The following is a 112147-nucleotide window of genomic DNA, read 5'->3' on the forward strand; positions in this document are numbered from 1 at the left end:
ATCCTCCACCACGATCAAGGTCCCTATCGTCTAGAGGCCTAGGACACGACCCTTTCACGGTCGGTACCGGGGTTCGAATCCCCGTGGGGACGCCAGTTTCAAAGCCCGTCAGGTTAGCGCCTGTCGGGCTTTTGGCTTTTATGTGCGGTGCTGTCCGCACGAACATAAAAAAAGCGCCGGCATGCTTGTCCGGCGCTTTCGGGGACCCCGTCCGACCATTCAGGTACGGACGTAGGTCATTCCATTAGTGATTGCGGCGCTTTTCGGCCTCTTCCTTAACCGAGCGGCGAACCGTGTCAAACGCTTCGTTGAGCGCTGCCATCACATCCATGTTCGTGCGGTTCACGATGAGTTCCTGACCCGATGCCATCAGGTCGATGCGAATCGTGAAGGCGCCCATGGTCTGGTGACCTTCCTGGCTGACGGTCACTTTGCAGGCACCGAGCTGGTTGTCGAAGCGACGGAGCGCTTCAACCTTTTCGGTCACCGCAGTTTCGACAGCGGGCGAACGATTGATGCCGTGGAAGACGATCTGCAGAGATTGGGGCATATAACACCTCTCTTTTTGTTGTGGCTTTTTGATGGGACAACGCTCTTGTCCGTACTCCAAGTCTATATCCAATCCTTGCGCTTTGCACAAATTCCACTGGTTATCACTTAGAATGTGGCGATACGCTGTCGGGCAAGACGCCGCAGTCGTCGCCGGACAGTTAATCACAGCCTGAACCGCTACTCCCGCAAGGAAAGGGAGGCGGCAGGCCCCTTTGAAGAGATATGAGCAAAATGGATCGCAAACCTTGGCAGAACAACGGCCCGCATAGGGCTCCCTTTGGTTCCGACCGCCGCGAGGGCGGCCGCAGCGACCGTCGCGAAGGCGGCGAGCGCGGTTTCGGCCGTCGTGAATTCGGTGATCGCCGCGAATTCGGCGGTGAACGCCGCGGTTTTGGTGAACGCCGTGAGTTCGGTGACCGTCGTGAATTCGGCGGCGATCGCGGTGAACGTCGTCCGTTCGTGGCCGGCGAGCGTCGTGAGTTCAACGGTGAGCGCCGTGGCTTCGGCGATCGTCGCAAGTCCTTCGGCGGCGGCCAGCGTCGTCGCGAAGACTTCGGCGTTCGTTCCGGTCCGCGTGCCCGCGCGCTTGAAACCCGCCGCTTCTCCGAGCGCTCCGACTTCGCCAAGAACGCCGTCGTGAAACTTGACGCCGACATCGCCGACTACTTCAAGAGCGCCGAGGACGTCAACAAGGCCCTCCGCCTGGTGATCGAGCTCGGCAGGCTTGCCAAGAAGCCCGAGGTCAAGACGGAAGCTGAAAAGGTCGAGCAGGCCGAGGCTCCCGCCGTCGCCGCCGAAGAAGCCATGTTCACGGAAGACGTCTTCGAGGACGAGGACGTGGAGGCTGTCGCCGAAGCTGAGGAAACGGCTGAAGCCAAGTCCGAGGACAAGGCCGAATAAGGCTCTCTGACGGGTGACGCAGGTCACTTGAAAGCTTCGCTCCCGCAGGGAAAGCGGAGCTTTTTTCGTCTCTGGCGGATGGTGGTGGTCCACTCCCCTGCCATCGGGAATCTCCCCTAGGCAGGCACGGCCTTTTTAGTTAAACTTTCAAGGCTCAAAATCCGAAAACCACCCCCGTGCGTGCGCCGGGGCTGCGAGACCGGCCGCTTACATGAAATACATTCTTGCTCTTGATCAGGGGACCACGAGTTCCCGCGCCATTCTGCTGAATCACCGCGCCCAGATCGTTTCCCTGGAGCAGCTTGAGTTCCCGCAGCATTATCCGCAGCCCGGCTGGGTCGAGCACGACGCCATGGACATCTGGCGCACGCAGCTCGCCTGCGCCCAGAACTGCCTGAGAAAGGCGGGCGTCTCGGCCTCCGAGGTCAGCGCCATCGGCGTGACGAACCAGCGCGAGACGGCGGTCGTCTGGGACAGGACGACGGGGCTGCCGATTGCCCCTGCCATCGTCTGGCAGGACCGACGTACGGCTCCCTACTGCACGGAGCTGCAGAGAAGGGGCTTTGAAGTGCTCGTGCGTGAAAAGACGGGCCTTCGCATCGATCCGTACTTCTCCGCCACCAAGATCCGCTGGATTCTCGACAGGGTGCCCGGAGCGCGTGCGCGCGCAGAACGCGGCGAACTCGCCTTCGGCACGATCGACACGTGGCTCATCTGGAAGCTCACGGGCGGCCGCGTCTTCGTGACCGACATCACGAACGCCTCCCGCACGATGCTCTGCAATCTCGAAACCTGCAGGTGGGATGACGAACTTCTCGACATCTTCGGCATTCCCGCCTCGATGCTTCCCGAAATCGTGCCCAGCTCATGCGTGGTCGGCGAGGCGCTGCCCGAAATGCTCGGCGCCGCGATTCCCGTGGCGGGCATTGCGGGTGACCAGCAGGCCGCGACCTTCGGTCAGACGTGCTTTGAGGCCGGCTGCGCAAAGAACACCTACGGCACGGGCGGCTTCCTTCTGATGAACGTGGGAAGCGAGCCCCGCATGAGCCAGCACCGCCTGATCGGCACGGCCGCCTGGCAGCTCTGCTGCGAACGCACGCAGTATGCGCTTGAGGGCTCCGTCTTCATTGCCGGCGCCGTCGTGCAGTGGCTCAGGGACGGCCTGCAGTTCTTCAATTCCGCCGAGGAGATCGAGTCGCTCGCCAAGAGCGTGCCCGACAACGGCGGCGTCTATCTCGTTCCCGCCTTCGTGGGGCTCGGCGCCCCGCACTGGGACAGCGAGGCCCGCGGCATGATGATCGGGCTGACGAGAGGTACGACGAAGGCGCACGTCGCGCGCGCCGCGCTTGAGGGCATCGCCTTCCAGTGTGCGGAGGTGCTTGAGGCGATGCAACTTGATGCAGGGACCGAGCTCAAGGAGCTGCGCGTTGACGGTGGCGCCTCCCGCAACAACCTTCTCATGCAGTTTCAGGCGGACATCTCCGGCGTGCCGGTCATTCGTCCCGCCATTACCGAAACGACTGCGCTCGGGGCGGCGTTCCTTGCCGGCCTTTCGACGGGCGTCTGGGAGTCGTGTGAAGAAATTTCCGCCTTGTGGCGCGTCGACAGGGTGTTCGAGCCCTCGATGACCGCCGACAGGCGAGAGTATTTGATGAACCAATGGGCCCGAGCCGTCGGCCGCGCCCGCAACTGGAATAAGTGACCATGGCTGAAGTGAAAACCACCTGCCGCGAGGAACTGCTCGCCAAACTTCGTGAAGATCCCGTCTGGGACGTCGTCGTCATCGGCGGCGGCGCCACGGGCGCCGGTATTGCGGTCGACGCCGCCTCCCGCGGCCTCAAGACCGTCGTGCTGGAGGCCCAGGACTTTTCGTCCGGCACGTCGTCCCGTTCGACGAAGCTGATTCACGGCGGCGTGCGCTACATGAAGAATCCGCGTGACTGGGGGCTCGTGCGCGAAGCTCTGAAGGAACGCCGCATCCTCATCAAGAATGCTCCGCACCTCGTGCACTCCAAGCCCTTCATCCTGCCCTGCTACAAGAAGGGCGAGCGCGAGTTCTACACGATCGGCCTCGGCATCTACTCCGCCATGACCTACGGCGGCTACAACATCGGCCACACGTCGAGCCTCTCCCGTGAGGACACCCTCATGCGCCTGCCCGGCGTCAAGCCCGAAGGCCTGATGGGGGGCGTGCAGTTCTTCGACGGCCAGTTCGACGACGCGCGTCTTGACGTTGCGCTCATTCGCACGGCCTACGAACACGGCGCCGTACCGCTCAACTACATGCCCGTCGTTGGCGTCACCCGTGAAGGCGGCATGATCCGCTCCGTGACCGCGAAGGACAAGGAAACCGGCGAAGAGTTCGTCATCCGCACGAAGATGGTCTTCAACGCCGCCGGCGCCTGGGTCGATCCGATCCGCCGCATGGTTGATCCGGATGCCTCCACGCTCGTGCGCGTCTCCCGCGGCTCGCACATCCTGCTCGACAAGTCCTTCATGCCCGGCGACACCGGCATGCTCATCCCGAAGACCCGCGACGGCCGCGTGCTCTTCGCCATTCCCTGGCACGGCATGCTCCTCGTCGGCACGACCGACGTGGAACAGAAGGAAGCCGACTTCGATCCGAAGGTGAGCGACGCCGAAATCGACTTCATGATCGAGACGGCCTCCGGCTATCTTGAAAAGCCGATCACCCGCGCCGACGTCAAGGCCTCCTTCGCCGGCCTGCGTCCGCTCTTCAATCCGCAGGCCACGGGTTCCGCCGGCTCGACCGCCAAGGTTTCTCGCGAACACGCCGTCATTCCCGAATTCGGCAACATGATCACCGTGACGGGCGGCAAGTGGACGGCCTACCGCAAGATGGCCGAGCACGCCATGCTCGTCGCCACGCTACGTCACCTCATCCCGCCGCGTCTCTGCGTCACGAAGGATCTGCCGATCTTCTGCGATCCCAACTGGGACCATGCTGCTCTTGAGATCGAGGCCGAAGCCGGTGACGCCGCCGACGAAAAGGTCGTTCAGTTCGCCCTCTACGCCCGCGACCACGAGTTCGCCCGCACGCCCGAGGACGTGCTCTTTCGCCGTCTACGCCTCGGCCAGATGAACGAGGCCCGCACGAACGCCCTGCTGCCCAAGATCGCCGCTGCCTTCGGCCTGCCCGTCGAGGAATGCTGCTGCGCCGACGAAGCCTGCACCTGTGAAGAAGGCAAGTGCGAATGCGAGAAGGCCGAATGCGAATGCAAGGCCGAGGTCTGCGAAGCCGAAGTCTGCGAATGCAAGGCTGAGGAAAAGGCCGAGGCTGCGTCCGTTGAAGCCGAAAAGGTGATCGACGTCGAAGTCGTCGAGGAAAAGCCGGCCGAAGAGGCTGAGCAGAAGAAGTAAGACCGATGCCTGAAGGGCCCCCGGGCCCTTCGGCCGCCGGCCTTCGGTGCGGGCGACTCCATGGCGGAGGCGCCCGTGCCGTTTCTTTTGGCGTGCCGCGCCGTCTCTTGAGGACGGCGGCGGACGGAAATAAAAAAATCGGTCCTTCTTGTGGACAAGTAGGGGCGATTAGGGTAAAATCGCGGTCCTGACTTTGCTTCACGGATTGCTTACCCCATCTTTTTCCACTGGCGCCGTGATTCACACGCGAAGTTCAGAACGCCATATTTCTAGGGCGAACCCAATTTCAGGTTCGCTTTTGTTTTTATTCAGCATCTGCATGTCAGTGCGGGTCCTCAGAAATGATGACGGACCGCGGCGCCATCCGTTGAGCGCTGCAGCAGCTGCCTTACTTATTAGGTGAAACGCAATGAAGACCTTCTCGGCCAAGCCGCTTGAGGTTAAGCGCGACTGGTTCGTGGTCGATGCCAGTGACAAGGTGCTCGGCCGTCTTGCCAGCGAAATCGCTCTGCGCCTTCGTGGCAAGCACAAGCCCGAATTCACGCCCCATGTCGACACGGGTGACTTTATCGTCGTGATCAACGCGGACAAGCTCAAGCTTTCCGCTGAAAAGGACACGAAGAAGACGTACTACCGCCACACGGGCTATCCCGGCGGCATCTACGAAACGACGTTCCGCGAAATGCAGGACAAGCACCCGGGCCGCGCTCTGGAAATCGCCGTCAAGGGCATGCTTCCGAAGGGCCCGCTCGGCTACGCCATGATCAAGAAGCTCAAGATCTACGCCGGCGCCGAACACCCGCACTCCGCCCAGCAACCCAAGGTTCTTGACCTCTAATTTCCGAAAGGCTTGAAAGATGATCGGTAACTACAACTACGGCACCGGCCGCCGCAAGAGCTCGGTCGCTCGTGTTTTCATCAAGCGCGGCACTGGCAAGATCGTGATCAACGGCCGTCCGCTGGAACAGTACTTCCACCGTGAAACGGGCCGCATGATCGTCATGCAGCCGCTTCAGCTCACGGAAAACACCGAAACGTTCGACATCATGGTCAACGTTTGCGGTGGTGGCGAATCCGGCCAGGCCGGCGCCATCCGTCACGGCATCACGCGCGCCCTCGTCGACTACGACGCCGGCCTCAAGAGCGTTCTCTCCAACGCCGGTCTCGTGACCCGCGACGCTCGTGAAGTCGAACGTAAGAAGGTCGGTCTGCGCAAGGCCCGCCGCGCCAAGCAGTTCTCCAAGCGCTAATCGCTTCGAGTACGGATTTGCAGAAGGCTCGTCCTTCTGCGGATCCCGGCAAAAAGAAGGTCGCCTGCATCAAGCAGCGCGGCCTTTTTTGTCGTCTGCGCGTGCCGAATCTGACGGCGAGACCCGTCACGAGCGCGCTTTTTCGTGTAGCATAGATGATCGCTTGAACAACGCCGTGAACGGCCTCCGCCCATCGTGGAAGAGAAGCCCCGGCGTCCCGTCACATTTTTGGAGGGCCGTCCTTTGGACGGCACATACCCCGATGACTGAAAAGATTGAAACGCCTCAGGAAGAAATGCCCGAGCTCATGCCCGATCCCATCAACTTCACCGACGCCGCCGTCGCGAAGGTCAAGGAGCTGATGGACGAAGAGGGCAATCCCAGCCTCAAGCTGCGCGTGTTCGTTCAGGGCGGCGGCTGCGCCGGCTTCCAGTACGGCTTTACGTTCGACGAGGTCCAGAACCCCGACGACGCCGTGATGGAAAAGGGCGGTGTGACGCTTCTCATCGATTCCATGAGCTACCAGTACCTCGTCGGCGCCAAGATCGACTTCAAGGACGACCTGAGCGGCGCTCAGTTCGTCATCGACAATCCCAATGCGGTGACGACCTGCGGCTGCGGCTCCTCCTTCGGAGTCTGATGCTGGAGGACCGAAGGCCCGACGACACAAAAACAAACGGACGACGTTCCATGCGAACGCCGTCCGTTTTTTCATAGACCTGCTTCCGTCCTGATCAGCGCGGATAGAGGGCGCCGAGAATTCGCGGTCCCGCCGCCCGCGTGACCGCAGGCAGGTTTCCGGGGAGGCTTGCGAGAAAGCGCTCCGCCAGCCAGGCGAAGGCAGCCGCCTCCACCTCCATGGGCGGCACGCCCAGAGCTTCGGTCGTGGCCGTGAGGCCGGGGAAATGCGAGGCGATGGCCTGCATGAGGGTCTTGTTGTAGACACCGCCGCCGCAGACGTAAAGCTCGGCGGCGTCAGGGGCGAACCGTGCGACGGTGTTCGTGATCGTGCGGGCGGTCAGTTCGACGAGCGTTCGTGCGACGTCTTCGGGCGGCAGGCTCTCATGGCCGCAAAGGCGGGCGTCGAGCCAGGCGGGCGAGAAGAGCTCCCTGCCCGTCGACTTCGGAATGGGAAGTGCAAAGTAGGGCTCGCTCAGAAGGTCGTCGAGAAGCGTCGTGCTGACGCGGCCTGAGGCCGCCCACCGGCCGTCCCGGTCGTAAAGGGCTCCCGTGATGCGCTGCGTCCATGTGTCGATGAGCATGTTGCCCGGACCCGTGTCGCCGCCGAGGATGGTGGGGGACTCGCTGCGAGCGGGCAGAACGGAGATGTTGGCGATGCCGCCGATGTTGAGGACGACGCGCGGGACGTCTCCCGTGAAGCATTCGGCGTGGAATGCGGGCACGAGCGGCGCTCCCTCGCCTCCTGCGGCCACGTCGCGGGAGCGCAGGTCCGCAACGACGTCGATGCCCGTGAGCTCTGCGACGAGCGCGGGATGATTGAGCTGCAGCGTGAAGCCCTTTTGAGGACGATGGCGGATCGTCTGGCCGTGCACGCCGAGTGCGGCGACGTCGGCGGGGGAGAGTCCCGTTCGGGCCAGAAGAAGGCCGGTGGCTTCTGCATAGTGGCGAGCAAGCGCGACGGAGGCTTCGCCCATGCGCTCGATTTCGTCGGGGCCGGGCAGCGTGAGCGCCGCGAGCGCAGCGCGCAGGTTGGGCGGAAAGGCGAGCGAGGAGTGCCCGAGACTCCTCATGACACGGCCGTCGAAGGCCATGGCGACGGCGTCCGTGCCGTCAAGGCTGGTGCCGGACATGAGTCCGATCGTAATGCGTTCGGTCATGGTGGTTCCCTGCGGAAATGGCGGACAAGGAAAAGCCGACGCCATGGCGCCGGCTTTCTGATGCCTGCATGGAGAAGGAATCAGTCTTCCTTCATCGAGGTGACGCGGTGCGCCACCCTGGAAGCGCCTTCGGCCTGCTCCTCGTCGCCGAGAAGATGCTTGGCGACGGCGGTTGCGTCGTCCCTGTGGGTGCGCAGGACGGTCGGAACGGGAAGCGACTCGCTTTCGGCAAGCAGGTCGAAGCGGGCCTGAATCGGACGGGCGATCGTCTTGAGCTGGGCCACCTGGAAGGCGGTCAGGTTTTCGGTGTCGGGCAGGTCGGCTGTGCGCGGATTGATCTGCACGCCGTCGAACATCAGTTCGTAGTGCAGATGCGGACCGGTGGCAAGGCCCGTGCGGCCCACGTAGCCGATCACGTCGCCGCGCTCGACCTTCTGGCCTGCGCGCAGGTTCTTGGTGATGCGGGACATGTGCGCGTAGAGCGTGGTGCGGCCGAGGCCGTGGTCGATCTTGACGTAGCGGCCGTAGCCCTTGCGCTCGTAGCCCACGAAGGTGACCACGCCGTCGGCGGCAGCGAAGATGCGGGAGCCCGAGGGGGCGCGGAAGTCGGTGCCGTTGTGCGGGCGCACGACGCCCGTGACGGGATGACGGCGAAGCGGCGCGAACTCGCTGCTCACGTCCTTGACGTCGAGCGGTACACGCATGAAGGTTTGCTGCGAGGCGCGGCCAGCGAGCGTGTAGAAGCCGCCGGCACGGCTGTCGTTCTCAAACCAGTAGGCCTCGTGGACGTCCTCGCCCGAGACCACCTGAACGGCAAGCAGCTGGCCGTTGCGGATGAAGTCGCCGCCTGCGAACTTGCGCTCGAAGACGAGGCGGAGCGAGTCGCCCTGCTTGAGGGTGCGGACGGGATTGTCGGCGCCCTCCCAGACGACCTTGAGCTGTTCGGCGATGTCGGCGGGAATGCGCAGGGACTCGACGGTGGCAGCGAAGCCCGAGGAGGCGACGCCGGAGATGCTTTCCTCGAGCGTGTCGAAGGCGACGGGGTATTCGGCGGCGGCGAAGAGCTCGCCCGTGCGGGTGACCTCGATGCGGCGGCTGTCCTGAGGGTGCGGGCCCTCGAGATAGAGGTGCAGGAAGGCAAGTCGGCCGTCGGGCAGAACGCCTGCGTTGACGTACTGGCCGTCCTGCGGCATGACGAGCGGACGCAGCATGCGCTGCGAGCGGATGTAGGAGACGGCCTGAGGGTCGACGACTTCAAGGCGTGCGAGCAGGGAGGAGAGGGTCTCGCCGTTGCGTACGGTCAGGCTGCGGGGCGTAACGGAGCCGTTGCGGCGCAGGGCGTCGAGCGCCTGCGTGAGAACGGAGTCGTCAACGGAGCCCGTCACGAAGTCCGCGCGGTGCTTTTCCTGCGCGAGACTGGGCGAGACGCCGAGCATGGCGCCCGTTGTTCCGATCACGACCATCGAGGCTATCCCCGCCGTTGCGGCCCCGGTACTCAGTCTGCACGCGTGGAGAAGCGGGGACGAGGCCCAGACCTTGAGCCAGGATCGAAACGCCCTCCCGGCGGTGCGGAGCTGCCGGGCAATGAGGGAGGGAGCGGTCATGATGAGTCGGAGTTGCGAAAGGCGCGGAAAAAGGGAACAATACTTAGATTGCCATTTTAAATCAGAACCGCTGTGCGTCCCGCCTAAAAAACCTTAAAAATGGTTACAGGCGGGCATTTCATGCGTCTCCGGGGCCTTTTGCATGACTTTGTGTGCAGATGAGCCTGCGAACGGGCGCTGCAACGCGGCGGCCTCAGTTTGTTTAAGTCATTGAAGGGATACTGATGACCGTTGAATTAGAGAAGGCTCAGGAGGCCAAGAAGCTCCCTGTTACCGACGACATCCGCGAGGCGATGGCCCTCATCCGCCGCGGCACCGACACGTTCCTCATTGAGGAGGAGTTCGAACAGAAGCTCGCCCGCTCCAAGATGACCGGTGAACCGCTGCGCTGCAAGCTCGGCCTCGACCCGACGGCTCCCGACATCCACATCGGCCACACGGTCGTGCTCAACAAGCTGCGCCAGCTTCAGGACCTCGGCCACACGGTGATCTTCCTCGTGGGCGACTTCACGGCCGCCATCGGCGATCCGTCCGGCCGCAACGCCACGCGTCCGCCGCTCTCGCACGAGCAGATCGTCCAGAACGCCCAGACCTACCTCAATCAGGCCGGCCTCGTGCTCGACCTTGACCGCACCGAAGTCCGCTACAACTCCGAATGGTGCAACAAGCTCGGCTCCGTGGGCCTCATTCAGCTTGCCTCCCGCTACACGCTCGCACGCCTTCTTGAGCGCGACGACTTCGCCAAGCGCTACGCCGAGCAGGCTCCGATCGCCATGCACGAGCTCATCTACCCGCTGATGCAGGGCTACGACTCCGTGGCCCTCAAGGCCGACCTCGAGCTCGGCGGCTCCGACCAGCGCTTCAACCTGCTCGTCGGCCGCGAACTCCAGCGCCAGTACGGTCAGGAGCCCCAGTGCATCCTGACGATGCCGCTTCTCGTGGGTCTTGACGGTCAGGTCAAGATGAGCAAGAGCAAGCACAACTACATCGGCATCACCGACGCTCCGAACGACATGTTCGGCAAGGTGATGTCCATCTCCGACTCGCTGATGTGGGACTGGTACGACCTGCTGAGCCTGCGCGGCAACGCCGAGATCGCCCAGCTCAAGAAGGAGTGCTCCGAGGGCCGTAATCCGCGCGACGCCAAGGTGCTGCTCGCCAAGGAGATCGTGGGCCGCTTCCATTCGGACTGCGCCGCCAATGCCGCCGAAGATGAATTCAACGCCCGCTTCCGCGCCGGCGCCATGCCGAGCGACATTCCCGAAGTGACGGTCGAGGCTCCCGCCGGCGAGATCGGCGTCGGCCAGATGCTCAAGGCCGCCGGTCTCGTCTCCTCCACGTCCGACGCCAATCGCAACATCGATCAGGGCGGCGTGAGGATCGAAGGCGAGAAGGTCTCCGACAAGGGGCTCAAGCTCAAGGCCGGCACCGTCGTGACGGTGCAGGTCGGCAAGCGCAAGTGGGCCCGCATCACGATCGCCTGAGAAGCGGATCATGATCGTTCTGATCCAGCGAGTGGCCGAAGCCTCGGTGAGAGTTGAAGGACGCGTGACCGGGGCCGTCGGCCGCGGGCTTCTTGCGCTGGTGTGCGGGGAGCCCGGCGACACGCCCGCCGTCATCGGGAAGCTCGCACGCAAGACCGCGAGACTTCGCATCTTCGAGGACGAGGCGGGCAGGATGAACAGGAGCGTCGTCGACGTCGGCGGCGATGTGCTCTGCGTCTCGCAGTTCACGCTTGCCGCGGACACGATGTCGGGCAACCGCCCGAGCTTCTCCAGAGCTGCGCCGCCCGAAGAGGGCCTTGCCGCCTTCAATGCGTTTGTGACGGCGCTCAGGGGCGAGGGGCTGTCCTGCCCCACAGGCGAATTCGGCGCGCACATGCGCGTCTCGCTCGTCAATGACGGACCGGCGACCTTCAGCCTCCACCTTAGGGCTGATGGTGCTGGCGCCGACTAGTCCCAATGCTCTAGACTGTGGTCTTGGGCCGAAAGTGATGATATAAATAGAGGACGCCGCCCGCTCCGGGCGGCTCCGCACGTGGAGAAGCACCCGGTGAAAATCACTTCCGACAACTTCAAACAGGGCGATTTCATTCCTGAAGCCCTTGCCTGGGGCCGAATCGGAGAGGACGGCTCGACCGTCCGCTCGACGAACCTCAATCCCCAGCTCTCCTGGACGGACGCGCCCGAGGGCACGGCGTCCTTCGTGCTTGCCTGCCTTGACGACGACGTGCCGACGGATCTCGCCGAGCGCGACGCCTCGGGCGAGATTCCTGTTTCCCAGCCCCGCCGCCGCTTCGTGCATTGGGTGCAGCCCAACTGCCCCGCTGACGTGACGAGCATCGCCGAAGGGGCGCTTGCGGAGGAGAGGAAGACGACGCCGGGCTTCGGCGCCGTTTGCATCAACGACTACAGCCGCGGCGGCACGCCTGCTCCGGGCGAAACGGGCACGGGCTACGATGGCCCCTGTCCGCCGTTCTTCGACGCACGCTGGCACTACTACCGGTTCATGGTCTTCGCGCTCGACGCCCCGAGGCTCGAGCTTCCTGAAAATGCGACATGGCAGGACGTCGACGCCGCCATGAAGGGCCATGTCCTCGCGTCGGCTGAGCTTGTTGGCCGCTATACGCTCAATCCCCGTCTGGCCGCCCTTTGAGACGACCGGCATTCACAGAATCCACGTCATTAACCTCCGGCGGCATCCGCCGCCGTCTTACTAAAGGAACTGAAGTCGTGTTCAAGCGCTCCAATACCATTGAGGCCGTCGATCCCGCCGTCTGGGACGTCATCAGCCACGAGACCGCCCGTCAGGAAGACCACATTGAGCTCATCGCGAGCGAAAACTACGCTTCCCCGGCGGTCATGCAGGCTCAGGGTTCCTGCCTCACGAACAAGTACGCGGAAGGCTATCCCGGCAAGCGCTACTACGGCGGCTGCGAGCACGTCGACGTCGTCGAACAGCTCGCCATCGACCGCGCCAAGAAGCTCTTCTGCGAGCCCGCAGGCGTCGAGATGGCCGTCAACGTGCAGCCCCACTCCGGCGCTCAGGCCAACTCCGCCGTGTACTTCGGCCTTCTCGAGGTCGGCGACACGATCATGGGCCTCTCGCTTGCCGAAGGCGGCCATCTGACGCACGGCATGCACCTCAACTATTCCGGCCGCTACTTCAAGGTCGTTCCCTACGGTCTTGACGCCAACGAGGCGATCGACTACGACCGCGTTGAACAGCTCGCCAGGGAATGCAAGCCGAAGATCATCGTCGCCGGCGCCTCCGCCTACTCGCTTCGCATCGACTTCAAGCGCTTTGCCGAAATCGCCCACTCCGTCGGCGCCTACCTGATGGTCGACATGGCCCACTATGCGGGCCTCATCGCCGCCGGCGTCTACCCGACCCCGTTCGGCCACGCCGACATCGTGACGACGACCACGCACAAGACGCTCCGCGGTCCGCGCGGCGGCCTCATCTTCTGCCGTCCCGACCTTGAGAAGAAGATCAACTCCGCCGTCTTCCCGGGCATGCAGGGCGGTCCGCTCATGCACGTCATCGCCGCCAAGGCCGTGGCCCTCGGCGAAGCCCTTGACCCGTCCTTCAAGGTCTACGGCGAGCAGGTGATGAAGAACGCCGCTGCCATGGCCGAAGAGCTCGTCAAGCGCGGCCTGCGCATCGTTTCCGGCCACACGGAAAGCCACGTGATGCTTGTCGACCTTCGTCCGCTCAAGATCACGGGCAAGGCCGCCGAAACGCTGCTCAACGCCGCTCACATCACGGTCAACAAGAACGCCATCCCGAACGATCCGGAAAAGCCCTTCGTGACGTCCGGCATCCGTCTCGGCTCTCCCGCCATGACGACCCGCGGCTTCGGCGAAGCCGAGGCCCGCAAGGTGGCGAACCTGATCGTCGATCTACTCGAGGCGCCTGAAGACCAGGCCGTCTTCGAACGCGTCAAGGCCGAAGTGGCGAACCTCACCGCCGCCTTCCCGGTCTACGGCGACTAAGGCGCTCAGGAGGCCGCAGGGGAGGCTTCGGATCTCCCCGAAAACGCATGAAAACACAAGGGCTACCCTTTCGAGTGATTGGGTGGCCCTTATTTTGTGTTTGGGGACTTGAGTTTGCCTGCGGGCGGGCGCTAAACTTTCGGACACTTGTTCCTGATTTGGAAGTGTCTGCCGGCCGATGCGGTTTGGGACGGGCTTCCACCGTACGCAAGGAGTCTCCTCATGCGATGTCCCTTCTGCCAGAATCCGGATACCCAGGTGATCGATTCGCGCGCCCCTGAGGAGGGGTACGCGATCCGTCGCCGCCGCAAGTGTCCGGCCTGCGGCAAGCGCTTCACGACCTTCGAGAGGGCGCACCTGCCCATTCCCGCGGTCGTCAAGCGCAACGGCCAGCGCACCGACTACAACAGGGCGAAGCTTCAGGCCTCGATGACGCTGGCGCTGCGCAAGCGTCCCGTGACGCCCGAGCAGCTTGAGGAGGCGGTCGACTCCGTCGAGCAGGCGATGATCATGCTCGGAGACCGCGAGATCGAGTCGAGCGTCGTGGGCGAGCTCGTGCTCGGCGCCCTGCAGAAGCTCGACACCATCGCTTACATCAGGTTTGCGTCGGTGTACTTCAACATCGGCGATCCGCTTGCCTTTGCATCGATGATTCAGAATGCGGCCGTGCCCGACGGAAGCACCGACGGCGCGTTCGACGTGCTGAGGAAGTTCAGGCTCGAGCACGAGGCCGAGGTCGCCGCCCGCGAGGCGAAGAAAAAGGCCGCCGCCGAGCGTCGCGCCCGCAGGGATGCGGAGAGGAAGGCAGCGGAGGCGGAGGAGGCCAAATGACGGAATGCGCTGTGGATGAAGGTCGCGTGAAGGACGACGACTTCTGGATGGGGCTTGCGCTTGAGGAGGCCGCGAAGGCCCGCAGGCTTTCTCCGCCCAATCCTGCGGTCGGCGCCGTCATCGTGAGGGACGGCCGGGTGATCGGCCGGGGCTTCACGCAGCAGACGGGCGGTCCGCACGCCGAGGTGATGGCTCTGAGGGATGCCGCCGCGCGTGGAGAAAGCGTTGAGGGCGCGACGATCTACGTGACGCTCGAGCCATGCTCGCACTGGGGGCGCACGCCGCCCTGTGCGCTTGCGATCGTCGAGCACAGGATCGGCCGCGTCGTGACGTCGGTCGCCGACCCGAACCCCCAGGTGGCGGGGCGGGGTCTGAAGATGATCCGCGATGCGGGCATCGAGGTGACCGAAGGCGTCCGAAGCAAAGAGGGATGGCTCTCCAACAGGGGCTTTCTCACCCGTATGACGACGGGCAGGCCCTGGGTGAGGATGAAGTGCGCCGCGACGCTCGACGGCCGCACGGCCTTTCCCGACGGCCGATCCCAGTGGATCACGGGCCCTGCGGCGCGCGAGGACTCTCAGTACTGGCGTGCGGTGTCGGGGGCGGTCGTGACGGGCATCGGCACGGTGCTCGCCGACAATCCGAAGATGACGGTGAGGCTCCCTGATCAGGTGAGGTTCCCGTTCCGCGTGGTCGTGGATCCGAGGCTTGAGACGCCCGTCGGGGCGGAGATTCTCAAGGGCGGCGGCACGGTCCTCGTCTGTGCGCAGGCCGGCGAAGAGGCCGAGGCGGCGCTCGTCGCCGCAGGCGCCGAGGTGCTGAGGCTTCCCGATGCGGCGCATCCGGGACGCGTGGACCTCGGTGCGCTTCTCGACGAGCTTGGACGAAGGCAGGTCAACGAGGTCCATCTCGAGGCGGGTGCGGGGCTCAACGGGAGCTTTCTCTCCGAGGGACTTGTCGACGAGATCGTGCTGTATACTGCTCCCTGCCTTTTCGGCTCGGGGATGCCCGTTGCAAGCGTTCCGCTTCCCGAGGAACCCGGTCTGGCGCACCGCTGGACGATTGAAGACTTTACTCAGATCGGTGCCGATCTGCGTGTGATTTTGAGGAGATGACTCTAAATGTTTACCGGCATTATTCAGGCCATCGGCAAGGTTCGTGAACCGGAACCTCTCGGCAACGGCGTCCGCCTGACGATCTGCGCTCCCGATCTCGGTCTTGACGAGGTTCGCATCGGCGACTCGATCGCCGTCAACGGCGCGTGCATGACCGTCGTCGAGAAGACGGACACGGAATTCAAGGTCGACGTCTCCGCCGAGAGCCTCTCGAAGACTACGGGCCTCGACACGTTCGGTGAGGTCAACCTCGAGAAGGCCATGCGTCTCGGCGACCGCGTCGACGGCCATCTCGTGAGCGGTCACGTCGACGGCGTGGGTCAGGTTGAAAGCATGGAGCAGGTCGCCGAATCGTGGCGCCTCGTCATCCGCGCCCCCCGCGTCCTCTCTCCGTATCTCGCCTACAAGGGCTCGATCACGGTCAACGGCGTCTCGCTTACGATCAACAAGGTCGAGGATACGGCGATGGACACGCTCGTGACGATCAACCTCATCCCGCACACGGTCGAGGTGACGACGCTCAAGCACCTCAAGGCCCAGAGCTACGTCAATCTTGAGATCGACACGATCGCCCGCTACATCGAGCGCATGATGTCGCTTCGTAACGACGAGGACTCCCTCTTCTGATCAGGAAGAAGGCGTTCCGCATCATGAAAAGGCGGCGTTCTTCTGGTGAAGGGCGCCGTTTTTCGACAGCGGGGCCGAAAAAACGGCGCCCGCACCCGCCCGCCCTGCGTCACGCAGGTCTTTCGCGTTAAAATAAACGTCTATCAGTCGTCGCCGGCAGGCCGGCGGCGGCCCGAGGGCCTGGCCTTCGGGATCTTTTCAAAACGAATTTAGCTCCCGCCTGCAGAGGCCCCTAGGAGACAGACATGGCTGTTGATATTGTTCCCACCAAACTCGACGGTACCGACCTTCGCATCGGCATCGTGGTCGCCCGCTTCAACGAATATGCCGGCCGCGGTGAATTCGAGTCCTGCATGGACGAACTGCGCAAGCTCGGCGTGATGGAAGAGGACGTGACGAAGGTGTCCGTGCCGGGTGCCCTCGAAATCCCGTTCGCGCTGCAGAAGCTCGCCCAGACGGGCGAATACGACGCCCTGATCGCCCTCGGCGCCGTTATCCGCGGTGAAACCTACCACTTTGAGCTCGTGAGCAACGAGTCCGGCAGCGGCATCACCCGCGTCTGTCTCGACTACGACATTCCCATCGCCAACGGCGTGCTGACGACGGAAAACGACGAGCAGTGCGAGGAACGCATCGACATGAAGGGCCGCGACTGCGCACGCTGCGCCGTTGAAATGGCCAACTTCGCCAAGGAGTTCTGCGTCGACGAGTTCGACGAGGATTTCGATGAAGTGACCTCCGAAGACTGATGCCGTCATCAAAGGAATCTTGAAGAATGACTGAACACAAGGAAGGCCACCGCAAGTCGGCGGCGCACTCCGCCCGCCATCTGGCCCGCGTCTTCGTGATGCTCGGCCTCTACCAGTGGCTCGCCGATCCGTCCCAGGACTACGCCGGCATCGAAGCCCACCTCTCGAGCCTTCTGCACGACGAGGAAGAGCAGCTCGAAGGCAGCGACATCCGTCCGACGGACTTCGAGAAGGCCGATCGCGAGCTCTTCACGAAGCTGCTCGCCGGCGTGCTTGACCGTCATGCCGAAGTGGCGGACGCCATCGCCCGTCACGCCGACCGCGAACTCTCCCGCATTTCGCTCGTCGAACGTGCGGTGCTCATGATCGGCACGTACGAACTCATGGCCTGCCCGGAAACGCCCTGGCGCGTAATCCTCAACGAATCCATCGAGCTCGTCAAGCAGTTCGGCAGCGGCTACCGCTTCACGAACGCCGTTCTCGAGCTTGTCGCGCGCGAAGTTCGTCCCGAAGAGACGGCTGCGCCGCGCGCCTGACGAATCAGTCTCTGACTGATTCCCACAAACGGGCCGTTCCCTTCGGAGGGAGCGGCTCTTTTTCTTGGAAGCGTGTTTTTTTTCGGAGGTAGAAAAATGCGACGCGGAGAATTTCAGATCATCGACCGCTTCTTCACGCATGACGCGTTCGGAGAGTGGCGAAGTCAGGGCGTGGGCGACGACTGCGCCATCATCGACATGCCGGGCAACCGCATTGCGGTGACGACGGACATGATGGCCGTGGGCACGCACTTTCTGCCCGGCGCCAGGCCCGAGGACATCGGCTACAAGGCCCTCGCCGTCAATCTGTCGGACCTTGCGGCCGCAGGCGCGTCGCCGCGAGCGTTCTTTCTCTCGATCGGACTGCCAGAGCGTGACGACGAATGGCTTGCGGGCTTTTCCCGCGGCCTGATGGCCCTTGCGGAGAGCTCGGGCTGCGCGCTTCTCGGGGGCGACACGACCCGAACGGCTGAGGTCGGCGGCACGCATGCGCCCGTGACGATCTCGATCACGGCGATGGGCTCGCTTCCCGAAGGGAAGGGACTCACGCGCGCGGGCGCGAAGCCCGGCGACGACATCTGGGTCTCGGGCACGGTGGGCGACGCATATGCGGCGCTCAAGCACCGCTGGGGCCACTGGCAGCTGATGCCCGATGCGGCCGAGGCGCTTTTCCCCAGAATGGATCGCCCGACGCCGAGGAACATGCTCGGCTCGGCGCTTCTTGATCTTGCGACGGCCTGCGCGGACGTCTCGGACGGCCTGCTGGCGGATCTGGGGCACATTCTCGAACGCAGCGGCGTCTCGGGCAGCATTCTCTGGGAGGCCGTGCCCGTCTCGAGCGCGCTCAGGGCGCTCTCCCCCGCCGCACAGCAGGAGGCGGCGCTGACCGGCGGCGACGACTACGAGCTCGTCTTCACGGCCCCTCCCTCCGCCGCGCTTCGCATCGAGCAGGCGGGACTTTTGACAAAGACCAGACTTACCCGAATTGGTAAGATTTGCGAAAAAGTCTCGGGCGATAATCTCACTGTCCGCTCGCAAAACGGCGGCATCGTGACGACGCCCACGCAGGGGTTCGACCACTTTGCCGCCTGAGGCGAAGCGCCAGGACCCTGATCTCCGACCCCCAGCGCCGCAGGCCAAGCCTGCGGCGGCAACCAGGAAGTGAACATGCTGCAGAAGTACGACGACTCCAATCCTGCTAATCAGATCGAATTGACCAGCCGTTTCGTCTGGTCCCATCCGGCACACATGATCGCCACGTTCTTTGGTGCGGGTCTTCCGTCCAAGGCGCCCGGCACCTACGGCTCGCTCGCGGGCGCGCTCTCCTTCATCGTGCTCTCTCCGGCCATGACGACCGCCGCGTGGGTGATTCTCTCGATCGCCCTCTTCATCGCGGGCGCCTGGGCAGCGGGGAAGGTTGCGGCCGATCTCGGCGTCGAGGACCACAAGGGCGTCGTCGTCGACGAGGTGGTCGGCATCTGGCTTCTCTTCGCGTTCCTGCCTGCGGGCACCCTCTGGTGGGTCGCGGGCTTTGCGGCCTTCCGCTTCTTCGACATCATGAAGCTGCCGCCGGTCGACATCATCGATGAAAAGATGAAGAACGGCGCGGGCGTCATGCTCGACGACGTGGTCGCAGCCTTCTACGCCTGGGTCGTCGTCAGCATTCTCGGCTGGCTCTTCGGCTGAGGATCATGCCTGATCTCAACGAGCGCATAGCGCTGGCGGCCGAGCGTCTCGGCGTCGTCGCCGCAGAGAGGCGGCACGTCGTCGTGACGGCCGAAAGCTGCACGGGCGGCGGCATCGCCGCCGCCATCACCGAGGTGCCCGGCAGCTCCGCATGGTTCCGCGAGGGCTTCGTGACCTATGCGGCCGAAGCCAAGACATCGCTTCTCGACGTCGATCCGAAGATGATCGAGGAGGAAGGCGTCGTGAGCGAGGACGTGGCTCAGGCCATGGCCAGAGGTGCGCTCGCACGCTGTCCCGACTCGACGCTTGCCGTCGCCGTGACGGGCGTGGCGGGACCGACGGGCGGCACGCACCTCACGCCCGTGGGCACGGTGTGCATCGGCTGGGCCGAACGCTTCAACGAGCACATCGTCACGTACGTGCGCACGATCCATGCGCACGGCAGCCGCTCGATGGTGCGCAGGGCGACCGTGCTCACGGCCCTCGAGGGCTTGATTGAACTCATGCGTTTCGGCAATCCCGCTGTGATGCCGTGCGAATATTGACTACAATTTGAGAACTGCAGTTCTACAACGGGCGCCTCCTGAATCGATTCGCAGGGCGCCTTTTTTTGTCTTTGCTTAAATCATGTCCAGTTGGTTTGACATATTGATTCTGGTGATCCTCATCGGCATGAACGGGGCCTTTGCGCTCAGCGAGGTCGCGCTCATCACGAGCCGCAGGGCGAGGCTTCAGCACATGGACGAGGAGAGTGTTCCCGGCGCGAGACGCGCCATGGACATGAATGCGGACCCCAACCGCGCGCTCTCGACCATTCAGGTGGGCATCACGTCCATCGGACTTCTCTCGGGCATCTTCGGCGAGTCCGCGCTCGCCAAGCCCGTGGCCGAATGGCTCGTCTCGCTCGGCATGGGCGAGGAGACAGCCTCGGCCGTCGGCATCACGCTCGTCGTGGTGCTGCTCACGTACTTCTCGATCGTGATGGGCGAGCTCGTCCCCAAGCGCATCGGCCAGATGGCGCCCGAACGCCTGGCGTGCCGCGTCTCTCCCGTCCTGCACATGCTTTCGCTTGCCGCCGCGCCGTTCGTGAAGCTGCTGTCGCTCTCCACGGCCTCGATCCTCAGGCTGATGCGCGTCGACACGCGCAGCCAGAACGCCGTGACGGAGGAGGAGATTCACGCGATGATCGACGAAGGCGAGGAGTCGGGCGTGATCGAGACGGTCGAGCGCGACATGGTGCGCAACGTCTTCAGGCTCGACGACCGTCAGGTGGCCTCGCTGATGACGCCGAGGGCCGACATCGACTGGATCGACCTCGAGGACTCGCCCGAGGTCAACATCGAGAAGATCCGCTCCTCGAAGCGTTCGCGGCTTCCCGTCTGCGTCGGCAGTCTTGACGACGTGAAGGGCTTCTGCTCGACGCGCTCGCTTCTGCAGCAGATGATGGAAAAGGGCCGCGCCGACTTCAAGGACAATCTCGTGGCGCCCGTCTACGTGCCCGAGTCGCTGACCGGCATGGAGCTTCTGGAGAACTTCAGGAAGACCGACACGCCTGTTGCGCTTGTCGTCGACGAGTACGGCGAAGTCCAGGGCATCGTGACGCCCAGGGACGTGCTCGAGGCCATTGCGGGCGAATTCAAGCCCGAACAGCCGGGCGACGCCTGGGTGACGAGGCGCGAGGACGGTTCGCTCCTGCTCGACGGCATGATTCCGATCCCCGAACTCAAGGACGTGCTCGACATCAAGAGCGTGCCCGAGGAGGACTTTGGACGCTACAACACGCTCGCCGGCATGATGATGCTCCTGCTCGGACGTCTTCCGAAGGAAGGTGACGTCGCCGAGTGGGACGGCTGGCGGCTTGAGATCATCGACATGGACCGCCGCCGCATCGACAAGGTGCTCGCAGTGAAGGTCAAGACCGCGCCGAAGCAGGAAGGCCGGGGCGAATAAAAGAAGAGAGAAAGGAGAAGGAGGATGGCAGTGAAGAAGGCATGGGTTGCGTGCGGTGCGGCTGTGGTGCTCGCCGCCGTTGCGTCGGGAGGCGTGTGGCTGCAGGGCCGCGTCTTCGACAGGCAGTTCGACGAGTTCGCCCGCGAGCTGGCCGACACGAGCGTGGATATGGGCTTTCTGCTGAGCGCAGAACAGACGGGCAGGGGCTTCGCGTACCGTGATCTGGCGATCAAGCTGCGCGGGAAGGATTTTCGCCTGTGCTGGACGGGGCGCGCGGAGTTCGGTCTCGGCATGACGGCAAGGCTGGCGCTTGACAAGGAATATGGCTCAATGGCGAATCTTCCCGATTACGGCATCGAGGGGCTTGACGACGAACTCGTCTTGAAGACGGGGCTGTTCTCCTCGAAGCCCGAACTCGCCTGGCGCGTGAAGCCCTTCAGGGTGGCCGCAGGCAGTCTGCTCTGCAGCGCGGGCGGCCTTGAGCTCACGTCGGGTGACGTCGAGCACGAGGGGCGACTCGTCTGGCGCGGGCTCTCCTGCTCGGAAGGCGGGGAAAGTCTTCGCACGGGAGACGTGACATTCGACGTGTCGGTTTCGAAGGACGGCCGCAGGGCCGAGATGAAGGCGATGTTTGAGGGAGGCTCCGCGGACGTCGAGGGCATGAACCTGAAGACGGGCGCCTTCGAAATGGCGAGCACGATCGAGGAGACGAGGGTCGAAACCCAAGAGGACGATGCGCTCTACTCTCAGAGCTGGACGCTGAAGTCGGGTGAGCTGGATTATGACGGCGTGCGCGTCCTTGATGCCCTGACCTTCAGGGCGAACATGACCAACGTGCCCGAACGCCTCGTGGATGCGATGGCTCTGGGCGGCGCCGTGAGCCCCGTGATCCTCGAGATGGCGGCGGAGCAGGCGATCATGCAGGGCGGCATGACGTTCGACCTTGACGAATGCACGGTGACGCGCGGTGAGGGGACGCTGTCGGCCGCAGGGCGCGTGGCAAGGGACGGAGAGAGGATCGGAGCCTTCTCCGTGCGGTTGGATCCCGAGTTCGGAGCGGACGTCAAGGGATGGCCCGAAGCCGTAGCTGAACTGAAGGCGAACGGCAGCCTCAGGACGGTCGAAGGACGCCTTGAGGCCCATGTGGAGCTTTCGACCGATGGCGTTGCCGTCAACGGCGTGAAGCTCGACTCGCTTTGACAGGGACTTAGACAAAGGAAAGGCCTGCAGGAGTGATCTTGCAGGCCTTTGACTTTGTTCTGGGCGGGCGGCGATCAGACGGCAGCCTGAATGGAGTCGCGCGTGGCGATGGCGGTCTTGCGGGCGGCTTCCTTCCAGTTGTCTTCGCGGCTCGCGTAGATGATGGCGCGGCCGGAGTTGATCACCATGCCGGTGCCTTCGGCGGTCTTGCCGGCCTCAACGCAGGCGCGGATGTCGCCGCCCTGAGCGCCGATCCCCGGCACGAGCAGGGGAAGGTTCGGCGCGATGCGGCGCACGTTGGCGAGTTCGGCGGGATAGGTGGCGCCGACGACGAGGCCGAGTTCGCCGTTGAGGTTCCACTCGGTGGCGGCAAGGCGCGCAAGGCGTTCGTAGATCTTCTCGCCGTTCACTTCAAGCATCTGGATGTCGTCGCCGCCGGGGTTGGAGGTGCGGCAGAGGATGAAGGCGCCCTTGTTCTCGTAGGCAAGGTAGGGCTTGATCGTGTCGAAGCCCATGAACGGGGAGAGCGTCACGCAGTCGGCCTCGTAGCGCTCGAAGGCTTCGCGGGCGTAGTGCTCGGCCGTGGAGCCGATGTCGCCGCGCTTGGCGTCGAGGATCACGGGAACCTTCGGATGATTGGCGTGAATGTAGTCGATCACGGCCTTGAGTTCGGCCTCGGCGCCGCAGGAGGCGAAGTAGGCGATCTGCGGCTTGAATGCGCAGACGAGGTCGGCCGTGGCGTCGATGATGCCGCAGCAGAAGTCGTAGAGGGCCGTGCTGCGGCCCGCGAGTTCGTGCGGGAAGCGGGTGGGGTTGGGGTCAAGCCCGACGCAGAGCATGGAACCGGCGTTCTGCCAGCGTTCGCTGAGCATTTCGATGAACTTCATGGGGTGCCTTCCGAAGGTGGTTGTCAATCGGGCGCTATCTTAACAAATTCTTTCGCACTGCGGCCGTTCCTGAGGAATTGCGCTATGCTCGACGAAGCGGCTTCCGGAGAGGAGCCACGTCAAAAACGCCGTGTCATCAGGAGGACTGTGAAGATGATCACACGCAGACAGTTCATCGGGGCCGTAGGCCTCATGACGGTCGCCGCAACTGCGCCGGCCTTCGCCTACGAGAGCCGCTGGCCGAAGAAGCCGTCGGTGCCCACCGACCTCAATGCCGAGGAGTTCTTCACGGAGCTCGCCGAGAAGGGCTCGGGCTTTGTCGTCGGCAATGAGAAGGCCGATACGGTCGTGATGATGACGTTCGACACGCAGTGCCGCTGGTGTGTCTGGGAGTACGAGCAGTTCAAGCCCTTCCTTGACCGCGTGAAGTTCGTCTGGCATCCGGTTGCAGTGCTCAATCCCTGGAGCGAGCTGCAGGGGGCTGCCATTCTGGCCGCAAAGGATCCGAAGGCCATGTTCCTCGAGCACGAGGCGCACATGAAGGATGCCGTCTTCAAGGGGCTCGACGTGCGCAAGATGGGAATTCCATTTGAAAAACGCGAGGCAGTGTGGACCAATACTAAGGTATTCCGCCGTGCCGCGGCCCGAGAGGTGCCGTTCGGCGTCATGAAGAAGCCAGACGGCAGCTATGTCGCCGTTTGCGAGCAGACGGGTGAGTCGTTTGCCAAGCTTCTCGGCAAGTAAGGCGGAGCACAATAAGGAAGAGAGGCAAGGAAAAGGCCGGCGATCGAAAGATCGTCGGCCCTTGTCTTTGTAGGCCGCCCGTTCCTGAGAACGGGCGGCGGTCGGCTGGTCAGGCGTGATGGATTACATCATGCCGGGCATGCCGCCCATGCCTTCCATGCCGGCGGGCATCGGCTTGTCGTCCTGCGGAATGTCGGCGACCATGCAGTCCGTCGTGAGGATGAGGGACGCAACGGAAGCGGCGTTCTGAAGGGCGGTGCGGGTGACCTTCGTCGGGTCGAGAACGCCCATTTCAACGAGGTCGCCGTATTCGCCGGTCTGGGCGTTGTAGCCGAAGTTGCCTTCGCCCTGAGCGACGGTGTTCACCACGACGCTCGGTTCGTCGCCGGCATTGGCGACGATCTGGCGGAGCGGTTCTTCCATGGCGCGCAGAACGATGCGGATGCCGGCGTTCTGTTCGTCGTTGTCGCCCTTGATGTCGCGGATGGCCTGCTTGGCGCGGATGAGCGCCACGCCGCCGCCGGCCACGATGCCTTCCTCAACGGCGGCACGGGTGGCGTGCAGGGCGTCTTCGACGCGGGCCTTCTTTTCCTTCATTTCGACTTCGGTGGCGGCACCGACCTTGATGAGGGCCACGCCGCCGGCGAGCTTGGCAACGCGTTCCTGAAGCTTTTCACGGTCGTAGTCGCTCGTGGCGGCTTCGATCTGCGTGCGGATGTTCCTGACGCGGTTTTCGATGGCTTCGGCCTGGCCGGCGCCGTCGATGATCGTCGTGTTTTCCTTCGTGACTTCAACCTTCTTGGCCGTGCCGAGCTGTTCGAGCGTGGCCTTGTCGAGCGTGAGGCCGACGTTGGTCGAGATGACCGTGCCGCCGGTCAGGACGGCGATGTCCTCGAGCATGGCGGCGCGACGGTCGCCGAAGCCCGGGGCCTTGACGGCCACGACCTTGAGGATGCCGCGGATGGAGTTCACGACGAGGGTGGCGAGGGCTTCACCGTCGATGTCTTCAGCGATGATGACGAGCGGACGGGCGGCCTTGGCGACCTGTTCGAGCACGGGGAGAAGTTCGCGGATGTTGCTGATCTTCTTGTCGTGCAGGAGGATGAACGGGTTGTCGAGAACGGCGGCCTGCTTTTCCGGCTGGTTGATGAAGTACGGGGAGAGGTAGCCGCGGTCGAACTGCATGCCTTCGACGACTTCGAGTTCGTTCTTGAGGGACTTGCCGTCTTCAACCGTGATCACGCCTTCCTTGCCCACCTTGTCCATGGCTTCGGAGATGATGTCGCCGATTTCAGCGTCGGAGTTGGCGGAGATGGCGCCGACCTGGGCGATTTCCTTGTTGGTCGTCGTCGGCTTGCTGATCTTGCGGAGCTCTTCGATGGCGGCGGCGACGGCCTTGTCGATGCCGCGCTTGAGATCCATCGGGTTCATGCCGGCGGCAACGAACTTCATGCCTTCGTCAACGATGGCCTGGGCGAGAACCGTGGCGGTCGTCGTGCCGTCGCCGGCGTTGTCGCTCGTCTTGGAGGCGACTTCACGCACCATGCAGGCGCCCATGTTTTCGAACTTGTCCTTGAGTTCGATTTCCTTGGCGACGGACACACCGTCTTTCGTCACCGTCGGAGCGCCGAAGGCGCGGTCGAGCACAACGTTGCGGCCCTTCGGACCGAGCGTGACCTTGACGGCGTTGGCGAGAACATTGATGCCGCGGACCATCTTGGAGCGGGCGTCATCACCGAAAAGAACCTGCTTAGCAGCCATTTCTGTAATCCTTTACTTTCTTAGAAAAAACAAATGATGCAAGGCGCTGTCGAGCCTTTGATTAGGCGAGGACGCCCATGATGTCTTCTTCGCGCATGACGAGCAGCTCTTCGCCGTCGACCTTGACGGTCTGGCCGGAGTACTTGCCAAAGAGAACGCGATCGCCGACCTTGACGTCGAGAGCGATGATGCGGCCGGCTTCGTCGCGCTTGCCCGGGCCGACGGCGATCACTTCGCCCTGGTCAGGCTTTTCACCGGCGGAGTCGGGGATGACGATGCCGAAGGAGGTGGTCGTTTCAGCAGCAAGACGCTTGATGATGACGCGGTCATGCAACGGACGGATCTGCATTTGTTGTTCTCCAAATAAAACGGTTTCCGGCGGGCGGTCGCATCGCCCCTTCTCAGGGCGGGGTTCGGCTGCCGGATGCAAAAAAACATTGCCTCGGCGGACCGCACGGGCGGCTTTGCCTTAGCATTTAAACCCTATATGGGGATGCCTCCTTGAAAAACAAGGGGGCTGTTGAAGAATTTTTACAGGTTGCCGAGTCGCTCCCGGGCGCCTTGGTGGAAATGCCTGCGGCGAGGGTGGAATGCGGTTTTCAACGAGAGGCTCCGCGGCCGTTTTTGCGGCTTTCGGAATGATGGCGGCGGGCCTTTGGTCCGTTTCGTGCAGCGGTTGGGCCGCCGAGCAGAGAAGGCTCCCGCCCATGCTCAGGAAGGCCGCCGCGGACTGCGGCGTCGACCCGAGGGCGGTGACGGTGTCGGTCGTCGCGCTCGACGGACTGAGGATGCCCGAGGGCGGCAGGATGCCCGTCGTCCGGCCCCTGCTTGCCGTCAACGCCGACAGGTCGGTGGCTCCCGCCTCGACCGCGAAGCTGGTGACGACGCTCGCGGGACTCGAACTTCTGGGCGCGGACTGGAAGTGGAGGACGGGGTTCTATGCAAAGGCGAGGCCTGATGCGGAGGGCCGCGTCAACGGCATCTGGCTCAGGGGCGGCGGCGATCCGACGCTCGTCGCCGAAAAGTTCGGGCTCCTCGTCGAGCGGATGGCGCAGATGGGCGTCAGGCGCATCGAGGGCGATCTGACGGTCGACCGCTCTTACTTCGACCTGCCCGAAGGAGATCCCTCCGCCTTCGACGGTCGGGGCTCCCGCCCCTACAACCAGCTGCCCGACGCGGCGGTGGCGGGCTATCGCAGCCTTTCCTTCGAGTTCGTTCCCGACGAGTCGTCGGGGACTGCGCGCATCATCAGCATGCCGCCGCTCTCGGGGCTTGAGGTTCCGTCGACGATCCGCCTCTCGCGCGGCGCCTGCGGCGACTGGAAGTCGACGATCGGCTACAGGCTCGAACACCTTTCCGACGGCAGGCTCGCAGCCAGGTTCGAGGGCTCGCTTCCCCTTTCCTGCGGACCGAAGACCTTCAGCGTGGTGTCCCTTTCTCAGAACGAATACCTCGAACGTCTCTTCAGGTGGTACTGGGAGCGCGACGGGCGCACCTGGACGGGACACGTCGCCGAGGGGCGCGTGCCCGAAGGCGCCCTGAAGCTCGCCGAGCGGGAGTCCGATGCGCTTCCCGTCGTGACGACGCTTGTCAACAAGTGGTCGAACAACCTGATCGCCCGTCACATCTTCCTTACGCTCGGCACGCTCAGAAACGCGCCCGACGAGGCGGACTCAGGATCCCGAACTGCAGGCGGAGCCTTTGCGCCCATGGAGCGCCCCCGCCCCGGCGTCGACACGGACGACGCACGAGCGGTGCTGGCGGGCTGGCTGGCTGAAAAGGGCGTGCCCGATGGCGCCGTCATGATCGACAACGGCTCGGGTCTCTCGCGCACCTCGCGCGTGACGGCGCGTGCAATGACGCAGATTCTTGCGGCGGGCTGGCTTTCGCCCCGCATGACCGAGTACGCGGCGTCGCTGCCCGTCTCGGGCGTCGACGGCACGATGAGAAAGCGCCTTGAGGCGACGGGCCGCACGCATCTGAAGACGGGCTACCTGCAGGACGTGCGCTCGATCGGCGGCTACGTCTATGCGAAGAACGGCAGGCGGTACGCGCTTTATGCCAGCGTGCACGGCGAGCGCAACATGGCAGGCGGTATCAGGTTCCTCGACAAGGTGGTCGAGTGGACCTACCTGCAGAAGTGAGGCCCTGCATCGCAGGCACTTCCTGAGGATTCGGGATCCTGAAACGAAGCTCGCCGCCCGGTATGGTGCCGGACGGCGAGCTTTTGCTTTTTCTGGATTTCCAGGGAAGGCCTCGTCTTATTGCTGCCCGCCCTTCACGGCGTCGAGCACGATGCCCGGCGTCAGGAGCTCGGGGAGCGCCTGCACGGTTCCGTCCGGCCTGTAGAGGAGGTAGAGCGGCACGCCGGAGCGGCCGAAGCGGGAGAGGATGTCCGTGATGGCGGGATCGCGGTTCGTCCAGTCGCCCATGAGGAGCGTGACGTTTCCGTCCCTGAAGGCGGTCTGCACTTCGTCGCGGTCAAGAGCCGCGACCTTGTTGGCCTGACAGGTGACGCACCAGGCGGCGGTGAAGTCGACGAAGACGGGGCGGCCTTCGGCAAGGGAGGCCCTGACGGCCTCTTCGGACCAGGGCTGCCAGACGCCCCTGCCCTGTGCGGTGGCGGCGCGGTCGAATTCGCCCGTGGCGATGACGGCGATTGCGCCGGCCGCAAGAAAGGACGTGACGCCCATCAGGACGCGGTTGCGACCGCGGCCCCACTGCTCTCGGCCGAGCAGCCAGAGCGCGATGGCGGCGGAGCCGCAGCCCGCAAGCATCAGAAGCATGCCGTTGAGGCTGACCTGCTTGGAGAGCACCCAGCCGAGCCAGACGACGGCAAGCGCCATCGGAATCGCCATGACCTTGCGGAAGACGTCCATCCAGGCCCCCGGCCTCGGGAGCATTCTCGACCAGCCGGGGAAGATGCAGAGCAGAAGCCACGGAAGCGCCATGCCCAGACCGAGCGAGAGGAAGACGGCGATCGCCTCGACGGCGGGTTGCGTCACGGCGTAGCCCAGAGCGGCGCCCATGAAGGGGGCCGTGCAGGGGCTGGCGACGATGACGGCGAGGATGCCCGTGAAGAACGAGCTCGCGGCACCGGTTCTCGGCGCGCTGCGCGCAACGCGGGTGTCGGCGAGATGGCTTGCGGCAGTGAATTCAAAGACGCCAAGCAGGTTGATCGTGATGGCGACGAAGAGCACGAGCAGGAGCGAGACGACCCACGGACTCTGGAGCTGGAAGCCCCAACCGAGCGCCATGCCCACGCCCCTGAGGGCGAGAAGCGCACCCGCCAGCACGCCCATCGTGACGAGGACGCCGCCCGTGAAGGCGATGCCGTGCGGCAGCAGTCTTTCGCCTCTGCGGTAGCCCTCGATGAGCTGCAGGATCTTGAGCGAGAGGATCGGGAAGACGCAGGGCATCAGGTTGAGGATGAGGCCGCCGAGGAACGCGAAGACGATGGCGGTGAGGGTCGTCACCGAGGCGCCCGAGCCTGCGACGGGAAGTGCGCCGGAGAAGACGGCGGGCTTGGGCACCGCGCCCTTTTCCAGCGGGAAGGAGGTTTCGATCGCCCAGCCGCCCGCAGCGGGGCCGCCGTCGCCCACGAAGACGCCTGAGAGCGTGGCGCGAGGCTCCTGCAGGAACTCGGGGGCGAGCGTCATGAGGATGGAGGCGCTGCCGTTCTCCTCGGTCTGGTGCTGCGGCTCGTCGGAGAGCTTCAGCACGCGCTCGTCAAGCGGGTAGAAGGAAAGGCTCTTCTCAACGTGCACTTCGGAGGCGGGTACCGTCACCTTGAGGCGGTCCTCCTCGTAGACGGCGCGCACGCCGCGGATGTCGGCCACTTCGGGCACGTTGACGATGGCGTTCGAAACGAGCTCGGCATCGGCCGAGGGCTTCGGCGCGACCTCGTAGGGCAGCGTGATTTCGGCCGTGCCCTCGCCGGGGATGCAGACGTCCTTGCAGGCGAGGTAGGAGACGTGGATGCTGATGCGCGCGGAGCGTCCCTCGGGGAAGCGGGGGATCTCGGCCTCGAACGGAAAGACGGCGGTGCCGCCGTAAGAGAAGCTCACGATTCCCTTGTCGTTGTGACGTTCGGGAAGCGGGAAGCGCGGATCCGTGAGGCGAACGTCCTTCGGCGTCGTGAAGCTGAACTGCGTCGTGAGGCCGGCGTCGCCTGGCATGCGCCAGTACGTGTGCCAGCCCGGCGCGTGCTCAAGCACCACGGCGAGAAGGTTTTCGGCCTGAGGCGTGAGGCCCTCGTTCTGGGCGACGAGCCGCACGGTGACGCTCGGCTCGGGTGCGGGCTGCGCCGCGCGGTCGAGCGTCGAGAGGAGATTCTGGGCCCCGGAGGCCCAGGTGGAGGCCGCGGCGGCGCAGAGCGCAGCTGCGGCAAGCCAGGTCTTGACGGAACCCATGATCGTCCTTTATGCAGGCGCCGCTCAGGCGGCGATTTCAGCAAACGTCTCGCGAGCGGCGGCGATGGTCGCGTCGATCACTTCGTCGGTGTGCATGATCGAGACGAAGCCTGCCTCGAAGACGGACGGGGCGAAGTAGACGCCGCGCTCGAGCATGCCGTGGAAGAAGCGGTTGAACGTCTCCGTGTCGGACTTCATCACGTCGGCGAAGCCGTGCGGGACGGACGGCAGGAAGTAGAGGCCGAACATGCCGCCGACGCTGTCGGCGCAGAACGTGATGCCGTTTTCCTGAGCGGCGGCCGTTAGGCCCTTGACGAGGCGGTCGGCGGCGCGGGAAAGCTTGTCCTGGAAGCCCGGAGCCTGAATGCCCTTGAGGGTCGCAAGACCGCAGGCGACGGCGACGGGGTTGCCGGAAAGCGTGCCGGCCTGGTAGACGGGACCGAGGGGAGCGATCTGCTGCATGATTTCGCGGCGACCGCCGAAGGCGGCAACGGGCATGCCACCGCCGATCACCTTGCCGAGCATCGTGAGGTCGGGCTCGATGCCGTAGAAGGCCTGGGCGCCGCCCTGAGCGACGCGGAAGCCCGTCATGACTTCGTCGACGATGAGGACGGCGCCGTGCTTCGTGCAGAGCTCGCGCATCGTGCGAAGGAATTCGGGGTTGCCGCGGACCATGTTCATGTTGCCGGCGACGGCTTCGACGATCACGCAGGCGATGTCGTCGCCCCACTGGGCGAAGGCGTCCTCAAGCTGCTGCGGGTTGTTGTACTCGAGCACGAGCGTGTGCTCCGTCACGGAGGCGGGAACACCGGCCGAGGACGGATTGCCGAAGGTGAGCATGCCGGAGCCCGCCTTGACGAGGAGAGAGTCGGAGTGGCCGTGGTAGCAGCCCTCGAACTTGATGATCTTGTTGCGACCCGTGTAGCCGCGGGCGAGGCGGATGGCGGACATGCCGGCCTCGGTGCCGGAGCTCACGAGGCGGACCTGGTCCATGGACGGCACGAGCTTGCGGACCTCTTCGGCGATGAGCGTCTCGCCCTGCGTGACGGCGCCGAAGGAGAGGCCCTTCGAGACGGCTTCGTCAACGGCGGCGATGACTTCGTCGTTGTTGTGGCCGAGGATCATCGGGCCCCAGGAGAGGATGTAGTCGATGAACTGCTTGCCCGTGGCGTCCCACATGTAGGGGCCCTTGGCGCGGTCGATGAAGCGCGGGGAGCCGCCCACGGAGCGGAAGGCTCGCACGGGGGAGTTCACGCCGCCCGGAATCGAGATCTGCGCACGCTGGAAGAGTTCGTCATTGAGGTCCATTTGTTCAACTCCTGAAAGCATGGAACGTGTCCGCGGCGGCCTCTCAAGGGTCGCGGCCGCCGGGACGGCAAATGAAAAAAAGGGCGTCCTTCGAAGCGGGCCGCCCGAAAAAACGATGAATTTTACCGAAACAGTCTGAACGCACCGTTAACGGGTGTTGCGTCCGGGACGGATTCGTGCGGCGTCAGAACGCCACGCCCAGGGAGAGCGTGAAGTCGGTCGCCATGGGCTTGAGCACGTAGTCGTCGCCGCGGGCCTCGACGGTGCCCTTGTAGCGGGCGAACGAGGTGAACATTTCGGCGTTGACGAAGACGTTCTTCGTGACCGCGTAGGTGGCGCCGAGCGACGTGACGGGGTGGAAGGAGTCGTCCTTGCCGGCGGGGCCCTTCATCTTGGAGTAGCCCAGACCGCCGCCCGCGTAGAGGCGGAGGCTGTCGAGGGCGTCGATGTTGTACTGAAGCTGGACGGCCCAGGTCTGGAAGCGGTAGGACTTGCTCGTGTCCGTGCCCGCCGTCTTGATGTCATGCTCGGAGCGGCGGTACGAAACGTCGGTCGCCCAGTGGCGGCCCGAGTAGTGGCGCATGCCGACGTGCCAGGAGCTGTCGTTCTTGACGTTGCTCGGAGAGAACTCCTCGCCGTTGTCCATGTACTCCCAGCCCCAGCCGCCGTAGAGGTAGTTGCGGTCTGCGCTCCAGGCGCTGGTGGCGGGCAGCGGAAGGTCGCGGCGCTTGGCGTCGTCGATCGTGATCGTGGAGTAGAAGAAGAACACGTTCGTGACGGGGATGTACGTGCCGTAGAAGGAGATGTCGTCCGTGCCGATCTTCGCGACGGGCAGCGGCATCGGGAACGGAACCCACATGTAGTCGCCGCGGGCGGAGACGGCGGCGAGGTAGCCTGCGCCGACGTGCAGGCCCGTGCCCGCGACAGGCCAGCGGGCGACCCACTGGTAGCCCGCGACCGGTTCGGGACGGTAGTTAGAGTCGACGAAGGTCACGAGGAAGAAGGAGCGCTCGTTGCCGCGGTTGTCGATGACCTGACGGCCGAGACCCATGCCGAAGGGATAGCCGTTCTCTTCATGACGCTTGTCCCAGTCCCAGGTCGGGTGGTTCGTGTAGGTCGGAACGACCCAGAGGCTGTTGCCTTCCTTCATGATGGCCTTGGCACCGCGGACGGTGTCCTGCCAGAAGGAGCCGAAGTCGCCGGGGCGTTCGGCGGAGGAGGACACGTAGCCGGCCGGCGTCGTGTCGATCACGGCTTCAAGGAAGCCGGCATGAGCCTGGCCGGCGGCGCAGGCCGCAGCCGCCGTCGCGGCGGCAAGCGTCTTCATTTTGATGTTCATGGCTTTGCGGCCGCCCGCATCAGGCGGGGCGGCCTTCTTGTAAGTTGTCTGAATCGGGAGCGGAGATGCCGCGTCCAGGCGACGGGGTCCGCAGAACCCGTCATTGTCGCACAAGGCATCGAGGCGGGCGTCAAAAAAGCGGGAAAACTCGTCGAGCGAGTTGAAAAAATGCGCCAAAGCGGGTAGAGTGCGTCCCCTGACTGCGAAACTTTTCCAGACGATCGTCGGCGGAGCAATCCGCGGGAGGAAAGTCCGGACTCCGCAGGGCACCGTAGCAGCTAACGGCTGTCCGCCGCGAGGCGAGGATCAGAGCAACAGAGACGAGCCGGCGTTGGGGTCGGTTGAAACGGGCAATCTCTACGGGGAGCAACATCAAATAGGCAGCCTATGGTTCGGCCCGGACCGGTTGCGGGTAGATGGCTTGAGGCGTCGCGCGAGCGCCGTCCTAGACGAATGATCGTCACTGCGCCCTCGGGCGCGGAACATAATCCGGCTTATCGGGAGAGTTTCCGGTCATCAGACAACAGAAGAGGGGTTCGGCACAAGCCGAACCCCTCTTCGTTTATTTGCAATCGTCAGATCGATCAGGCGAGAGCCGATTCGGCCTCGCAGCGGCGCACTTTGATGCGGCCGTCGACGGCGATCGGCTCGCCAGTCTTTTCCGAGATCATGAGCGGATTGATGTCAAGTTCGTCGATGAAGGGAAGGTCGGTCACGAGTTGGGAGAGACGCAGGAGCGTCTCCTCAACCTTGGCGATGTCGGCGGGCGTCGTGCCGCGGGCGCCCTGAAGAAGCTTGTAGGCCTTGACCGAGCGGACCATGTCGCGAGCGTCGGTGTCCGTGACGGGTGCGATGCGGAAGGCGACGTCCTTCATGACCTCGACGAAGACGCCGCCGAGGCCGAACATCAGCATCGGGCCGTACTGCGGGTCGGTGGCGATGCCGCAGACCATTTCGCGGGAGCCGTTGACCATTTCCTGAATGATGACGCCTTCAAGCCCGTCGAGCAGGCCGCGCTCGTCGAGCTTGGCGACGAGGTCGCGGTATTCGGCGCGAAGCGCCTCGGCTGAGCCGATGTTGACGCGCACGCCGCCCACGTCCGTCTTGTGGGACGTGGTCTTGGAGGTCATCTTCATGACGACGGGGTAGCCGATGCGGTCGGCGACGGCGACCGCTGCGTCCTCGTCTGCGGCAAAGCCGGCCCTGCACACGCGCACGCCGTAGGCGTCGAGAACGTCGATGCTCTCGCGCGTCGTAAGCTGGTCGCGGCCGTCGGCAAGCGCCGTGCGGATGATGTTGCGGGCGCGTTCGCCGTCAACCTTGAAGTCGGGAAGCACGCCCTCGGGGCGCTCGATCCAGAGGCGCTGCTCGTTGAGGCGCGCTAGGCCCTCGACCGCCTCCTCGACGTACATGAAGAAGGGCACGTTGACGTCGGCGGCGGAGAATGCCGTGAAGAACTCGCTCTTCGTCATGAAGACGCCGACGACGGGCTTTTCGGGATGTGCGGCCTTGATCTCCATGATCGCGCGGGCGACGTCGGTGTCCTTGAGGCCGAGGAACGGCAGGTAGATCGTGATGACCATGTCGACGTTCGGATCGGCGAGCACCGTTTCGAGCGTCTGGCGATAGTGCTCGATCGGAGCGGAGGCGATCATGTCGACGGGATTCCTGACGGAGGCGGCGGCAGGCAGGAAGCTGCGGAGCTTCGCCTTCGTTTCGTCCGTGAGCTCGGCCATCTTCATGCCCTTTTCGCAGATGGCGTCGGTGCCCATGATGCCGGGGCCGCCGGAGTTCGTGACGATGGCGACCCTGTCGCCCTTCGGAATCGGGCAGTTGGCGAAGACCTTGGCGGTTGCGAAGAGATTCTTGAGGGAGAACTCGCGGATGACGCCCGACTGGCGCAGGAGCGCGTCGGCGGCGAGGTCGGCGCCTGCAAGACTGCCCGTGTGGGAGGATGCGGCGGAGGCGCCTGCGGCCGAGCGGCCCGCCTTGAGTGCGAGCACGGGCTTCTTCTTGGAGAGGCGCGAGGCGATGCGGCGGAAGTTTACGGGATTCTGGATGGACTCCATGTAGAGAAGGATCTGCCTGACGTCTTTGTCTCCCTCCCAGTATTCAAGCGCGGTCTCGGCGTTCACGTCGGCCTGGTTGCCGATCGAAATGAACTGCGCGAAGCCGAGGTTGAGGTCGCGGAGAATGTTGAGGATGCCCCCACCGAGCGCACCGGATTGGGAGACGAAGCCGATGTTGCCGCGCTCGGGCAGCGCTTCGGCAAAGCAGGCGTCCATGCGCACGGCGGGATGCGTGTTGACGACGCCGAGACAGTTCGGCCCCACGCAGCGCATGCCGTAGCGGCGGACGCGTTCGAGAAGCTCGGCCTCGAGCCGGGCGCCTTCAGTCCCCGTTTCCTTGAAGCCTGCGGAGATCACGCACAGGCCCTTGATGCCCTTTTCGTGGCACTGGTCGATCGTCTGAAGCACGAAGCGTGCGTTCACGATGATGACGGCAAGGTCCACTTCGCCGGGAATGTCGAGCACCGTCGCATAGGCGGGTAGGCCTTCGATGACGCCGCCCTTCGGGTTGACAGGATAGACGGGGCCAGCGTAGCCGTATTCACGCAGGCGCTTCATGATGTCCGAGCCGATGGTGTGCTGCTTGGTGGAGGCGCCGACGACCGCGATCGAGCGGGGCTTCATGATCTTGTCGAGGATGTTCATAAGTCGTGTCAGATCGAAGGGTGGGTTCGAGGGGGCCTCTCTCGGTGAAAACGCGTGAGGATGAGGCTGTACGGCGCTTTCGGAGAGGCAATCCGTCAAGCCTATCACATGACGGACGGCTTGCTGTGCGGGCTAAGGCGAATTATCTAGTCCGGAGTCCTACGCGGGAGCGGATGCGGGGCCTCGAAAAAAGATGTTGCCTGCCTTGACCGTCGGACGCCTTGACGCTAAAGTGAGACTGCAGAAGTGGGAAAAAGTGGGGGAGATCCGCTGCGGGCCGCAGGCTCGTGCGGCGAACGAAACGGCTGGTTGCGGGAGGACCGAGGGTGTTTCAAGGCACTTCGCTCTTGTCATTGGATCAGAAGGGACGCCTGTCGATGCCTGCAAGGCATCGGGAGGCTCTTGCCGTTTCGTGTGCGGGAAAAGTCACGGTGACGAGGCATCCCGACGGCTGTCTGGTGTTGTATCCGGCGCCCGTCTGGGAGGAAAAGCGCAGGGCGCTGGCGAAGCTGCCGTATTCGGCGCGCGCCTTCGTGCGCTATGTTCTCGGCAGCGCCGTCGATCTGGAGCCGGACCGTGCAGGCAGGATTCTGATTCCCTCCGAACTCAGGCAGATGTGCGGCCTCGACAGGGAGGTTGCGCTGATCGGCATGGGCGAGCACTTCGAGTTGTGGGACAGAAGCACGCTTGAGGCGCGTGAACGCGAGGCGCTCGCGGCCGAGCTTGATGCGGCGGACTTCTCGTTCTGATTGTGAAGAATTTTCGGGGCGGAGCGGTTGGTTCCGCCTCCATCGTTTGTGAGTTGCGGGCGTGAGCGAGGCATTCATTCATCTGTCGGTTTTGGGCGAGGAGGCGCCGGAGGCGCTTGTGGGAGACCCTGACGGACTGTACGTCGACGGAACATTCGGGCGCGGAGGTCATTCGCGTCGCATTCTTGAAAAGCTGTCCCCGAAGGGACGGCTCATTGCGTTCGATCGCGATCCCCAGGCGGTCGAGGTTGCCAGAAGCTGGACGGATCCGAGGTTCACGATCATTCACGAGCCCTTCTCGACGATGACGGAGTCTCTTGCCGCGATCGGCGTTCATCAGGCCGACGGCATCTTTCTCGACATCGGCGTCTCGTCCCCCCAGATCGACGACGCTGCGCGCGGCTTCTCCTTCCGCTTTGACGGTCCGCTCGACATGCGTATGGACACCACGCGCGGCATGACGGCGGCCGAGTGGCTGGCGCAGGCCGAGGAGCGCGACCTCCGCCACGTGATCAGCCTTTACGGCGAGGAGCGCTTTGCGGGACCGATTGCGCGTGCGATCGTCGCACGCAGGAAGACGAAGCCCCTGGAGACAACCCGCGAGCTTGCGGATCTGGTTGCAGGCGTCGTGCCTCGCAACCGCAAGGACATGGGCCAGCATCCCGCCACGCGCACCTTTCAGGCCGTGCGCATCGAGGTGAACCATGAGCTCGACGAGCTCAAGCAGGCGCTTGACGCCGCCGGAGGGCTTCTGAAGCCCGAGGGGCGTCTTGCCGTCATCACCTTCCACTCGCTCGAGGACCGCATCGTCAAGCACTTCTTCGACAGGGCGGCCCACCCCGAGCGCGGGCTCGATCCGAGGCTTCCTCTCACGAACGACATGCTGCCCAAGCCGCTCTTCGACAACATTGAGCGCATCAAGCCGTCCGAGGCCGAGTGCGAGGCGAATCCGCGCGCGCGTTCGGCGATTCTCCGCGTCGGCGTGCGAACCGTGTCGCCCTGGCGTCCGGAGGACGGGGCATGCGCCAGGTAAGCAAGATGGACCTGGTCGTCGTGGCCGTGCTGGGTCTCGTCCTCTTTGCGCTTGCCATCACGCTCGTCAACGTCCAGTACAGGGCGCGCACGCTCTTCGTGGAGCATGAGCGCGCCGTCGACGTGGGCCGCAGGCTCGCCGACGACGAGGCCCACCTTCTTCTCAAGGTCCGCAAGGCGTCGCTTCCCGGAAGCATCGCTGACGGCGCGGGTGCGCTCGGACTCGAGGTGGCCAGAGGCGAGAATACGGTGAACCTGGTGGTGGACGAACATCACAGGGTCACGTTTGCGCCCGACACGGCCGCAGCTCAGGCTGCGGCGGCCGATGGCAAGGCGGGGGCCTCCGAGGGCTCCAGAGGAGGCCGTCCATGAAGCTGTCGCTTCTCGAATGGATCGAGCGTTCCGTGCTCGCCGTCTGGGAGAAGATCGCGGACTTCCTCGCAAAGGACCGTGAGGCCAGAAAGGCTGCGCCCGAGCATGCCGCCGACCCCCTCATCATCATTCCCATTCCGAAGAACCGCACCTACCTTGCGTTTTTCGGAATCCTGATGCTTTTCTTCATTCTTGCGGGCAGAACCTTTTATCTGCAGGTCTTCAACAATGACTTCCTGCAGAACGAGGGCGAAAAGCGCTTTGCGCGCACGATCACGATCCAGGGGCCCCGAGGCGAGATCCTCGACCGCAACGGCATCGTGCTCGCGTCGAGCCAGCCCTGCCGTAGCGTCTGGGCGGACCCTGCGCTCGTGCCCCGCAGCACGAAGGAGGAGAAGCAGCAGCTGCGCGAGCTTGCGAAGCTGCTCGGCATCAAGTACTCGGAGCTGCTCAAGAAGCTTGACCACAGCTCGTCGCCCAACTTCGTCTATCTGGCCCGCAACCGCGATCTCGGCCTGGCCGAGGCCGTCGGTGCACTCAGGATCCCCGGCATCGGTATGTCGCCCGAAATGCGCCGCCGCTATCCCGACGGTCCCGCCATGGCTCACATCGTGGGATACACGGGTGCGGACGATCACGGACAGGAAGGCGTCGAACTTGCCCGCGACCATGTGCTGGCAGGGCGCGCGGGCTCGAGGCGCGTGATCCGCGACCGTCACGGCCGCATCGTCGACGACGTCTGGGCCAAGGAAAGCGAGGCGGGCACCGACGTGACCCTTGCGATCGACTCCAGAGTCCAGTTCATCGCCTACGAGGCGCTCAGGGCCGCCATCGAGCGACATCAGGCTAAGGCGGGCGCCGTCGTGGTGGCGGACGTCAACACGGGCGAGATCATCGCGCTGGCCAACGAGCCCACGTACGATCCGAACGATCGTTCCACGGTGCTTTTCGAGCGCGTGCGCAACCGCGTGCTCACCGACCAGTTCGAGCCCGGCTCTACGATGAAGCCGTTTGCCATTGCGAAGGCGCTCGACATGGGGCTTGTGGATCCGCTCACGACCATCCAGACGTCGCCCGGCAAGCTCACGATCGGCGACCGCACGATCGGCGATACGCACGACTACGGCCTTCTGACGGTGGCCGAGGTCGTGGCCAAGTCCTCCAACATCGGCACGGCGAAGATCGCCCTCGAAATCTCGCCACAGACGCTCTATGAGACGTATTCGGAGCTCGGCTTCGGCAATGCGCCCAAGATCGGCTTTCCCGGCGCGACCTCGGGCAGACTGCGTCCAGGCAAGACCTGGCGCCCCGTCGAGCAGGCGACGATTTCCTACGGACACGGCGTGACCGTCTCCCTCATGCAGCTTGTCAAGGCGTACACGGCGCTTGCGAGAAACGGCGACGTCATCGACCTCACGCTCTTCAAGCGAATGCCTGGCGAGACTGCCGCAGGCACGCAGGTCTTCAAGCCTGAAACCGCACGCCGCATGAGGGCCATGATGATGGTGACCGTCAAGCGCGGCGGCACGGCCTCCAACGTCAATGTGGCGGGCTACTCGGTCGCGGGCAAGACGGGCACGGCCAACAAGGTGAAGAACGGACAGTACACGAGGGACGTGGTGGCGAGCTTCGTGGGCATCGTGCCCGCGACCCAGCCCCGCTTCATCGTCGCCGTGATGGTCGACGAGCCCAAGAAAGGCCGCTTCGGCGGTCTGGTGGCCGCCCCCGTCTTCAACGAGGTGGCCACGGGTGCGCTGCGCACCCTGATGGTTTCGCCCGATGACAAGACGGCGCCTGCGGGCGGCGGGCTTCTCGCGAAGGTTAGACACTGACAACGCAATGGATTGAACACAAGATGAACAAGTCGATGAACGAAGTGACGGCCTGGCTCAAGGCCCTTGTGCATGACGGCGCCCATCTGCGGCTCGACAGCCGCAGCGTGAAGCCGGGCGACGTCTTCGTCGCCGTTCCCGGCCTCAAGGCCGATGGCCGCGCATTCATCCGCGTGGCGGCCGCGCGAGGCGCGGCAGGCGTGCTGATGGAGACGCGCAACGATGCGCCCGACGCCGAGCGCTTCCCGATCGCCAGCCTTTCCGTCGACGACCTCTCGAAGCACCTAGGAGAGGTGGCGGCCGCCTTCTACGGCGACCCGTCCTCGAGGATGACGGGCGTCGCCGTGACGGGCACGAACGGCAAGACGACGACCACGCACTGGATCGCCGCGCTTCTGACGAACTTCGGCACGCCCTGCGCCGTCATGGGCACGGTGGGCTGCAGGTTCGCGGGCGAGTCCTTCGACATGCCCGCGCTCACGACGCCCGACGCCGTGAGCCTTCAGGGCGTCTACGCCGACCTTGAAAAGGCTGGCGCGAAGGCCTTTGCCGTCGAGGCAAGTTCGATCGGGCTTGAGCAGGGCCGCATGACGGGATCCCATTTCGACACGGCCGTCTTCACAAATCTGACGCGCGATCATCTTGACTACCACGTTACCATGGACGCCTATGCCGAAGCCAAGGCCATTCTTTTCGCCTGGCCCGGCCTCAGGACCGCGGTCGTCAATGTCGACGACCCTTATGCGGGACTCATGGCCGAGACGGCGAGGGAGAACGGCGCGGCCGTCTGGGCGACGACCCTGACGGGCGTCGTGCCTTTTGCGGCCGACCATGTCGTCGAGGCCTCGGACATCGAGGCCACCGAGGCGGGCACGCGTTTCCTGATGAAGGTGGACGGAGCTGCGACGTCTGTGCACCTTGCGCAGGTGGGCGGCTTCAACGTCTCGAACTTCATTCAGGCGGCCACCGTGCTGCTTGCAAAGGGCTGCGAAGCAGACAGGCTCGCGGCCTGGGCCGAGTCGCTTGCGTCGCCTCCGGGTCGCATGCAGCTCATGCGCGCCGAGGGCGCGCCTCTTGCGGTGGTCGACTACAGCCATACGCCCGATGCGCTTGAAAAGGCGCTTGAGAGCCTGAGGCCTGTGGCACAGGCCCGCGGCGGTCGCCTCTGGGCGGTCTTTGGCTGCGGCGGCGACCGTGACGCAGGCAAGCGTCCCGTCATGGGCGGCATCGCCGTCAGGCTCGCCGACGAGGTCGTCGTCACGAGCGACAATCCGCGCACGGAGGATCCCGACGCGATCATCGCCGACATTTCGGCGGGCGCACCCGGCGCCCGAGTCGTGACGGACAGGGCCGAGGCGATTCATCACGCCGTTGCCGAGGCCGACGGAGCCGACGTTGTGCTCATCGCCGGCAAGGGCCATGAGGATTATCAGGAAATCAACGGCGTTAAGCACCACTTCAGCGATTCCGAAGTCGTGCGCGAGGCCTTCAACGAACGACGCGTGCAGATGCTGCGCGCGGTTGAGGGAGTCTGATCATGGAATGCCTGCAGCAACTTCTTGAAGCGCTCGAGCCGGTTGTCGTTGCGGCGGCCGGAGACTTTTCGCAGTCCTACGAGGGCTTTTCGACGGACACCCGCACGGTGAAGGCGGGAAATGTCTTCGTTGCGCTTTCGGGCGAGCGTTTTGACGGGCACGACTTTGTTGTCGGAGCGGCCGAGGCGGGCGCCGTGTGCGCCATCGTCGAACGCAAGGTGGACGCCGCCATCACCCAGATCGTCGTCACGGACTCGGGGCTGGCCTTCGGGCTTGCGGCCAAGGCCTGGCGCGGACGCTTTGCGCTTCCGCTCGCTGTCGTCGCCGGCAGCAACGGCAAGACCACGACGACCCAGATGCTTGCATCGATCCTCCTCGTGCGATGGGGCGCCGAGCGCATGTGCGCGACCGAAGGCAACTTCAACAACGAGGTCGGCGTGCCCAAGATGCTTCTGAAGCTTGCCTTCGAGCACCGCGGTGCGGTGATCGAGTGCGGCATGAACCACAGGGGCGAAATGGCGAGGCTCGCCGACTGGACGCGTCCGACCGTGGCGCTGCTTACCAACGCGCAGCGCGAGCATCAGGAGTTCCTCAGGGGCGTCGAGGAGACGGCCCGTGAAAACGGACTCGTGATCGCCGCCCTCCCCGAGAGCGGCACGGCGGTCTATCCCGCCGACGACGCATGCGCGGACATCTGGGCCGACCTCGCGCTCGCGCGCGGCGTCGACGAGCTGACCTATTCGACTGATCCCGACGTCGAGGCCGACGTCATGGGCCGAGTCGAGAACGGAGAGCTCGTGATCTCGACGGACGAAGGCGACGTGGTGCGCACGAAGCTTCGCATTACGGGAAGCCACAACGTGCACAACGCCACGGGCGCTGCGGCTGCGGCTTTTGCCATGGGCATCGGCCCCGAGGCCGTTGCGGCGGGGCTCGGCGCCTTCGAGCCTGTTCCCGGACGCGGCACGCGTTTCGTCGGAAAGCACCTTGTTGTGATCGACGAGGCATACAATGCCAATCCCGACAGCGTGCGCGCCGCCATGAACGTCCTTGCGGGCGAGGCGGGCCCGAGGACCTTCATCCTGGGCGACATGGGCGAGATCGGCGACAGCGCCGAAGAAGCCCACCGCGAGGCCGGCGAGTACGCCAGATCGCTCGGCATCGACGCCCTCTACGCCTGCGGTCCGCTTTCCCGTCATGCAGCGGAGGCCTTCGGCGAAGGCGGCCGCTGGTTCGAGACCAGAGACGCCCTCATCGAGGCACTCAAGGGTCTCAGGGGGACGGCGACCGTCAAGGCGAGCCACTTCATGGGCTTTGCGGCCGTCGTGCGCGCCCTGCAGGACAACGAAGAATAAACCCAGCAATCCAAGAACAAAGAGAGCCTGAGCCTTCAGGCTTTGCAACATGCTTCTAGAACTTTTCCGCTCTCTGGCCGACGGTTTCCCGGCCCTCAACGTCTTCAACTACCTGACGCTGCGCGCGGTGCTTGCCGCGCTCACCTCCATGGGGATCGGGTTTGCGCTCGGTCCCTGGATGATCGCCCGCCTTAAGAACCTGCATTTCGGACAGGCCGTGCGCACCGACGGGCCCAAGACCCATCTCGTCAAGGACGGCACGCCGACGATGGGCGGCGCGCTCATTCTCTTCGCCATCACGGTTTCGACTCTGCTCTGGGCCGATCTCTCCAACCGCTTCATCTGGGTCGTGCTCTTCGTGACGCTCGGCTACGGCTCCATCGGCTGGATCGACGACTACCGCAAGGTCGTGCACCACAATCCCAAGGGCATGAGCGCGAGGGAGAAGTTCTCGTGGCAGTCCGTGATCGGCCTTGCCGCAGCCTTCTACCTTGTATTTGCGCTTTCCGTTCCTGCGGGCGGAACGCTCACCGAGACGATTGCGGGCTGGGTCGAGGCTGGCTTCCCGCTCGACATCTCGAGCAACCTTCACCTTCTCATCCCGTGCTTCAAGGACATCGCCCTTCCGCTCGGCCTGGTGGGCTTCATGGTCTTCACGTATGTGGTGATCGTCGGCAGCTCCAACGCCGTGAACCTCACCGACGGCCTCGACGGTCTTGCCATCCTTCCGAGCGTCATGGTGGGCGGTGCGCTGGGCATCTTCGCCTACGTCGTGGGACGTCCCGACTATGCGGGCTATCTGATCTTTCCCTACATTCCGGGGGCGGGCGAACTCGTCGTGATCGCAGGGGGCCTGCTCGGCGCAGGTCTCGCGTTCCTCTGGTACAACGCCCATCCCGCCCAGGTCTTCATGGGCGACGTGGGCGCGCTGGCGCTCGGCGGCTGCCTCGGCACCATGGCCGTCATCACCCGTCAGGAACTCGTGCTCGCCGTCATGGGCGGCATCTTCGTCGTGGAGACGCTCTCCGTCATGATTCAGACGGTCTACTTCCGCCTCTCCCACGGCAAGCGCATCTTCCTGATGGCTCCCGTCCATCATCACTTCGAGCTCAAGGGCTGGAAGGAGACCCAGGTCGTCACGCGCTTCTGGATCATCACGATGATCCTCGTGCTCATCGGCCTTTCGACGCTCAAGATCCGCTGACGGGCAGGGCGTTCCGCGGGGTTTGAAAAGGACAGTTTGATCATGAAGCAGGAAGTTGACAAGAAGACCGCCCTCATCGTTGGGCTCGGCGCCTCTGGGCTCGCCTGTGCGCATCATCTCGGTCGCCGCGGATGGAAAATCCGCGCGGCCGACACGCGCGAGGCGCCCGCCGGTGCGCAAAGGCTCGGGGCCGAGATGCCCGATGCGGAAATCCGCACGGGCGGCCTGCCCGAATCGCTCCTCGACGGCGTTTCGCTCGTCGTGATGTCCCCCGGGCTTTCCACCCGCTTCGGTGCGGCTGCACCGCTTGTCGCGAGCGCCAGGGCCCGCGACATTGAGGTCGTGGGCGAGATCGAACTCTTCGCCAGAGCGCTCGCAGACCTTGAGGCCCGCACGGGTTACCGCCCCGTCGTAATCGGCGTGACCGGCACGAACGGCAAGACGACCACGACGACGCTGGTCACGAAGATGGCCGCCGAGGGCGGCCGTCGTGCGACGGCTGCGGGCAACATCGGCCCCAACGCCGTGACCGAGCTCGACAAGGCGCTCGATGCAGGCGTTCTGCCCGAGGTCTGGGTGCTTGAGCTCTCGAGCTTTCAGCTCGACACGACGTCGAGCCTCAAGTGCGTATCCGCAGCTGTTCTGAACGTCACCGAGGACCACCTTGATTGGCACGGCGACATGAAGGCCTACGCCGAGGCGAAGGGGCGCATCTTCAAGCAGGACACCGTTCGCGTCGTCAATCGCGAGGACGCCGAGACGCTCCGTCTTGCACAGGGAGGTCCCGTGCGCACGTTCGGCGGCGGTGAGCCCGTCAAGGCGGGCGAATACGGCCTCGCCAGAGGGGCTGACGGCCTGCTGTGGCTTTCCAGGCTTGATGAGGGCGCGTCTGAGCCCACGCTCTTCTGCCCTGAAAAGTCGCTTCTCATTGCCGGCCGCCACAACGCGATGAACGCACTTGCCGCGCTCGCCCTCATCGAGGCTGCAGGCCTGCCCGTCGGACCTGCGCTCGCCGCGCTTGCCGCGTACGGGGGCGAGCCGCATCGAGTCGAGCGCGTGCTCGATTGTGACGGCGTTACCTTCATCGACGACTCGAAGGGCACCAACGTGGGCGCTGTGGCCGCTGCCGTTAAGGGCTTCGCAGCTCAGGGCCGCCGCATCCTCATCATTCTCGGCGGAGACGGCAAGGGGCAGGATTTCTCGCCTCTGGTCGAAGCCCTGAAAGGCACGGCTGGCGCCGTCGCCCTCATCGGGCGCGACGCGCCCCTGATCGAGGAGGCGCTTTCCGCTACGGGCATTCCCATGGCGCGTCAGACGACGCTTGAGGAAGCCGTGTACTGGCTCTGGGCAAGGCATGCGCAGGGAGACGTGCTTCTTCTCTCGCCCGCCTGCGCCTCCTGGGACATGTTCAGGGACTATGCCGAGCGAAGCGCCCGATTCATTGCCTGTGCCCGCGCGATTGCGGCCGAGGAGCAGGCGTGCTGAGCTTCGGACGGAAAAAGAAGAAGGAGGACTGGCAGACGCAGGGGCGCGCCGTCGCGACGCTCAAGGAGCGTGCGAACGCGAGCCTTGAGGTGATCATCTGCGTGGCCGCACTGCTCGGCATCGGCACCGTCATGGTGTACTCCGCCACGTCCGTCTTCGCCGACAACTCCCGTTACGGCGTCGACGCGCTCTACTTCGTCATGAAGCATCTGCAGAGCATCGTCGTCGGTGTCTGCGCGGGCTGGATCGTCACGAAGATTCCGATGAGCTTCTGGCAGCGCTACGCGCTCTGGGTGTTCTTCGGGGCGCTCATCCTGCTGGTGTGCGTGCTGCTGCCGGGCGTCGGCAAAACCGTCAACGGCGCGAAGCGCTGGATCAGTCTGGGCGTGATGAACCTACAGGTCTCGGAAATCATGAAGGTCGCGGCTCTGATCATGGCTGCATGGTTCGCCGTGATGAGGCAGGAATACATGCATTCCTTCCAGAAGGGCTTCATCCCGATGGCGTTCGCCATGGTGGCCATTGCGGCCCTCATCATTCAGCAGCCCGACCTCGGGGCCATGGTGGTCATCGTCGCCGAAATCATGGGCGTGCTGTTTTTAGGCGGCCTCTCCTTTAAAATCTTCACTTTTGTGATCTCGGTCGTCGTGGGCTTCGTCTTCTGGATGATCATCGACACGCCGTGGCGCTTGGGCAGAATCTTTGCATACTGGGATCCTTGGGCTCCCGAGCACGTGCTCGACAAGGCTTACCAGCTGTCGCACTCCCTGATCGCATTCGGACGCGGAGAACTCTTCGGCGTGGGCCTCGGCGGCTCGGTCGAGAAGCTCTACTACCTTCCCGAGGCGCACACCGACTTCATCATGGCGGTGATCGCCGAGGAGACGGGCTTCGTGGGCGTCTGCCTCGTTCTCTTCATTTACTATTGGCTTATTAGGCATGCGTTCGAGATCGGACGCGTGTCGATCAAATTGGAAAGATTCTTTCAGGGTCTTCTTGCGCAGGGCATCGGCGTATGGTTCGGCGTGCAGGTCTTCATTAACGTGGGCGTGGCCTCGGGGCTACTGCCGACCAAGGGTCTGACGCTTCCCTTCGTGAGCTTCGGGGGCAGCGCCTTGCTCTCGGGCCTCATCGCCATCGGCCTGCTGCTGCGCGTTGACAAGGAAAACAGAATGCTGATGCGCGGAGGTCAGGTGTGAGCACGGATTCGAAACATTTGGTGATTCTTGCGGCCGGTACGGGCGGTCACGTGATGCCCGGCCTTGCCGTGGCGAAGGTCATGGCAAGCAGGGGATGGAAGATCTCCTGGGTCGGCACGGTCGCAGGCATGGAGCGCGGGCTCGTGGAGCGCCACGGCATTCCGTTCCACGCACTCGACTTTCAGGGCGTGCGCGGCCGCGGTCCGCTCGGCGCGATCAAGGGCGGCTTCAAGCTGATCGGCGCATTCTTCGCGTCGATGAAGCTTCTCAATGAGCTAAAGCCCGACGCCGTCTTCTCGACGGGCGGCTACGTCGCCGTGCCGTTCGGCTTTGCCGCTCACCGCAGGAAGCTTCCGCTCGTGATGATGAACTGCGATGCGGACCTGCTGATGTCCACCAATACGCTGCTTCCCTTCTGCGACGCGCTCGCCTGCGGCTTTGCCGGCGGCGCGAGGACGTTTGCGAAGGAAAAGGGCCGCACGACGGGCAACCCCGTTCGTGAGGAGATTGTCGCCGTCTCACCCCCGCAGGACCGCATGGCGAACCGCACGGGGCCGCTGCGCGTCTTCATCTTCGGCGGCAGCCTCGGCGCCCAGGTCTTCAACGACAACATGCCCGCCGTCTTTGCGGCCATTCCGCAGGAGCAGCGTCCGATCATCGTTCATCAGACGGGCAAGGACCGCGATGCGCCCGTGCGCGAGGCCTATGAAAAGCTCGGCGTCAAGGCCGAGGTTGTTCCCTTCATCAACGACATGGCGGCCCGATACGAGGACTGCGACGTGGTGATCTGCCGCGCGGGCGCGACGAGCGTCTCCGAGCTTTGCGCGGCGGGCGTGGCGAGCATTCTCGTTCCGTTCGTCGCCAAGACGACGGCGCATCAGACGGGCAACGCGAAGTACATGGTCGAGCGTCATGCCGCGATCATGGTGCCGCAGCCCGAGTTTACGGTCGAGCGCATGGCCGAACTCATCTCGGGGCTCACCCGCGACCATCTGCTTGAGCTTGCGAAGAACGCCCGTGCGACGGCGCGTCCGCAGGCCGCCGAGGCCGTGGCGAACCTCATCGTCGAAACCGTCGCCCGCAGGACGGGAGCGCAGGACGCCAAGTAAAGGATTGACGGGCGGGATCCCTTTCCCGCCCTCTGAGGAGATTCAAGCGTGAAGTTTTTGGTCAACCATCTGCATTTCGTCGGCATCGGCGGTGCGGGCATGAGCGGCATCGCAGAGGTGATGCTCAATCTCGGCTACGTCGTGAGCGGCTCGGACCTCTCGAAGAGCGCCGTCACCGAGCGCCTGCAGTCGCTCGGTGCGCGCGTCTTCTGTGGCCACGACAAAAAGCACATCCGCGGCGCGGACGCCGTGGTGATTTCGTCGGCGGTGCATGAGGACAACCCGGAGGTCGTCGCCGCCCGCGAGCTCGGCATTCCCGTCGTGCCGCGCGCCGTGATGCTCGCCGAACTGATGCGTCTTCGCCGCGGAATCGCAATTGCGGGCGCCCACGGAAAGACTACGACCACGTCGCTCACTGCGTCGCTGCTCGCCGCAGGCGATCTTGATCCGACCTTCGTGATCGGCGGCCGTCTCAACAGCGCGGGTGCGAACGCCAGGCTCGGCACGGGCGAATTCCTCGTCGCCGAGGCGGATGAGTCGGACGCGTCATTCCTCAACCTCACACCCGTGATTTCCGCCGTCACCAACATCGACGAAGATCACATGGACACGTACGGCCACAGCTTCGAGAACCTGAAGTCCGCCTTCGTCGACTTCCTCGAGAGGCTCCCGTTTTACGGCGTAGCCGTGCTCTGCGCCGATGACGAGCATGTGCTCGAGATTCGTCCGCGCGTGACCAAGCCCGTGATTCTCTACGGTCTGTCGGCCGACGCTCAGGTGCGCGCGATCGACGTGCGCGCCGTCGGCACGCAGATGGCCTTCACGATCCTGAGGCCCGATCATCCGCCGCTTCCCGTCGTACTCAACCTGCCAGGCATCCACAACGTGAGGAATGCTCTGGCCGCCGTGGCGATCGCCACCGTGGTGGGCGTCTCCGACGAGGCCATTGTTCGTGGCCTCTCGGAATTCCGCGGCGTGGGCCGCCGCTTCACGCAATACGGCGACATTCCCGTGCGTGCCGCCGACGGAAGTGTGACGGGCCACTACAAGCTCATCGACGACTACGGTCATCATCCCCATGAAATGGCGGCGACGCTTGCCGCCGTGCGCGGCGTCTGGCCCGAAAAGCGCGTCATCGTCGCTTTCCAGCCGCATCGCTACACGCGCACCCGCGACTGCTTCGAGCAGTTCGTCGACGTGCTCGAGGACATCGACGGGCTCGTGCTCGCCGAGGTCTACCCTGCGGGCGAAGCTCTGATCGAAGGTGCGGACAGCGAGCATCTTGCCGCAGCCATTGCCGCCAAGGGCTTCCACCGACCCGTCGTCGTGCCCGTCGAGGGCGTGGCCGATGCGATCGCGGGCATGGTGCGCGACGGCGACGTCGTCATCACCATGGGCGCAGGCTCCATCGGTAGGGTCGCGCCTGCGATCGCCGACGGCGCGAAGTGACGCGGGAACTTTGAATTGAATCGAATGAATTGAACGGAAAGGATTAGTGAAGATGGAAAACTTAGGTCGTGTCGTGCTGCTGATGGGCGGCGTTTCCTCCGAGCGCGAGGTCTCTCTGATGTCCGGCGAAGGCGTCCACAAGGCGCTCGTGTCGAAGGGCGTTGACGTCCTCAAGTTCGACCCGAAGACGGACAGCCTTGAGACGCTTGAAAAGGGTGGCTTCGACCGCGCGTTCATCGCGCTGCACGGCCGTCTCGGCGAGGACGGCACCATTCAGGGCGTGCTCAACTATCTCGGCATCCCGTATACGGGGCCGGGCGTTACGGCGAGCGCCATGGCCATCGACAAGGATCTGACGAAGCGCGTGTGGCGCAGTGCGGGTATTCCCGTACCCGAGGGCGTCATGATTGATCCGAAGGCGGACGACGCCGTGCTTGAAGAGGCCATTGCGTGTCTCGGCGCGACGGGTCTCGTGGTCAAGCCCGCTCACGACGGTTCCTCGATCGGCGTCACCAAGCTCGCCGAGCCGACCGTCGCCGCCCTCAGGAAGGCGCTTGAGGACGCTGCGGGCGTCCGCGGCGACGAGGTGCTTGTCGAGGAGTACATCCACGGCAGGGAGTTCACGGTCGCCGTGCTTGACGGTCGTGCGCTTCCCGTGATTGAGATCCGCGCTCCTGAAGGCGACTACGACTTCAACAACAAGTACTTCGGCGACGCAGTGCACTACGACTGCCCCGCGAAGCTCGAAGACGAAGCGGCCGCGACGCTCGGCTCGCTCTGCGAACGTGCGTTTGCCGCCGTAGGCGCACGCGGCTGGTCCCGCATCGACGCGCTGCAGCGCGCCGACGGCTCCTTCGCGCTGCTCGAGATCAATACGTCGCCCGGCATGACGCCTCATTCGCTCGTGCCGATGGCGGCCCGTGCGGTCGGCATGGATTATGCCGACCTGTGCCTCAAGGTTCTGTCGCTCGCCCGCTGCGACTGAGCGCGGGAGCGGATGACAGACGGAGTTTCGCAGGATGAAGGCTGAGAGTCCCGAAAACCCCGCGGAGGCCGTCACGCCTGAAGAGGCGATCGAGCGGCGTGCTCTGGCGCGTGCGCAGGAGGAGGCCCGCGAGGCCCGCCGCGCAAGCCTGCGCTTCTGGACGAAGACGGTCTGCGGTCTGGCTGCGGCGGCCGTCGTTGTGCTTGGCGCAGGCCGTGCGGCCGATGCGGTGATGCATCTGCCCGTCTTCGACTTCTCGACTCTGGAGGTCGAGGGGGATGTTGCGCGCGTGCCCGTCGAGCGCGTGAAGCAGGCGGTGGAGCCCGTCATTCGGGGCAACTTCTTCACCGAGGATCTCGACGAGGTCCGCAGGGCGGCCGAGACGGTGCCTTGGGTGAAGCGTGCCGTGGTGAGGAGAGTCTGGCCCGACGGCCTTCGCATTGCCGTCGAAACCTACAGCGCCTTCGCGGTCTATGAGGACGGTCGTCTTGTCGATCCAGATGGCGTGCTCTTTTCCGCCAATCCCGACGAGCGCGACAACCCGTCCGATCCGCTGCCCAACTTCTACGGTCCTGCAGGACAGACCGCTCAGATCGCCCGATACTACAGGGAGTTCTCCCGCGCGTTGAGCTCCATCGGCGCGACGGTGACGGACGTCGCCTGCAGCGATCGCGGCGGCTGGAGCCTCGTGATGGCTTCGGGCGACATTCCCGCAACGCGCGTGGAACTCGGCAGGGAGGACGCAGGCACGAACATCGTGGCGAAGGTTGCCGATCTGGCGGCGGCCTACCCGAGGGTCGTCGAGCTGATGGACGGACCGCCCGCCTCCATCGACCTGCGCTATGACAGGGCGTTTGCGGCCACGCTTCCCGACCGCGAAGCCATTCGAAAACTGCGGGAAGCCGAACAGAGAACGGATACGGATGTCCCGGACGAAGAGCCTGGGAGCGCACAGCACGATGAACAACCCGAATGATTATCTTGTCGGTCTCGACATCGGCTCCCACAAGGTGCTGTGCGTCGTTGCGCTCCCGTCGCCCAAGGGCGAGGGGCTCTACCGCATCTGTGGCTACAGCTTCAGGGATTCGCACGGCGTTCGAAACGGCATCGTGACGGATCTCAATGCCGCCGTCGACGACATCAAGGCGGCGGTGCGCGAGGCGCGCTCCGCAGGCAATCTTCCCGAGCTTTCGAATGCTTGGGTCGCCATCGGCGGCTCCTCGCTCACGAGCGAGAACTGCCTGGGCACGGCCGTCGTGCGAGGCAATGAGGTGAAGCCCGCGGACGTCGAGGCGGCGGAAAACAATGCGCGCGAGCACAGCTTGCGTCAGGGCAAGCAGCTCATCAAGATGATCCCGCAGGGCTATTCGTGCGGCGATACGTTTTCGCAGACGCCGGTCGGTCTGGTGGGCGACAAGGTGACGGCCTACTATCATGCCGTTTACGGCTCCGTGAAGAACGCCGAGAACATGAAGCGCAGCCTGCTGCGTTCCGGCATCGAACTTGCGGGATATGAGCCTCATCCGATCGCCGCCGCGCTTGCGGTGAGTACGGAAAGCGACCGCTACAACGGCACGCTCGTCCTCGACATGGGGGCAGAGACGACGTCGATGACGCTGGTGTACGAGCACAGGACGCTTCTGACGGCCGTCCGTCCCTTCGGGTCGGAATTCTTCACGCGCGACCTGAGCACGATCTTCGGCGTGTCGCTCGACCAGGCCGAAGAGCTCAAGATCCGCTTCGGAAGCTGCAGCATGGACGGCGTGCTGCCGGGCGAAAGCGTCCGCCCCTCGCTGGAGGACGTGCGCGGCACGCCGCTCTGCTCGCGAAGCCTGATCGTGCAGACCCTGTACGAGCGCGCGAAGGAGTTCTTCCGCATCTATCGCGACGTCATCGAGAAGGCGGGCCATCTCGACAAGGTCCATGCCGTGATCATCACGGGCGGAGGCGCGAACCTTCGCGCCATCGACGAAGTTGCGCGAGACGTGTTTGGAGTTCCCGTGCGCATTGGTGCGCCGCTCTGCTTTGATGAGAAGAATGCTCTTTCCATGAGGCCGAACGCCAGCGTTGCCGCAGGCCTGTTGATGGCGGCCGACAAGACGAGGGCCGCAGGCGACAGCCGAAGCTACAGAACGCCGTCTCTTCTGAACCTTTCGGGAAGGATAAGAACCGTGTTTTTCGGGGACTACTGAGCCCGCCTGCCGAAGCTGTTCGAGGCGGCTCCGGCAAGCAGAAAAGCCAAAAGTCCGCCATAATTAAAAAATTCGACATTTTGGGGTAGAAAATGCCTTTTGAGATCCTGCAGGAACTTGATCCTCTGAACACCGTCATCAAGGTGATCGGCGTGGGCGGCGGCGGTGGCAATGCCGTCGAGCACATGATCACGCATGGTGCGAAGGGCATCGAATTTATCGCCGCGAACACGGACCATCAGGCCCTGTCTCGTTCGCGTGCGCACGTGAACATCCAGCTCGGCTCCACGGGCCTCGGCGCTGGCGCCAGGCCTGAAGTCGGCGCGGCCGCAGCTCAGGAAAAGCGCGAGCAGGTGGCCGAGGCCATCCGCGGCGCGCATCTGCTCTTCATCACCGCCGGCATGGGCGGCGGCACGGGCACGGGCGCTGCTCCCGTCATCGCCGAGATCGCCAAGGAAATGGGCATCCTCACGGTTGCCGTCGTCACGAAGCCCTTCAGCTTCGAAGGCGGCCGTCGCATGCGTTGCGCGGAAAAGGGCATCGAGAACCTCAAGGACAAGGTCGACTCGATGATCGTGATTCTCAACGAGAAGCTCGAGAGCGAATGCCCCCCGAACGCCACGATGAAGGAATGCTTTGAAATGAGCAACGAAGTGCTCTACAAGGCATGCGTGGGCATTGCGGAAATCATCCACACGCCTGGCACCATCAACGTCGACTTCGAGGACCTGAAGACGGTCATGAGCGAACGCGGCACGGCCATCATTGGCCTGGCGTCCGCCTCCGGTCCGGACCGCGCCCGCGTGGCTGCGGAAAAGGCTATCGCCTGTCCGCTTCTCGAAGGTGCGAACCTCCAGGGCGCCCGCGGCCTGCTCGCCTACTTCACGGGCAACGAGTCGGTCACGCTTGCCGAAATCAAGGAGGCCATGGCGGTGCTCAACACCTTCGTCCACAAGAGCGCCATCGTGATCTTCGGCTCCGCCATCTCCGAGGAGATGGGCGACGAGATCCGCGTGACCCTCGTGGCGACCGGCCTCGACCGTCCGCTCGATGCGAACGAACCCGGCTCGGGCGTTCAGGCTCCCGCAGTCTTCAACGCCTCGTCCGAAGCCCCCGCTGGCCTTCAGACCCCGGTCTTCGGCCAGACGCTGGAGGCCCCTGCGCCCGAACCCGCCGCTCAGCAGGGGGATGCCGCGGTTGACGTGTCCAAGTTCGTCATTCCGACCTATCTGAAGTAAGCCGCTCCGTCGGGCACGGCCCGTTCGGGGACCCAGAAGGAAGCCGGCGCGTCAAGCGCCGGTTTTCGTACGGAGATCACTCATGTTCAAGCAGCGCACGCTCAGGCAGTCCGTCGAGACCGTCGGGATCGGGCTTCACAGCGGCCGCAAGGTGCACCTCGTGCTTCGCCCCGCGGAACCCGACACGGGCATTCTCTACAGGCGCGTGGACATTCGTCCCGCCGTCGAGATTCCCGCTCATCCCCTCAACGTGAACGACACGCGCATGGCCACGACGGTCAACGTCGGCAAGGCCGCCGTGGCGACCATCGAGCATCTGATGAGCGCCTTCAACGGCCTCGGCATCGACAACGTGATCGTCGAGGTTGACTCCGCCGAGATTCCGATCATGGACGGCTCGGGTGCAAGCTTCGTCTTCCTGCTTCATCAGGCGGGCATCGTTGAGCAGGACGCGCCCAAGCGCTTCGTGCGGGTGCTCAAGCCCGTCGAGGTTCGCGAAGGCGACAAGCTCGCAAGGCTTGAGCCGCACGAGGGCTTTCGTCTCACGTTCACCATCGCCTTCGGTCATCCGGCGATCGACCGCACGGAGCAGAAGGCGGACGTCGACTTCTCGCGCGTCACGTACGAGCAGGCGGTCTCCCGTGCCCGCACATTCGGTTTCGTGCAGGATGTGGAGATGCTTCGCCGCATGGGGCTCGCCCAGGGCGGCTCGCTCGAGAACGCCATCGTGATGGACGAGTTTCGCATTCTCAATCCGGGCGGCCTGCGCGAGAACGACGAGTTCGTCAAGCACAAGATCCTGGACGCAATGGGCGACCTCTACGTGCTTGGTCATCCGCTTCTTGCGCATTACGTTGCGCACAAGTCGGGTCACGGCCTCAACAACCAGCTCCTGCGCGCTCTTCTTGCAGACGAGACGGCCTGGGAGTGGGCGACGTTCGACAGGGCCGAGGACTGCCCCGTCGACTTCTGGATGCAGAAGACCGATCAGGTAAGGCCGTAAAGTCCCTCTGCAATCGCACGCGCGTCCTGCGGACGCTCCGACAGCGCCTTGGCGGCTTCCAGAAGCTGCGCAAGGCGCTTCGTGTTTTCAGGCGTCGGATTCTCTAGCATGGAAAGGCGTTCGGCCTCCCTGCGGATGTCGGCGTGAAGGGCCTCGGGGTAGTGGGCCTCATCGGGTGCGAGGGTCGGAATGTGGCTCATCAGGGCCTTGCGCATGCGCGGGGACGGCGTTTCGCGCGCGAGAGACGCAATGGCGGCCGCCGCGGCGGCGGAAACGCGCGGTGCGGCGGGCGGCGCCTGAGGGGCTTCCTCGTCTTCGGGTGCGACGAGAGCGGCCTCGGCGGCCTGCGCGTCCGAGGGCAGAAGCTCAAGCGCGCGGTTGATGGCGTCGAGTCTGGCGTCGATTCGCTCGAGCCTGTGCACGGCGACAAGCCTGCGGTCCTTCTGTTCGGCCAGAAGCTCAAGCTTTCGCTCGCGCTCGGCCTCAAGTCTCGGATAGTCTCTGGCCTCCTCCTCGGTGGGGATGATCGCGGCGTTGATGCCGTGCGTCAGGTCCGCTACGAGCGTCGTGAGGCGCATGCGCTCGGTGCTCAGGTCGATCGATTCCCTGCCGAGACGCTCCTCGAGAAGACGCCGGCGGTTTTCCTCGCCGGGCTTGATCACGTTGCGAAGTCTTTCCATCGTGGCCTTGAGGGCGGGATCCTCGATGTCGTCAAGAATGCCCGAGATGGCGGCGGCACCCACTGCGGACGGCGCGCGCTCGATCCGCGGAATAGGAACGCCCGCCTGGGGTGCGGGGCGCTTCGGAATGATGCGGGCGTCGACGGCGGTGACGGGAAGACCCGCCGCTGCTGCGGCGGCGGCCAGTCTGGGGGTGAGCTGTCTGATTCTGTTTTGTTGGACGGCGCTTTCAGCCAGAAGCACGAGCGTGTGCCCCTCGACGCGGCAGTAGGCGGGATCTGTGAAGTCGATGCTCATCCTGAAGGGGCGAAGCACGTGGGCTGCGACTGCGCCTGCGCGCTTTGAAAGCGCGTAGGAGGCCATCAGCGGTTGCAGCTCGTCGCGGGCGAGGCAGCTGTCGATCGTCTGTCGTCCGATTCTTCGGCGGATGAAGTCTTGTGTCACATTGCGACCTTGTTGTAAGAGAAGGAAAACGCCTACAGAATAGCCCGTAGGTACAAATCAGGTGGCGGAATTCTGTGCGATAATCCAACAGCTATGCAGGTCGGGGCCTGCGGAGGGGCGCTACGCACGCCTTTCCAACAGGGAGGAGGCTCCGGCGCAACCGAAAACAGGGTAGCACGGAACAGCGCCGGCGTGAGCGGCGCGGCCATGCCGCATATGGTTCCGTCCGTGCCCTCAGATCCATTCTGGTTACACACAATGTTTGACGAACTTCTGACAAAAATCTTCGGTAGTCGCAACGACCGCCTGATCAAGCAATATCGCCGCAAGTGCGATGCCATCAACAAGCTCGAGCCCGCCATGCAGGCGCTCTCGGACGAAGAGTTGAAGGCCAAGACGCAGGAATTCCGCGACCGCATCGCCAAGGGCGCGACGACCGACGAGCTCCTCCCCGAAGCTTTTGCCGTGGTTCGTGAAGCCTCCGTGCGCGTGCTCGGCATGCGCCACTTCGACGTGCAGCTCATCGGCGCAATGGTTCTCAACGACGGCAAGATCGCTGAAATGCGCACGGGCGAAGGCAAGACACTCACCGCCACGCTCGCCGTGTACCTCAACGCCCTTCCCGGCAAGGGCTGCCACGTCGTGACCGTCAACGATTACCTTGCCTCCCGCGACGCGGACTGGATGGGCCGCCTCTACAACTGGCTCGGTCTTTCGGTCGGCAAGATTCTCTCGAATCAGAACAACGAGGAAAAGCGCGCCGCCTATGCCTCCGACATCACGTACGGCACGAACAACGAATTCGGCTTCGACTACCTGCGTGACAACATGGAGTACGACGTCGCCGCTCGCCGCCAGCGTCCGCTCTACTATGCGATCGTCGACGAAGTGGACTCGATTCTCATTGACGAGGCCCGCACGCCGCTCATCATCTCCGGCCCCGCCGACGACAACACGGAACTCTATCGTGCCGTCAACGACATTCCGCCGCTCCTTACCCGCCAGGCTGAGGAAAAGGGCGAGGGCGACTATTGGGTCGATGAGAAGGCCCATCAGGTCTACCTCTCCGAGGCCGGTCACGAGCATCTCGAGCAGATTCTCTCCGAGCGCGGTCTCGTGCAGCAGGGCGAGTCGCTCTATGCGCCGAAGAACATCATCCTGATGCACCACCTCAACGCCGCCCTGCGTGCGCACACGCTCTTCCACCGCGACCAGCACTACGTCGTGCAGAACGGCGAGATCGTCATCGTCGACGAGTTCACGGGCCGCCTGATGCCAGGCCGCCGCTGGAGCGAAGGTCTTCACCAGGCCGTCGAGGCCAAGGAAGGCGTGAAGATCCAGCAGGAAAACCAGACGATGGCGTCGATCACGTTCCAGAACTTCTTCCGCATGTACGGGAAGCTCTCCGGCATGACCGGCACGGCCGACACCGAAGCCTACGAATTCCAAGACATCTACGGCCTTGAAACGGTCGTCGTGCCGACGCATCGCAAGATGGTCCGCATCGACGAGCAGGACAAGGTCTACCGCACGGTCAACGAAAAGTACCGCGCGATCATCGACGACGTGAAGGCCTGCTACGAACGCCGTCAGCCGGTACTTCTCGGCACGACCTCGATCGAAAACTCCGAGCTTCTCTCCTCCATGCTCACGAAGGAAGGCATTCCGCACAACGTGCTCAATGCCAAGCAGCATGACAGGGAAGCCCAGATCGTTCTCGAAGCAGGCCGTCCCGGCGTCGTGACGATCGCCACGAACATGGCCGGCCGAGGCACCGACATCGTGCTCGGCGGCGGCATCAACAAGGCTGTCGACGCCATTCGTGCCGACGAGACGCTTACTGAAGAGCAGCGCGAGGCGAAGATCGCCGAAGTGAAGGCCGAATGGCAGAAGCTTCACGACATCGTCGTGGAGGCTGGCGGCCTGCGCATCATCGGTTCCGAACGTCACGAGTCCCGCCGCATCGACAACCAGCTCCGCGGCCGTGCAGGCCGTCAGGGCGACCCGGGTAGCTCCTGCTTCTATCTCTCGATGGAAGACCAGCTCCTGCGCATCTTCGGCGGCGACCGCATGCGTGCCATCGCCGATAAGCTCCGCCTTGAAGAAGGCGAGGCCATCGAGTCCAAGATGCTCACCCGCATGATCGAGTCCGCCCAGCGCAAGGTCGAAGGCCGCAACTACGACATCCGCAAGCAGCTGCTTGAGTTCGACGACGTCCAGAACGACCAGCGTCACGAAATCTACGGCCTGCGCAATCAGATCCTTGAGAGCGAGGACATCTCCGAGCTCGTCAAGAACCTGCGCGAAGGCCTCTTTACGGACCTCTTCCGCGCCTATGTGCCGGCCGAGACCGTTGAGGAGCAGTGGGATCTCGACGGTCTTCAGACGAAGCTTGCCGGCGAGTTCGGCATTGTGATCGACTTCAAGCAGCTTCTTGACTCGAACGACCAGTTCACGGACGACGACCTGCTCGAGGCGCTTCTCAAGCAGGCCGAGGCCCAGTACGTCGAGAAGGAGCAGATGGTCGGTCACGAGGCCTTCACGGGTTTTGCCCGCTCCCTTCTCCTTCAGATTCTCGACCAGCTGTGGCGCCAGCACATTTCCGCGCTTGAGGCCCTTCGTCAGGGCATCTACTTGCGCGGCTATGCTCAGAAGCAGCCCAAGCAGGAATACAAGCGCGAGGCCTTCAACATGTTCGAGCAGCTGCTCGACCAGATCCGCGAGACCCTCGTGCGCGTGCTCATGCAGGTTCAGATCAACGTGAAGCCCGCCGAAGAGCCCGCCCAGCAGCAGCCTGTCGAGGAACCTGCTCCCGCCGAGGCGACAGGTAGCGCGCTCGAGAACATGCCCAAGGAGGAGCTCGATCCCGCGCTCTTCGCGCATGTCGGCCGCAATGATCCGTGCCCGTGCGGCTCCGGCCGCCGATTCAAGGACTGTCACGGCCGTCTCTCCTGAGAGGCTGACGAATAGTCCTGAATGACTTTCAGAGCCCGTCTTCGCGTTTCGTGAAGGCGGGCTTTTCCTTGGCGGTCGCCAATGTCAATGCTGGAGATTCGGACATGAGGAATGAACGATCAATTTCGCTCCCCGGCCTTCTACTGGGCTTTTCCGTTGATGGGGGCGTTGCGGCGGCCGCTGTTCCTGCGGCTGCGCGCACGGTTCTGTCGCTTCCGCAGGCTGCGCTTGGGGACGGCACGGCGCAGGCTCTGAGGATGCGCAGGATGTCGGGGTCGCGGACGGGCTGCATTCTGATGAGCAGGGGATATCCGATGTTCGGCGCGGGCGGTCTCTCTGATGCGGGGTTGAGCGCGTTCAGGCATGAGGCGCTCAGACGTCTGGAGCTTCCCGAGGATGCGCTCGCCCTCCTGCTTCAGGGAACCCGCAGGGAGCTGACGCCGGTCGGAGGGCTTGTCGAGCGATGCACCGAAGCCTGGAAAAGAGCAGGGGGCGAGGCACTGCTCCCGGAAGGGTGGACGGGATTCGAAATGCCCTTCATGACGCAGGACGGCGTGATGAGGGTCGGAGCACTTTCGGCAGGCGGTGCGGTCCCGACGGAAAACCGCGTCCTGCTGCTTGCGACCGATGTCCCTGTGCGGGAGGTGATCCTGCAGCGGATCGCCGACAGAGCGGCCGGTCCTCTCTTTGCGTGGCTCAGGGCTGTTGGCGTGCTGTCTGCCGCTGATGTCGTCATGGTCGTGTCGGCGGCGGGTCGAAGGCCTGTGGCGTCAATCGATGATCCTGCTGCGGAAATGCTTGCCAGAGCTCTTGAACTCGCCGTCGGACGCGTGTCGGAGGCATGGGCGGGGGCGCTGGGGAGGAACATCCGCGTGCGGCTCGAGGGACTGCGGGACGAAGAGGAGGCGGAGCATCTGATCGCGGCCCTTGCGGGCGTCGGCGGATGGCTGAGGGGAGCGGGAACACCTCGGGAGGTCTCCCTTGTGCTTCGGGCCGCGCTCGAGCAGAGCGCTCTTCCGGGACTTGAGGCTTCGGGATTTGCCATGCGGCTGGGCGAGTGCGCCGACGCCCTGTCGCTTGCGTCGGCTCAGGAGCTTTCGAATCTGCAGGAAGGCAGGGCGGCCATCACGCTTTTCATGGCTCGGGGCAATCTTTCTACGACATTTTGCGTGTAGCGAAACGTCTGGAGAAGGAGTTAAGATTTTCTCTGTGCGCCACGTTTTGGGGGCGGTCAGAAAGATAAAGGAAAAGCATCGTGAGTGAAGACAAGGTTGTGGATGTTGCCGTCGGCGTGCTGATTCGCGAAGACGGCCGAGTGCTTCTCGCCTCCCGCCCCGAAGGCAAGCCCTGGGCTGGATACTGGGAGTTCCCCGGCGGCAAGCTTGAGGATGGCGAAACGGTGCATCAGGCGCTTGTGCGCGAGCTCGACGAGGAGCTTGGCGTGCGTCTGGCCGATTCCTTCCCCTGGTTTGTGAAGGAGCATCGCTACGAGCATGCCCACGTGCGCCTTCACTTCCGCCGTTCGCGCGACTTCTTCGGCGAGGCGCTTTCCAAGGAAGGACAGGACTTCGGCTTTTATGCGGCCAACGAGCGCACACCGGGCGTTCTTCTTCCGATCGACCAGAACATTCTCAACCGAGTCGATCTTCCCGATGTCTGGGAGGACAGCACGGCCGTGCTGACGCTTTCCGAAAACGCGCTTCACGCCACTGTGGTTCGCGACCGCAAGTATCGCTTCGTCGGAGCCCGCTGCGGCAATCTTGACGACGTGATGAAGGCCGTCGCCATGGACTTCGACTTCGTGATCGTCAAGCCCGAGGTCTTTGAGGCCACGCTCTGGAAGGGCGAGCCTCGTCTTCCGACCTATGTTGAAGACGTGCCCGCCTCCGACCTGCGTCTCTGGCAGGACCGTGGTGCGCACGGCGTCAAGCCCTGACGATTCGCCTTCCGAGGCTTCGAAAATGAAAAAAAAGCCTGTTCAGTGCTGAACAGGCTTTTTTTGTCGGCGGGCGTTCCTGCAGGAAGAGGCGTTCTCAGCGACGTCTGCCGCCCTTGCGCTCCTCGCGTTCGGCGGTGTAGCGGGCGACGCTCTCAAGCTCTTCGGGCGTCATGCGGTCAGCGGAGCCGGGATCGCCTTCGATCACATAGCCGTCTGAGGCCCATTCGCCGAGGTCAATGAGCTTGCAGCGTTCCGAGCAGAAGGGACGCCAGGGATTGGCGGAGGAGTATTCGATCTCCTTGCCGCAGGTGGGGCATTTGACTTTCATGATGTTTTTCGGTCAGGAAGGCGTGCAGAGCCCGAGACGGAACGGAATCTCCTCCGTGCGGGCCAGATGCAGCTTGTGGTTTTCGTCAGGGCGCGAGAAGCGGATCCAGAGCATGTACTTGTTGGCGCTCACCTCGGGAACAACCGTGCTGTCGGCGGGAAGCCAGATCTGGACGAGGGCGCAGTTCTGATTGCGGTTCATCGAGAACTGGTACGTGCCGTTGACGGCTGTAAGGCTCTGGCAGTGCGAGTTGGCGCGGAAGATGCGCAGAAGGAGCATCGTGCCCGTGCGGATGGGTTCCAGCGTGCTCACGTAGCTCTGCAGCTCCCTGCGACGGATTTCGGGAGCCGTGTTCATCCAGAGGTGCATCTGCGGCAGGTCGAATTCGCAGGTGCCGCCTGCAATGCTCTGGCGCGTGCGGATGATCTGCAACCATTGGTTTTCACGCACGCTCTGCGTCGTGCGTCCGACAGAATCCGAAACGGCCTGAATGGCTGCGCCGATCTCGGCGAGATGAGCGGCCATGTCGGGATCCGCCGAGGCGTTCTTGGCAATGAGGCGCTGGCGCTGGCGTTCGAGCTCCTGAATGAGTTCGTGGCGCAGGTCCGAGCGGGCGGTGGCGTCAAGCAGGTCGAAGAGGGCGGATATGCCGGCCTGATGCGCAATGGCGCTCGTCTGCTCGCAAAACCAGTCGAAGCGCTGGAAGAGCGCCTCCAACCGGAGATACGTGCGGATTTTCTCATTGCAGGGGAATTCGTAGAGAAGATGCTCGGCCGTGGACATGTCTGCTTACGCTCCAAGAAGGTGGACGCTGACCCTAAAAATACCACAGCCCTTCGGACTGCGGTCCTCGTTCATCGGGTAATTGCCATCCAGATGCGGCTGAGCGCGTCAAGGCGCTTGCGGAGCGCCGCTTCGTCGTCCTCGTTGACGATGAGGTCGTCGGCGCACTGCAGAATCCGGCTTCGCGGAGGCTGAGCCTTCATCATCAGGCGGGCGGTCTCCTCGGTGAGTCCGGGACGGGAGACGATGCGCGAGAGACGAACGTCGTCCGAGGCGTCGATGACCAGAACGCGGCTGACGGCAGGATGGCGGAAGTCGTCGCGCCAGAGAAGCGGGCAGTCGTAGATGACGATTGGAGACGCAGAGAGGGACTCGAACTCGCGTGTAACGGCAGCGCCGATGAGGGGATGGAGGCAGGCCTCGAGGCGCTTGAGTGCGCCTGCGTCCCGAAAGGCAAGTTCACGCATGCGGCGCCTGTCCATGGCGCCCTCGGGGGTGAGAAATTCCGGACCGAAGGCTTCCGCGACGGCGAGCGAGCCTGCTGCACCCGGGCCTGTGAGCGCGCGGGAGATGGCGTCCGCGTCGACGACGGGGAGGCCCGATGCGCGAAGGTGTGCGGATGCGGTGCTTTTTCCCGCGCCGATGCCGCCGGTGAGTCCGATGATGAGTGACATGGGATGATCTCGCCGAAAAGCAAAAAGGCACCGTCCGAAGACAGTGCCTTTCTGTGGAAACCTGGTCGGGGTGAGAGGATTCGAACCTCCGACTCCTACGTCCCGAACGTAGTACTCTACCAGGCTGAGCTACACCCCGAATTGTCTTGACAGCGTATTCCAACTGTCGAGGAAGAGCAGTATGCCAGAAAAATTCCCAAAAGTAAAGACCACTCCGAAAATTTTTCGGCTTCTTCCGAATGAAGTGGTCGGGGTGAGAGGATTCGAACCTCCGACTCCTACGTCCCGAACGTAGTACTCTACCAGGCTGAGCTACACCCCGACTTTCCTCACAAATCAACGATCACGCTGAACCGTGAAGGCGAGCAATTCTAGCAGAGAATCCCTGAAAATGGAAGGGGCGAGATTTTCAAGCGCTGCGCGCCCCCTGTCGAGCTCCTTCTCGGCGCGCAGGCGGCACTTCTCAAGCGCATCGGACTTCAGCACGATGGCGGCGATCGTCGGGAAGTCGCCGTCGCCGAGGCGGATGGCTTCGTCGATCATGGCGCGCTCCTCGGGCGTGCAGGATTCGCGGGCGTAGATGATGGGCAGGGTCACCTTGCCCTCGCGCAGGTCGGCACCGAGGTTCTTGCCCGTGTCGACGGCGTTGCCGCGGTAGTCGAGCACGTCGTCGGCGATCTGGAAGGCGTTGCCGAGGGCGAGCGCATATTCGGCGACGGCCTCTTCCTTTTCAGGACCGCAGTCCGCAATGGCGGCGGCCATGCGTGCGCCCGCTTCGAAAAGGCAGGCGGTCTTGCGCTCAATGACGCGGAAGTAGCGGGTTTCGTCCACGCTGGGGTCGTGTGCATTGACCATCTGCACCACTTCGCCTTCGCTCAGGCGGTTGGCGGCGTCGGAAAGAGCCTCCATGACGCGCAGGTTTCCAGCCTTCACCATCATCTGGAAGGAGCGGGTGTAGAGGAAGTCGCCCACGAGCACGGCCGCGCCGTTGCCCCAGCGGCTGTTGGCCGTCGGGCGGCCGCGGCGCATGTCGCTTTCATCCACGACGTCGTCGTGCATCAGGGTTGCCGTATGCAGAAGCTCGATCGTGGCGCCGAGATACTGGTGCAGCGTGCCCTCGTAGCCGAGCGCACGGCAGATGAGCATCAGAAGGGCGGGGCGCATGCGCTTGCCGCCCGCACTCGTGATGTATTCGCTGATTTCCTTCATGCGGGGCACGTCGCTGGCCAGTTCGCTGCGAATGACCGCATCGACGGCGGCCATGTCTTCGGCGATGGGGGCGAGAACCTTCTTGATGAGGGCCTTGGGATCCTGTTGGTTTTGCATATCGGACATCTGTCTTGAAAAAGCAGTTGAGTGCTGATTCTGGAAGTATAGCCAAGCGGAAAGCCTTCCGAAGAAGGCGGAAGATCGGCCGGAAGCGGCCTTCAGCCCCCGTTCCCGCAGGGGCGAGAAGAAAATCGCTGCTTTTGCTTGACTGAATGGAAGGAGCATGCAATAATCACAAGCTTTCCACGCAACCAAACGTGAGTTGGCGTCATTTGGGGAATGTCTCCTCAAGCGCGCTCACGCGATTACAAAAAGGTTCTGCAGAATCCGGCCGCATCAGGCGGACGGCGAAGCGGAACGGGCGAGGTTTATTACATGTACGCTATTATCAAGACTGGCGGTAAGCAGTACCGCGTTTCCGTCGGCGACAAGCTCAAGGTTGAAACCCTTGCTGTTGAAGCCGGCGCTCAGGTGACCCTCACCGAAGTTCTCGCCGTCAGCGGCGAAGAAGGCCTCAAGGTCGGCAATCCGACGATCGAAGGCGCTACGGTCACCGCGACCGTCCTTTCCCACGGCCGTGGCGAAAAGGTCCGCATCTTCAAGTTCCGCCGCCGCAAGCACTCCATGAAGTCTGCCGGCCATCGTCAGAACTACACCGAGCTCAAGATCGAAGCGATCGCGGCTTAATTTGCAACCGACTTTTTATAGAGAAGTACTAAAATGGCACACAAGAAAGGTGGCGGCTCTACCCGCAACGGTCGTGACTCCAAGGCCAAGCGTCTTGGCGTGAAGGTTTTCGGTGACGCTGCTGTCAACGCCGGCGGCATCATCATTCGTCAGCGTGGCACGAAGTTCCACGCCGGCAACAACGTCGGCATGGGCAAGGACCACACGCTCTACGCCCTCGTTGACGGCGTCGTGAAGTTCGAAGTCAAGGGTGCTTTCAACCGTCAGTACGTGAAGGTTGAACCCATCGCTGCCTAATTGAGGGCAGGCGTCCTCAGGGACGCGGACGACAGAAGAAAAGCCCAGTGCGGATCCTCCGGCTGGGCTTTCTTGTTGTCTGAAGCATCGGCTGCGTAAATATCCAGAAACGCGCCTTCGCATGCGCATTCGAGCCTGCCGATCTGCTATTGTGGCACTCGCGCAAGTGCGAATGCGAAAGCACGGCATTCCGAAACTGCAGGAACCTCTTCCATTGGTTCTGTTGTCAAAATATCCTCTGCGCAACAGGGAGTGTTCGCAGAGACTCAACTTCAGAAGGTGTACTCGTGAAGTTTGTTGATGAAGCAAAAATTGAAGTCCAGGGCGGCAAGGGCGGCAACGGTGCGGCAAGCTTCCGCCGCGAAAAGTTCATTCCGAAGGGTGGTCCCGACGGCGGTGACGGCGGCCGAGGCGGCTCCGTCTACGCGGTTGCCGACCGCAATATCAATACCCTCGTGGACTATCGCTATACGCGCAAGTTTTTCGCTCCCAACGGCGAGAATGGCCGTGGTGCGGACTGCTACGGTGCCGGCGGCGGCGACATCGTTCTGCGCATGCCCGTGGGCACTCTTGTGCGCGACACGGATACCGGCGAGGTGATTGCCGACCTGAACGTTCACGGCGCTCGCCAGCTGCTCGCTGCGGGCGGCAAGGGCGGTCTCGGCAACCTTCACTTCAAGAGCTCGATCAATCGTGCGCCCAAGCAGGCGACTCCGGGCGAACCCGGTCAGTACCGTTCGCTCGAGCTTGAGCTTCAGGTGCTCGCCGACGTCGGTCTTCTCGGCATGCCCAACGCAGGCAAGTCGACCTTCATTACGGCCGTCTCCAACGCCCGTCCCAAGATCGCCGACTATCCGTTCACGACGCTCCATCCGCATCTCGGCGTGGTTCGTGTCGGTCCCGAGCAGAGCTTCGTGCTCGCCGATGTGCCCGGTCTCATCGAAGGTGCTGCCGAAGGTGCAGGTCTCGGTCATCTGTTCCTCCGTCATCTTTCCCGCACGAAGATTCTGCTTCACATGATCGACGCCGCTCCCTTCAATGAGGAGACGGATCCCGTTCAGGAAGCCAAGGCCCTGGTGCTGGAGCTTGAAAAGTATGACCCGGCGCTCGCGGCAAAGCCCCGCTGGATCGTGCTCAACAAGATCGACCTTGTCGAGGAGGCTGACCGCGACGCCCTCATCGAGCGCTACCGTTCCGAGCTGGCCGCCAACGGCGAACCCATCTTCGTCATCTCCGCTGCGACCCGTCAGGGCTGCGAAGAGCTTGTGAAGGCTCTCGCACAGCGCATCGATGACGATCGCCGCGAAGAGGTCGCGTTCGCCGACGACACCCGCTTCGATCCTGCCGAACACTAAGAAACGGCTCATTTCCGGAAGAGACTCGTCCGCTGCTGCGGGCCGGGTCTCTTTGTTTTTCCCGCAGGCCGGATACGGCGGGCGGTTTCCTCTCAATTCACTGATCGAACATCATGCAAGCATCAGTCGTTGAACGTCTCTTCAGCCTCAAGGAGAACGGCACTTCGGTTTCTCAGGAAGTCTCTGCCGGCGTCACCACCTTCATGGCGATGAGCTATCTCATATTCGTCATTCCCTCCATGCTTGCCGACGGCGGCATTCCCCGCGATGCGGCCACGAGCAGCGTGATTCTCGTCACGGTCGCGGTGACCCTGTTGATGGGCCTGTGGGCCCGATACCCCGTGGGCGTGGCCCCCGGCCTCGGCATTACGGCGTTCTTCGCCTACTATGTCTGCGGTCCCGCCGGCTTCACCTGGCAGGCGGGTCTTGGTGCGGTGTTCATTTCCGGCCTCGTCTTCTTCCTGCTCACGGTGACGCGCATCCGCCAGTTCATCGTGAACGCCGTTCCGATCGACCTCAAGCTCTCCATCGTGGTGGGCATCGGTGCCTTCATTGCGCTCATCGGTATGAAGAGCGCCGGTCTGGTCATTGCCGACCCGAGTACCTTCGTGGCGCTCGGCAACGTGACTCAGCCCGAGGTTCAGCTCTCCGTCTTCTGCTTCTTCCTCACGGCTGCGCTGATGGTGAAGGGTTTCAGGGCCGCCATGCTCATCGGCATTCTTGCGACGACGGCGCTCGGCGTCATTCTTGGCGTGACGGAGCTTCCGAAGGGCGCTTGGGTGAGCCTCACGCTTCCCGACATCTCCGCCGTCTTCATGCAGATGGACCTTCAGGGCGCGCTTTCCCATGGCCTTCTCAGCATCATCTTCACGCTGACGATGGTCGACCTCTTCGACAACATGGGCGTGCTGATCGGTCTGGCCCGCAAGTGCGGCTTCATGAGGCCCGATGGTGAGATCCGCAACCTCGACAAGGCGTTCATCACCGACTCCATCGGCACGATGTTCTCCGCCTGCATGGGCACGACGACCGCCACCTCCTACCTCGAAAGCGCTTCGGGCGTCGCTGCGGGCGGCCGTACGGGCCTGACCGCCGTCACGACGGCCGGCTGCTTCGTGCTTGCGCTCTTCTTCATTCCGCTTGTGGGCGTCGTGCCCGCATATGCGACCGCTCCGATCCTCATCATCGTGGGTGCTCTCATGATGCAGGAGGTCGTGCACATCCGCTTCGAAAGGCTTGAAATCGCGATTCCCGCCTTCCTGACCATCATGACGATGCCCTTCACGTTCAACATCGCCACGGGCTTCGGCTTCGGCTTTGTGAGCTACACGGTCATCCACGTGCTGATGGGTCGCTGGCGCGAGGTCACGCCCTTCATGTACCTGATCTCCGCCTGCTTTGTAGCGAACTTCATCATGAGAACCTGATCCCGATCAGTCGTCCCCTTGGGACAAATCCACGCCTTTGCCAGATGCGATCCGGTCCTGACGGACGCCCTTCGGCATGAGGATGGGAGAGGCCCGTGAATTGCTTAATTCACGGGCCTCTCTGCATACTCATGGCAAGAATCCCCTCAAGTTCCCTTGCCGCAGGCGAGGATTCCGTTCGCTCGAACTCGGATGTTCGGACTCGAAAGGAGCGGTCTGCATGAGGTTGGATGCAACGGGCGGGAGGGGGCGGTGAAGGAGAGGATACGGCAGAATTTCTTGCTTTGCGCTATGCTCAAAGATCCCGTTCAATCCTTTCCAAAGGCTTTATCCATGGAATCACTTCTCAAGAACGCGCACCGGGTCGTCGTCAAGGTCGGCAGCGCGCTCGTCACCAACGACGGTCGCGGTCTCGACATTCAGGCCATCGAACGCTGGGCAACCCAGATTGCGGAACTGCAGAAGATGGGCCGCGAGGTCATCCTCGTGAGTTCGGGCGCCATTGCTGAAGGAGTCCTGCGCCTTGGCTGGGAAAAGCGTCCTTCGCATGTCCACCAGCTGCAGGCGGCTGCGGCCGTCGGTCAGATGGGCTTGGTCGAAGCCTATGAACGGCATTTCCGCAATCATGGCATCGGCACCGCCCAGGTGCTTCTGACGCACCAGAATCTGACGGACCGCGAGCAGTATCTCAATGCACGAATGACGATCAGGGAACTCCTGAGACTCGGCATCGTGCCCGTCATCAACGAGAACGACACCGTTGTGACGAGTGAAATCAAGGTGGGCGACAACGACACGCTCGGCGCCCTCGTGACCAACCTCGTTGAAGCAGACGTGCTCGTCATTCTCACCGACCAGCAGGGGCTTTACACGGCCGATCCGCGCAAGGATCCCGAGGCGATGTTCGTCAGCGTCGCGACTGCCGGCGATCCCGTGCTTGAAAAGATGGCGGGCGGTGCAGCCAGCTCCCTTTCCAAGGGCGGCATGATCACGAAGATTCTCGCGGCCAAGCGCGCCGCTCGATCCGGTGCGGGCACGATCATCGCATCGGGTCGTGAGACGGACGTGCTCACCCGTCTGGCCAGAGGCGAGCTCATCGGCACCCATCTTCGTCCCTCCTCCACCGTCCTGCATGCCCGCAAGCAGTGGATTGCAGACCATCTCCGCGCCTCCGGCAGCCTTGTGCTTGACGAAGGGGCGGCCAAGGCCCTCGTTGCCAAGCACACCTCGCTCCTGCCCGTGGGCGTCATCGGCGTCAAGGGCGAGTTCGTGCGTGGCGAGGTCGTCTCGTGTCTCACCGAGGACGGATGTGAAATCGCCCGCGGTCTCGTGAACTATTCGAGCGACGATGCGTCCCGTATTCTGCGCGCACACACGGAGGAGATCGAGGAGCGCCTCGGCTACATGGAACAGCCCGAGATGATTCATCGTGACAACATGGTGGTGCTCGCAGGCGAATGACCTCGCCCGCATGGCCGCTGCGGCCTCAAAACGCGCCTTTCGGGTTAGCGTTCAGAGGGGCTGGCGGTTAAAATAAACAGATTGCCTTTATTCAAGCGGCTTCCCGACGTCTGACGGAAGCCGCCGTTATTTTCAACAGACACACGTTAAGAAAAAATGCGCGCCCGTTCCTATTTCCTTTCCACGCTGAAAGAAGCGCCTGCCGATGCTGATGTGATCAGCCAGCAGTACATGATCCGTGCCGGCATGATCAAGAAGCTTGCCGCCGGCGTTTACACCTACATGCCGGTCGGCCTGCGCACGATCCGCAAGATCGAGAAGATCATCCGCGAGGAAATGGACCGTGCGGGCGCGATCGAACTCCTGATGCCGCTCGTGCAGCCTGCCGAGCTCTGGCAGGAGTCGGGCCGCTGGGAAAAGTACGGTGCCGAACTTCTCCGCTTCAAGGACCGTCATGACCGCGACTTTGTGATTCAGCCGACTTCCGAAGAAGTCGTCACTGACATCGCCCGTCAGGAAATCAAGAGCTGGCGTCAGCTTCCCGTGAACTTCTACCACATCCAGACGAAGTTCCGCGACGAGCGTCGCCCCCGCTTCGGCGTCATGCGCGGCCGCGAGTTCACGATGAAGGATGCCTACTCCTTCGACCGTGACGCCGAGGGCGCCGCCGTTTCCTACGACAAGATGTACCAGGCCTATCAGCGCATCTTCACGCGCCTCGGCCTCATGTTCCGCGCCGTGCGCGCCGACACCGGCGCGATCGGCGGCAGCCGCTCCCACGAGTTCCAGGTCATCGCCAATGCCGGTGAAGACGTCATCGCCTACTGCCCCGACAGCGACTACGCCGCCAACATCGAGCTGGCCGAGGCCCGTTCGCTCATTGACGTGCGCGCCGCCGCTGCTGAAGAGATGGTGAAGCGTCCGACCCCGGGTAAGGAAAAGTGCCACGACGTGGCTGAATTCCTAGGCATTCCCTTTGAAAAGTCCGTCAAGAGCGTCGTGCTTGCCGCCGACCGCACTGACGAAAAGGGCAATCCGCTTCCCGCCAAGATCGTCCTCATCCTGCTCCGTGCCGACCACGACCTCAACGAAGTCAAGGCCGGTCATCTGCCTGAGCTCAAGGACGGCTTCCGCTTTGCGACCGACGCCGAGATCCTCGAGAACTTCGGTTCCAAGCCCGGCTATCTCGGCCCTGTCGGCATCAAGGAAGACGTTGCCGTCTATGCAGACCTGACCGTCGCCAACATGTCCGACTTCTGCTGCGGCGCCAATGAAGAGGGCTATCACTACACCGGCGTGAACTTCGGCCGCGACCTGCCCGAACCCAAGGTTGCCGACCTGCGCAACGTCGTCGAGGGCGACGCCTCTCCCGACGGCAAGGGCATGCTCCGCCTGCAGCGCGGCATTGAAGTCGGTCACGTCTTCTACCTTGGCACGAAGTACTCCGAAGCCCTCAACGCCACCTATCTCGATGAAAACGGCCAGCCGAAGGTTCTCGAGATGGGCTGCTACGGCATCGGCGTGACCCGTCTCGCCGGCGCTGCCATCGAGCAGAGTCACGACGAGCGCGGCATCATCTGGCCGGACTCCATCGCCCCGTTCGAAGTGGTGATCTGCCCGATGAACTACTCGAAGAGCGAAGCCGTGCGCGAAGCCGCCGACCGTCTCTATGAAGAGCTCAAGGCTCAGGGCGTCGACGTCATCCTCGACGACCGCGACATGCGTCCCGGCGTGATGTTCGCCGACTGGGAGCTCATCGGCGTGCCGCACCGCGTCGTCATCGGCGACCGCGGCCTCAAGAACGGCGAGGTCGAATACGCCAACCGTCGCAACCTTGCCGAAAAGGTGATGGTGAAGACGGAGGAAGCCGTCGAGTTCGTGACGAAGCAGATCAAGCGCTGAGCCTGACTGCACGGGTGCTCCGTTGCGGAGCACCCAGACGAATGACAAAAAAAGAGGAGGTCCGGAGACCTCCTCTTTTTGCGTGCGGACGATGACGGCGCTCAGTGCCTGTCGTCGACGGGGTCGAAGCGCAGGCGCACTTCCTTCGGAATGTTGTAGCCCTTTTCCGGAACGGGGAAGGGCTTGCACTTCAGGATGGCGTTGCGTACGGCCGAGTCGTAGGCATCCCAGCCTGACTTCTTCGCGTAGACGGGAGCGCCGGCAAGTTCGCCGTTGGGCATCGGCCTGACGACGAATTCGGCGATGAACTGTCCGCGGCGGGTGGAGCTGGGCACGTCGATCGAAATGTTCGGACGCACGCAGGCGATGATGCGGGCGTTGTAGCTGGCCAGAGCCGACCCCGTGAGGTTCTGTCTCTGGTTGCGCTTGTCGCCCGAGGGCGTGCCCGAACGCTGGCTGTCCGGATCGATCTTGGCGTTGAGTCGTGCGAGTTCCTGCTGTCGGATGGCCTGGCGGATTCGCTCGCGTTCACGACGCTCTTCCGCAGCCTTCTTCTCGGCGGCGACACGCTGGATTTCAGCCTGACGCTTTTCTTCGGCAATTCGCGCCTCTTCAGCGCGCTTGGCTTCGGCCAGGCGCTTTTCCTCTGCGAGGCGAGCTTCTTCCTGACGACGGGCTTCAGCCTGAAGTCTGGCTTCCTCTGCGGCCTTGCGCTCCTGAGCAAGCTTTTCCTGAGCAAGACGCTCGGCTTCCTGCTGGGCGCGCTTCTCTTCGGCACGTCGCTCCGCCTCAATGGCGTCCTGACGGGCCTTCTCGATGCGTTCGGCCTCGGCACGCTCGGCTGCGACGCGAGCTTCCTCCGCGCGGCGGGCCTCTTCAGCCTCACGCGCCTCCTCGGCGGCCTTCTCGGCCTCGACACGTTCACGCTCGGCGGCGGCAAGCGCCTCCTGACGCTGTGCCTCACGCTGCGCCGCCGCCTCCTCCTGCATGCGGGCCTGCTGAGCGGCAGCCTCGCGTTCGGCGGCTTCCTGAGCCTCCTGAGACTCGCGTTGCTCGTCGATCTCGTTGGGCTTGGGTTCAGGCGCTTCGGGCGGCTTGACGGCGACGCCCTTGGGGGCGTTGCCGCCCGAGACCGGCTCGGGAGCCCAGAGCTCCGCGTAGACGGTTTCGGAATCGGTCGTCCACTGGAAAACGGAGAAGAGTCCGACGAAAAGGATGACGTGCACGCAGCCCGAGAGGACGGCGGCGGGCACCATGTCCCTGCGGTCCTCTTTTCGGAAGCGGTCGTTGGTCTCTCTGTCGTTCATGACGAAATTGGGTTGCGTAATGGGTTAGCGGGCTTCGGCGCTTCGCTCGATGCGAAGGGCGAGACCGACTCGGGGCACGTCGGCGCTCTGAAGGAGCTTGAGGACATTGACGACGTCCTCGTAGCGGACGTCCTTGTCGGCGGCAATCACCACGGGAATGTTGCTTTTCTCGCCCTGAGCCGTCTTGACGGCGGCAACGAGGCCGGGAATGTCGATAGGCTTCATGTCCTTGCCCTGACGGATCGAAAGGCGGCTGTCGGGATAGACGATGACCTCGATCACCTGCTCGGGGGCCTTGGAGGCCTTGTTGACCGACGGCAGGTTGACGACGCTCGGATTCACGAAGGGCGCGGCGACCATCAGGATCACGACGAGCACGAGCATGACGTCGATGTACGGCACGACGTTCATCTCGGCCATCATGCCGCGGCGCTTGGTATTTCCACGCAGGGACATGGTTTAACTCCGGGCGTGCTGGCGCTGAAGAATGTTGAGGAACTCTTCGCTGAAGCCTTCGAGGCGGACCGTGAGGCGGCCGACGCGGTTGTTGTAGTAGTTGTAGGCGGCGACCGCAGGGATGGCGGCGAAGAGGCCGATGGCGGTGGCGACCAGTGCTTCGGCGATGCCGGGAGCAACGACGGCGAGGCTCACGTTGTCGAGGGTGGAGAGGCCCGTGAAGGCGTTCATGATGCCCCAGACCGTGCCGAAGAGGCCGATGTAGGGAGAGGTGGAGCCGATCGAGGCGAGCAGGGGCAGGCTGCGCTCGAGATGGTCCATTTCGCGATTGTAGACGGCACGCATGGCGCGGGAGACGCTGTTGAGGGCGTTCGGATCCTGACGGCTCTGCTTGAGGTATTCGGTCATGCCCGCGCTGAAGATGCGCTCTTCGATGCCTGCGGTGTCGTGATTGCGCTTGGCGGTTTCAAGAAGCTGATTGAGCTCCGTGCCGCTCCAGAAGCGGGCCTCGAACTCCTCGACCTGTCGCGCGGCGCGGGAGATTGTGAAGTATTTCTGGAAGATGACCGTCCAGCTAGCGAGCGATAGGAAGACGAGAATGGCCAATACGCACTTCACCACGAGGCTGGCGTTGGCGACAAGGGTCAGAATCGACAAATCGGCAGTGGGCTGCATTTTAGATAACCGCTTTTTGAATGGCGTTGAATGAAAGAGTGTTCGGCGAGGGGCGCTCAGGCTTCCTCTGCCATGAAGGCTTTGATCGTTTCGTAGAGGTCGTCGGGCAGGGGAGTCGGAACGAAGCTCCTTGCGCCGATGACGCCGACACGAACCTTGCCCGTGGCGATGGGCTCGTCGCCGCGCACGATGCGTTGCTCGAAGATGAGCGAGGCGCGCCCGAGCTTCTCAATGCTCGTGATCACCTCCAGGTCGTCGTCAAGCACCGCGGCGCGGTGATAGGCGATGTTGAGTGAGGCGACGACGAAGAGAACGCCGTCCTCACGGCCGCGCTGATCGTTCTGACCAAAGCCGATCCGTCGAAGCATGTCGCTGCGGGCGCGCTCCATGAACTTCAGGTAGTTGGCATGGTAGACGATGCCGCCGGCATCAGTGTCCTCCCAGTAGACGCGGACGGGAAATCTGATGTGGTTCATGACGAGTGTTGGTTGTGCATCGGGGTGCCGTCAGGCACCGGAAAGAAACTAGTATAGGGACTCGCGGCGTGTTCGGGAGACGAGCGGAGGTCGATTTTGCAAACGGATGCTTATGCGTCCGCTTAGGCCCTGATGTTGCGCCAGTAGGCGAAGACAAGGTACCAGAAGGCCGCGCAGGTGCCCCAAGGAAGAAGTCCAGCGACCATCGCCATGACGTCCGTGCCCGCAGCCGTGGTGCCCAGCACGTGCCAGTCGGGCCAGAGCAGCAGGAGCCACGTGAGAATCATCCAGAGCGCGGTCCCCGTGAGCATCCCGGGACGCCAGTAGAAGCTCGAGAGCATTGTGATGCCCGTTGCGAGATTTTGGCCTTTGCGCGCGCCGATGATGGCGGCCGTGAAGAGAATCGATGCAAAGCTCGTGACGCCGCCTGCGATCAGGGCGACGAGCGTGTACTTGATGATGTGGATGAGCGGAGGCGTCTCGGAGGAGAGCCTTTCGCCTGCGTGCATGAGCTGCCTGCCGTGGTCGTCGACGACGGCAAAGGGGGCGCTGGCGCTCATTTCGGGAAGACCTGCACCCGTGGCCTCGATGGTGGCCTGCAGCAGAGTGTCGGTCCTGCCGTCCCGATCGATGGGCATGGCGCTCAGAAGGGCTGCTCCGAGCGTGGCGGCCGCAAAGACGGCGAGCGCCTGACGGGCCGGGTGAGCGAGCAGCTCATGAAGGATGGCGCGGTGGCGTGCGCTTCGGATGAAGAGCACGCAGGCGGCGAACACGGCGGCTGAGGTGAGGCAGACGAGAACGGAGAGAATCGGGGAAAAGGGCATGGCGGAGGTCAGTAGGAGCCGAAAAGATCACGCGCGACGGGCGTGGGCGGCGCCAGGCGGAAGTGCTGCCAGGCGAGCGGCGTGGCGACTCGGCCGCGCGGCGTGCGCTGCACGAAGCCCTGCTGAATGAGGTAGGGCTCCACGACGTCCTCGAGCGTATCGCGGTCTTCGCCGACGGAGGCGGCGAGGTTCTCGATGCCGACGGGACCGCCCGAGAACTTCTCGATGATCGTCCTGAGAAAGTGAGTGTCGATCATGTCGAGGCCTTCGGGGTCGACGTTGAGCATCTTGAGGGCGGCCGCGGCCACTTCCTTCGTGATGCGGCCGTCGTGCTTCACTTCGGCATAATCGCGCACGCGCCTCAGAAGTCTGTTGGCGACGCGGGGCGTGCCGCGGCTGCGACGGGCGATTTCGAACGCGCCCGTCTCGTCGATGCCGACGTTGAGCAGGCCCGCCGAGCGGCGCACGATGCGGGAGAGCTCCTCGGGCGTGTAGAACTGCAGCTGGTTGACGATGCCGAAGCGGGCGCGCAGGGGATTTGTGAGCGAGCCTGCGCGCGTCGTGGCACCGATGAGCGTGAAGGGCGGCAGGTCGATCTTGATCGAACGCGCGGCAGGACCCTCGCCGATCATGATGTCGATCTGGTAGTCCTCGAGTGCGGGGTAGAGGATTTCCTCAACCACAGGCGAGAGACGGTGGATTTCGTCGATGAAGAGGATGTCGTGCGGCTCGAGGTTGGTGAGCATGGCCGCCAGATCGCCGGGACGCTCGAGAACGGGCCCCGAGGTCTGGCGGAGATTGACGCCCATTTCGTGCGCGACGATGTGGGCTAGCGTCGTCTTGCCCAGGCCGGGAGGGCCGAAGAGCAGAAGGTGGTCGAGCGGCTCACCGCGGCGCTTGGCGGCGGCAATGAAGATCTGGAGCTGCTCGCGGATGGCCTCCTGCCCGACATATTCGTTGAGAAGCGACGGGCGCAGCGCGCGGTCGACGTTCTCTTCGTTGGGACTGGCCGTGCGGCCGTCGATGATGCGTTCTTCCTCAAGCATTCATGACCTCGTTCAGCGTGCAAGCGCCTTGAGGGCGAGACGGATGCCTTCGCTCACCGTCACTTCGGCGGGGAGCGCGCGCACGCTCGCCTGAGCCTCGCGTTCGGAATAGCCGAGCGCCATCAGGGCGCTCAGAATGTCGGCCTGGGCTGCGGATGCGGCTCCGCCCGCAGGCGCGAAGGCGTTGCCGGCGAGCTTGCCCTTGAGCTCGAGGACCAGACGGTCGGCCGTTTTCTTGCCGATGCCTGGCACGCGGGTGAGAAGCGTGGCGTTGCCCTGCTCGACGGCGTCTGCGAGATCCTGAGTGCTCATGCCTGAAAGCACGGCGAGCGCAATGCGCGGGCCGACGCCTGAAATGCGGATGAGAGCCCTGAAGGTCTGGCGTTCCGCCGCGGTTGCAAAGCCGTAGAGAAGCTGAGCATCCTCGCGCACGATGAAGTGGGTGAGGAGCGTGATCTCGGAGCCTTCGGCGGGCAGGTTGCAGAAGGTCGACATCGGAACGTCGACTTCGTAGCCGACGCCGCCGACGTCAACGAGGACCTGAGGCGGGGTCTTTTCAATGAGCTTGCCGTGCAGCCGTCCGATCATGATGTTTTCCCTTCCTTTGTGAAAAGCGCCGTCCAGGCGCTGCGCGCACCTGCGGCGCTGCGGCCGCGACGGGGCGTCGCATAGGTGCGAGTCGTGCTGCCCGCCTTTTCAAAGGCGCGCATGCGAATCGAGTTGGCGCAGCATACCGCGCAGGCGAGCGCGTCGGCCTCGTCGGCCTGAATGTCGCCTTCGATGCCGAGCAGCATGCCGATCATGCGCTGCACCATGGGTTTGTCGGCGCGTCCGGTGGCGCAAACGGCCTCCTTGATTTCGCTTGGCGTGAACTCCTCGACGGGCAGGCCGGCAAGGTCAGCGGCGACGAGCGCCGCGCCTCTGGCTTGGCCGAGGCGCAGCGTGCTCTGCGGGTTCACGTTGACGAAGACCCGCTCGGCGGAGGCGAGGTCGGGTTTCGTTCGTTCGATCACCTTCGAAAGCTCGCGTACGATGTGCCCGAGTCTGGCCGAGAGCTCGCCCTCGGGGACGCGGATCATGCCGCTGTCGACGCGGACGAACCGTCCGCTGGCGGCGTCGATGACGCCCCAGCCCGTGCGGTTGAGACCGGGGTCGAGGCCGAGGATGCGCATCGTGAAGCTCAGCGGCCGAAGCTGCCCATGCCGGGGAAGCCGCCGCGGCCGAACTGGCCGAGCGCGCGCATCATCTTGCCGAGACCGCCACGCTTCATGCGCTTCATCATGTCCTGCGTCTGCTCGAACTGCTTGAGAAGACGGTTGACCTCCTGCACGGGGACGCCCGCACCGGCGGCGATGCGCTTCTTGCGGCTGGCCTTGATGAGGTCGGGCTTGCGGCGCTCGAAGGGCGTCATGCTGTCGATGATGCCCATCGTGCGGCGGACGGACTTCTTGGCCTCTTCGTCGTTGACCTTGGAGGCGGCCTCCTGGAATTGCGCGGGGAGCTTCTCGAGAATGGAGGAGAAGCTCTCCATGTTGTTCATCTGGGAGAGCTGGGCGCGGAAGTCGTTGAGGTCGAACTTGTCGCCCTGACTGATCTTCTGCGCAAGCTTTTCGGCTTCGGCGATGTTGATCGACTTCTGAACGTCCTTGACGAGGCCGACGATGTCGCCCATGCCGAGAATGCGGGAGGCCATCGCCTCGGGATCGAAGGCGTCGAAGCCCGTGAGCTTCTCGGCGGTGCCGACGAACTTAATCGGCTTGCCGGTGACGTGACGCACGGAGAGCGCCGCACCGCCGCGGCTGTCGCCGTCGATCTTGGTGAGGACCACGCCGGTGAGCGGGAGGCGCTCGTTGAAGGCCTTGGCCGTGTTGACGGCGTCCTGGCCGAGCATGGCGTCGATCACGAAGAGCGTTTCAACGGGCTTGAGGAAGGTGTTGAGCTCGGCAACCTCCTGCATCATCGCCTCGTCGATGGCCAGACGGCCGGCCGTGTCGACGATGAGCACGTCGAAGAACTTGCGTCGGGCATGGTCGATGGCGGCAGCGGCAATCTCGAGCGGCTTCTGGCCGACGGTGCTCGGGAACCATTCGGCGCCCGCCTGTTCGGTCACCGTCTTGAGCTGTTCGATGGCGGCCGGACGATAAACGTCGGCGGACACCGTGAGAACCTTCTTGCGCTTCGTTTCGATGAGGTACTTGGCCAGCTTGCCAGCGCTCGTCGTCTTGCCCGCGCCCTGAAGACCGGCGAGAAGGATGACAGCGGGAGGCTGGGTGTGAAGATTGATGTCGCGTTCGGCGGCGGGCACGTCGCCGCCGATGATGGCGGTGAGCTCGCGCTGCACGACGCCCACCAAGGCCTGGCCGGGATTGAGGTTACCGACAACCTCTTCGCCCATGGCCTTTTCCTTGATGCGGGCGAGCACTTCACGCACGACGGGCAGGGCTACGTCGGCCTCGAGAAGCGCAATGCGAACCTCACGCAGCATGTCCTTCGTGTTTTCTTCCGTCAGACGCGCTTGACCGCGCATGGTCTTGACGATTTTGGAAAGGCGCTGGCTTAATGAGTCGAGCATGGTTTATGGATTCCTGGGGTTGACGGACAGGCGCCTGAAGGGCCTGTCCTGAGGACGGCGGGCGCGCAGCGCCGGCCGTCGCGGCTCCCGAAAGAGCGGGCTTGGGGGAGCGCTTCTGAAAATTGGAGTCCGAGACGCGATTTCAGGGATATCTAAGCCCGTTGCGGCTAGAATCATGTTTGCAAGGCGTGTCTTCGGATGCTGTTCGGGTCCGCCGCAGGCGTCGGGAGCGCTTCCGGCCCTTCAAGCCGGAGCGGCTTTCACCGTCCTTCGGCAAACTTCTCATTTTAGTGGGAACGGCCGAGTTTTGCATCGATCTCCAGCCTCCTCGAGCGCGCCGGCCAACGCCCGCGCCTCGATCGAACAAGTCAAAAAACAAGAGAACACAGAATGACCATTCTTACCATCTGCACCATCATTGCTGCGATCCTTTATCTGGGCTCAGGGATGGCCATCATCGGCTCGATGAAGGGCGAGGGCTCGGGAGCCTCCTCCCTCATCCGCTGGCCCGTGCTTGCCGGTCTGGTGATGCAGGGCTACGCCCTTCACGGCGAAATGTTCGGCGAAGGTGCAGTCAACTTCGGATTCGGCTTCGCGATGTCCGAAATGTTCTTTTTTGCGGTGATCATCCTTCTGATCGAGACGTGGATTCATCGTCTGCACGGCCAGTTCGGCATCGTGCTCATCGCTGCCGCCGTCGGCACGCTGAGCCCGCTCCTGTTCACCGGCCAGGTGATCCCCTCCGTCGAGTGGACGACGATCTTCCGCTGGCATCTGCTGCTTGCCATCGCGGCCTACGCCTTCCTCATGATCGCCTTCGTCCACGCCGTACTCATGGCGCTGATCAACCGCCGCCTGAAGAGCCCGGCGGTCGGCGAGACGTCGAAGTTCCTCGACTCCATGCCCGCTCTGGTCGTCATGGAGCGCATCTTCTTTCGAATCGTGGTCGTGGGCTTCCTCTTCATCACGCTCACGCTGATCGTCGGCGCACTTGCCACTCAGGAGGCCAAGGGCGTCTACTTCCTCTTTGACCACAAGACGATTCTCACGTGGCTTGCGTGGGTGTTCTTCGGCATCCTGCTTGCAGGCCGCCGCGTTGCGGGCTGGCGCGCCCGCACCGCCCTCAACTGGTTCTGGGCAGGCTTCGTCGTCTTCGTCGTGGCCTACTTCGGCTACAGCTTCATTCAGGAACTGGTCCGCTGAGGAGGATTCATGGGACGCATCCTCTTTTTCGTGGCGCTGGCTGTCGCCATGTGGGTTGCCTGGACGCTCAGTCGCAGGCGCAACAGTCTTGACAACGAGGAGCGCCGTGAACTCAAGCGCCTGCGTGCCAAGGAGCGCGAGGCTCAGGGAAAGTCTCGCGAGCCTTCAGGCGAGGTGATGGTCAAGTGCGACCACTGCGGCCTTTACTTTCCCAAACGCGAGGCCGTGCTCAGCAAGGAGCGCGTCTACTGCTCGAAGCGCTGCCGCGATGCGGCGCGGGACGGGCAATGACATCCCCCGACCGCGCCTTCGACGGGTGGCTGCCCGGCGTCGTGCGCCGGCTCTCTCCGCACTTCAACGAGCGTCCCGAAGGGGCGCTCGTTTCGCTGGCGGTCCTTCACTTCATCTCTCTGCCTGCAGGACGCTTCGGCGGGGAGGACGTCGACGCCCTCTTCATGGGGACCCTTGACGCCATGAACCGCCCCGAATACGAGTCCCTGAGGGGCCTGAGGGTCTCCTCCCATTTCTTCGTGCGCCGCACGGGAGAAGTCAGACAGTATGTGAGCGTTCTGGACAGGGCCTGGCATGCTGGCGTCTCGTCCTTCGAGGGGCACACGGGGTGCAACGACTTTTCCGTCGGAATCGAGCTCGAGGGCACGGGCGAGACGCCCTATGAAGACGCTCAGTACCTGGCGCTCGGAGAACTTCTGGGGACGCTGACAAGAGTGCTGCCCGTGGAAGCCGTGACGGGGCACGAGCACATCGCGCCCGGCCGCAAGCAGGACCCCGGCCCCTCCTTTGACTGGGATCGCGTCAGGGAAATGGTTCCGGGGCGCGTCAGGATCGTAACCGAACCTCAGGTCATGCCCTGAGGTCGGGATAGTCTGATATAGTCGACTGAATTCAAAATTCAGGTCTCCGTCGCCATGCCCACCCTTCTCACTGGACTCATTCAGTTTCTCTTCACGTCCGTCATGTCGATTCTCGGCGTGCTGCTTCTGTTGCGCGCCTGGGTCTACGTGTGGGCCTTTTCCCCGCGTCATCCGATCGTGCAGCTTGCGCGACGCGCGACGGACTGGCTTGTGGAGCCGCTCTCGAAACTCATTCCGAGGAGCGGTTCCTACGACTGGCCCAGTCTCGTGGCTGCGCTTGTCGCCGCCGTCATCATGGTGCTCATGCAGCGTGTGCTGACGGGGATGCCCTATACGCCGATCGGTCTGGTGATCGCCCCGCTGGCCACCGTGCTCCGCTGGGCGCTCGAAATGATGTCCTGGGGCGTCTTCATCTGGGTGGTGATGACCTGGCTGAATCCGCAGAGCCCGATGACCTACGCGCTCGGCACGCTTGTGGATCCGTTCGTTCGTCCCGTGCGCAAGATCATTCCGATGTTCGGTCGCTTCGATCTGTCGCCCATTGTCGTGATCATTCTGGCCAATGTCCTGCTGATGCTCGTGACGCCGATTTCCCATGGCTTCATTCCGCTTTGACGCCCGACGGGCTTCAGACAGTGAAAAGGCGCTCCGCTGTTCGGCTTGGAGCGCCTTTTTCTTTATGACCAGCAGTCGAAGGGAGTGCCCTCCCTGACTGCCTTTTCAACCAGCTCGGCGTTGATGCGGTAGCTCGGTCCCGTGGCCGTTGCCTTTGCGGCTCCCATGACGGTGCCCGCAATGGCGCAGCTGACGGCGTCAAGCCCCCTTTCCATGCCCCACAGAAGGCCGCCGCGGTAGGCGTCGCCAGCGCCGACTGGGTCGACTGCCTCGACCTTCGGCGCAGGGATGACGGTTTCCTCGCCCTTCTGCCAGACGGAGCTCCCTTGGCTGCCATGGGTGCAGAAGACCGCGCCCGTGAGGCGGGAGAGTTCTGCGGGAGAGAGACTCGTGTGCTCCTCGATCATGAGGGCCTCGTAGTCGGAGAATGCAACGCAGGCCGCCGCTCTTGTCAGGGCGAGAAGCTCGTCGCCAGAAAAGAGGGGCGTCGTCTGGCCCGGATCGAAGATGAAGGGGATGCCGTGCGAGACAAAGGCCTTGGCGTGCGCCAGAAGCGTGCTTCGCACGCTGGGGGCGAGGATTCCGCAGACTATGCCCGTGTCGTCAGGCCAGGGAAGGCGATCTGCGTGCGCCATGGCGCCGGGACTGAAGGTGGCCAGCTGATTGCCGTCCCTGTCGGTGGTGATCATGCACTGCGCCGTCCATTCGTTCGGCATGACGGTCACGCCGTCCGTGCGAATGCCCTGACGTTCAAGATGCCGGAGATAGTCGTCCGCATCCCTGCCGACGGCGGTCCAGACAAGGGGATCTCCGCCAAGCTGCTTCAGACTGTAGGCGATGTTTGCGGCGCAACCGCCGTAGGTGCGCCTCATGGAGTCCGCCTGAAGCGTGACGTTGAGTCGGTCGAGCGCCTCTGCCCTGAGCGTGTCGGCAAAGCGTCCCTCGTGCGTGAAGACCGTGTCGTAGGCGATGGAGCCGGAAATGATGACGGACATGGGTTTGCAAAAAGGCAAAAGGCGCTCCGCCGTACGGCGGAGAGCCTTGGTCTGAAGGTTATTGAAGGGCGGAGACGGCCTTCACGACGGCGCTTGACGCATCGTAGGGAAGCGGCGTCGTGACCGTCAGGCGGACGGCAACGTCGGCACCCGGCGCAACGGCGTCGCGGCCGCCGAAGCCGTAGTCGGCAGGCTCGAGCACCCGTTGAGCGAGTGTTTCGCCTGCGGCGTCAAGCAGCTTCATCTCCAGAATCGGCAGTGCCTGAGGCAGTTCCGAGGTGTTGGAGAGGCGGGCCGTCACGACGGGCAGGCGGCGGGCGACTTCACGGTCGGCGTCGTCGGCCGTCTCGAGCGGACGCTCGATCTCTGCGGTCACCTTGAAGGCGGCCGCGTTCTGCCAGACGAAGCCGGGGCACGGTGCCTTCATGCAGACCTCTTCATAGACGGGGCGCAGCTGCGGCATCGTGCCGAGTACGGTCTTGTGGCCGAGAAGAAGGCCGGTGGCGGACAGAACGACGAGGGCAAGAAGCGTGACGAGCGTCCAGAGCACGCCATGGGACCGTTCGGCGGACTCGGGCGCACGGGGTGCGGGCTCGGCGGCCGGAGGGGCCTCGGGAGCTTCGGTCCTTGCGTCGAAGTCCGTGAGCGAATCGGCGATGCGGCTCATGACGGCCTTGCCCTCGCGAGCCTCCTCCTGCATGACGGCCTGACGGCGGGCGGCCTGCTGAAGACGGGCGTCGAGCTTTTCGTCTGGCACGCTGAGGCTTTCCGTCTTGTCGGCGGAAAAGCATGCCTGACATTCCGTGCAGTGGAGCATGTCGGCGGCGAAGTCGTCCTTGACTCGCCACAGGGCCCCGCAGGCGGGACAGCGAAGAACTTTGGCCATGGAGAAGTCTCCCAGATGCAGTCTTGACGTTTACGCGCGGCGTCCGGCGATGCAGACCCAGTCCTCTTCCTGACGCCAGACGGAGAGCTTGACGGCAGGGTCGATGGCCTGATAGGCGGCGATCACTTCTTCGGCCTGCTTGGCAAGCACGCCGGAGAGCACGAGCGCGCCGCCCTGCTTCACGCGGCCGAGCAGAGCGGGGGCGAGAAGCTTGAGCGGATTGGCGAGGATGTTGGCGACGACGATGTCGTAGGTGCCTTCGGGCATGTCGTCGGGAAGGTAGAACTTGGCTTCCACGTGGTTCATGAGCGCGTTGTCGCCTGCGGCCTCGACGGCCTGCGGGTCGATGTCCGTGCCGGCGACCTCGGCCGCGCCGACGAGTTTGGCGGCAATGGCGAGGATGCCCGTGCCGCAGCCGTAGTCGAGGACACGGTCCGTCGCCTTGACGTTGGCGTCAAGCCACTGCAGGCAGAGGTGGGTGGTCGGATGGGAGCCTGTGCCGAAGGCGACGCCCGGATCGAGGCGCACGTTGATGGCGTCCTCGTTGGGAAGGTCGTGCCAGGTCGGCACGATCCAGAGACGGTCGGAGACCTGAGTCGGCTGGAACTGCGCCTGCGTGATGCGGACCCAGTCGGCGTCCTCGACCTCCTCGGTGCCGAGAAGCTCGGGCTTTTCGCACTTGAGGGCCTTGACGGCGATGGCAAGCGATGTCTCGAGGTCGAAGTCGTCGTCGGCAAGAATGGAGACGATGGAGCGCGGCCAGGCGCAGTTGTCGGGCTCGAGTCCCGGTTCGCCGTAGAGCGGCTTTTCGTCGGTCGATTCGGCGTCGGCGTCCTCGATGGTGGCGGAGAGCGCGCCCGCGTCCATCAGCATGTCGGAAAGCGCTTCGGCGCTGCGTTCGTCGGCAAGAATCTTAATCTGGCGCATAAATCCTCAACGGATAAAAAGAATGCGGGAGTCAGGTCAACTCCCGCAGCTGAAAAAACTAGGTTACTTGTGGGCTTCCGCGCGGGACCGGAGCTTCTCTTCGAGATAGTGGATGCTCGTGCCGCCCTGAAAGAAGCGTTCGTCGGCGAGGAGTTCGCGATGAAGCTTTGTGTTGGTCTTGATGCCCTCGACGGCAAGTTCGGAGAGCGCGACGCGCATGCGCGCGATCGCCTGCTCGCGGGTATCGCCGTGGGCGATGATCTTGCCGATCATGCTGTCGTAGTAGGGCGGAACCGTGTAGCCGGAGAAGACGTGCGTGTCGATGCGGATGCCGGGGCCGCCGGGCAGGTGCCAGGCGGTGACGCGGCCGGGACTCGGCACGAAGGTGAACGGGTCCTCGGCGTTGATGCGGCACTCGATGGCGTGGCCGCGCATCGTGATGTCGCGCTGGCGGACCGAGAGACGCTCGCCTGCGGCGATGCGGATCTGTTCGCGCACGATGTCGACGCCCGTGATCATTTCGGTGACGGGGTGTTCGACCTGAACGCGCGTGTTCATCTCGATGAAGTAGAACTCGCCGTTTTCATAGAGGAACTCGAACGTGCCGGCACCGCGGTAGCCGATGCGGCGGCAGGCCTCCACGCAACGGTTGCCGAGGCGGTCGATGAGCTTGCGGGGAATGCCGAAGGCGGGAGCCTCTTCAAGCACCTTCTGGTTGCGGCGCTGCATGGAGCAGTCGCGCTCGCCGAGATAGACGGCGTTCTGGAAGTTGTCGGAGAGAACCTGAATTTCGATGTGGCGCGGGTTCTCGAGGAACTTCTCCATGTAGACGGTAGGGTTCCCGAAGGCGACGCGGGCTTCTTCGCGGGTCATGTTGACCGAGGTGATCAGCGCGGCCTCCGTGCGCACGACGCGCATGCCGCGGCCACCGCCGCCGCCCGCCGCCTTGATGATGACCGGATAGCCGATCTGGCGGGCGATGCGGAGGATTTCCTGAGGATCGTCGGGGAGCGCACCGTCGGAGCCGGGAACGCAGGGGACGCCCGCTTCACGCATGGCCTGCTTGGCGCTCACCTTGTCGCCCATGAGGCGGATGCTTTCGGCGCGCGGGCCGATGAAGGTGAAGCCGGAGCGCTCGACTCGTTCTGCGAAGTCGGCGTTTTCGGAAAGGAAGCCGTAGCCTGGATGGATGGCCTCGGCGTCCGTGACCTCTGCGGCGGAAATGATGGCCGGGATGTTCAGGTAGGAGAGGTTCGACTGGGCGGGGCCGATGCAGACGCTTTCGTCGGCAAGGCGGACGTACTTGGCGTCCGCGTCGGCGGTCGAGTGCACGGCGACTGTCTTGATGCCCATCTCGCGGCAGGCGCGCTGGATGCGCAGGGCGATTTCGCCGCGGTTGGCGATCAGAATTTTTCCAAACATAGCGACGCGTGCGGATTATTCGATGATGAAGAGCGACTGGCCGAACTCGACGGGCTGGCCGTTTTCAACGCAGACTTCCTTGACCGTGCCGTCCATGTCGGCCTCGACTTCGTTGAGAAGCTTCATGGCTTCAATGATGCAGACAACCTGGCCCTTCTTGACCGTGTCGCCGACCTTGACGAAGGGATCGGCTCCGGGCGAGGGAGCGCGGTAGAAGGTGCCGACCATCGGGCTGGTGAGCGGCGTGCCGGTCTGCTGCGGCGCGGTGGGAGCGGGCGCGGGGGCGACTTCCGGGGCGGGAACGGGCACGGGCATCGGCTGGGCGACGGTGACGGGCTGATGGACTTGAACGGGGGCTGCGCCGTTGCGGTTGACGATTCGGACCCGGTCTTCGCCTTCGGTGATTTCGAGTTCGGCAACGCCGCTTTCGCTCACGAGGTCGATCAGTGTCTTGAGTTTGCGCAGATCCATGATGGTTTAGGCCTTGTTATTTGAAGGAGATCCGGGACGGACGCCGAATGGGGACGGGCGTCCTGCCGCAGCCTCCGTTTTGTATGGAGTTGATGGTTGTGGGCTTGTGCTTAAGAGGCGCGCATCGTACTACTTCTCCGAAAAAGCGCCAACTTGTTCGCAATTGTCGCTACTTTAGCTCAAAAAGTAAAGACCGGAACACTGCTGTCCGGAGAGGCGGGGGAAAATATTGTCTTCAAATGTATGCGTCTTGAGCGGCCGGCAGCGTCAATGATACCGAGCGCACGAGTTCATGCACATGCCGAAAAAAGGCTAATCCACGCCGAGGAGCCTGCGAAGGCCCTTTTCGGAGAGTCCGCAAAGGGCTTCTTCGGGAAGCTGCCATTCGTCAGGCGGGACGGGCTTCGCCGCCCTGTGGGAGTTCGTCACGGTGATGAGGACGTCCTCTCCCCTGCATTCAGTCTGAAGCACGGTTCTGAAGGAGCGTCCCCGTTCGGAGGACTCCACGGGTTCGTATTCAACATCCATGGCGAGAAGCGCGAGCTCCACGGCCTTTTCGTCGTCGGAGCGGATGAGGATGCGCACAGGATCGTCCTCGACGGCGTCTCCTGCAAGAACGGATCCCGTCAGCAGGGGAGACCAGTCGGAAAGGGACGACAGGACGGAGAGCGCCGCAAGGCGCTTCTTGTCCAGAAGCGCCTTGTGCCCCTCGGGATCGAAGCAGGCGAACCAGCGCCTGAGCTCGGACGCCACGGCGGCATCGGTCGGCCGAACTCCCGTCGAGCGAACGACGGTCTCGACGGCCCGATCCCTGCTCATGCGGTGGGATGCGATCAGGACGGCCGCCTGAGCGGCGGCTGAGGATTCTTTGGAGCGCGGGAGGTCATTGGGTTGCACGGATGTCTCCGGAATGAAGGTGCGTGAGGCGTCATGGACGATGAGCCAATGATAGTGCGGCGGCTTTCAGGGCGGGGATCCTCCGCGCGGTAGAATGAAGCACCTTCCGCCTCCATCCTGGTTTGAGGAACAAGTACATGCACATTCATATTCTCGGCATCTGCGGCACGTTCATGGGCGGCGTCGCCCAGCTCGCGTGCGAGGCCGGCCACAAGGTGACCGGGTGCGACGCACACGTCTACCCACCCATGAGCGACGCGCTCCGCAATGCGGGGATCGAGATCATGGAGGGCTATGACGTCTCGCAGCTTGATGCCGTCCGGCCCGACGTCTTCGTGATCGGCAACGCCATCTCCCGCGGCAATCCGCTTCTCGAGGCGATTCTCAACAGGGGGCTTTCCTATACGTCCGGTCCCGCCTGGCTCTGCGAGCATGTGCTTGCGGGCCGCCACGTGCTTGCGGTCGCGGGCACGCACGGCAAGACGACCACCACGTCGATGCTTGCCTGGATCCTTAAGGAGGCGGGACTCGAGCCCGGCTTCCTGATCGGCGGCGTGCCGCAGTGGAGCCCGCGCTCCGCGTCGCTCGGCCGAGTCGCCCCGATGTCGCCCTTCGTCATCGAGGCCGACGAATACGACACGGCCTTCTTCGACAAGCGGAGCAAGTTCGTGCACTATCGTCCCAGAACGGCGATCCTCAACAATCTTGAATACGACCACGCGGACATTTTTGAAAATCTGGCCGCCATCGAGAAGCAGTTCCATCATCTCGTGCGCATCATGCCCTCGGAAGGTCTCGTCGTGGCGAACGGCCGCTGCGAGGCGCTTGACCGCGTGCTTGCGAAGGGCTGCTGGAGCGCTCTAGAGCGCTTTGACTCTCCTCAGGACGGCTGGTCGCTTTCCGATGACGGCGAGGCGGCGTTTGAAGGCAGGAGCTTCGGCCGTCTGCAGCTCGGCATGCCCGGCCGCTACAACGAGCTCAATGCACTGGCCGCCGTTGCTGCGGCGCGCAGCGTCGCCGTCCCTCCCGAAAAGTCGCTCGAGGCGCTCGCGGCCTTTGCGGGTGTCAAGCGCAGGATGGAGGTCAGGGGCGTTGAGGACGGCGTGACCGTGATCGACGACTTTGCGCACCATCCGACCGCCATCGCCGAGACGATTCATGCCGTCAGGAGCCGCATGACGTCGGGGAGGCTTCTCGCCGTGCTCGAGCCGCGAAGCAACACCATGAAGCTCGGCACGATGAAGGACAGGCTTGCGGGTTCTCTGCACGAGGCGGACGAGGTGTTCTGCTTCGCAGGAAAGGGCGTGGCGTGGGAGCCCGCGGAAGTGCTCGACGTCATGGGCGAGCGCGCCTTCTGCACGCATGACCTTGACGTGCTCGTCGAGGCCGTTCTCAAGGAGGCCCGTCCGGGAGACACGGTCCTCTGCATGAGCAACGGCGCGTTCGGCGGCATTCACGGCAAGCTCCTTGCGGGACTCGCCTGCAGGCGCGAAGCGCAGTGAAGGGTGCACGGGCGATGACTTCCATTCTCTATCTGCACGGCTTTCTGTCCTCTCCCGAGTCGAACAAAGTGAGGGTGCTCAGGGCGGCGGCCCCCGATGGCGTGCGCGTGTTCGCTCCCGATCTGAACGTCCCGCCTCTTGAGGCCGACAGGATCATCAGCGGACTGGTCGGGCAGGCGGAGGCCGACGGTCTGACGGTCGTGGGTTCGAGCCTCGGCGGATTCTGGGCCGCGCGAGCTGCCGTCAGGCACGGCCTTCGCTGCGTGCTGCTCAATCCCTGCTTCAATCCCTGGGTGTTCGTGGGCAGGCACGTGGGCGTGCAGACGATCTACGGCACGGACAGGAGGATCGAGGTGAAGGCCTCGGCCGCCGACGAACTCATGGCGCTCGCCGAGGAGGTGTCGCCTCTGGCGGTCGATCCCGGACGCACGCTCGTCGTGCTGGGAACGGCGGACGAGACGCTTGACTGGCAGGCGGGGGCGAGGGCCTATGCCGCCTGCAGGCAGGTGATTATTCCCGGCGGGGACCACCGCATCTCGAACATCGGGGCGGTCATGCCCCGCATCATGGACTTCATTCTCAATGAAGGCTGAGGCGGGCGCACCGCGCCTTGTTTTGGCACAATAGGGGGCGTTTTCCCCTCGACCATTACTCATTCGCCCAGAGCGGATGTAAAGCGACAGATTCATGAATCTCTTTTTTGAAGAAGACGGCTCCTTCAAGGCGGGCACCGTGCTCAGCCAGGCAGGCAACGCCTATCAGGTGCAGCTCCCGACGGGACGCCGGACGAAGATCAAGGCCTCGCACTCGTTCTTCGAGTTCGAGCAGCCTGCTCCCGCAGACCTCGTGACCCGTGCTCAGGCCATGGTGCCCGAGCTCGATCCCGCCTTCCTGTGGGAGGTTGCGCCCGAGGGTGAGTTCACGTACGCGGACCTTGCAGCCGACTACTGGGGCGGCTCGGCCGGCCCTGTTGAAAAGGCCGCCCTTCTCTGGGCGCTCCACGGCAATCCCGTCTACTTCTACCGAAAGGGCCGCGGCGGCTACCGCCGCGCCCCCGAGGACATCCTTCAGAAGGCGCTCGAGGCACTTGAGAAGAAGCGCCGTCTGGAGGAGCAGCGCAAGGCTTGGACGGCCGAGATGGTGGAGGGAACGCTTCCTGACGTCATCCGCCGCAACGCCATGACGCTTCTCATTCGGCCGGACAAGAACGGTATCGAGTGGAAGGCCCTGAACGACGCCTCCGCCGAAACGCGCCAGACGCCGCTGCGCCTGATGCTCTCGCTCGGCGGCATCGCCTCGCCATGGCGCTGGCACGTCGACAGCTTCTACGCCATGAACTTCCCGCAGGGCCGCGGCTTCCCCTCCGACCTGCCTCTGCCGCCCGAGGCGGACTGGTCGCAGTATCCGCTTGCGGACGTCAGGGCCTTTTCCATCGACGACTCCGACACGACCGAGGTTGATGACGCGGCGAGCGTCGTGCATCTCGAGGGCGGTCGCACGCGAGTGGGCATTCACATCGCCGCGCCTGCGCTCGGCATTCTGCGCGACGATCCGCTCGACAAGGTGGCCCGCGCCCGCATGAGCACGGTCTATGCGCCGGGGCTCAAGACGACGATGCTTCCCGATCCGTGGATCAAGGCCTTTTCGCTTGACGAGGGCCGTGCGGTGCCCTGCCTCTCGCTCTACGTGACGGTGGACGACGAGACCTTCTCCGTTGAGAAGACCGAGACGAGGCTTGAGCGCGTGAGCGTCACGCGCAATCTGCGCTACGACAAGATCGACTCGCTCGTGACCGAGGAGGCGATTCAGTCGGGCACGCTCGACGTTGAGTTCGCGGACGAGATCTGCTGGCTCTGGCGCTTTGCCAAAAAGCTTCAGAAGGACCGCGAGGAGGTCAGGGGCCGTCCCGAACCCGTGGGCCGTGTCGACTGGTTCTTCGCGCTTGAAGGCGAGGGCGAGGATGCGCTCATCCGCGTCAAGGGCCGCCGTCGCGGCGCGCCGCTCGACCTGCTTGTCGCTGAGCTCATGATTTTCGCCAACAGCACCTGGGGCCTCTGGATGGAGGAACACGGGACGCCCGGCATCTATCGTTCGCAGCGCATGGGCCGCGTGCGCATGAGCACGACCCCGGGGCCGCACGACGGTCTGGGCGTGGTGCGCTATGCGTGGAGCACCTCGCCGCTGCGCCGCTACGTCGACCTCGTCAACCAGCGCCAGATGATCACGGCCGTGCTTGGCGAGCCGCCCGCCTATCAGGGCAACGACGTCGAGCTCTTCACGATCGTGAGCCAGTTTGAAAACATCTACACGCTCTACGGCGACTTCCAGACCCGCATGGAGCGCTACTGGTCCCTGCGCTGGATCATGCAGGAGAGCGTCGGCCAGATCGAGGCCATCGTCGTCAAGGGCGATCTGGTCCGCATCGACGGGCTTCCCTTCATGCAGCGCGTGCCCGGTCTTCCCGAGGATCTGCCTCGCGGCCGCAAGGTCCTGTTGCAGATCATGGGGTGCGACCTCGTGGACCTCGTCATGGATTCCAGGCTTCTGCGTGTTCTTGACGAAACCGCCGACACCTCGGACGAGGATGAGGACGAGGAGGCGGCTCTTGAAGAGCAGGCCGCAGTCGAAGGGGGAGAGGAAGCTCAGGGCGGGGACACCGTGTCCGAGTCATCCGCTTCCTGAGTCCCGGACGCAGGTGACAGGGCGGTGATTTCCGCTCCGCCTGCGCCAATAAATTTCAGGGAGCCCCTACCCGAAGGCTTCATACTCGTGGTAGGCTCCCACCTGCGAAAAGTCATGACGGGTTCCGAGTCCCTCCCTTCAGGGGCTCTTCAAGTGTTTCGGAGAAGGTGATGCCTCACAGTCTGAAGGATTACGACGAGCTGCATGACGGCCAGGGCCACCTTGTCCGCGACTCGGAGGAGGCCTCCCGCGCCCTCGAGTGGGTGCAGCAGATCCTTGAGAAGGATCAGGACGAGCACCACGGCGGCGTGGAGCGCAAGGGGGACGAGGATGACGAGGCGCTGCCCATCAGCGACGAGGCTGCAGCCGAGCTCAGGCAACTTCTCGAACCCCTCCATCCGGCCGACGTGGCCTGGATTCTTGAGGCCCTGCCTCTCGACGAACGTCTGGCCGTCTGGAACCTCGTCAAGAGCGAGTCCGACGGTGACATTCTCGTCGAGGTCAACGACGGCGTCCGTGAAACCCTGATCGACGCCATGGATCGCGACGAGCTCGTCGATGCCGTCGAGACTCTCGACACTGACGAGATCGCCGACCTTGTGGACGACCTGCCGCCCGACGTGATGGCGCAGGTTCAGGAAGGTCTCTCCCACGAGGAACGCGCCCAGCTTCGAGCGGCCATGTCGTATCCGGAGGAGAGCGTCGGCGCGCGCATGGACTTTGAGATCGTTTCGATCCGGGAGGAGACGACGATCGAGCTCGTGCTCCGTTACCTTCGCCGCTTCGAGACGCTGCCCGACCACACCGACCAGGTCTTCGTGGTCGATCGTCTGGGGCATCTCAAGGGCACGCTGTCCCTTTCGCAGATCCTCACGACGGATCCCGCGGTCCCCGTCAAGGACCTGATGCACACCGACATGCTGACGCTCAATCCTCTTGAGGACTCGAGCGACGCCGCGCAGGCCTTCGAGCGCTACGACCTCGTGAGCGCTCCCGTGGTCGACGAGGCGGGACGTCTGGTGGGCCGTCTGACGGTCAACGAGATCGTGGACGTGATCCGAGAGGAAAGCGAGGAGGACGCCTTCGCGGCCGTCGGTCTTGACGATGAGCAGGACATCTTCGCCAGCGTGTGGGAGGCCGCCAGAAGCCGTTGGCTCTGGCTGGGCGTCAACCTGTGCACCGCATTCTTCGCGTCTCGCGTGATTTCGGCCTTCGACGGCACGATCGAGCGCGTGGTCGCGCTCGCCGCCCTGATGCCCATTGTGGCGGGCATGGCGGGAAACTCGGGCAACCAGACGCTCACGCTGCTGGTGCGCTCCCTCGCCATGGGGCAGGTGACCGAGGCAAACAAGGCGGACCTCATCAAGAAGGAGGTCCTGGTTTCCATCATCAACGGCATCCTCTGGGGGGCGATCGCAGGCCTGTGCGCCTGGGGACTCTACTGGGATGCACCCGAGGGCAGGATGCTGGGCCTCGTGATGTTCCTCGCCATGCTGCTCAACATCATTCAGGGTGCCGTGGTCGGTCTGGCCGTGCCGCTCATCCTCCGCTACTTCGGCCGTGATCCGGCCATGGGCGGATCGGTGCTTCTCACCTTCACGACCGACTCGGGCGGCTTCCTCATCTTCCTGGGGCTTGCCACCTTCTTCTTCGCGTCGTAAGAGCGGGGGACGGGCGCGGTCGAGCGCCGTCTCTTCAAAGATCGCCGAAAAGGCGCTTCAGGTCATCCATGCCCTTTTTCCCTGCGGCGGGAGCGTCTCCCTCCGCTTTGGAGATCTCGCGGATGGTGTAGCCCTCCTCGATGACGTCGCGCCAGTAGCTGCCGGGCGAGCCCGAGTTGAGAAAGCGGTCCGCGGCTTCAGGACCGATGTTCTCGACGCGCACGAGCCTGTGCGTGTCGAACTCGACGTCGAGATGACGCGCTCTGGCGTCGTAGCCGGCGGACAGAATGCCGCCGCGGTGAATGAGTCTGCGCTTCATGGTGTGTCCGATGAATCCGTGAACGATGGGTCAGATCATTGTATCCCCGCAGGATCGGATGCCCGGAGAGGGTAAATACCTCGTATAAAGTGCCCGAAGCTTGAGGCAGACCATGCTTTCGGGCGTTTCAAAACTTGAAAGGGCGGCAACTTTTTTGCTAGCATCGCCCCCTGATCGAACACTACAAAGGATTTGAGGCTCCTGCGGGAGTTGGAGAAGCATCCGCTCTCCCCGCCGCCTGCCACCCCTCCGGCATGGACGCGCGGCTCACAAGACAGACTTCATGACCTTCAGAAAACAACCTCGACAATTCCGGATCTCGCATCTTGTTTCGGTGAGCGTGCTCGCCCTGACGCTCGGCGGAGCCGCGTTCTGGTCGGATTCCGACTATGCAAGCACTGCGCCCGCGCTTTCGTATGCGCAGGAGGACCTGAACGCTCGTGCGGATCTCAGGCAGCGCGAGGGCGTGCTCTCCGGCGTCACACCGTCCCTGTCGCTGCTCGATGCGCCTGCTGCGGCGAGGGAGGAGGCGACGGCCTCCTCGGAGGAGCTGACGGTCGAGGACAACGTCATTCATGAAGGCAGCCCCCGCCATCTAGTGGCGGAATACATCAGCAGAACCTTCCGTGTCTCGATGCGGGATGCCCGCCAGATCACGGACTGGGCCGTGGAGATCGGCGAGGCCAGGGATCTTGATCCCCTGCTCATTCTCGCCGTCATCGGAACGGAGTCGAGCTTCAAGCCGACGGCTAGGTCGAATGCGGGCGCAGAGGGCCTGATGCAGGTCATGACGAGCGTGCATGAGGCGAAATTCGATGCCTTCGGAGGCCCCGAGGCCGCCTTCGATCCCTATGCGAACATGGTGGTCGGCACGGACATTCTTTCCTATCTGATCCGCCGGACGGGCAGCGTCAGGCGCGCCCTCAAGTGGTACAGCGGCGCGGCCAATCTCGAGGACGATCGAGGGTACGGAGCTCGCGTGATGCGCGAGCACGGCCTTCTTACCGTTGCGGCCGAAGGCAGGACCGATGCGGCGGTAAAGCTTCACCGCGCTGGCAAGTCGGCGTCGGAAGGCGGGGCTGGCAATGCCGCCAAGCTGGGCTTTGCGCACTGGACCAAACTCTCCGAACGGACCGAGGGCGCTCCCCGCGCCCGCAATGCAGACCTGCGCGGCAAGGCTCAGGCGTCCTGACGCCTACCGCTCTCCGTAGTCGCCCGTCAGGGTGTTGAGCCAGACGGCTGCGGCGATGCCCGCAGTTTCGGTTCTCAGTACGCGCGGGCCGAGCAGGACGGCGAGCCAGCCGGCCTCTTCGGCCAGATCGATCTCCTCAGGCGAGAATCCGCCTTCGGGGCCCACGGCGAATGCCACCGACTTCTCCTCGCCCGTCAGCCTCGTGCCGTGCGCGGCCCCGGGAGCCAGAACGAGCCTGCGGTCCGCCTGCGTGCCGAGCATCGCCTCCTTGAAGGAGGATGCGCCGCGGATTTCGGGCACGACGTTGCGTCCGCACTGTTCGGCGGCCGATACGGCGATGTCGCGAAGCTTCTGAAGGCGCTTTTCGAGACGTTCTCCCGCGAGCTTCGTCACGCTGCGCGCGGCGGGCGTCAGCACGATTTCGGAGACGCCCGTCTCTACGGCCTTTTCCACGATCCAGTCAAGCTTTTCAGGTGATACGAGCGCCTGCACGAGCGTCATGCGCACGGGGGGCTCGACCTCGGGCGTCTCGACCGCGTCGAGCGCAACGTAGGCGCCGTCCTGATCGAATCTGATGCGGCCCCGCCACTGGCGTCCCGTTCCGTTGAAGACGACCGTCTCCTCGCCTGTTCGCAGACGAAGAGCGCGTCCCGCGTGGTGGGCGGCCTTGGGCGGCAGGACGACTTCCGCCTGCTCGGCGAGAGCCTTGTCGAGCGCTTCGGTCTCGACTTCAACGTAAAAGCGTGGTGCGGCCATGAGTTCTCCTTGACGTTCTCTCCGCCGTGAACGACGGAGATTCTCTACTGCGTTAGCAACTTGCGCTGCTGATTACTTCGGTGGATTCCTGCTGCTGATTCGGCGCCGGCTTTTTAGACCGACCCAAATTCACTTGAGCCTGAGCATTCCTCTCAGACTCCCCACAGGCTAACGAGCTTCGTCCGCGCTCTTTGATGTTGATCGCAGCCACGACGTCCGCGTTTCCCTGATGTCCGCAGGAAACGCATTTGAACAACGCCTGCGTCTTGCGATTGTCTTTGGAAACACAGCCGCATATCGGGCAGGTGCGACTTGTATTCTGCGGCGGCACCGTATGTACGTGTCCGCCAAGTCTCAACGCCTTCCAATCAAGCTTGGAGAAAAATATCCTCCAACCCTGATCGAGAATGGAACGGTTGAGACCACTCTTTTGTGCAACGCGAGTGCCGTGCTCCTCAACAGTTCCCTTCGCGGATGCCGTCATGTTCTTGATCTTCAAGTCCTCTCTGAAAATCTCTGCGTGGTTCTTGCAGATATTCAGCGAGACCTTTTCGATGAAATCACGACGGACATTGGCGATATGCTGATGTAGCCTTGCAATCGCTGCCTTCTGTTTGCGCCAATTCTTCTCGAACTTCTGCATTCTTGCGAGCCTGCGCTGCATCCTGGCGAGCTTCTTAAGCGCCTTCTTGAGTGCGCCGCACGGTTCGAAGAACGTGCCGTCGGAAAGCGTGCAGAAACGGACGCATCCCATGTCAATGCCGATACTGTCGCCGGCATGCTTGGGAGGTTCCATTTCGTACTCGGTCTGGATGGAAACATACCATCCGTCGGTTTGTCGGGAAACCGTTACGTTCTTGGCCTTGCCTTGAATGAAGCGGCTTCGCTTGTATTTGACCCAGCCGATGCTCGGCAGATAAATCTGCCGACGTCCTTCATCAATCTTGAAGCCCTGGGGGAAGCGGAAGGAGTCCGTGGTCACGAACTTCTTGTGCTTCTTCGGGAAAGCCGTCAGACCTTTGAAGAACTTCTGGAAGCCGTCCATCAGATCCTTCAGCGACTGTTGGAGAACCTGAGAGTGCGTTTCCCTCAACCAGGGATTCTGCTCCTTCCAAACCAGCAGTTCGGTGCAGAGCTTCGCATAGCTGAGATGAAAGGCAGGATCCGCTGTACGACGCTCTTCATTCCATGCAAGCCCTTGGTTGTACACCCAGCGCGTGCAGCCGGCGAAGCGGGACATCTTTTTGTCCTGAGCTCCGTTGGGTTTCAGTTTGAACGAAAAGCCTTGGCGAATACTCATGCCTATATGATACTAGCGTTCATCAAAAACACGCGGCTTATATCTCCGCCCTGAAGGACGGAGATATAAGCCGCAATTGGGTAAAACAGGATGGGAAGTCTGCGGACATGCGGGTTTCCGCATTCCGAATCCATGTGCGGAGAGGAGCTCCGTGGTTTCACACTCGGTTGGCCCCCTCCTTTTGTTGCTAAAATAATAGATTAAGTCAGACAGCGGCGTACAAACCTTAGGGAAGGTCGCCGCCTTGCCTTTTCGGGGTTTCTTCCCTCCGGTTTTCTTCAATCCGCTCACAGAAATACTATGACCTCTCAAGCCTCTGCTCAGATGATGGCCAACGCGATCCGTGCCCTCAGCATGGACGCCGTCCAGAAAGCCAAGTCCGGTCACCCGGGCATGCCCATGGGCATGGCCGATATCGCGACGGCCCTCTGGTCGCGTCACCTTCGTTTCAATCCGACGAATCCGAAGTGGACCGGCCGCGACCGCTTCATCCTTTCGAACGGCCATGGCTCGATGCTGCAGTACGCTCTGCTGCACCTCACCGGCTACGACCTTTCGATCGACGATCTGAAGGCTTTCCGTCAGCTGCACAGCAAGACGCCCGGCCATCCCGAAGTGGATGTCACGCCCGGCGTTGAAACGACGACTGGCCCGCTCGGTCAGGGCATCGCCAACGGCGTCGGCATGGCGCTTGCCGAAAAGATGCTTGCGAACGAATTCAACCGCGAGGGTTTCCCTGTCTTTGACAACCGCACCTACGTCTTCCTAGGCGACGGCTGCATGATGGAGGGCATCAGCCACGAAGTCTGCTCGCTCGCCGGCGTCTGGAAGCTCAACAAGCTCATCGCCATCTACGACGACAACGGCATTTCGATCGACGGTGACGTCAAGGGCTGGTTCGGCGACGACACGCGCGGCCGCTTCGAAGCCTACGGCTGGAACGTGATCGGCCCGGTCGACGGCCATGACATCGACGCCATGGACGCCGCCATCGCCGAGGCCAAGCTCTCCGAGGATAAGCCCACCCTCATCATCGCCCGCACCACCATCGGCAAGGGCTCGCCCAACCGTCAGGGTACCGCCAAGGTCCACGGTGAAGCGCTCGGCGATGAGGAAATCGCCGCCACCCGCGCCGCGATCGGTTGGCCCTACGCTCCGTTCGAGGTTCCGCAGGAGGTCTATGACGCCTGGGATCACCGTGCCGAAGGCGCCCGCATCGAAGCCGAATGGCAGACGATGTTCGACGGCTATGCCGCCCAGTATCCCGAGCTCGCCGCAGAACTCAAGCGCCGCCTCGCCGGCGACCTGCCCGAAAACTGGTCCGACACCGTGATGGACGCCCTCTGCGCCGCCGAAGAGGCTGCCGAGACCGTCGCCACCCGCAAGGCCAGCCAGAAGGCCCTCAACGCTCTTGCGCCCGCGCTTCCCGAACTGCTCGGCGGTTCCGCCGACCTGACGGGCTCGAACCTCACGAACTGGACCGGCGTCAAGTCGCTTAACAGCGGCGACTTCCTTGCCCGCCACATCAGCTACGGCGTCCGTGAGTTCGGCATGTCCGCCATCATGAACGGCATTGCGCTCTACGGCGGTTTCATTCCGTACGCCGCCACGTTCCTGACGTTCTCCGACTATTCCCGCAACGCCCTGCGCATGTCCTCCCTCATGAAGCAGCGCGTCATCAACGTCTTCACGCATGACTCGATCGGCCTTGGTGAAGACGGCCCGACGCATCAGTCCGTCGAGCACGTGCCCAGTCTGCGCCTCATCCCCGGCATGCATGTCTGGCGTCCCGCCGACACGGTCGAGACGATCATCGCCTGGGCGAGCGCCATCGAGCGCCGCAACGGCCCGTCCTGCCTCGTGTTCACGCGCCAGAACGTTCCGTTCCTCGATCGTGACGAAGTGGATGCCGACGCGATCGCCCGCGGCGCTTATGTTGCCGCCGAAGCGCCTGCCGGCGCCGGTGAAGCCGAAGTCGTGCTTCTCGCCACGGGTTCCGAAGTTGGTCTCGCCATGAAGGCCCGCGCCGAGCTGACGGCCCGCAACGTTCAGGTCCGCGTCGTTTCCATGCCCTGTGCGAACCTCTTCGACGAACAGGACGAGGAATACCGCCGCGCCGTGCTGCCCGAAGGCGTGCCCGTGCTTGCCATCGAGGCTTCCAAGTCCGACCTCTGGTACAAGTACTTCTCCGGCAAGGGCGCCGTGATCGGCGTCGATACCTTCGGCGAAAGCGCGCCGGCCTGCGTCCTCTGGGAACGTTTCGGCTTTACGGTTGAAAACGTGGTTGCCAAGGTTGAGCAGCTTCTCAAGTAACAACAAAGACAGAAGGATTAGACATGACCATTCGTGTTGCCATCACCGGTTTCGGCCGCATCGGCCGCAACGTTCTCCGCGCTCACTACGAGGGCGGCAAGAAGCATGACGTCGAAATCGTCGCGATCAATGCCCCCGGCGACCTCGCCATCCACGCCCATCTTCTCAAGCACGACTCCTGCCACGGCCGCTTCAACGCTGACGTGCAGGTCGAAGGCACGGACACGCTGATCGTCAACGGCGACCGCATCCGCGTCTTCGCCACGCGCGACCCGAAGGAGATCCCCTGGGGAGAACTCAACGTCGACGTCGTGATGGAGTGCACGGGCGCCTTCAATTCGAAGGAAAAGAGCATGGTGCACATCGAGCAGGGCGCCAAGAAGGTCCTGCTCTCCGCTCCCGGCAAGACGGCTGACGCTACGGTTGTCTACGGCGTCAATCAGGAGGTCCTCAAGGCCTCCGACCTCGTCGTCTCCAACGCCTCCTGCACGACGAACTGCCTCGCTCCGCTCGCCAAGGCCCTGCACCGCACGGTAGGTATCGAACGTGGCCTGATGACCACGGTCCACTCCTACACGAACGACCAGGTCCTCACCGACGTCTATCACAAGGACATGCGCCGCGCTCGCGCTGCCACGCTTTCCATGATCCCGACGAAGACCGGCGCAGCCAAGGCCGTGGGCCTCGTGCTTCCTGAGCTCAACGGCCTGCTCGACGGCTTCGCCGTCCGCGTCCCGACGATCAACGTCAGCTTCGTCGACCTCACCTTCATCGCCAAGCGCGACACGAGCGTCGAGGAAATCAACGCCCTCGTGAAGGCCGCCTCCGAGTCCGAAGACCTCGCCGGCATCCTCGGCTACAACGACGAGCTTCTCGTCTCCACCGACTTCAACGGCGATGACCACAGCTCGATCTTCGACTCCACGCTGACGAAGGTCTCCGGCAATCGTCTTGTGAAGGTCACTGCCTGGTACGACAACGAATGGGGCTTCTCCAACCGCATGCTTGACACGGCCTGCGCGATGATGGCCGCCAAGTAAACGGCAAGTTCCGATGATCATGAAAGCCATGCCCCGGATCCGCATCCTCGGCGTGGCTTTCGCACTTTATGTTTCCTGAGCGGCGCAATGCGCCGCACTCCCTTTCGGAGAACAAGTCATGCACGTTCTGACTCTTGAAAAGCTTGCCAAGGACGGTCTTCTCGCCGGCAAGCGCGTCCTGATCCGCAGCGACCTCAACGCGCCGCACGATGAAAACGGCCGCATTACCAACGAAACCCGTCTTGTGGCCAGCGTTCCCGCCATCCGCACCGCGCTTGACGCCGGTGCCGCCGTGATGGTGATGAGCCACCTCGGCCGTCCGACGGAAGGCACCGTGACGCCGGCCGACAGCCTCGCGGGCGTTGCCCGCCGCATGGGCGAGCTTCTGGGTTGCGACATGCCGCTCGTCGCCGACTGGGTTGATGGCGTCAAGGTCGGGCCTGGCCATGTCGTGATGCTCGAAAACTGCCGCTGCAACGTTGGCGAAAAGAAGTGCAACGACGAACTCTCGAAGAAGTACGCCGCCCTCTGCGACGTCTATGTCAACGACGCCTTCGGCACGGCCCACCGCGCCCAGGCTTCCACGGTCGGCGTCGCCCGCTACGCTGACGTCGCCTGCGCCGGCCCCCTGATGGCTGCTGAAATCGACGCCCTCACGAAGTCCGTCGAGGAGGCCCGTCACCCGCTCGCCGCCATTGTCGGCGGCTCCAAGGTCTCCACGAAGCTCACGATCCTCTCCAACCTCGCCGAAAAGGTCGACCGCCTGATCGTCGGCGGCGGCATTCTCAACACGTTCCTTCTCGCTGCGGGCAAGCCGATCGGCAAGTCCCTCGCCGAGCCCGAGCTCGTCGATGAATGCCGCAAGGTGCTCGCCGTGCTCGCCGCCAAGGGCGCCAGCCTGCCGATGCCCGTCGACGTCGTGGTCGCCAAGGCCTTCTCGGCCGACGCCGAGCATCGCGTTGCCGATGTGGACGACGTTGCCGAGGATGAAATGATCCTTGACGTCGGTCCCAAGACCGCCGCGATCCTTGCCAACATTCTCAAGAGCGCCGGCACGATCGTCTGGAACGGCCCGGTCGGCGTCTTTGAAATGGCTCCCTACGCCGAAGGCACCCGCGTGATGGCCGACGCCATCGCCGAGGCGACCGACAAGGGCGCCTTCTCGATCGCCGGCGGCGGCGACACGGTTTCCGCCGTGCACCAGTTCGGCATTGCCGACCGTGTCTCCTACATCTCCACGGGCGGCGGCGCCTTCCTTGAGTTCCTGGAAGGCAAGAAGCTCCCGGCCGTGGCCGTGCTTGAAGAGCGCGCCGCTCAGTAACAGGATCGCTGATCCGCATCCGGACGGCGGCAGGACCCATGGCCTCCGTCCGGACAACAAGGCGCCCCGCCTGAGGCGGGACGCCAACCGCATGCAGAGAAACCCCTTTGAGGAGAGAAAACATCATGAAGGAAGCCATTCTTGAACGATTCCTGCGCTATGTGGCCGTCACGAGCCAAAGCGACGGGAAGGCAGGCGTCGTCCCGAGCACCGAAGGCCAGCGCAAGCTCGCCGGCATGCTCGCCGAAGAACTTGCCGAACTCGGCTTCGTCAACATTGAGATTTCCGAATACAGCGTGCTGACGGCACTGCTTCCGGGCAATCTTCCCGACAACAAGGCCGTTCCGACGGTCGGCTGGTGCTGCCATCTCGACACTGTGGATGCCGGCCTCAGCCCCGACGTCCATCCTCAGGTGATCCGCGGCTATCAGGGCGGCGACATCTGCCTGAACAAGGAAAAGGACCTGTGGATGCGCACGTCCGAGCATCCTGAAATCGAGAAGTACGTGGGCGACGACATCGTCGTCACCGACGGCACCTCGGTGCTCGGTGCGGACAACAAGTCGGCCATCGCCAACGTCATGACGGCCTTCGACATCGTCGTGAAGGAAAACCGCCCGCACGGCGACATCTACGTCGCCTTCGTCCCCGACGAGGAGATCGGCCTTCTCGGCGCCAAGAAGATCGACTTCTCGAAGTTCCCCGTCGACTTCGCCTACACGGTCGACTGCTGCGAGCTCGGCGAAGTGGTCTACGAAACCTTCAATGCAGGCAGCGCCACGATCCGCATCAAGGGCGTCACGGCCCATCCGATGTCCTCCAAGGGCGTTCTCGTCAACCCGACTCTCATCGCCACGGACTTCGTGCAGATGATGGACCGTGGTTCGACGCCTGAATGCACCGAGGGCACCGAAGGCTTCGTCTGGGTCAACAGCATCGTCTCGAACCCCTCGCAGGCCACGGTTTCGATCAAGATCCGCGACCACAATCGCGAGAAGTACGAGGCCAAGAAGGAGCTCATCGCCTCCGCTGTCGAATACCTGAAGGTCCGCAATCCGCGCGCCAGGATCGAACTTGAAGTGAAGGACATGTACGGCAACATCGCCGACGCGCTCACGGACGACAACCGCTGCGCCGTCGACCATCTCTATCGCGCGCTCGAGATCGCCGGCGTCAAGGCCAACACGATTGCCATGCGCGGCGGCACGGACGGTTCCTTCATCTCGACGCAGGGCGTCATCACGCCCAACTACTTCACGGGCGGCCACAACTTTCACAGCAACTGCGAATTCCTGCCGCTTGGTGCGGCCGTGAAGAGCACGGAAGTGACGCTCACCCTGATCGACCTGATTGCAGGCACGAAGCACTAAGGTCAGGCTTGCTCTGAACCTGAACGGGCGTCCTCACGCTGTGAGTGGACGCCCGTTTTCGTGAGGGCGGCAGGACGGAAACGGAAAGGGAAATCATGACGACACAGCTTCATGTGACGGCACTCGGTCTGCCGGGCGTCCTGCTTTTGAAGAGCATCGTTCACGCGGATGCGCGCGGCAGCTTCACGCAGAGTTGGCAGGCGGCTGACTGGCGCGCGGCGGGCGTGGACATTGCCTTCATGCAGGACAATCTCGTCTGCAACGCCCGCAGAGGGACGCTGCGCGGCATGCACTGGCAGCGTGAGCCGCATGCGCAGGCCAAGGCCGTGCAGTGCGTCAGAGGAGCGCTCCTTGACGTTGTGGCAGACGTGAGGCCCGAGAGCTCGCTGTTCGGCAGGTGGATTTCCGTCGAGCTAAAGGCTGGCGAGGGGGAGTCTCTCTATGTGCCAGCCGGCTATGCGCACGGCTACGTGACGACGGAGGACGATACGATCGTGCTCTACAAGGTCGACAAGCCATGGGTGCCGGGGTCGGAGGCCTCGTGTCGATGGAATGATCCGACGCTGAACATCGACTGGCGGTGCGAAAATCCCATCCTCTCCGAGAAGGACGCCGCAGCCCCCTTCCTTTTGCCGTGAGAAAGGTCTGAATGCAGAAAAGCCTGCCGATCCGGCAGGCTTTTCTCACAAGTCGACTTATTTTTGCGGGTCTTCCGCGTCAAGTCCCTTTCGCTTCTGGATGAACTTCCAGACCATGCCCACGAGGACGGGGCCTGAGATGGCGGCGATGATGCCGAGAAGAAGGATGAGAGAGAGGTTGTTCTTGATGAACGGGATGTTGCCGAAGAGGTAGCCTGCGCCGACGATCGAGACAGCCCAGAGAATGGCACCTGCGCCGCTGAAGAGCTCGAAGCGGATGCCGTTCATGCGGGCTGCGCCTGCAATGAGCGGCGCGAAGGCGCGGACGATCGGCACGAAGCGGGCGAGCAGGATGGTCTTGCCGCCGTGGCGCATGTAGAAGTCGTGAGCGTGGCGGAGCTTCTTTTCGTTGATCCAGGAGATGTTGCCGCTGTAGATGCGGTTGCCGAGCCAGCGGCCCTGCTCGTAGCCGAGCGTGTTGCCTGCGATGGCGCCGACGATGACGGCGAGCATGATGAGCCAGGGACTGGCCGTACCGGAGGCGGCGACAGTGCCTGCAACGAAGAGAAGAGAGTCTCCCGGCAGGAATGACATGATCACGAAGCCAGTCTCCAGGAAGAAGATGAGGAACATGGCGGCGTAGATGAGGGTGCCGTAGTCCGTGGCGAGGGAAACGAGAAAGGCGTCCGTATTGGTAAAGAGGTTGACTACGAGATCGAGGATGTCCATCTGAGAATCCCAGGTGATTGTTTCCTGCCCCCGAGGGAGGGCCGGCCATGTGCAAGGAGCGGAGATTGCACATATCATACTGAATGCAGTCCCCGGCTGACGGGGCATATCTTAACGAATTGAAATTGCCCGAGGCTTATGCAAAACCTGATGCCGCGCACGCTTGCGCCCAAACGAAGCATTGCTGAACTACCGAGCCAGCTCATCAGCCAGATTGCGGCAGGCGAAGTGATCGAGCGTCCTGCCTCCGTTGTGAAGGAGCTGGTGGAGAATGCAATCGACGCTGGCGCCGGTGAGATCGACGTCAAGCTCGATGGCGGTGGCCTCAAGCGCATCGTCGTAACCGACAACGGCTCAGGCATTCCGAAGGACGAGCTGGCGCTAGCCCTCAGACGGCACGCCACCAGCAAGATCCGCGACCTTCTTGAGCTCGAGCGCGTCGGAAGCCTCGGCTTTCGCGGCGAGGCCCTGGCGTCGATTGATGCCGTTGCCGAGATGAGCATCCGTAGCCGCACGCCTGAGGCCGACAGCGCATGGGAGATCTCCGACGGAGAGGTGCATCCCGCCGCAGGCGTCGTCGGCACGCGCGTGGAGGTGCTCGACCTTTTCTACAAGACGCCGGCTCGCCGCAAGTTCATGAAGTCCGACGCGACGGAAACGGCTCATGTGACCGAATATCTCGAGCGCCTGGCGCTCGCCAACCCCGACATCGGCTTCACGCTTTCGGCAAACGGTCGCAATGTTCTGAAGCTTCCTGCCGCCACGAACGTTGTTGACCGCATTGAGGCGCTGATGCCCAGAGCCTTCAAGGGACAGCACCGCGAGGTGGCGGCCGAGGAGGACGGCATGACGATTCGAGGACTCGCCGGCATTCCGGCCATCGCCCGCAGTCGTGCGGACGGGCAGTACTTTTTCGTCAATGGCCGCTATGTGCGCGACAAGACGCTCATGCATGCCGTCAAGGCCGCCTATCAGGACGTGCTGCACGGCCAGAGCCAGCCCGTCTTCTGTCTCTATCTGACGCTGGATCCGACTGCGGTCGACGTAAACGTACATCCCGCCAAGCTTGAGGTCAGGTTCAGGGAGTCGAGCAGGGTACACCAGTTCGTCATGCATGCCGTGAAGGCGGCTCTCGCGCCGCCCACCGCCTCGCTTCTGAATGGTGAGGAGACCGAGGCAGCCCTGCCTGCTCAGAAACGGCAGGAGGCCGCACGTCCCGTGCAGTCGTCTGCACCGTCCGTTTTTTCATCAGGCTCGCTCGGTAGCACTCCCGCATTCACCGCACCTTTGCGTCCCGTGTTCAAGCCCGAATCCTGTCCTGACGTCAGCACGGCTATGCGCCTTTTCGGCGCGGACGTCGATACTGCCAGAGCGGCTGCGCAGGGCAGAGTTCCTGAGGGACGCTTCTCGGGACGGAAAGACGGCAATTGGCTCAAGAGCGAGAAAGTGCCGCCTGCCGAACCCGAATCCGGACGTCTCGACCTTCAGGGAGGATCCTTCCTGAAGGAGACGAATGAGGCAACGTCTCTCGGGCCGATTGACGTGCCCCCGCCCGAAACGGCCGAGGGCATGAGCTTCGAGGAGATTGCCGAGGCGGTTCCGTCCGCTTCCGACAAGACCTCGGCATGTGTTGCGGCCACTCCCGCATCTGAAGCTTGCAAGCCCGCGACGCTTCCTCCGGGGACGCTCGGCCGCGCCATTGCCCAGATCGGCGGCATCTACATTCTGGCGGAGAATGAGCGCGGGCTCGTGGTGGTTGACATGCACGCGGCGGCTGAGCGAATCACCTACGAGCGTCTCAAGCGCGAGATGGACGCCCGCGGCATCGCCGTACAGCAGGTTCTGATCCCGCAGGTCTTCCGCGTGAACCCGCTTCTCTTTTCCGTCTTTGAGGAAAACCGCGAGCTTCTTTCCACGCTCGGCCTTGAGCTCACGGGGGCCGGAGACTGCGCCGTCGCCGTGCGTGCGCTCCCGATGCTCTGCAAGGACATGCCGTCCCAGACGGTGGAGACCATGGTGAAGTGTCTTCTAGAGGATCTTCAGAACTTCGGTGAGACGTCTGTCATCGAGGAGCTCAGAAACAGGCTTCTCGCCACGGTCGCCTGTCATGGCTCCGTGCGCGCGCACCGCCGTCTCACCCTGCCCGAAATGGACAGGCTTCTGAGGGACATGGAGGAGACCGAGCGGGCCGACCAGTGCAACCACGGCCGTCCGACATGGCGGCAGATGACGCTTACAGACTTGGACAAGCTCTTCATGAGGGGCAAGTGATGGACGCGATTGAAAAGGTCCTGCATGAATGCGGGCAAAAGCCGCAGGCGCTGATGATTCTTGGGCCTACGGCGGGCGGCAAGTCCGCTCTTTCTCTGGAGATCGCCCGACGTCATGACGTTGAGATCATCTCCATGGATTCTGCGCTTGTCTACAGGGGCATGGACATCGGCACGGCAAAGCCGACGAAGGAGGAAAGGGCGGTATGCCCGCACCATCTGATCGACATCCGTGACATTGGTGAGGCCTACAGCGCCGCCGATTTTCTGGAGGATGCCGTGAGACTCGTGGGTGAGATCCGCTCGAGAGGGCGGCTTCCGCTCATCGTGGGCGGCACGATGCTCTACGCCAAGGCTCTCAGGGACGGCATCAACGACATGCCGTCAAGCACGCCTGAGGTTCGCGAGGCGGTGGCGACTGAGGCGGCTGAGCGCGGCTGGCCAGCCATGCATGCAGAACTCGGGAGGATCGATCCCGTGACGGCCGCCAGACTGGCGCCCAACGACAGCCAGCGCATCGGGCGCGCTCTGGAGGTCTGGAAAATGACGGGCAGGCCGATCTCGGCCTTCCATGCAGAGAGTGTTCGCAGACCTGCGGTGGAGACGTTGACGATGGGGCTGCTGCCCTCGGACAGAAAGTGGCTGCATGCCCGAATCGAGGCAAGGTTTGAACAGATGCTTGCCGATGGCTTTCTGGATGAGGTTAGGTCTCTGATGATGCGTCCAGACTACGATCCTGACAGCCCGGCCATGCGGGCCGTAGGCTATCGACAGGCAATTGATTTCATCGAGGGGCGCACCGACATGGCGGCCTTTTATCTGGCAGGCGTTGCGGCCACCCGACAGTTGGCCAAGAGACAGATGACCTGGATGCGCAGCATGCAGGATGCCTTGCTGGTGGATCCATTGGCTACCGAAGTGCTGGACAAGGTGGAAGGCTTGATCCGATCATTGAACTGATGAAGTTGTAGGGGAGGCGCCTGAATCAGGCCCTCCCTATCTTTGAGTTGCTTTATGGGTAGACGTATTGGTAGGTACCGTCTTTGTAGAGCAACCATCCAGCATCCCCCGTCAGGATGTTGCCATTGACCGTTGCGGTTTGAGGATCTGAGATTTTGACGTCGTAGCCTAGGAGTTGGATGACGGATGTTGAAACCTGTTGATGGAAGGCAGCGAGATCGTTGTCAAAGACCTTGCGATAGGTTGCCATAACTTCCGCATTGTCACTGGCAATGAAGAGAGGAACTGTATAGCTATCCCTCTGAACAGTGCCTTGATTGTAGGTTTTGTTGGTGACGTAAGCTCCGTGATCAGACGTATAGAGCAACAACCAGTTTTTGAGCCCCTTCTTCTGGATGCTCTCGTAAACAGTTTGAATAAGCTTGTCGGTCTTGAGGATAGTGGCGTCATAGTGGTCGACGATGCTATCGCCGTACACTGAGACCTCTTCTGTAGATAGCAGGGTTCCGTACGGAGTGTGGGAACCTCGCTGATGAAGAATCACAAACTGCCTTCCCGTATTGAAGTTGACCGTATCAAACTGGGTAAGAAGGTTGAAGTCGGGCATGCTTTCCCGGTCCGAAAGCCCGAAGGCTTCAGGAAAGGTGATTTTATCGATCCACTTTCCGCCGATCAGGTTCAAGATGTTCATCTCATTTCGAGCTTGAGCTGTGAACCAATAGGTTTGAAATCCTTGATCCTTGGCGAGCCTGAATAGGTTCGTTGTTCCGTGCATGATCTGCACCATGCCGTTGGGTTGTGGAATGGCGTTGAAAAGCGTCGGAAGAGCAACAGCCGTCATGAAGGCTGCGGAATGGATGGGGCGGACAATGAAGTCGTCGCGTCCCTTGATTTCAGAGAAAAAGGGCGTCGTGTTGCGTTCGTAACCGAAGGCTCCTACATGGGCTGCAGATTCACTTTCGCCTACGATGAAGATGATGTGGTCGATTTTGGGATCACTGAGTCGAGTAGGGGCGAGTGACCTGTAGTCGGTGATCTTGCTGAGGTTGAACACTTTGTAGGGCAAAACTCGTCCAAGAAAATAGCCGAATGAGAAATAGTTCGACTTGACCTTGCCGTAGGAGGTTTTGGGTGAGATGCCGTGCTCTTGACAGGTGTCGAAGGAGCGAACGCTGACGATGGCGATCAAGAGGACGAACAGCACATCTAAAATCGGCCATCGGCTTTTTCCCTGACGAATCTTCTGGGAGTACTTATAGAGAAGCACAACGATAAGAAGGTCAACAAGACCCCAGAGAATCGTAGGAATGAGCTTAGGAATCATTGAGACGCCAGTGTTGGCAACCTCGGACCACTCGGCCAGGGCCAAGTAGTAGTTGATCCCATTGATCCAACTCTGATAGATCTCGAAATGAACGGGATTGACGATCAAGCAGAGGAAGAGAAAGAATGCGGCGCAGACTTTGGTAAACGCCCAACGGGAAAAGCAAAGTATGGACGTGAAGGTCAGAAGGTAGAGAAACTCTTCCCAAGGGCGGCCTAACGGAACTATGTCGAAATACAAGCGATGCAAGCATTCACTTCCAACGAGCATGGCACTCGCGGCAGCTGTCATGATGAAAAGCTTAAGGTAGGTGTTGGAGAGCTTGAACGACATGGAGGAAATGGCTTTAAGGCAAGGGCCGAAAATAGAAAAAGCAGCATGATAAATCACGTTGCTTTCCGAAGAGATCGTTTGTATTGACTTCTAGGTCAATGCGGGCGCGATCAGCGGACGACGCAGGGAGCTTCACCTTCGGGAAGTTTGGCGACCGTGCCGATCGTGAAGACCTTTTCGCCCTGAGCTTCAAAGGCGCCGCGGGCCTTTTCGGCGTCTTCGGCGGAGACGATCACGACGAGACCGATGCCGTTGTTGAAGACGCGGTGCATTTCATGGCTGTCGATGTTGCCCTTTTCCTGAAGCCAGTCGAAGATGGCCGGGCGCGTCCAGGACTTGCCGTCGATGACGGCCTGAACGCCTTCGGGAAGAACGCGGGGCACGTTCTCCACGAGGCCGCCGCCCGTGATGTGGGCCATGCCCTTGATCTTCACGGACTTCATGACTTCGAGAACCTGCTTGACATAGATGCGGGTGGGTTCCATGGCGCGGTCGGCGAGCGTGGCACCGTCGAACGGCATGTTCCAGTCAGCGCCGGCGACTTCGACCACCTTGCGGATGAGGGAGAAGCCGTTGGAGTGCGGACCGCTCGAGGCAAGGCCGAGAATCGTGTCGCCCGGCTGGATCGTGCGGCCGTCGATGATCAGGTCCTTTTCGACAACGCCGACGGCGAAGCCTGCGAGGTCGTATTCGCCTTCCGGATACATGCCCGGCATTTCGGCGGTTTCACCGCCGATAAGAGCGCAGCCAGCGAGTTCGCAGCCCTTGGCGACACCGGCGACAACGCGACCGGCGACGTCAACGTCAAGCTTGCCGCAGGCATAGTAGTCGAGGAAGAAGAGGCTGCGGGCACCCTGCACGAGGATGTCGTTGACGCTCATGGCAACGAGGTCCTGGCCGACCGTGTCGTGACGGCCGAGCTTGAAGGCGAGCATGAGCTTGGTGCCCACGCCGTCCGTGCCGGTGACGAGAACCGGGTTCTTGTATTCCTTGCTGACTTCGAAGAGCGCGCCGAAGCCGCCGATGGAGCCGAGGACGCCCGGGATCATCGTGCGCTTGGCAAAGGGCTTGATGCGTTCAACGAGTTCGTCGCCGGCATCGATGGAAACGCCGGCAGCCGCGTAGGAAAGTTGGCTCATGGAAAGTATCTCGAGTAAAGAGGGTCCGCGGGCACACGCAGAAGAGGGGGCACGTCGTGCCGAAGGGTGTGACCGGGGACGGGTTGCCTAATAAAAGAGTTTGCGAAAGTATAAGCCAAAGAGCCGCCTCATGAGGCGGATAAGACGATTTTTGAGCAGGGGAGGTCGCAGGCGGAGCAAGGGTTTGAGTGAAGCGGAGGCATGACAAATGGAGCAGACGAAAACAATGTTTTCGAGGTAAACTCTAAGATTCTGGACGTGTGCGCATCATGCGCTCAGATTTCCACCGCCCGAGATTATGTACGAACACGAACCCGATCAGTATCTGCTCGACCTGCAGGAGCGCGACAAGCCGACGCTCGACAACTTCGTTGTCGGTGCCAACGGCGAAGCCGTCAGTGTTCTGCGAGAAGTGGCCGCAGGCTGCGGGCCCACCTTCGTGTATCTGTACGGTCCCAAGGGGGCGGGCCTCACGCATCTGCTGAGAAGTCTGGTGCCTGAAGAGGGCTTCCGCGTGCCGATGTTCGATCCGAAGGTGCCGCTCTACGTCGTTGACGACGTGGACGAACTGGATCCTGGCTGGGCATTGCAGCTGCTTGCACTGCAGAATGCCGTGCGCGGAACGCCGGGCATGCATCTCGTGTGTGCGGGCAGGGTGCCCGCCGCTCAGCTTCCGCTTCCTGAAGTCGTCAGAAGTCGTCTGGCTTGGGGACTCTGCTATGCAATTCGTCCGCTTGACGATGAGGAGCGTCTTGCCGAGCTTCACCGTCAGGCCGCACGACGCGGCATCGAGCTCACGCCCGACATCCTTCACTGGATGGGGGCCAACCTGCCGCGCGACATGCGCACGCTCACCTGTGTGCTTGATGAGGCGGACCGCCTCGGGTTGCAGAAGCAGCGTCGTGTGACGCTTCCTCTGTTGCGCGAGGCCGTGACCTCTCTTGATGAGAGGCAGCACGCTCGTCAGGCATACTGATCCCGTTTTTTCACGACATGAAGTTTGCAGTCTTCGATCTTGATCACACGCTCCTCCCCGTCGACAGCGGAGAGAACTGGAGCCGCTGGCTCGTGAGAGCCGCAGGCATGGATGTCGCCCTGATGGACGCCCGGATCGAGGCCTATGCCGAAGCCTACCGCAAGGGTGCATTCAGTGCCGACGAGTTCATGGGCTTTCAGGCGGGGCTTCTGGCTGCCTGCAGGCGGCAGGATCTGGAGAAGTGGCGCGCAGCCTATATCGATGCCTGCGTCAGGCCGCACCTCCGCCCCGAAGCGCTCGATCTGGTCGAGTCCCGCAGGAAGGCGGGGTTTGAGCTTGTGCTTGCTTCAGGCACGCATGCCTTCGTGACGGGGGCGATTGCGCCGCTCTTCGGCATCAGGCATCTTGTGGCGGCTCGACCTGAAGAGGACGCCTTCGGAGAGTTCACGGGCCGAATTGCAGGGTCCCACTCATACGGCGAGGGCAAGCTGGTGCTCCTCAGGGGGTTTCTGGAGAGTCTGGGCGCTGCTGATGACGGCCTCAGGCTGGAGGCCTACAGCGACTCGATCAACGATCTGCCGATGCTGGCCTTTGCCGCTGAACGCGGCAAGGCGTTCGCCGTCAATCCAGACGGCATGCTTCGGTCGGAAGCCGCCTGCAGAGGCTGGCGAATCATGGATATTTTCAAAAAGGACAGGGCGTAAATGTTTGGCCGTATTGTCAACCGGGTGAGGGACATGTTCGCCCCACGTTCCGTTGTCGTCAAGAATCCCCGCGTGATTTCCGCAGATGAGCACCGCATCGATCCGGCCTTGGTGTCGGCTGAGGCGCGGGCGACCTGCGAGGCGCTCAAGCGTCGCGGCTTCCAGGCCTACATCGTGGGCGGTGCCGTTCGCGACCTGATGCTCGGCGTCACGCCCAAGGACTTCGACGTGGCGACCGATGCGACGCCCGAACAGGTGAAGCGCTGCCAGCGCCGCGCCGTGATCATTGGCCGTCGCTTCAAGCTCGTACATGTGATTTTCGGGCGCGAGGTCATCGAGTGCTCGACCTTCCGTGCGCTCGAGGGCGCGGGCCAGCGCAAGGACGCCACGGGGCGCGTCGTCTCCGACAACGTCTTCGGCGAGATGTGGGAGGACGCGGCTAGGCGCGACTTCACGATCAATGCGCTGTACTACGATCCCCAGACGCAGGAGCTCTTCGACTATCACCGCGGCTTTGAAGATCTCGCCGCAAAGCGCCTTCGCATGATCGGTGATCCAGCCGAGCGCTACAGGGAAGACCCCGTGCGAATGATGCGCGCCGTGCGCATCGCGGCGAAGCTCGGCTTCACGATCGAGCCCGCCACTGAAGCGCCGATTCCCAAAATGGCGAAGCTTCTCGAAAACGTGCCCTCCGCCCGTCTTGTCGACGAGGTACTCAAGCTTCTGACCAGCGGTCATGCCGTGGCCTGCCTCTCGAAGTTGCGTCAGGAGGGACTTCACAAGGCGCTTCTGCCGTTGCTGGACGTGATCGTCTCCGAGCCTGACGGCGAGGAGTTCCTGATGCTCGCCCTGAAGCGCACCGACGAGCGCATCGCCGTCGGCAAGAAGATTTCGCCCTCCTTCCTTTTTGGCACGCTGCTCTGGCCGCAGGTCGTCAAGCGCTGGCGTTACAACGAGGATGAAAAGGGCATGAGCCGCATGGCCGCCCTTCATGCGGCCTGCGTCGACGTGCTTGCCACCCAGTGCCAGCAGCTGAACATCCAGCGACGCTATCAGGCGGACATCCACGATCTGTGGATGCTTCAGGCGAGGTTCGAGCGCCGCACGGGCAAGACTGCCTATGCGCTCGTCTCCCATCCCCGCTATCGTGCTGCCTATGACTTCATGCTGCTTCGTTCGCTACTCGGTCATGTGCCCGAGTCTCTCGTTCAGTGGTGGGACGCTTTTGCGCTCTCCGACGAGGAAACTCGTGCAGGCATGATCGCAGAGGCTCAGCGCGAGGCCCGCATGACGGGGGACGCCGCCCGCAGCCATCGACGCCGCGCAGCGTCCGCCGGCGGCGAGACGCCTGCCGAGGATGGCGAGCGCCGCTCGTCGAGAAGGCGTCGCCGTTCGCCGCGACGCTCCTCCCGCAGCCGTCAGGAGCGCAGTGATGCCTGAGGCGATCATCGCGCTCGGGGCCAATCTGGGGCAGCCCGTTGAGGCACTCAGGTCTGCTGTGCAGGCGCTCGGACGGACGGACGGCATCCGCGTGCTCGGCACGAGTCGCTTCTATACGACGAGTCCCGTCGAGTCTTCCGGTCCCGACTACGTCAATGCTGCGGTGCTGGTCGAGACGACGCTTGAGCCTATGGCGCTTCTGCGCGCCTGTCAGG

The 112147-nt window shown here is 63.3% G+C and carries 102 protein-coding genes, 3 tRNA genes, 1 other RNA gene and 1 pseudogene (1 of these 107 cut by a window edge); 69 read left to right on the top strand and 38 right to left on the bottom strand.

Features of this window, described 5'->3' with window-relative positions; all coding sequences use genetic code 11:
- Window positions 1-19: 19 nt before the first annotated feature.
- Window positions 20-95, top strand: a tRNA-Glu gene (locus tag HMPREF9465_RS08260).
- 149 nt (window positions 96-244) lie between these two features.
- Here HMPREF9465_RS08260 and HMPREF9465_RS08265 read toward each other — a convergent pair.
- Window positions 245-550 (bottom strand): HPF/RaiA family ribosome-associated protein, encoded by a 306-nt coding sequence (locus tag HMPREF9465_RS08265; RefSeq protein ID WP_005435907.1) that lies wholly within the window; start codon window positions 548-550, stop codon window positions 245-247.
- Window positions 551-783: 233 nt separating this feature from the next.
- Between HMPREF9465_RS08265 and HMPREF9465_RS08270 the strand changes: the two genes are divergently transcribed.
- From HMPREF9465_RS08270 to erpA, 6 genes are all read left to right on the top strand, one after another.
- Window positions 784-1452 carry a hypothetical protein gene (locus tag HMPREF9465_RS08270; protein ID WP_005435908.1) on the top strand — a complete coding sequence of 223 codons (669 nt, stop codon included), beginning with the start codon at window positions 784-786 and terminating at the stop codon, window positions 1450-1452.
- Between the two features lie 211 nt (window positions 1453-1663).
- Window positions 1664-3154 carry a glycerol kinase GlpK gene (gene glpK / locus HMPREF9465_RS08275; protein ID WP_005435909.1) on the top strand — a complete coding sequence of 497 codons (1491 nt, stop codon included), beginning with the start codon at window positions 1664-1666 and terminating at the stop codon, window positions 3152-3154.
- Window positions 3155-3156: 2 nt separating this feature from the next.
- Window positions 3157-4833, top strand: a complete 1677-nt coding sequence (locus HMPREF9465_RS08280) for a glycerol-3-phosphate dehydrogenase/oxidase (protein ID WP_005435910.1) — start codon at window positions 3157-3159, stop codon at window positions 4831-4833.
- 409 nt (window positions 4834-5242) lie between these two features.
- The gene (rplM, locus tag HMPREF9465_RS08285; protein WP_005435911.1) at window positions 5243-5671 is read left to right on the top strand and encodes a 50S ribosomal protein L13; all 429 of its coding nucleotides are present in this window, start codon (window positions 5243-5245) and stop codon (window positions 5669-5671) included.
- Between the two features lie 19 nt (window positions 5672-5690).
- Window positions 5691-6083 carry a 30S ribosomal protein S9 gene (gene rpsI, locus HMPREF9465_RS08290; protein WP_005435912.1) on the top strand — a complete coding sequence of 131 codons (393 nt, stop codon included), beginning with the start codon at window positions 5691-5693 and terminating at the stop codon, window positions 6081-6083.
- Window positions 6084-6345: 262 nt separating this feature from the next.
- On the top strand, window positions 6346-6723 hold the full coding sequence (gene erpA, locus HMPREF9465_RS08295; protein ID WP_038007333.1) for an iron-sulfur cluster insertion protein ErpA: 378 nt from the start codon (window positions 6346-6348) through the stop codon (window positions 6721-6723).
- Between the two features lie 94 nt (window positions 6724-6817).
- Here erpA and HMPREF9465_RS08300 read toward each other — a convergent pair whose 3' ends face one another.
- Window positions 6818-7921, bottom strand: a complete 1104-nt coding sequence (locus HMPREF9465_RS08300) for an anhydro-N-acetylmuramic acid kinase (protein WP_005435914.1) — start codon at window positions 7919-7921, stop codon at window positions 6818-6820.
- 80 nt (window positions 7922-8001) lie between these two features.
- On the bottom strand, window positions 8002-9525 hold the full coding sequence (locus HMPREF9465_RS08305) for a M23 family metallopeptidase (protein ID WP_005435915.1): 1524 nt from the start codon (window positions 9523-9525) through the stop codon (window positions 8002-8004).
- Between the two features lie 224 nt (window positions 9526-9749).
- On the opposite strand from HMPREF9465_RS08305, the gene tyrS reads away from it, so the two are divergent.
- From tyrS to HMPREF9465_RS08375, 14 genes and pseudogenes are all read left to right on the top strand, one after another.
- Complete coding sequence (gene tyrS, locus HMPREF9465_RS08310) at window positions 9750-11009, top strand: tyrosine--tRNA ligase (protein WP_005435916.1); 1260 nt, start codon at window positions 9750-9752, stop codon at window positions 11007-11009.
- A gap of 10 nt (window positions 11010-11019) precedes the next feature.
- The gene (dtd, locus tag HMPREF9465_RS08315) at window positions 11020-11481 is read left to right on the top strand and encodes a D-aminoacyl-tRNA deacylase (protein ID WP_005435917.1); all 462 of its coding nucleotides are present in this window, start codon (window positions 11020-11022) and stop codon (window positions 11479-11481) included.
- Between the two features lie 96 nt (window positions 11482-11577).
- Window positions 11578-12180: a YbhB/YbcL family Raf kinase inhibitor-like protein gene (locus HMPREF9465_RS08320; RefSeq protein WP_005435919.1), complete on the top strand. Its 603-nt coding sequence runs from the start codon at window positions 11578-11580 to the stop codon at window positions 12178-12180.
- A 77-nt stretch (window positions 12181-12257) separates the two neighbouring features.
- A complete protein-coding gene (glyA, locus tag HMPREF9465_RS08325) occupies window positions 12258-13520 on the top strand; it encodes a serine hydroxymethyltransferase (protein WP_005435921.1) in 1263 nt (420 codons plus the stop codon).
- A 222-nt stretch (window positions 13521-13742) separates the two neighbouring features.
- A pseudogene (gene nrdR / locus HMPREF9465_RS08330) lies at window positions 13743-14198 on the top strand (transcriptional regulator NrdR); the annotation flags it as partial.
- A gap of 149 nt (window positions 14199-14347) precedes the next feature.
- Window positions 14348-15466: a bifunctional diaminohydroxyphosphoribosylaminopyrimidine deaminase/5-amino-6-(5-phosphoribosylamino)uracil reductase RibD gene (ribD, locus tag HMPREF9465_RS08335; protein ID WP_005435924.1), complete on the top strand. Its 1119-nt coding sequence runs from the start codon at window positions 14348-14350 to the stop codon at window positions 15464-15466.
- A gap of 6 nt (window positions 15467-15472) precedes the next feature.
- On the top strand, window positions 15473-16093 hold the full coding sequence (locus HMPREF9465_RS08340) for a riboflavin synthase (RefSeq protein WP_005435935.1): 621 nt from the start codon (window positions 15473-15475) through the stop codon (window positions 16091-16093).
- 245 nt (window positions 16094-16338) lie between these two features.
- A complete protein-coding gene (ribH, locus tag HMPREF9465_RS08345; RefSeq protein ID WP_005435937.1) occupies window positions 16339-16842 on the top strand; it encodes a 6,7-dimethyl-8-ribityllumazine synthase in 504 nt (167 codons plus the stop codon).
- Between the two features lie 26 nt (window positions 16843-16868).
- Window positions 16869-17378: a transcription antitermination factor NusB gene (nusB, locus tag HMPREF9465_RS08350; RefSeq protein ID WP_005435938.1), complete on the top strand. Its 510-nt coding sequence runs from the start codon at window positions 16869-16871 to the stop codon at window positions 17376-17378.
- A gap of 96 nt (window positions 17379-17474) precedes the next feature.
- On the top strand, window positions 17475-18470 hold the full coding sequence (gene thiL, locus HMPREF9465_RS08355; protein ID WP_005435940.1) for a thiamine-phosphate kinase: 996 nt from the start codon (window positions 17475-17477) through the stop codon (window positions 18468-18470).
- Between the two features lie 75 nt (window positions 18471-18545).
- Window positions 18546-19064 (top strand): phosphatidylglycerophosphatase A, encoded by a 519-nt coding sequence (locus HMPREF9465_RS08360; RefSeq protein WP_005435941.1) that lies wholly within the window; start codon window positions 18546-18548, stop codon window positions 19062-19064.
- Between the two features lie 5 nt (window positions 19065-19069).
- A complete protein-coding gene (locus HMPREF9465_RS08365; protein ID WP_005435944.1) occupies window positions 19070-19609 on the top strand; it encodes a CinA family protein in 540 nt (179 codons plus the stop codon).
- Between the two features lie 82 nt (window positions 19610-19691).
- Window positions 19692-21014: a hemolysin family protein gene (locus HMPREF9465_RS08370; RefSeq protein WP_005435948.1), complete on the top strand. Its 1323-nt coding sequence runs from the start codon at window positions 19692-19694 to the stop codon at window positions 21012-21014.
- Between the two features lie 24 nt (window positions 21015-21038).
- Window positions 21039-22214 carry a hypothetical protein gene (locus HMPREF9465_RS08375; RefSeq protein ID WP_005435949.1) on the top strand — a complete coding sequence of 392 codons (1176 nt, stop codon included), beginning with the start codon at window positions 21039-21041 and terminating at the stop codon, window positions 22212-22214.
- Window positions 22215-22288: 74 nt separating this feature from the next.
- Here the strand turns inward: HMPREF9465_RS08375 and pyrF are convergent, their stop codons facing one another.
- Window positions 22289-23101, bottom strand: a complete 813-nt coding sequence (gene pyrF / locus HMPREF9465_RS08380) for an orotidine-5'-phosphate decarboxylase (protein WP_005435950.1) — start codon at window positions 23099-23101, stop codon at window positions 22289-22291.
- Window positions 23102-23254: 153 nt separating this feature from the next.
- Here pyrF and HMPREF9465_RS08385 point away from each other — a divergent pair, with 153 nt between their 5' ends.
- Entirely contained in the window at window positions 23255-23845 is a 591-nt protein-coding gene (locus HMPREF9465_RS08385; protein ID WP_005435957.1) for a hypothetical protein, read from the top strand.
- 123 nt (window positions 23846-23968) lie between these two features.
- Here the strand turns inward: HMPREF9465_RS08385 and groL are convergent, their stop codons facing one another.
- Both groL and HMPREF9465_RS08395 read right to left on the bottom strand, forming a co-directional pair.
- On the bottom strand, window positions 23969-25606 hold the full coding sequence (gene groL, locus HMPREF9465_RS08390; RefSeq protein WP_005435962.1) for a chaperonin GroEL: 1638 nt from the start codon (window positions 25604-25606) through the stop codon (window positions 23969-23971).
- A 61-nt stretch (window positions 25607-25667) separates the two neighbouring features.
- Entirely contained in the window at window positions 25668-25955 is a 288-nt protein-coding gene (locus tag HMPREF9465_RS08395; RefSeq protein WP_005435963.1) for a co-chaperone GroES, read from the bottom strand.
- A 358-nt stretch (window positions 25956-26313) separates the two neighbouring features.
- On the opposite strand from HMPREF9465_RS08395, the gene HMPREF9465_RS08400 reads away from it, so the two are divergent.
- Window positions 26314-27750, top strand: a complete 1437-nt coding sequence (locus tag HMPREF9465_RS08400; RefSeq protein ID WP_051009056.1) for a D-alanyl-D-alanine carboxypeptidase/D-alanyl-D-alanine-endopeptidase — start codon at window positions 26314-26316, stop codon at window positions 27748-27750.
- A gap of 117 nt (window positions 27751-27867) precedes the next feature.
- Here the strand turns inward: HMPREF9465_RS08400 and HMPREF9465_RS08405 are convergent, their stop codons facing one another.
- From HMPREF9465_RS08405 to HMPREF9465_RS08415, 3 genes are all read right to left on the bottom strand, one after another.
- Window positions 27868-30018, bottom strand: a complete 2151-nt coding sequence (locus tag HMPREF9465_RS08405; RefSeq protein ID WP_005435969.1) for a protein-disulfide reductase DsbD family protein — start codon at window positions 30016-30018, stop codon at window positions 27868-27870.
- Window positions 30019-30042: 24 nt separating this feature from the next.
- Window positions 30043-31326 (bottom strand): glutamate-1-semialdehyde 2,1-aminomutase, encoded by a 1284-nt coding sequence (gene hemL / locus HMPREF9465_RS08410; RefSeq protein ID WP_005435970.1) that lies wholly within the window; start codon window positions 31324-31326, stop codon window positions 30043-30045.
- A gap of 184 nt (window positions 31327-31510) precedes the next feature.
- The gene (locus HMPREF9465_RS08415) at window positions 31511-32665 is read right to left on the bottom strand and encodes an outer membrane beta-barrel protein (protein WP_005435971.1); all 1155 of its coding nucleotides are present in this window, start codon (window positions 32663-32665) and stop codon (window positions 31511-31513) included.
- A 205-nt stretch (window positions 32666-32870) separates the two neighbouring features.
- On the opposite strand from HMPREF9465_RS08415, the gene rnpB reads away from it, so the two are divergent.
- Window positions 32871-33178, top strand: an RNA gene (gene rnpB / locus HMPREF9465_RS12505) — RNase P RNA component class A.
- A gap of 71 nt (window positions 33179-33249) precedes the next feature.
- On the opposite strand, the gene HMPREF9465_RS08420 is transcribed toward rnpB, so the two are convergent.
- Window positions 33250-35379: an acetate--CoA ligase family protein gene (locus HMPREF9465_RS08420; RefSeq protein WP_005435972.1), complete on the bottom strand. Its 2130-nt coding sequence runs from the start codon at window positions 35377-35379 to the stop codon at window positions 33250-33252.
- A gap of 326 nt (window positions 35380-35705) precedes the next feature.
- Here HMPREF9465_RS08420 and mraZ point away from each other — a divergent pair, with 326 nt between their 5' ends.
- From mraZ to lpxC, 16 genes are all read left to right on the top strand, one after another.
- Window positions 35706-36128: a division/cell wall cluster transcriptional repressor MraZ gene (gene mraZ, locus HMPREF9465_RS08425; RefSeq protein ID WP_038007339.1), complete on the top strand. Its 423-nt coding sequence runs from the start codon at window positions 35706-35708 to the stop codon at window positions 36126-36128.
- Between the two features lie 61 nt (window positions 36129-36189).
- Window positions 36190-37161 (top strand): 16S rRNA (cytosine(1402)-N(4))-methyltransferase RsmH, encoded by a 972-nt coding sequence (gene rsmH / locus HMPREF9465_RS08430; RefSeq protein WP_005435974.1) that lies wholly within the window; start codon window positions 36190-36192, stop codon window positions 37159-37161.
- Window positions 37149-37532, top strand: a complete 384-nt coding sequence (locus HMPREF9465_RS08435; RefSeq protein ID WP_005435976.1) for a hypothetical protein — start codon at window positions 37149-37151, stop codon at window positions 37530-37532. The genes rsmH and HMPREF9465_RS08435 overlap by 13 nt, the downstream gene beginning before the upstream one ends.
- Entirely contained in the window at window positions 37529-39364 is a 1836-nt protein-coding gene (locus tag HMPREF9465_RS08440; RefSeq protein ID WP_005435979.1) for a peptidoglycan D,D-transpeptidase FtsI family protein, read from the top strand. The genes HMPREF9465_RS08435 and HMPREF9465_RS08440 overlap by 4 nt, the downstream gene beginning before the upstream one ends.
- 23 nt (window positions 39365-39387) lie before the next feature.
- Entirely contained in the window at window positions 39388-40899 is a 1512-nt protein-coding gene (locus HMPREF9465_RS08445) for a UDP-N-acetylmuramoyl-L-alanyl-D-glutamate--2,6-diaminopimelate ligase (protein ID WP_005435981.1), read from the top strand.
- Window positions 40900-40901: 2 nt separating this feature from the next.
- Window positions 40902-42254: a UDP-N-acetylmuramoyl-tripeptide--D-alanyl-D-alanine ligase gene (locus tag HMPREF9465_RS08450; protein WP_005435983.1), complete on the top strand. Its 1353-nt coding sequence runs from the start codon at window positions 40902-40904 to the stop codon at window positions 42252-42254.
- A gap of 49 nt (window positions 42255-42303) precedes the next feature.
- Window positions 42304-43458, top strand: coding sequence for a phospho-N-acetylmuramoyl-pentapeptide-transferase (mraY, locus tag HMPREF9465_RS08455; RefSeq protein WP_005435985.1), 1155 nt, complete (start codon window positions 42304-42306; stop codon window positions 43456-43458).
- Window positions 43459-43500: 42 nt separating this feature from the next.
- Window positions 43501-44943 carry a UDP-N-acetylmuramoyl-L-alanine--D-glutamate ligase gene (gene murD / locus HMPREF9465_RS08460; protein ID WP_005435988.1) on the top strand — a complete coding sequence of 481 codons (1443 nt, stop codon included), beginning with the start codon at window positions 43501-43503 and terminating at the stop codon, window positions 44941-44943.
- The gene (ftsW, locus tag HMPREF9465_RS08465) at window positions 44937-46142 is read left to right on the top strand and encodes a putative lipid II flippase FtsW (RefSeq protein WP_005435989.1); all 1206 of its coding nucleotides are present in this window, start codon (window positions 44937-44939) and stop codon (window positions 46140-46142) included. The genes murD and ftsW overlap by 7 nt, the downstream gene beginning before the upstream one ends.
- The gene (murG, locus tag HMPREF9465_RS08470) at window positions 46139-47251 is read left to right on the top strand and encodes an undecaprenyldiphospho-muramoylpentapeptide beta-N-acetylglucosaminyltransferase (protein WP_005435990.1); all 1113 of its coding nucleotides are present in this window, start codon (window positions 46139-46141) and stop codon (window positions 47249-47251) included. Before ftsW ends, murG begins: the two co-directional genes overlap by 4 nt.
- A 48-nt stretch (window positions 47252-47299) precedes the next feature.
- The gene (murC, locus tag HMPREF9465_RS08475) at window positions 47300-48700 is read left to right on the top strand and encodes a UDP-N-acetylmuramate--L-alanine ligase (protein WP_005435991.1); all 1401 of its coding nucleotides are present in this window, start codon (window positions 47300-47302) and stop codon (window positions 48698-48700) included.
- A gap of 52 nt (window positions 48701-48752) precedes the next feature.
- Complete coding sequence (locus HMPREF9465_RS08480; RefSeq protein WP_005435992.1) at window positions 48753-49685, top strand: D-alanine--D-alanine ligase; 933 nt, start codon at window positions 48753-48755, stop codon at window positions 49683-49685.
- A 34-nt stretch (window positions 49686-49719) separates the two neighbouring features.
- A complete protein-coding gene (locus tag HMPREF9465_RS08485) occupies window positions 49720-50661 on the top strand; it encodes a cell division protein FtsQ/DivIB (RefSeq protein ID WP_005435993.1) in 942 nt (313 codons plus the stop codon).
- A complete protein-coding gene (gene ftsA / locus HMPREF9465_RS08490) occupies window positions 50645-51877 on the top strand; it encodes a cell division protein FtsA (RefSeq protein WP_005435995.1) in 1233 nt (410 codons plus the stop codon). The genes HMPREF9465_RS08485 and ftsA overlap by 17 nt, the downstream gene beginning before the upstream one ends.
- 92 nt (window positions 51878-51969) lie before the next feature.
- Window positions 51970-53115: a cell division protein FtsZ gene (ftsZ, locus tag HMPREF9465_RS08495; RefSeq protein WP_005436000.1), complete on the top strand. Its 1146-nt coding sequence runs from the start codon at window positions 51970-51972 to the stop codon at window positions 53113-53115.
- 82 nt (window positions 53116-53197) lie between these two features.
- Complete coding sequence (gene lpxC, locus HMPREF9465_RS08500) at window positions 53198-54118, top strand: UDP-3-O-acyl-N-acetylglucosamine deacetylase (RefSeq protein ID WP_005436004.1); 921 nt, start codon at window positions 53198-53200, stop codon at window positions 54116-54118.
- On the opposite strand, the gene HMPREF9465_RS08505 is transcribed toward lpxC, so the two are convergent.
- Window positions 54103-55242 carry a hypothetical protein gene (locus tag HMPREF9465_RS08505; protein WP_005436005.1) on the bottom strand — a complete coding sequence of 380 codons (1140 nt, stop codon included), beginning with the start codon at window positions 55240-55242 and terminating at the stop codon, window positions 54103-54105. The two genes, lpxC and HMPREF9465_RS08505, sit on opposite strands and share 16 nt — an antisense overlap.
- A gap of 258 nt (window positions 55243-55500) precedes the next feature.
- On the opposite strand from HMPREF9465_RS08505, the gene secA reads away from it, so the two are divergent.
- From secA to HMPREF9465_RS08520, 3 genes are all read left to right on the top strand, one after another.
- Window positions 55501-58197: a preprotein translocase subunit SecA gene (gene secA / locus HMPREF9465_RS08510; protein ID WP_005436007.1), complete on the top strand. Its 2697-nt coding sequence runs from the start codon at window positions 55501-55503 to the stop codon at window positions 58195-58197.
- A 104-nt stretch (window positions 58198-58301) separates the two neighbouring features.
- Window positions 58302-59372: a hypothetical protein gene (locus HMPREF9465_RS13275; protein ID WP_005436009.1), complete on the top strand. Its 1071-nt coding sequence runs from the start codon at window positions 58302-58304 to the stop codon at window positions 59370-59372.
- A gap of 80 nt (window positions 59373-59452) precedes the next feature.
- Window positions 59453-60133 (top strand): NUDIX domain-containing protein, encoded by a 681-nt coding sequence (locus tag HMPREF9465_RS08520; protein WP_005436011.1) that lies wholly within the window; start codon window positions 59453-59455, stop codon window positions 60131-60133.
- Between the two features lie 97 nt (window positions 60134-60230).
- On the opposite strand, the gene HMPREF9465_RS08525 is transcribed toward HMPREF9465_RS08520, so the two are convergent.
- The 6 genes from HMPREF9465_RS08525 to HMPREF9465_RS08550 all read right to left on the bottom strand — a co-directional run bounded on the left by HMPREF9465_RS08525 (window position 60231) and on the right by HMPREF9465_RS08550 (window position 63247).
- A complete protein-coding gene (locus HMPREF9465_RS08525; RefSeq protein ID WP_005436013.1) occupies window positions 60231-60464 on the bottom strand; it encodes a DNA gyrase inhibitor YacG in 234 nt (77 codons plus the stop codon).
- 12 nt (window positions 60465-60476) lie between these two features.
- The gene (gene zapD, locus HMPREF9465_RS08530) at window positions 60477-61247 is read right to left on the bottom strand and encodes a cell division protein ZapD (RefSeq protein WP_005436015.1); all 771 of its coding nucleotides are present in this window, start codon (window positions 61245-61247) and stop codon (window positions 60477-60479) included.
- 71 nt (window positions 61248-61318) lie between these two features.
- Complete coding sequence (coaE, locus tag HMPREF9465_RS08535; protein WP_005436016.1) at window positions 61319-61921, bottom strand: dephospho-CoA kinase; 603 nt, start codon at window positions 61919-61921, stop codon at window positions 61319-61321.
- Window positions 61922-61983: 62 nt separating this feature from the next.
- Window positions 61984-62060, bottom strand: a tRNA-Pro gene (locus HMPREF9465_RS08540).
- 106 nt (window positions 62061-62166) lie between these two features.
- Window positions 62167-62243 (bottom strand) — tRNA-Pro (locus HMPREF9465_RS08545).
- 14 nt (window positions 62244-62257) lie between these two features.
- On the bottom strand, window positions 62258-63247 hold the full coding sequence (locus tag HMPREF9465_RS08550) for a polyprenyl synthetase family protein (protein ID WP_005436023.1): 990 nt from the start codon (window positions 63245-63247) through the stop codon (window positions 62258-62260).
- 318 nt (window positions 63248-63565) lie between these two features.
- On the opposite strand from HMPREF9465_RS08550, the gene rplU reads away from it, so the two are divergent.
- The 6 genes from rplU (at window position 63566) to HMPREF9465_RS08580 (ending at window position 70319) form a co-directional block, all read left to right on the top strand.
- Window positions 63566-63877, top strand: coding sequence for a 50S ribosomal protein L21 (rplU, locus tag HMPREF9465_RS08555; RefSeq protein WP_005436024.1), 312 nt, complete (start codon window positions 63566-63568; stop codon window positions 63875-63877).
- Between the two features lie 33 nt (window positions 63878-63910).
- Complete coding sequence (gene rpmA, locus HMPREF9465_RS08560; protein WP_005436025.1) at window positions 63911-64174, top strand: 50S ribosomal protein L27; 264 nt, start codon at window positions 63911-63913, stop codon at window positions 64172-64174.
- Window positions 64175-64461: 287 nt separating this feature from the next.
- Window positions 64462-65529 (top strand): GTPase ObgE, encoded by a 1068-nt coding sequence (gene obgE / locus HMPREF9465_RS08565; RefSeq protein WP_005436026.1) that lies wholly within the window; start codon window positions 64462-64464, stop codon window positions 65527-65529.
- Between the two features lie 113 nt (window positions 65530-65642).
- A complete protein-coding gene (locus HMPREF9465_RS08570) occupies window positions 65643-66956 on the top strand; it encodes an NCS2 family permease (protein ID WP_005436034.1) in 1314 nt (437 codons plus the stop codon).
- 333 nt (window positions 66957-67289) lie between these two features.
- Window positions 67290-68417 (top strand): glutamate 5-kinase, encoded by a 1128-nt coding sequence (gene proB / locus HMPREF9465_RS08575; protein WP_005436035.1) that lies wholly within the window; start codon window positions 67290-67292, stop codon window positions 68415-68417.
- Window positions 68418-68573: 156 nt separating this feature from the next.
- Window positions 68574-70319, top strand: coding sequence for a proline--tRNA ligase (locus HMPREF9465_RS08580; protein ID WP_005436036.1), 1746 nt, complete (start codon window positions 68574-68576; stop codon window positions 70317-70319).
- A gap of 101 nt (window positions 70320-70420) precedes the next feature.
- Here the strand turns inward: HMPREF9465_RS08580 and tolA are convergent, their stop codons facing one another.
- The 9 genes from tolA to ffh all read right to left on the bottom strand — a co-directional run bounded on the left by tolA (window position 70421) and on the right by ffh (window position 77675).
- The gene (gene tolA, locus HMPREF9465_RS08585; protein WP_005436037.1) at window positions 70421-71626 is read right to left on the bottom strand and encodes a cell envelope integrity protein TolA; all 1206 of its coding nucleotides are present in this window, start codon (window positions 71624-71626) and stop codon (window positions 70421-70423) included.
- Window positions 71627-71650: 24 nt separating this feature from the next.
- The gene (locus tag HMPREF9465_RS08590) at window positions 71651-72082 is read right to left on the bottom strand and encodes a biopolymer transporter ExbD (RefSeq protein ID WP_005436038.1); all 432 of its coding nucleotides are present in this window, start codon (window positions 72080-72082) and stop codon (window positions 71651-71653) included.
- Window positions 72083-72085: 3 nt separating this feature from the next.
- A complete protein-coding gene (tolQ, locus tag HMPREF9465_RS08595) occupies window positions 72086-72757 on the bottom strand; it encodes a protein TolQ (protein WP_005436039.1) in 672 nt (223 codons plus the stop codon).
- A gap of 56 nt (window positions 72758-72813) precedes the next feature.
- Window positions 72814-73233, bottom strand: a complete 420-nt coding sequence (gene ybgC / locus HMPREF9465_RS08600; protein ID WP_005436040.1) for a tol-pal system-associated acyl-CoA thioesterase — start codon at window positions 73231-73233, stop codon at window positions 72814-72816.
- 122 nt (window positions 73234-73355) lie between these two features.
- Entirely contained in the window at window positions 73356-74057 is a 702-nt protein-coding gene (locus HMPREF9465_RS08605; RefSeq protein ID WP_005436041.1) for a hypothetical protein, read from the bottom strand.
- Window positions 74058-74065: 8 nt separating this feature from the next.
- A complete protein-coding gene (gene ruvB / locus HMPREF9465_RS08610) occupies window positions 74066-75103 on the bottom strand; it encodes a Holliday junction branch migration DNA helicase RuvB (RefSeq protein WP_005436042.1) in 1038 nt (345 codons plus the stop codon).
- Between the two features lie 12 nt (window positions 75104-75115).
- On the bottom strand, window positions 75116-75691 hold the full coding sequence (gene ruvA / locus HMPREF9465_RS08615; protein ID WP_005436049.1) for a Holliday junction branch migration protein RuvA: 576 nt from the start codon (window positions 75689-75691) through the stop codon (window positions 75116-75118).
- On the bottom strand, window positions 75688-76275 hold the full coding sequence (ruvC, locus tag HMPREF9465_RS08620) for a crossover junction endodeoxyribonuclease RuvC (RefSeq protein ID WP_005436053.1): 588 nt from the start codon (window positions 76273-76275) through the stop codon (window positions 75688-75690). Before ruvC ends, ruvA begins: the two co-directional genes overlap by 4 nt.
- Before the next feature lie 8 nt (window positions 76276-76283).
- Window positions 76284-77675, bottom strand: coding sequence for a signal recognition particle protein (gene ffh, locus HMPREF9465_RS08625; RefSeq protein WP_005436054.1), 1392 nt, complete (start codon window positions 77673-77675; stop codon window positions 76284-76286).
- 390 nt (window positions 77676-78065) lie between these two features.
- Here ffh and HMPREF9465_RS08630 point away from each other — a divergent pair, with 390 nt between their 5' ends.
- Genes HMPREF9465_RS08630 through HMPREF9465_RS08645 form a run of 4 tightly spaced genes read left to right on the top strand, consistent with a single transcriptional unit; the run spans window position 78066 to window position 80365 of the window.
- The gene (locus HMPREF9465_RS08630) at window positions 78066-78878 is read left to right on the top strand and encodes a cytochrome C assembly family protein (protein WP_005436056.1); all 813 of its coding nucleotides are present in this window, start codon (window positions 78066-78068) and stop codon (window positions 78876-78878) included.
- A gap of 9 nt (window positions 78879-78887) precedes the next feature.
- Window positions 78888-79169 carry a PP0621 family protein gene (locus tag HMPREF9465_RS08635; protein ID WP_005436058.1) on the top strand — a complete coding sequence of 94 codons (282 nt, stop codon included), beginning with the start codon at window positions 78888-78890 and terminating at the stop codon, window positions 79167-79169.
- Complete coding sequence (gene ampD, locus HMPREF9465_RS08640; RefSeq protein ID WP_005436060.1) at window positions 79166-79750, top strand: 1,6-anhydro-N-acetylmuramyl-L-alanine amidase AmpD; 585 nt, start codon at window positions 79166-79168, stop codon at window positions 79748-79750. Before HMPREF9465_RS08635 ends, ampD begins: the two co-directional genes overlap by 4 nt.
- Window positions 79751-79804: 54 nt before the next feature.
- Entirely contained in the window at window positions 79805-80365 is a 561-nt protein-coding gene (locus tag HMPREF9465_RS08645; RefSeq protein WP_005436061.1) for a YggT family protein, read from the top strand.
- 62 nt (window positions 80366-80427) lie between these two features.
- Here HMPREF9465_RS08645 and HMPREF9465_RS08650 read toward each other — a convergent pair whose 3' ends face one another.
- The 6 genes from HMPREF9465_RS08650 to HMPREF9465_RS12470 form a co-directional block, all read right to left on the bottom strand.
- Window positions 80428-81360, bottom strand: a complete 933-nt coding sequence (locus HMPREF9465_RS08650) for a carbohydrate kinase family protein (RefSeq protein WP_005436062.1) — start codon at window positions 81358-81360, stop codon at window positions 80428-80430.
- Between the two features lie 58 nt (window positions 81361-81418).
- Entirely contained in the window at window positions 81419-82246 is an 828-nt protein-coding gene (locus HMPREF9465_RS08655) for a DUF3426 domain-containing protein (RefSeq protein ID WP_005436063.1), read from the bottom strand.
- A 30-nt stretch (window positions 82247-82276) separates the two neighbouring features.
- Window positions 82277-83173: a 50S ribosomal protein L11 methyltransferase gene (gene prmA / locus HMPREF9465_RS08660; RefSeq protein WP_005436064.1), complete on the bottom strand. Its 897-nt coding sequence runs from the start codon at window positions 83171-83173 to the stop codon at window positions 82277-82279.
- Between the two features lie 63 nt (window positions 83174-83236).
- Window positions 83237-84595 carry an acetyl-CoA carboxylase biotin carboxylase subunit gene (accC, locus tag HMPREF9465_RS08665; protein ID WP_005436065.1) on the bottom strand — a complete coding sequence of 453 codons (1359 nt, stop codon included), beginning with the start codon at window positions 84593-84595 and terminating at the stop codon, window positions 83237-83239.
- Between the two features lie 15 nt (window positions 84596-84610).
- Window positions 84611-85066 (bottom strand): acetyl-CoA carboxylase biotin carboxyl carrier protein, encoded by a 456-nt coding sequence (gene accB / locus HMPREF9465_RS08670; protein WP_005436066.1) that lies wholly within the window; start codon window positions 85064-85066, stop codon window positions 84611-84613.
- A gap of 312 nt (window positions 85067-85378) precedes the next feature.
- Complete coding sequence (locus HMPREF9465_RS12470; protein WP_005436068.1) at window positions 85379-85963, bottom strand: hypothetical protein; 585 nt, start codon at window positions 85961-85963, stop codon at window positions 85379-85381.
- Window positions 85964-86100: 137 nt separating this feature from the next.
- Here HMPREF9465_RS12470 and mpl point away from each other — a divergent pair, with 137 nt between their 5' ends.
- The 4 genes from mpl to mgtE all read left to right on the top strand — a co-directional run bounded on the left by mpl (window position 86101) and on the right by mgtE (window position 91808).
- Complete coding sequence (mpl, locus tag HMPREF9465_RS08680) at window positions 86101-87465, top strand: UDP-N-acetylmuramate:L-alanyl-gamma-D-glutamyl-meso-diaminopimelate ligase (RefSeq protein ID WP_005436070.1); 1365 nt, start codon at window positions 86101-86103, stop codon at window positions 87463-87465.
- A gap of 14 nt (window positions 87466-87479) precedes the next feature.
- Window positions 87480-88058: a YqiA/YcfP family alpha/beta fold hydrolase gene (locus HMPREF9465_RS08685; RefSeq protein ID WP_005436072.1), complete on the top strand. Its 579-nt coding sequence runs from the start codon at window positions 87480-87482 to the stop codon at window positions 88056-88058.
- Between the two features lie 94 nt (window positions 88059-88152).
- The gene (locus tag HMPREF9465_RS08690; protein WP_005436073.1) at window positions 88153-90147 is read left to right on the top strand and encodes a ribonuclease catalytic domain-containing protein; all 1995 of its coding nucleotides are present in this window, start codon (window positions 88153-88155) and stop codon (window positions 90145-90147) included.
- 170 nt (window positions 90148-90317) lie between these two features.
- On the top strand, window positions 90318-91808 hold the full coding sequence (gene mgtE / locus HMPREF9465_RS08695; protein WP_005436074.1) for a magnesium transporter: 1491 nt from the start codon (window positions 90318-90320) through the stop codon (window positions 91806-91808).
- Between the two features lie 34 nt (window positions 91809-91842).
- Here the strand turns inward: mgtE and HMPREF9465_RS08700 are convergent, their stop codons facing one another.
- Window positions 91843-92127 carry a KTSC domain-containing protein gene (locus HMPREF9465_RS08700; RefSeq protein WP_005436075.1) on the bottom strand — a complete coding sequence of 95 codons (285 nt, stop codon included), beginning with the start codon at window positions 92125-92127 and terminating at the stop codon, window positions 91843-91845.
- A gap of 283 nt (window positions 92128-92410) precedes the next feature.
- Between HMPREF9465_RS08700 and HMPREF9465_RS12475 the strand changes: the two genes are divergently transcribed.
- A complete protein-coding gene (locus tag HMPREF9465_RS12475) occupies window positions 92411-93319 on the top strand; it encodes a lytic transglycosylase domain-containing protein (protein WP_005436076.1) in 909 nt (302 codons plus the stop codon).
- Window positions 93320-93322: 3 nt separating this feature from the next.
- Here the strand turns inward: HMPREF9465_RS12475 and HMPREF9465_RS08710 are convergent, their stop codons facing one another.
- Both HMPREF9465_RS08710 and HMPREF9465_RS08715 read right to left on the bottom strand, forming a co-directional pair.
- Window positions 93323-94075: a 16S rRNA (uracil(1498)-N(3))-methyltransferase gene (locus tag HMPREF9465_RS08710; RefSeq protein ID WP_005436083.1), complete on the bottom strand. Its 753-nt coding sequence runs from the start codon at window positions 94073-94075 to the stop codon at window positions 93323-93325.
- A gap of 52 nt (window positions 94076-94127) precedes the next feature.
- On the bottom strand, window positions 94128-95375 hold the full coding sequence (locus HMPREF9465_RS08715; protein WP_038007355.1) for an RNA-guided endonuclease InsQ/TnpB family protein: 1248 nt from the start codon (window positions 95373-95375) through the stop codon (window positions 94128-94130).
- A gap of 300 nt (window positions 95376-95675) precedes the next feature.
- On the opposite strand from HMPREF9465_RS08715, the gene tkt reads away from it, so the two are divergent.
- From tkt to rfbC, 5 genes are all read left to right on the top strand, one after another.
- The gene (gene tkt, locus HMPREF9465_RS08720) at window positions 95676-97688 is read left to right on the top strand and encodes a transketolase (RefSeq protein WP_147645302.1); all 2013 of its coding nucleotides are present in this window, start codon (window positions 95676-95678) and stop codon (window positions 97686-97688) included.
- 23 nt (window positions 97689-97711) lie between these two features.
- Complete coding sequence (gap, locus tag HMPREF9465_RS08725; RefSeq protein ID WP_005436096.1) at window positions 97712-98728, top strand: type I glyceraldehyde-3-phosphate dehydrogenase; 1017 nt, start codon at window positions 97712-97714, stop codon at window positions 98726-98728.
- Window positions 98729-98846: 118 nt separating this feature from the next.
- Window positions 98847-100049, top strand: coding sequence for a phosphoglycerate kinase (locus HMPREF9465_RS08735; RefSeq protein ID WP_005436098.1), 1203 nt, complete (start codon window positions 98847-98849; stop codon window positions 100047-100049).
- A 125-nt stretch (window positions 100050-100174) separates the two neighbouring features.
- The gene (gene pepT / locus HMPREF9465_RS08740; protein WP_005436099.1) at window positions 100175-101419 is read left to right on the top strand and encodes a peptidase T; all 1245 of its coding nucleotides are present in this window, start codon (window positions 100175-100177) and stop codon (window positions 101417-101419) included.
- A 95-nt stretch (window positions 101420-101514) separates the two neighbouring features.
- A complete protein-coding gene (rfbC, locus tag HMPREF9465_RS08745; protein WP_005436100.1) occupies window positions 101515-102057 on the top strand; it encodes a dTDP-4-dehydrorhamnose 3,5-epimerase in 543 nt (180 codons plus the stop codon).
- A gap of 57 nt (window positions 102058-102114) precedes the next feature.
- On the opposite strand, the gene HMPREF9465_RS08750 is transcribed toward rfbC, so the two are convergent.
- Entirely contained in the window at window positions 102115-102786 is a 672-nt protein-coding gene (locus HMPREF9465_RS08750) for a VTT domain-containing protein (RefSeq protein WP_005436101.1), read from the bottom strand.
- A 150-nt stretch (window positions 102787-102936) separates the two neighbouring features.
- On the opposite strand from HMPREF9465_RS08750, the gene mutL reads away from it, so the two are divergent.
- Together mutL and miaA are read left to right on the top strand one after the other, a co-directional pair.
- A complete protein-coding gene (mutL, locus tag HMPREF9465_RS08755) occupies window positions 102937-105057 on the top strand; it encodes a DNA mismatch repair endonuclease MutL (protein WP_051009062.1) in 2121 nt (706 codons plus the stop codon).
- Window positions 105057-106016 carry a tRNA (adenosine(37)-N6)-dimethylallyltransferase MiaA gene (gene miaA / locus HMPREF9465_RS08760; RefSeq protein WP_005436104.1) on the top strand — a complete coding sequence of 320 codons (960 nt, stop codon included), beginning with the start codon at window positions 105057-105059 and terminating at the stop codon, window positions 106014-106016. The genes mutL and miaA overlap by 1 nt, the downstream gene beginning before the upstream one ends.
- A gap of 52 nt (window positions 106017-106068) precedes the next feature.
- Here the strand turns inward: miaA and HMPREF9465_RS08765 are convergent, their stop codons facing one another.
- Together HMPREF9465_RS08765 and purM are read right to left on the bottom strand one after the other, a co-directional pair.
- Window positions 106069-107730 carry a phosphoethanolamine transferase gene (locus tag HMPREF9465_RS08765; protein ID WP_196793876.1) on the bottom strand — a complete coding sequence of 554 codons (1662 nt, stop codon included), beginning with the start codon at window positions 107728-107730 and terminating at the stop codon, window positions 106069-106071.
- Window positions 107731-107783: 53 nt separating this feature from the next.
- Window positions 107784-108812 (bottom strand): phosphoribosylformylglycinamidine cyclo-ligase, encoded by a 1029-nt coding sequence (gene purM, locus HMPREF9465_RS08770; RefSeq protein WP_005436107.1) that lies wholly within the window; start codon window positions 108810-108812, stop codon window positions 107784-107786.
- Between the two features lie 298 nt (window positions 108813-109110).
- Here purM and HMPREF9465_RS08775 point away from each other — a divergent pair, with 298 nt between their 5' ends.
- The 4 genes in view from HMPREF9465_RS08775 to folK are tightly spaced (at most 17 nt apart) and all read left to right on the top strand, a layout consistent with a single transcriptional unit that may run on beyond the window.
- Complete coding sequence (locus HMPREF9465_RS08775; RefSeq protein ID WP_005436109.1) at window positions 109111-109788, top strand: HdaA/DnaA family protein; 678 nt, start codon at window positions 109111-109113, stop codon at window positions 109786-109788.
- Window positions 109789-109805: 17 nt separating this feature from the next.
- On the top strand, window positions 109806-110492 hold the full coding sequence (locus HMPREF9465_RS08780) for an HAD family hydrolase (RefSeq protein WP_005436111.1): 687 nt from the start codon (window positions 109806-109808) through the stop codon (window positions 110490-110492).
- Window positions 110493-111932, top strand: a complete 1440-nt coding sequence (gene pcnB / locus HMPREF9465_RS08785) for a polynucleotide adenylyltransferase PcnB (protein ID WP_005436113.1) — start codon at window positions 110493-110495, stop codon at window positions 111930-111932.
- Window positions 111925-112147, top strand: partial view of a 2-amino-4-hydroxy-6-hydroxymethyldihydropteridine diphosphokinase gene (folK, locus tag HMPREF9465_RS08790; protein ID WP_005436114.1) — the beginning only. Its footprint extends 287 nt past the window's final position; only the first 223 of its 510 coding nucleotides appear in the window; it begins with the start codon at window positions 111925-111927; the stop codon falls past the right edge of the window. The genes pcnB and folK overlap by 8 nt, the downstream gene beginning before the upstream one ends.

It is taken from the genome of Sutterella wadsworthensis 2_1_59BFAA, assembly GCF_000297775.1.
Taxonomy (GTDB): Bacteria; Pseudomonadota; Gammaproteobacteria; order Burkholderiales; family Burkholderiaceae_F; genus Sutterella; species Sutterella wadsworthensis_A.

What these genes read in the sequence shown, in the direction of transcription:
- mgtE (WP_005436074.1), top strand. Translation starts at nt 90,318, where the DNA reads ATGCCTCACAGTCTGAAGGATTACGACGAGCTGCATGACGGCCAGGGC.
- zapD (WP_005436015.1), bottom strand. Translation starts at nt 61,247, where the DNA reads ATGTCCACGGCCGAGCATCTTCTCTACGAATTCCCCTGCAATGAGAAA.
- HMPREF9465_RS08580 (WP_005436036.1), top strand. Translation starts at nt 68,574, where the DNA reads ATGCGCGCCCGTTCCTATTTCCTTTCCACGCTGAAAGAAGCGCCTGCC.
- hemL (WP_005435970.1), bottom strand. Translation starts at nt 31,326, where the DNA reads ATGGACCTCAATGACGAACTCTTCCAGCGTGCGCAGATCTCGATTCCG.
- HMPREF9465_RS08635 (WP_005436058.1), top strand. Translation starts at nt 78,888, where the DNA reads ATGGGACGCATCCTCTTTTTCGTGGCGCTGGCTGTCGCCATGTGGGTT.
- HMPREF9465_RS08365 (WP_005435944.1), top strand. Translation starts at nt 19,070, where the DNA reads ATGCCTGATCTCAACGAGCGCATAGCGCTGGCGGCCGAGCGTCTCGGC.
- accB (WP_005436066.1), bottom strand. Translation starts at nt 85,066, where the DNA reads ATGGATCTGCGCAAACTCAAGACACTGATCGACCTCGTGAGCGAAAGC.
- HMPREF9465_RS08735 (WP_005436098.1), top strand. Translation starts at nt 98,847, where the DNA reads ATGCACGTTCTGACTCTTGAAAAGCTTGCCAAGGACGGTCTTCTCGCC.
- HMPREF9465_RS08690 (WP_005436073.1), top strand. Translation starts at nt 88,153, where the DNA reads ATGAATCTCTTTTTTGAAGAAGACGGCTCCTTCAAGGCGGGCACCGTG.
- HMPREF9465_RS08340 (WP_005435935.1), top strand. Translation starts at nt 15,473, where the DNA reads ATGTTTACCGGCATTATTCAGGCCATCGGCAAGGTTCGTGAACCGGAA.
- ribH (WP_005435937.1), top strand. Translation starts at nt 16,339, where the DNA reads ATGGCTGTTGATATTGTTCCCACCAAACTCGACGGTACCGACCTTCGC.
- proB (WP_005436035.1), top strand. Translation starts at nt 67,290, where the DNA reads ATGGAATCACTTCTCAAGAACGCGCACCGGGTCGTCGTCAAGGTCGGC.
- HMPREF9465_RS08655 (WP_005436063.1), bottom strand. Translation starts at nt 82,246, where the DNA reads ATGGCCAAAGTTCTTCGCTGTCCCGCCTGCGGGGCCCTGTGGCGAGTC.
- pepT (WP_005436099.1), top strand. Translation starts at nt 100,175, where the DNA reads ATGAAGGAAGCCATTCTTGAACGATTCCTGCGCTATGTGGCCGTCACG.
- HMPREF9465_RS08400 (WP_051009056.1), top strand. Translation starts at nt 26,314, where the DNA reads ATGCTCAGGAAGGCCGCCGCGGACTGCGGCGTCGACCCGAGGGCGGTG.
- accC (WP_005436065.1), bottom strand. Translation starts at nt 84,595, where the DNA reads ATGTTTGGAAAAATTCTGATCGCCAACCGCGGCGAAATCGCCCTGCGC.
- HMPREF9465_RS08265 (WP_005435907.1), bottom strand. Translation starts at nt 550, where the DNA reads ATGCCCCAATCTCTGCAGATCGTCTTCCACGGCATCAATCGTTCGCCC.
- groL (WP_005435962.1), bottom strand. Translation starts at nt 25,606, where the DNA reads ATGGCTGCTAAGCAGGTTCTTTTCGGTGATGACGCCCGCTCCAAGATG.
- lpxC (WP_005436004.1), top strand. Translation starts at nt 53,198, where the DNA reads ATGTTCAAGCAGCGCACGCTCAGGCAGTCCGTCGAGACCGTCGGGATC.
- ruvC (WP_005436053.1), bottom strand. Translation starts at nt 76,275, where the DNA reads ATGCGCATCCTCGGCCTCGACCCCGGTCTCAACCGCACGGGCTGGGGC.
- mpl (WP_005436070.1), top strand. Translation starts at nt 86,101, where the DNA reads ATGCACATTCATATTCTCGGCATCTGCGGCACGTTCATGGGCGGCGTC.
- HMPREF9465_RS08420 (WP_005435972.1), bottom strand. Translation starts at nt 35,379, where the DNA reads ATGAACATCCTCGACAAGATCATGAAGCCCCGCTCGATCGCGGTCGTC.
- HMPREF9465_RS08650 (WP_005436062.1), bottom strand. Translation starts at nt 81,360, where the DNA reads ATGTCCGTCATCATTTCCGGCTCCATCGCCTACGACACGGTCTTCACG.
- HMPREF9465_RS08280 (WP_005435910.1), top strand. Translation starts at nt 3,157, where the DNA reads ATGGCTGAAGTGAAAACCACCTGCCGCGAGGAACTGCTCGCCAAACTT.
- HMPREF9465_RS08300 (WP_005435914.1), bottom strand. Translation starts at nt 7,921, where the DNA reads ATGACCGAACGCATTACGATCGGACTCATGTCCGGCACCAGCCTTGAC.
- coaE (WP_005436016.1), bottom strand. Translation starts at nt 61,921, where the DNA reads ATGTCACTCATCATCGGACTCACCGGCGGCATCGGCGCGGGAAAAAGC.
- rplM (WP_005435911.1), top strand. Translation starts at nt 5,243, where the DNA reads ATGAAGACCTTCTCGGCCAAGCCGCTTGAGGTTAAGCGCGACTGGTTC.
- pcnB (WP_005436113.1), top strand. Translation starts at nt 110,493, where the DNA reads ATGTTTGGCCGTATTGTCAACCGGGTGAGGGACATGTTCGCCCCACGT.
- tkt (WP_147645302.1), top strand. Translation starts at nt 95,676, where the DNA reads ATGACCTCTCAAGCCTCTGCTCAGATGATGGCCAACGCGATCCGTGCC.
- rplU (WP_005436024.1), top strand. Translation starts at nt 63,566, where the DNA reads ATGTACGCTATTATCAAGACTGGCGGTAAGCAGTACCGCGTTTCCGTC.
- HMPREF9465_RS08440 (WP_005435979.1), top strand. Translation starts at nt 37,529, where the DNA reads ATGAAGCTGTCGCTTCTCGAATGGATCGAGCGTTCCGTGCTCGCCGTC.
- HMPREF9465_RS08360 (WP_005435941.1), top strand. Translation starts at nt 18,546, where the DNA reads ATGCTGCAGAAGTACGACGACTCCAATCCTGCTAATCAGATCGAATTG.
- HMPREF9465_RS08715 (WP_038007355.1), bottom strand. Translation starts at nt 95,375, where the DNA reads ATGAGTATTCGCCAAGGCTTTTCGTTCAAACTGAAACCCAACGGAGCT.
- tyrS (WP_005435916.1), top strand. Translation starts at nt 9,750, where the DNA reads ATGACCGTTGAATTAGAGAAGGCTCAGGAGGCCAAGAAGCTCCCTGTT.
- tolQ (WP_005436039.1), bottom strand. Translation starts at nt 72,757, where the DNA reads ATGCAGCCCACTGCCGATTTGTCGATTCTGACCCTTGTCGCCAACGCC.
- rpmA (WP_005436025.1), top strand. Translation starts at nt 63,911, where the DNA reads ATGGCACACAAGAAAGGTGGCGGCTCTACCCGCAACGGTCGTGACTCC.
- ftsA (WP_005435995.1), top strand. Translation starts at nt 50,645, where the DNA reads ATGAACAACCCGAATGATTATCTTGTCGGTCTCGACATCGGCTCCCAC.
- dtd (WP_005435917.1), top strand. Translation starts at nt 11,020, where the DNA reads ATGATCGTTCTGATCCAGCGAGTGGCCGAAGCCTCGGTGAGAGTTGAA.
- erpA (WP_038007333.1), top strand. Translation starts at nt 6,346, where the DNA reads ATGACTGAAAAGATTGAAACGCCTCAGGAAGAAATGCCCGAGCTCATG.
- ffh (WP_005436054.1), bottom strand. Translation starts at nt 77,675, where the DNA reads ATGCTCGACTCATTAAGCCAGCGCCTTTCCAAAATCGTCAAGACCATG.
- HMPREF9465_RS08570 (WP_005436034.1), top strand. Translation starts at nt 65,643, where the DNA reads ATGCAAGCATCAGTCGTTGAACGTCTCTTCAGCCTCAAGGAGAACGGC.
- ybgC (WP_005436040.1), bottom strand. Translation starts at nt 73,233, where the DNA reads ATGAACCACATCAGATTTCCCGTCCGCGTCTACTGGGAGGACACTGAT.
- rfbC (WP_005436100.1), top strand. Translation starts at nt 101,515, where the DNA reads ATGACGACACAGCTTCATGTGACGGCACTCGGTCTGCCGGGCGTCCTG.
- HMPREF9465_RS08450 (WP_005435983.1), top strand. Translation starts at nt 40,902, where the DNA reads ATGGAATGCCTGCAGCAACTTCTTGAAGCGCTCGAGCCGGTTGTCGTT.
- HMPREF9465_RS08305 (WP_005435915.1), bottom strand. Translation starts at nt 9,525, where the DNA reads ATGACCGCTCCCTCCCTCATTGCCCGGCAGCTCCGCACCGCCGGGAGG.
- mraY (WP_005435985.1), top strand. Translation starts at nt 42,304, where the DNA reads ATGCTTCTAGAACTTTTCCGCTCTCTGGCCGACGGTTTCCCGGCCCTC.
- mutL (WP_051009062.1), top strand. Translation starts at nt 102,937, where the DNA reads ATGCCGCGCACGCTTGCGCCCAAACGAAGCATTGCTGAACTACCGAGC.
- HMPREF9465_RS12475 (WP_005436076.1), top strand. Translation starts at nt 92,411, where the DNA reads ATGACCTTCAGAAAACAACCTCGACAATTCCGGATCTCGCATCTTGTT.
- miaA (WP_005436104.1), top strand. Translation starts at nt 105,057, where the DNA reads ATGGACGCGATTGAAAAGGTCCTGCATGAATGCGGGCAAAAGCCGCAG.
- HMPREF9465_RS08485 (WP_005435993.1), top strand. Translation starts at nt 49,720, where the DNA reads ATGAAGGCTGAGAGTCCCGAAAACCCCGCGGAGGCCGTCACGCCTGAA.
- glpK (WP_005435909.1), top strand. Translation starts at nt 1,664, where the DNA reads ATGAAATACATTCTTGCTCTTGATCAGGGGACCACGAGTTCCCGCGCC.
- tolA (WP_005436037.1), bottom strand. Translation starts at nt 71,626, where the DNA reads ATGAACGACAGAGAGACCAACGACCGCTTCCGAAAAGAGGACCGCAGG.
- HMPREF9465_RS08710 (WP_005436083.1), bottom strand. Translation starts at nt 94,075, where the DNA reads ATGGCCGCACCACGCTTTTACGTTGAAGTCGAGACCGAAGCGCTCGAC.
- pyrF (WP_005435950.1), bottom strand. Translation starts at nt 23,101, where the DNA reads ATGAAGTTCATCGAAATGCTCAGCGAACGCTGGCAGAACGCCGGTTCC.
- HMPREF9465_RS08525 (WP_005436013.1), bottom strand. Translation starts at nt 60,464, where the DNA reads ATGAAAGTCAAATGCCCCACCTGCGGCAAGGAGATCGAATACTCCTCC.
- ruvA (WP_005436049.1), bottom strand. Translation starts at nt 75,691, where the DNA reads ATGATCGGACGGCTGCACGGCAAGCTCATTGAAAAGACCCCGCCTCAG.
- HMPREF9465_RS13275 (WP_005436009.1), top strand. Translation starts at nt 58,302, where the DNA reads ATGAGGAATGAACGATCAATTTCGCTCCCCGGCCTTCTACTGGGCTTT.
- ampD (WP_005436060.1), top strand. Translation starts at nt 79,166, where the DNA reads ATGACATCCCCCGACCGCGCCTTCGACGGGTGGCTGCCCGGCGTCGTG.
- HMPREF9465_RS08645 (WP_005436061.1), top strand. Translation starts at nt 79,805, where the DNA reads ATGCCCACCCTTCTCACTGGACTCATTCAGTTTCTCTTCACGTCCGTC.
- secA (WP_005436007.1), top strand. Translation starts at nt 55,501, where the DNA reads ATGTTTGACGAACTTCTGACAAAAATCTTCGGTAGTCGCAACGACCGC.
- rpsI (WP_005435912.1), top strand. Translation starts at nt 5,691, where the DNA reads ATGATCGGTAACTACAACTACGGCACCGGCCGCCGCAAGAGCTCGGTC.
- HMPREF9465_RS08385 (WP_005435957.1), top strand. Translation starts at nt 23,255, where the DNA reads ATGATCACACGCAGACAGTTCATCGGGGCCGTAGGCCTCATGACGGTC.
- nusB (WP_005435938.1), top strand. Translation starts at nt 16,869, where the DNA reads ATGACTGAACACAAGGAAGGCCACCGCAAGTCGGCGGCGCACTCCGCC.
- murD (WP_005435988.1), top strand. Translation starts at nt 43,501, where the DNA reads ATGAAGCAGGAAGTTGACAAGAAGACCGCCCTCATCGTTGGGCTCGGC.
- HMPREF9465_RS08370 (WP_005435948.1), top strand. Translation starts at nt 19,692, where the DNA reads ATGTCCAGTTGGTTTGACATATTGATTCTGGTGATCCTCATCGGCATG.
- HMPREF9465_RS08270 (WP_005435908.1), top strand. Translation starts at nt 784, where the DNA reads ATGGATCGCAAACCTTGGCAGAACAACGGCCCGCATAGGGCTCCCTTT.
- HMPREF9465_RS08550 (WP_005436023.1), bottom strand. Translation starts at nt 63,247, where the DNA reads ATGCAAAACCAACAGGATCCCAAGGCCCTCATCAAGAAGGTTCTCGCC.
- ftsZ (WP_005436000.1), top strand. Translation starts at nt 51,970, where the DNA reads ATGCCTTTTGAGATCCTGCAGGAACTTGATCCTCTGAACACCGTCATC.
- HMPREF9465_RS08445 (WP_005435981.1), top strand. Translation starts at nt 39,388, where the DNA reads ATGAACAAGTCGATGAACGAAGTGACGGCCTGGCTCAAGGCCCTTGTG.
- HMPREF9465_RS08775 (WP_005436109.1), top strand. Translation starts at nt 109,111, where the DNA reads ATGTACGAACACGAACCCGATCAGTATCTGCTCGACCTGCAGGAGCGC.
- thiL (WP_005435940.1), top strand. Translation starts at nt 17,475, where the DNA reads ATGCGACGCGGAGAATTTCAGATCATCGACCGCTTCTTCACGCATGAC.
- HMPREF9465_RS08405 (WP_005435969.1), bottom strand. Translation starts at nt 30,018, where the DNA reads ATGGGTTCCGTCAAGACCTGGCTTGCCGCAGCTGCGCTCTGCGCCGCC.
- HMPREF9465_RS08590 (WP_005436038.1), bottom strand. Translation starts at nt 72,082, where the DNA reads ATGTCCCTGCGTGGAAATACCAAGCGCCGCGGCATGATGGCCGAGATG.
- HMPREF9465_RS08780 (WP_005436111.1), top strand. Translation starts at nt 109,806, where the DNA reads ATGAAGTTTGCAGTCTTCGATCTTGATCACACGCTCCTCCCCGTCGAC.
- HMPREF9465_RS08480 (WP_005435992.1), top strand. Translation starts at nt 48,753, where the DNA reads ATGGAAAACTTAGGTCGTGTCGTGCTGCTGATGGGCGGCGTTTCCTCC.
- HMPREF9465_RS08605 (WP_005436041.1), bottom strand. Translation starts at nt 74,057, where the DNA reads ATGCCCTTTTCCCCGATTCTCTCCGTTCTCGTCTGCCTCACCTCAGCC.
- HMPREF9465_RS08435 (WP_005435976.1), top strand. Translation starts at nt 37,149, where the DNA reads ATGCGCCAGGTAAGCAAGATGGACCTGGTCGTCGTGGCCGTGCTGGGT.
- HMPREF9465_RS08375 (WP_005435949.1), top strand. Translation starts at nt 21,039, where the DNA reads ATGGCAGTGAAGAAGGCATGGGTTGCGTGCGGTGCGGCTGTGGTGCTC.
- purM (WP_005436107.1), bottom strand. Translation starts at nt 108,812, where the DNA reads ATGAGCCAACTTTCCTACGCGGCTGCCGGCGTTTCCATCGATGCCGGC.
- ruvB (WP_005436042.1), bottom strand. Translation starts at nt 75,103, where the DNA reads ATGCTTGAGGAAGAACGCATCATCGACGGCCGCACGGCCAGTCCCAAC.
- ribD (WP_005435924.1), top strand. Translation starts at nt 14,348, where the DNA reads ATGACGGAATGCGCTGTGGATGAAGGTCGCGTGAAGGACGACGACTTC.
- prmA (WP_005436064.1), bottom strand. Translation starts at nt 83,173, where the DNA reads ATGCGCCAGATTAAGATTCTTGCCGACGAACGCAGCGCCGAAGCGCTT.
- HMPREF9465_RS08685 (WP_005436072.1), top strand. Translation starts at nt 87,480, where the DNA reads ATGACTTCCATTCTCTATCTGCACGGCTTTCTGTCCTCTCCCGAGTCG.
- HMPREF9465_RS08395 (WP_005435963.1), bottom strand. Translation starts at nt 25,955, where the DNA reads ATGCAGATCCGTCCGTTGCATGACCGCGTCATCATCAAGCGTCTTGCT.
- HMPREF9465_RS08630 (WP_005436056.1), top strand. Translation starts at nt 78,066, where the DNA reads ATGACCATTCTTACCATCTGCACCATCATTGCTGCGATCCTTTATCTG.
- HMPREF9465_RS08415 (WP_005435971.1), bottom strand. Translation starts at nt 32,665, where the DNA reads ATGAACATCAAAATGAAGACGCTTGCCGCCGCGACGGCGGCTGCGGCC.
- gap (WP_005436096.1), top strand. Translation starts at nt 97,712, where the DNA reads ATGACCATTCGTGTTGCCATCACCGGTTTCGGCCGCATCGGCCGCAAC.
- HMPREF9465_RS08750 (WP_005436101.1), bottom strand. Translation starts at nt 102,786, where the DNA reads ATGGACATCCTCGATCTCGTAGTCAACCTCTTTACCAATACGGACGCC.
- HMPREF9465_RS08700 (WP_005436075.1), bottom strand. Translation starts at nt 92,127, where the DNA reads ATGAAGCGCAGACTCATTCACCGCGGCGGCATTCTGTCCGCCGGCTAC.